Consider the following 113,725-nt stretch of genomic DNA (forward strand, 5'->3'; position numbering starts at 1 on the left):
GGCAAGGGCTTTACGTTGAGGGGCTGGCCAGCGGCCGGTTCACTTCAGGCGCTCGGCGACGCCCATGCAGATGGCCATGATCAGCTTCAGTTCCTTTTGTACCGTACTGGCCGAAACATTCAGTTGCTCGGCAATTTCCAGGTAGGTGGCGCCATGCAGGCGGCTGAGAATGAAGATGCGCTGCTGGCGCTCGCTCAGCTGGTTCAGGCTGATGCTCAGGTGCTTGAGCAGTTGTTCGGCGTGCGCGGCATCCTCGCTGCTGCTGGCCGGTGCGGCCACGCTGTGCAGCACCTCGTCGGGCACGTCGTCGACCAGCATGCGGGCCTGCACCCGGCGGGCGCGCAGGTGGTCGAGCGCCAGGTTGCGGGCCGTCTGGAACACGAAAGGTTCGATGTGCTCGACAGGCCGCTCGCCCAGGGCGCGCGACACCCGCAGGTAGGTTTCCTGCAGCAGGTCCTCGGCGGTGCTGGGGTTGCCGACCATGCGCTGCAGGGTGCGCAGCAGGGAAAGGCGCTGGAGGAGGAAGACGGCGTTGAACCGGGACTGACTCACGAGAAGACCTGACCGACCAAAAGCTAATGATAATGCTTATCATCTATGCGGAAGGTCAAGTCTGGGAATGTTAGGAAAAGGTAAAGATTGTGAGCCCGCTGGTGGCTGGGGGAGGATGTTCTGTGTATTCGAGACCGAGCGCCGCCCGCGCGGCGCCGGGTCTCACAGGCGCCAAAAGTGCCCCGTCAGGCTCACCGTGCCCTGCACAACGCCAGGCAGTTATCCAGCATGCGGTTGCTGAAGCCCCACTCGTTGTCATACCAGGCCAGCACCTTGAGCATGCGCCCGTTGGCGCGGGTGTGGTTGGCATCGAAGATCGACGACAGCGGGTTGTGGTTGAAATCGCAGGAAACCAATGGCAACGCGTTATAGCCCAAGACCTTGGAATGCTTGCTCGCCTCGAGGAACAACTGGTTGACCTGCTCGGCGGTGGCCTCGCGTTTGAGGTTCACGGTCAGGTCCACCAGCGACACGTTGATCACTGGGACCCGCACGGCCATACCGGTCAGTTTGCCGGCCAGTTCCGGCAATACCAGGCCTACCGCCTCGGCCGCGCCGGTCTTGCTGGGGATCATCGACTGGGTTGCCGAGCGCGCGCGGTACGGGTCGCTGTGGTAAACGTCGGTCAGCACCTGGTCGTTGGTATAGGCGTGGATGGTGGTCATCAGGCCTTGCTCGATGCCGAACTCGCGGTGCAGCACCTGGGCGATCGGTGCCAGGCAGTTGGTGGTGCACGAGGCGTTGGATATGACCTGGTGCGAAGCCCGCAGCACGTCATGGTTGACCCCGTACACCACGGTGGCATCAGCCCCTTTGGCCGGCGCCGAGACAATCACCTTGCCCGCCCCGGCAGCCAGGTGGGCAGCTGCCTTGGCCCGCTCGGTAAACAACCCGGTGCATTCGAACACCACATCGATCGCTTCGGCCTTCCACGGCAGTTCGGCCGGGTTGCGAATGGCACTGACCGCGATACGGTCACCATTGACCGTGAGGCTTTCGTGGTCGGCCTCGACCGTGGCGTCGAAGGTGCCGTGCACGCTGTCGTACTTGAGCAGGTGGGCGTTCATGGCGCTGTCGCCCAGGTCGTTGATGGCGACGACCTGCAGGTCCTGGCGGTAGCCTTGGGTATACAGTGCGCGCAGGACGTTGCGGCCGATGCGGCCGAATCCATTGATGGCGATGCGAAGGGTCATGGCAGTACCTCTGGCAGTCCGAGTGAAACCTGTGGCACAAAGGAGCTTCACTGAAACGGTTTTGTTGTTGGAATTACAAGATTATTCACTATCAGATAGAAAACAAGCCTTTTTAGTGGCAGTATTTTGTTTAAACATACAACGAGTGGTGGGGCAATATGCCTCTACCGATGCAGCGGGCTCCTGGTCTTGAGCCTAGGCGGCAATCGGTTGGAGGGGAAATGCCCGGTAAACCGCCCTTACAATTAGTCTGGAGTCCAGTACATGCATCCGCGCATCCTTGAGGTCACCCAGCGGCTGGTCGAACGCAGCCGAGCCACCCGCGAACGCTACCTGCAGCTGATTCGCGGCGCGGCCAGTGACGGGCCCATGCGCGCCAGCCTGCAGTGCGCCAACTTCGCCCACGGGGTGGCCGGTTGCGGGAGCGACGACAAGCAAACGCTGCGCCTGATGAACGCCGCCAACGTGGCCATCGTCTCGGCCTACAACGACATGCTGTCGGCCCACCAGCCGTACCTGCACTTCCCCGAGCAGATCAAGCAGGCCCTGCGCGAGGTCGGCTCGGTCGGCCAGTTCGCCGGTGGCGTGCCGGCCATGTGCGACGGCGTGACCCAGGGTGAGCCGGGCATGGAACTGGCCATCGCCAGCCGGGAAGTGATTGCCATGTCCACCGCGGTAGCGCTGTCGCACAACATGTTCGACGCCGCGCTGATGCTGGGCATTTGCGACAAGATCGTCCCCGGGCTGATGATGGGCGCGTTGCGCTTTGGCCATTTGCCGACCATTTTCGTGCCGGGCGGGCCGATGGTTTCCGGCATTTCCAACAAGCAGAAGGCCGACGTGCGCCAGCGCTATGCCGAAGGCAAGGCCAGCCGCGAGGAGCTGCTGGAGTCGGAGATGAACTCCTACCACAGCCCGGGTACCTGCACCTTCTACGGCACCGCCAATACCAACCAGCTGGTGATGGAGGTGATGGGCCTGCATCTGCCTGGCGCGTCGTTCGTCAACCCGTACACGCCGCTGCGCGATGCGCTCACCGCCGAGGCCGCGCAACAGGTCACGCGCATGACCAAGGCCAGTGGCAGCTTCATGCCGCTGGGCGAAATCGTCGACGAGAAGGCGCTGGTCAACTCCATCGTTGCCCTGCACGCCACGGGTGGCTCCACCAACCATACCCTGCATATCCCGGCAATTGCCCAGGCTGCCGGCATACAGCTGACCTGGCAGGACATGGCCGACCTCTCCGAGGTCGTGCCCACCCTGTCGCATGTCTACCCCAACGGCAAGGCTGACATCAACCACTTCCAGGCCGCTGGCGGCATGGCCTTCCTGATCCGCGAGCTGCTCGATGCCGGCCTGTTGCACGAAGACGTCAACACCGTCGCCGGCCACGGCCTGCGCCGTTACACCCAGGAGCCGTTCCTCGATGATGGCAAGCTGGTATGGCGCGAAGGCCCGCTGCAAAGCCTGGACGAAAGCATCCTGCGCCCGGTCGCGCGGCCGTTCTCGGCCGAAGGCGGCCTGCGGGTGATGGAGGGCAACCTGGGGCGTGGCGTGATGAAGGTTTCGGCTGTAGCTGCCGAGCACCAAGTGGTCGAGGCCCCGGCGCGGGTGTTCCACGATCAGCAGTCGCTGGCCGATGCGTTCAAGGCCGGTGAGCTGGAGTGTGATTTCGTGGCCGTGGTGCGCTTCCAGGGCCCCCGTTGCAATGGCATGCCCGAGCTGCACAAGCTCACGCCGTTCCTGGGCGTGCTGCAAGACCGCGGCTTCAAGGTGGCGCTGGTTACCGACGGGCGCATGTCCGGCGCCTCGGGCAAGATCCCGGCGGCGATCCACGTGTGCCCCGAAGCCTATGACGGTGGCCCGCTGGCACGGGTGCGCGATGGTGATATGGTGCGCGTTGATGGTGTCGAAGGCACGCTGCGGGTACTGGTATCGGCCGAAGAACTGGCCAGCCGCGACCTGCCGCCGGCGCCCCAGGGCAATGACCTGGGGTGCGGGCGCGAGCTGTTCGGCTTCATGCGCATGGCGTTCAGCCCGGCAGAGCAGGGCGCCAGTGCCTTCACCTCTGCCCTGGAGAACCTTAAATGAAGGACCTGCTGGTTGGCGATATCGGCGGCACCAACGCCCGTTTTGCGTTGTGGCGTGACAACCAGTTGCACGAGGTAAAAGTCTTCGCTACCGCGGACTACACCAGCCCGGAGCAGGCTATCGAGGCCTATCTGCATGGCCAGGGCATCGCCCGCGGCGGCCTGGCCGCGGTGTGCCTGGCGGTGGCAGGGCCGGTCGAGGGCGACGAGTTTCGCTTCACCAACAACCACTGGCGCCTGAGCCGCCTGGCGTTCTGCAAGACCTTGCAGGTCGAGCGGCTGGTGTTGATCAATGATTTCACCGCCATGGCGTTGGGCATGACCCGCCTGCAAGAAGGCGAAGTGCGCCAGGTGTGCCCCGGCCAGGCAGACCCCACGCGCCCGGCACTGGTGATCGGCCCGGGCACCGGCCTTGGCGTGGGTTCGCTGCTGCGCCTTGGCGGGCAGCACTGGCAGGCCTTGCCGGGCGAAGGCGGGCATGTCGACCTGCCGGTGGGCAACGCCCGCGAAGCGGCGATCCACCAGCAGATCCACCAGCAAATCGGCCATGTCAGTGCCGAGACGGTACTCAGCGGGGGTGGCCTGGTACGGCTTTACCAGGCCCTGTGTGCGCTGGACGGCGACACCCCACGGCACACGTCCCCGGCGCAGATCACCGATGCAGCACTGGGCGGCGAGCCACGGGCACTGGCGGTGATCGAGCAGTTCTGCCGGTTCCTGGGGCGCGTGGCCGGGAACAATGTGCTTACCCTGGGCGCGCGCGGTGGGGTCTATATCGTTGGCGGGGTCATCCCGCGGTTTGCCGAGTTGTTCCTGCGCAGCGGGTTCGCCGCCAGCTTTGCCGACAAAGGCTGCATGAGCGGCTACTTTGCGGGTGTGCCGGTGTGGCTGGTGACGGCGGAGTTTTCCGGGTTGCTGGGGGCGGGTGTGGCGTTGCAGCAAGCGCTGGACCATTGACTGGGGCCGCTTTGCGGCCCATCGCGGGCAAGCCCGCCAAGGGCTGCAAAGCAGCCCCAATAAAAACAGGCAGCAAAGACCTGTAACCAAGAAGAGGAAGGACCACCTTGAGCACTGCCGGCAAATCGATCCTGATGGTCGACGACGACCAGGAAATCCGTGAACTGCTGCAAACCTATTTGAGCCGCTCCGGCTTCCAGGTGCATGCCGAAGCCGACGGCGCGGGCTTTCGCCGCGCGCTGGACAGCAGCCCCTGCGACCTGGTCATTCTCGATGTCATGTTGCCCGATGAAGATGGTTTCAGCCTGTGCCGCTGGGTTCGGCAGCATCCGCGCCGGGCGCGTGTGCCAATCATCATGCTCACTGCCAGTTCCGATGAAGCCGACCGGGTCATCGGCCTGGAGCTGGGTGCCGACGACTACCTGGGCAAACCGTTCAGCCCGCGCGAGCTGCAGGCGCGGGTAAAGGCCCTGCTGCGCCGCGCCGAGTTTGGCCAGGCGGCGCCGGGGAGCGCGGTGCTGGCCTTCGATGACTGGCGCCTGGACACGGTCAGCCACCGGCTGTTCCACCGCGATGGTGAGGAGGTGATTCTCTCCGGTGCCGACTTCGCACTGCTCAAGCTGTTCCTCGACCACCCACAGCAAATCCTCGACCGCGACACCATCGGCAACGCCACCCGCGGCCGCGAGCCGATGCCGCTGGACCGTATCGTCGACATGGCGGTCAGTCGCCTGCGCCAGCGCCTGCGCGACACCGATAAACCTCCCCGGCTGATCCGCACCGTGCGCGGCAGCGGTTACCTGTTGGCGGCGCATGTCTGCTGTGCGCCCTGAGCGGCGCTGGCGCTTGCTGCCCCGCTCACTGCTGGGGCGCATGCTGCTGCTGACCCTGCTGGTGGTGCTGCTGGCCCAGGGGTTGTCGAGCATCATCTGGGTTTCCCAACTGCGCGCCAGCCAGTTGCAGGGGTTGCGGGCCAGTGCCAGCAGCCTGGCCCATTCGATGAGCGCCAGCGTCAGTTACTTCCGGTCGTTGCCAGTGGCCTACCGGCCGCTGGTGCTCGACCAGTTGCGCAGCATGGGCGGCACGCGGTTTTTCGTATCGCTCAACGCCACCCCGCTGGACATGCAGGCGTTGCCCGTCACGGCGCGCAAGCAGGCGGTGATCGATGTATTCCAGCAGGTGTTGCACGAGCGCCTGGGGTCGCAGATGGAAATTTCCGTCGAGTTCGTCGGGCCTGACGAGCTGCGCATCTTCAACAGCGGCCTCAAGCTCGACGAGCTGCCGCGCTCGTGGGCGCATTACTCGCTGACGCTCGAGCCCCTCAAGCCACCGGTGCTGGTCACGCAGATCCGCCTGGGGGAGGGGGAGTGGCTGTACATCGCCTCGTTGCTGCCCGAGCCATATACCGGCCTGGAAGCCGAACGCCTGCCACGCCAGCAGGTGGGGTTCATGGTGCTGACCACGGCCTTGCTGTTGCTGTTCATCGGCTTGCTGGTGCACTGGCAAAGCTGGCCACTCAAACGCCTGGCCCGGGCCGCGCGGGAAATGTCGCTGGGCGCTGATGTGGCGCCGCTGGCGGAAGGTGGCGGCAGCGAAGTGGTCGAGGTGAGCCGGGCATTCAACAGCATGCGCGAACGTATCAGCCGTTACCTGACCGAACGCAGCCAGTTGTTCAGCGCCATATCCCACGACCTGCGCACACCAATAACCCGCCTGCGCCTGCGTGTCGAGCTGTTGGAAGACGAGCGCCTGCAAGCCAAGTTCAGCCAGGACCTGGACGAGCTGGAGCTGCTGGTCAAAGGCGCCCTGCAATGTGTGAAGGACACCGACATCCACGAGAACATCGAGCCCGTCGACCTCAATCAGGTGCTGGATATCCTGGCCGAGCCTTACCTGGCCGATGGCCGCGTCACTGTGTACGGCAAGGCGCTTGCACCGTACCCCGGCAAACCTCTGGCCCTGCGACGCTGCATCGGCAACCTGATCGACAACGCCATCAAGTACGGCGAACGGGCGCAACTGCGTATCATCGACAGCGCCGAGGGCTTTGTGCTGCAGGTGGATGACCAAGGGCCGGGGGTACCCCAGCAGCAGCTGGAGCAGGTGTTCGAGCCACACTTCCGCCTGGCCGCCCAGCAACAGGGTTACGGGCTGGGGTTGGGGATTGCACGCAATATTGCCCATAGCCATGGCGGCGAGGTGAGTTTGCTGAACCTGCGCGACGGCGGGCTGCGGGTAACCTTGTTCCTGCCGCGAGGCATGGACTGATTTTCCGTGTTGCCTGCAAGGGCCGCACGGGTTTCGAGGTTTGCACTCAGGTCACTCAATTGTCACTGCCCAGTGACAATCCCAGCCTCCTTCGTGACATCTGCCTCGACCCCGCTGGCTAGAATTCGCACACGACTGGCAAGGATAAAGCTGGCTCATGAATACCCACCTACTGCCCTCCACCAGCTGGCTGAAAGCCCCGGCTCATAAGGCCTGGCGCCTGGCCGAGGCCCAGCGGCTGCTGGCCTTTGCCAAAGCCGCGAAACGCCCGGACGGCTTCGGCAACCTGGATGCCAAAGGCCAACTCGCCGCTGGTGCCCGCGCCGAAACCATGAACACGGCGCGCATGACCCACTGTTTTGCCCTGGCTCACCTGCAAGGCATTCCAGGCTGCCTGGCCTACGCCGAGCACGGCGTGGCCGCCCTGCGCGGCGCCATGCAAGATGCCAGCTATGGGGGCTGGTTCGCTCACCCCGATGGCCAGCAGGACAGCGGCAAGGCCGCCTACCTGCATGCCTTCGTCGCCCTGGCCGCCAGCTCTGCCGTGGTGGCGGGCGCCGCCAGTGCCAGGGGCCTGCTGGCAGACGCCACCGAGGTGATCGAGCGGCATTTCTGGAGCGAAGCCGAAGGTGCCCTGCAAGAGGCTTACTCCCGTGCCTGGCAATTGCCCGAGCCGTACCGTGGCGCCAACAGCAACATGCATGCGACCGAGGCGTTCCTGGCCCTGGCTGATGTCACCGGCAACACGCTGTGGCTGCAACGCGCGTTGCGTATCGCCGAACGCATCATCCATACCCATGCCGCCGGTAGCGGTTACCGGGTGATCGAACACTTCGACGTACACTGGCAGCCCGTGGCGGACTACAACCACGACCACCCCGCCGATCATTTCCGGCCCTTTGGCACCACGCCTGGGCACGCCCTGGAATGGGCGCGTTTGCTACTGCACCTGGAGGCCAGCCTGCAACGTGCCGGGCTGCCGGCACCGCAGTGGCTGGCAGAAAGTGCCAGCGGGCTGTTCGAGGCCGCCTGCCAGCACGCCTGGAACGTCGATGGCGCAGAGGGTTTCGTCTACACCCTGGACTGGGCCAACCGCCCGGTGGTGAATGCGCGCCTGCACTGGGTGCACGCCGAAGCGTGCGCCGCCGCTGCGGCCTTGTTGCAGCGTACCGGCGAGGCCCGTTACGAGCAGTGGTACCGCACCCTCTGGGGGTTTATCGCCAACCACTTCATCGACCCTGTGGCGGGCAGTTGGCACCACGAACTCGATAGCAACAACCGGCCGGCCGGGACCATCTGGCCGGGCAAGCCCGACCTCTATCACGCCTACCAGGCGCTGCTGCTGCCAGGCTTGCCGCTGGCGCCCAGCCTGGCAAGCAACCTGGGCAGCAATGTAACCAAATGATGACATTCACGCATCGCTTCGTTACCTGACGGGGCGGGCACGCTGTTTAGACTCCATGCAACGCAAGCGTTTGACTTGCACGCATAACAACAAGAAAGGTGCTTCGATGAATTCCAAACTCTGTCTCGCCGCTGCTATCTCGCTCGCCTCCATACTGCCGCTGGGCGCCAGCGCCGCCGAAAGCAAAGGCAGTGTAGAGGTGGTGCACTGGTGGACCTCTGGCGGTGAAAAAGCAGCGGTCGATGTGCTCAAGGCGCAAGTCGAGAAAGACGGCTTCACCTGGAAGGACGGCGCCGTTGCCGGCGGCGGCGGGGCCACCGCCATGACCGTACTCAAGAGCCGCGCAGTCGCCGGCAACCCACCCGGTGTGGCGCAGATCAAGGGCCCGGACATCCAGGACTGGGCGGCCACCGGCCTGCTCGATGCCGATGTGCTCAAGGACGTGGCCAAGGAAGAAAAGTGGGACTCGCTGCTCGACAAGAAGGTCGCCGATACCGTGAAGTACGACGGTGACTACGTTGCCGTGCCGGTCAACATCCACCGTATCAACTGGCTGTGGATCAACCCCGAAGTCTTCAAGAAAGCCGGCATCGACAAGGCGCCCAGCACCCTCGACGAATTCTATGCCGCTGCCGACAAGCTCAAGGCCGCCGGCTTCATTGCGCTTGCCCATGGCGGCCAGCCTTGGCAGGACAGCACCGTGTTCGAAAACGTGGTCCTGGCAGTGATGGGCGTCGATGGCTACAAGAAGGCCCTGGTCGACCTCGACAGCGCCACCCTGGCTGGCCCGCAAATGGTCAAGGCACTGACCGAGCTGAAAAAGGTGGCCACCTACATGGACCAGGATGGCAAGGGCCAGGACTGGAACCTGGAAGCGGCCAAGGTCATCAACGGCAAGGCCGGCATGCAGATCATGGGTGACTGGGCCAAGAGCGAATGGACCCTGGCGAAGAAAACCGCCGGCAAGGATTACCAGTGCGTCCCATTCCCCGGCACGGACAAGGCCTTCTTGTACAACATCGACTCGCTGGTGGTGTTCAAGCAGAACGACGCCGGAACATCCGCCGGGCAGCAGGACATCGCGCGCAAGGTGCTGGGCGAGGACTTCCAGAAGGTCTTCAGCATCAACAAAGGGTCGATTCCGGTGCGTAACGACATGCTCGGCAACATGGGCAAGTATGGCTTCGACAGCTGCGCGCAAACCTCCGCCAAGGACTTCCTCGCCGACGCCCAGACGGGCGGCCTGCAGCCAAGCATGGCGCACAACATGGCCACCACGCTGGCCGTGCAGGGCGCGTTCTTCGATGTGGTGACCAACTACATCAACGACCCCAAGGCCGACCCGGCCGATGCGGCGAAGAAGCTGGCGGCGGCCATCAAGGCGGCCCAGTAAAGGCTGACGCGGTCCCGTTGTAGGAGCGGCCTTGCGTCGCGATGGGCTGCGCAGCAGCCCCAAACCTGCGCACTCGATCTTTCAGGTAGGTGTCGAACTTGAGTCCTCAGGGCTGCGCTGCAGCCCATCGCGACGCAAGGCCGCTCCTACCCGGAGTGCAGCGCCTTTGAGGTGAACCATGACCACAACTACCGCCCAATTGCGGGCCTCACCCCTGGACGCGCTGCAGCGCTGGCTACCCAAGCTGGTGCTGGCACCGAGCATGTTCATTGTGCTGGTGGGCTTCTACGGCTACATCCTCTGGACATTCGTGCTGTCCTTCACCACCTCGACCTTCCTGCCCACCTACAAGTGGGCGGGCCTGGCGCAATATGCCCGGCTGTTCGACAACGATCGCTGGTGGGTGGCCAGCAAGAACCTGCTGCTGTTCGGCGGCCTGTTCATCGCCATCAGCCTGGCCATTGGCGTGTTGCTGGCGGTATTGCTGGACCAGCGCATTCGCCGCGAAGGTTTTATCCGGACCATTTACCTGTACCCCATGGCCCTGTCGATGATCGTTACCGGCACCGCCTGGAAGTGGCTGCTCAACCCTGGCATGGGCCTGGACAAGCTGCTGCGCGACTGGGGCTGGGAGGGCTTCCGGCTGGACTGGCTGATCGACCCGGACCGGGTGGTGTACTGCCTGGTGATCGCCGCCGTGTGGCAGGCATCGGGCTTCATCATGGCCATGTTCCTGGCCGGGCTGCGCGGGGTTGACCAGTCCATCATCCGCGCCGCGCAGATCGACGGCGCCAGCCTGCCACGCATTTACTGGACAGTGGTGCTGCCCAGCCTGCGCCCGGTGTTTTTCAGTGCGCTGATGATTCTTTCGCACATTGCCATCAAGAGCTTCGACCTGGTGGCGGCGATGACCGCCGGTGGCCCGGGTTACTCATCCGACCTGCCGGCCATGTTCATGTACTCGTTCACCTTCAGCCGCGGCCAGATGGGCATGGGGTCGGCCAGCGCCATCCTCATGCTGGGCGCGATTCTGGCGATCCTCGTGCCTTACCTGTACTCGGAGCTGCGGAGCAAACGCCATGCATAGCGCATCGAATAGCCCTGCCGAAAAACCGGCACTGAGCCTTGGCCGTATCGCCATCCATGGCGTGTTGCTGATCGCTGTGCTGCTGTACCTGGTGCCGCTGGTGGTGATGCTGCTGACCAGCTTCAAAACCCCGGAAGACATCAGCACCGGCAACCTGCTGAGCTGGCCCGCGGTGATCACTGGCATTGGCTGGGTCAAGGCCTGGGGTACCGTCAGCGGTTACTTCTGGAACTCGATCATGATCACCGTGCCGGCGGTGCTGATCTCCACTGCCATCGGCGCGTTGAACGGCTATGTGCTCTCGATGTGGCGCTTCCGCGGGTCGCAGCTGTTCTTCGGGCTGCTGTTGTTCGGCTGCTTCCTGCCATTCCAGACAGTGTTGCTGCCGGCCTCGTTCACCCTCGGCAAGCTCGGCCTGGCCAGCACCACCAGTGGCCTGGTGCTGGTGCACGTGGTCTACGGGCTGGCCTTCACCACCCTGTTCTTCCGCAACTTCTACGTGAGCATCCCGGATGCGCTGGTCAAGGCGGCGCGCCTGGATGGCGCCGGGTTCTTCACCATTTTCCGCCGCATCATCCTGCCGATGTCGACGCCGATCATCATGGTCTGCCTGATCTGGCAGTTCACCCAGATCTGGAACGATTTCCTGTTCGGCGTGGTGTTTTCCAGCGGCGACTCGCAACCGATCACCGTGGCCCTGAACAACCTGGTGAACACCAGCACCGGCGCCAAGGAATACAACGTCGACATGGCGGCGGCGATGATCGCCGGCCTTCCAACCCTGCTGGTCTACGTGGTGGCAGGCAAATATTTCGTGCGCGGGCTGACGGCCGGCGCAGTCAAGGGGTAAGTCATGGCAACGCTCGAACTGCGCAATGTAAACAAGACCTACGGCACCGGCCTGCCCGACACCCTCAAGGACATCCAGCTGTCGATCAGCGACGGTGAGTTCCTGATTTTGGTTGGCCCGTCGGGCTGTGGCAAATCGACCCTGATGAACTGCATCGCCGGCCTGGAGCAGATCACCGGCGGGGCCATTCTCATCGACGGGCAGGACGTCAGTGGCATGAGCCCCAAGGACCGCGACATCGCCATGGTGTTTCAGTCCTATGCGCTGTACCCGACCATGAGCGTGCGCGAAAACATCGAATTTGGCCTGAAAATCCGCAAGCTGCCGCAGGCGGCAATCGATGAAGAGGTGGCGCGGGTGGCCAAGCTGCTGCAGATCGAGCACCTGCTGGCGCGCAAACCGGCGCAGCTGTCGGGCGGCCAGCAGCAGCGTGTGGCCATGGGCCGGGCACTGGCGCGGCGGCCGAAGATCTACCTGTTCGACGAGCCGCTGTCCAACCTGGACGCCAAGCTGCGGGTCGAGATGCGTACCGAAATGAAGCTGATGCACCAGCGCCTGAAGACCACCACCGTGTACGTCACCCATGACCAGATCGAGGCCATGACCCTGGGCGACAAGGTTGCGGTGATGAAAGATGGCATCATCCAGCAGTTCGGTACCCCGCAACAGATCTACAACGACCCGGCCAACCAGTTTGTCGCCAGCTTCATCGGCTCGCCGCCAATGAACTTCATTCCGGCCCGCCTCAAGCAACAGGATGGTCGCCTGCTGGCGCTGCTCGACAGCGGCCAGGCGCGCTGCGAGCTGCCCTTGGGGCTGGCCGCCAATGAACAGGATGGCCGTGAAATCCTGCTGGGCATCCGCCCTGAGCAGATCGCCCTGGGGGCCAGCGAGGGCAACGGCCTGCCGGCCATTCGTGCCGAAGTGCAGGTCACCGAACCCACCGGGCCGGACCTGCTGGTGTTCGTCACCCTCAACCAGACCAAGGTGTGCTGCCGCCTGGCGCCCGATGTGGCCTGCCAGGTTGGCGACAACCTCAACCTGCAACTGGACCCGGCGCGGGTGCTGCTGTTCGACGCCAACAGCGGCGAGCGGCTGCACCTGGCCAGCACTGCCGCAGCCACCAAGGACAACGTGGCTCACTTCAAAGGCCGTTAATTCGTCTACATCATCAATAAGAAAAAGAGGACGCAAAGGGATGGAACAGCGCAAACGTATCAAGACATTGGGGTCGCTGGCATTGCTCGCCGTGGTAGGCAGCGCCAGTGCACAAGCTGCCGAGGCATTTTCCAGCGAATCGAAGTGGATGACCGGCGACTGGGGCGGCACCCGCACCGAGCTGCTGGACAAGGGCTACGATTTCACCCTCGATTACGTGGGCGAAGTGGCCGGTAACCTGCATGGCGGCTACAACGACGACAAAACCGCGCGCTACAGCGACCAGTTCGCCCTTGGCGCGCACTTGGACCTGCAGAAGATCTTTGGCTGGCACGATGCCGAATTCAAGCTGGCGATCACCGAGCGTAGCGGCCGTAACCTGTCCAACGACCGCATCAGCGACCCGCGCGCCGGGCAGTTCAGCTCGGTGCAGGAGGTGTGGGGGCGCGGCCAGACCTGGCGCCTGACCCAGATGTGGGTCAAGCAGAAGTACTTCGACGGCGCACTGGATGTGAAAGTCGGCCGCTACGGCCCGGGTGAGGATTTCAACAGCTTCCCGTGCGACTTCCAGAACCTGGCCTTCTGCGGTTCGCAGGTGGGCAACTGGGTAGGCGGCATCTGGTACAACTGGCCGGTCAGCCAGTGGGCGCTGCGGGTGAAGTACAACATCACCCCGGACTTCTTCGTGCAGGTCGGTGCCTTCGAGCAGAACCCGTCCAACCTGGAAACCGGCAACGGCTTCAAACTCAGTGGCAGCGGCACCAAGGGCGCGATCCTGCCGGTGGAGGCGGTGTGGTCACCCAAGGTCAACGGCCTGCCGGGCGAGTACCGCCTGGGCTACTACTACAGCACCGCCAAGGCCGACGATGTCTACGACGACGTCAACGGCAACCCGCAGGGTATCACCGGCAACGCGTTCAAGTCGCACTCCAGCAAGCATGGCTGGTGGGTGGTGGCGCAGCAGCAGGTCACCGCTCATGCCGGGGATGTGAACCGCGGCCTCAGCCTGTTCGCCAACTTCACCGTGCACGACAAGGCCACCAACGTGGTCGACAACTACCAGCAGGTGGGGTTGGTGTACAAAGGCGCGTTCGACGCCCGGCCCAAGGATGACATCGGCTTTGGCGTGGCACGCATCCATGTGAACGACGACGTGAAGAAGCGTGCCGAGCTGATCAACGCGCAGAACGGCATCGACGATTACGACAACCCAGGCTTCATGCCATTGCAGCGCACCGAGTACAACGCCGAGCTGTACTACGGCTTCCACGTCACCAACTGGCTGACCGTGCGGCCCAACCTGCAGTACATCAAGAGCCCGGGTGGGGTTGACCAGGTGGACAATGCGCTGGTCGCCGGCTTGAAGATTCAGTCGTCATTCTGAGGGCAATTGTTGTAAATTTACGCCAATCCATTTTCGGCGCCCGGCACCCACTGCCCTGCAGTGGGTGTTGGGGATAGGCCGAGACAGCGCTACCTCAAACAAAAAGAGCTCTGACCCATGCCTGAACATCCGCTCCATCGCTTCTTCACCTCGCAGCGGCCGCGGCCGACATTCGAGTGGGAGCGTTACCAGCAGCGCGATGTACTGATCATCGACCACCCCCGATGCCAGGCGGTATTCAGCCGCCAGGGCGCGCAACTGCTGCATTTTCAGCCGGCGGGCGAGCGGCCTTGGCTGTGGTGCGCCGAGCAGTGGCCGCAGGTGGGGGCGATACGCGGTGGTGTGCCGGTGTGCTGGCCGTGGTATGGCCGCCACCCCAGCGAAGACCTGTGGCCGGCGCATGGCTGGGCGCGGTTGCTGGACTGGAAGCTGGTGGACAGTCGCGAGGACGAGGAGGGCGTAAGCCTGAAGTGGCAATTGGACCTGTGCGACTGGCAGGTCGACCTGCATGCCCGGTTGGGCAGCCGCATGGAGCTGAGCCTGAGCACCGAGCACCAGGACAGCCAACCCTGCCAGTTGAGCCATGCCTTGCTGGCCTACTGGCGTATCAGTCACGTTTCCGAGATAGCGCTGTCTGGGCTGGAGGATATCCAGGGTTATGACCGGCTCAACCGTCAGGCCTGCCGCGAGGACGGTGCGCTGAAGCTCAAGGGCGGCTGCCAGAAGGTCTACCCGGGCACGCCGCGGGTACAACTGCAGGACCCGGCCTGGCAGCGCGAGCTGTGCATCGACACGGGCGACAGCGACGACACGGTGGTCTGGCACCCGGGCAATCGCCCGTTGATGGGCGTGACCGGGCGGGAATGCCAGGGCTTTGTCTGCGTCGAGGCGGCCAGTGGCAGCGGCGAGGGCTTGACCCTGGCGCCGGGGCAGCGTGCCCACCTGCGTTTGCAGGCGCACCGGCTCAGTTGAGTTCGTCGTCCTCGATCGGGTAGCGGCTGGCGTTCAGGCTTTCCTTGATCTTGCGCAGGTGCGGCTGGAAATCCACGCCACGGCGCAGGGTCATGCCGGTAGCCAGGACATCGAGCACGGTCAGCTGAATGATGCGCGAGGTCATTGGCATGTAGATGTCGGTGTCTTCGGGCAGCGGGATATGCAGGCTCAGGCTGCAGGCGTTGGCCAGGGGCGAGCCGGCGGCAGTCAGGCCCAGTACCGAGGCACCGTTTTCGCGGGCCAGGCGTGCCACATCGACCAGTTCGCGGGTGCGCCCGGTGTAGGAAATGATCACGAACAGGTCACCAGTGTGGGCCACCGAGGCCAGCATGCGCTGCATCAGCACGTCGGCATGGGCCGATACCGCCAGGTTGAAGCGGAAGAACTTGTGCTGTGCATCGAGGGCCACCGGGGCGGAGGCGCCAAGGCCGAAAAAGTGGATTTGCCGGGCCTGGATCATCATGTCCACGGCACGGCTGACCTGCATCGGGTCCAGTTGCTGGCAGGCACTGTCGAGTGAGGCAATGGCGCTGGCGAAGATTTTCTGGGTATAGGCCGCCGGGTCATCGTCGGCCTCTACTGCGCGGCTGACATAGGCAGCGCCGCTGGCCAGGCTCTGTGCCAGTTGCAGCTTGAGCTCGGGGTAGCCGCTGACGCCGAACGAGCGGCAGAAACGGTTGACGGTCGGCTCGCTGACCTTGGCCGCCTGGGCCAGCGCAGCGATGCTGAAACGGGTGGCTTGTTGCGGGTTGAGCAGGATGACTTCGGCGACTTTGCGTTCGGCCTTGTTCAGCTCGTCGAGGCGTCCCTGGATCTGTTCCAGGAGGTTTCGCACGCGGTCCATGGGTATGTCCTTGGGTCGGGAAGACAGCCGGCTGTGGGAGCAGCAGGCTTTTTGCACGGTCGTCTATCGTACTGTCGGTGCGGTTGGTGTACCACTTGTCTGTAACACTTGTGTGTAATGTTGTGGTTTTTACTACATTTCCCCTTGAAAACCGTATGTGAAAGCGGTATTCCTAGACCAACTTTAGGAAAGAACCAACATCATGGCTGCAATCAGTGTCGAACCTTGCACCTTTGCCCTGTTTGGCGCCCTCGGCGACCTGGCGCTGCGCAAGCTGTTTCCTGCGCTGTACCAACTCGACCGCGCCAATCTGCTGCACCCCGACACCCGTCTGCTGGCGCTGGCGCGTGAGGCCGGCAGTGCGCAGGCGCACCTGGATCACATCGAAGCGCACCTGCGCCGGCATGTGCCCGAGGCCGATATCGAGCCGGCTGCACTGGGGCGCTTCCTCGCCCGGCTGAGCTACCTGCACCTGGACTTCCTGCAGCCTGAAGGCTATCAGGCGCTGGCCGAGCAGTTGCCCGGCGAGTTGCCGTTGATCGCCTACTTTGCCACCGCCGCGGCTGTATACGGGGCCATTTGCGAGAACCTTGACAAGGCCGGCCTGGTGGCGCGCACCCGGGTAGTGCTGGAAAAACCCATTGGCCATGACCTGGAATCGTCACGCCGGGTCAACGACGCTGTCGCGCGGTTCTTCCCGGAAAGCAGGGTCTACCGTATCGACCACTACCTGGGCAAGGAGACCGTGCAGAACCTCATTGCCCTGCGGTTTGCCAACAGCCTGTTCGAAACCCAGTGGAACCAGAATTCCATCTCCCATGTGGAGATCACCGTTGCCGAAAAGGTCGGTATCGAAGGCCGCTGGGGCTACTTCGACAAGGCCGGGCAACTGCGCGACATGATCCAGAACCACCTGCTGCAGCTGCTGTGCCTGATCGCCATGGACCCGCCCAGCGACTTGTCTGCCGACGCCATCCGCGACGAAAAGGTGAAGGTGTTGAAGGCACTGGCACCGATCACGGGCGACGCCCTGAGCACCCGCGTGGTGCGTGGCCAGTACATTGCCGGCTACAGCGACGGCAAGCCGGTACCGGGCTACCTGGAAGAAGACAATGCCAACGCGCAGAGCGATACCGAAACCTTCGTCGCCCTGCGTGCCGACATTCGCAACTGGCGTTGGTCGGGCGTGCCGTTCTACCTGCGTACCGGCAAGCGCATGCCGCAGAAGCTGTCGCAGATCGTTATCCACTTCAAGGAAACCCCGCACTACATCTTCGCCCCGGAACAGCGTTTGCAGGTGGGCAACAAGCTGATCATCCGCCTGCAGCCGGATGAAGGCATTTCGTTGCGGGTGATGACCAAGGAGCAGGGGCTGGACAAGGGCATGCAACTGCGCAGTGGCCCGCTGCAACTGAATTTTTCCGATACCTGGCGCAGTGCGCGGATTCCGGATGCCTACGAGCGGCTGTTGCTCGAAGTGATGCGCGGCAACCAGAACCTGTTCGTGCGCAAGGATGAAATCGAGTATGCCTGGAAGTGGTGCGACCAGTTGATCGCCGGCTGGCGTAATGCGGGCGATGCGCCCAAGCCTTACGCGGCCGGCTCCTGGGGGCCAATGAGCTCGATTGCACTGATCACACGCGATGGGAGGGCGTGGTATGGGGATATCTGAACTGAAACTGCCAGCGGTCGTGAACGTACACGAGTTGGCAAACGCCGAGGCGCTGGCCGCCACGCAGGCCCACGACGTGGCCGAGCGCCTGCGCGCTGCGGTTGCTGCCAAGGGGCAGGCCTGCGTGGTGTTGTCCGGTGGCCGCAGCCCGGTGCCCTTCCTGGAAAAACTGGCCAGCGAAGCGCTGGACTGGGCCAAGGTCACCGTCAGCCTGGCCGATGAACGCTGGGTGCCGGTAGAGCACGCCGACAGCAATGCGGGCCTGCTGGCCCGTCACCTGTTCCAGGGTGATGCGGCCAAGGCCCGCTTCATTGGCCTGTACCAGCAGGCGGAAAACCTCGACGCCGCCGCACTCATGGCCGACCAGGCGTTGGCCGAGCTGCCGCAGATCGACGTGCTGGTGCTGGGCATGGGGGACGATGGCCATACCGCTTCGCTGTTCCCGGCCAGCCCGAACTTGGAAGCAGGCCTTGACTTGGCTGGCCAACGTCGCTGCCTGCCGTTGCTGGCGCCCAGCGTGCCGCACCAGCGCCTCTCGATGACCCGCGCCTTGCTGGCCAGTGCCGGCTTTACCGCGCTGGCCGTGCAGGGCCAGGGCAAACTCGCCACCCTGCGCGCCGCGCTGGCTGGCAACGACCTTACCGAAATGCCGATTCGCGCTTTTCTTCACGCCCCCCTGGACATCTACTGGTGCCCATGAGCCAAGGATCCACAGTCATGACCACCCTTGAACGCCCACAGTCCAAGCTCTCGATGGCCGACAAAGCCGCGCGGATCGACGCCATTTGCGAAAAGGCGCGCATCCTGCCGGTAATCACCATCGCCCGTGAGGAAGACATCCTGCCGCTGGCTGACGCACTGGCTGCTGGCGGTATCCGTACCCTTGAAGTGACCTTGCGCTCAGCGCTTGGGCTGAAGGCCATCGAGGTACTGCGCAAGCAGCGCCCGGAGCTCTGCGTGGGCGCCGGCACTGTTCTGGACCGCGGTATGTTCGCCGCCGTTGAAGCCGCAGGTGCACAATTTGTCGTCACCCCAGGCATTACCCCGGAGCTCCTCCAGGCCGGGGTGGATAGCGAGATCCCGCTACTGCCAGGCATCAGCACGCCGTCTGAAATCATGCTGGGGTATGCCCTGGGCTACCGTCGCTTCAAGCTGTTCCCTGCTGAAATCAGCGGTGGCGTGGCGGCGATCAAGGCGTTCGGCGGGCCTTTCGGCGATATCCGCTTCTGCCCAACCGGTGGTGTGAACCCGGCCAATGTGCGCAATTACATGGCCTTGCCCAACGTGATGTGTGTAGGGGGCACCTGGATGCTCGACAGCAGCTGGATCAAGAATGGCGATTGGGCGCGGATTGAAGCGTGCAGTGCCGAGGCGATGGCGCTAGTGGACGCCAACTGAATTTGTTGTGTGCTTTACGGCTTATGGGGCGCTTGGTCGGCGCCCCTTTTTTTTGCCTGGCTTTCTTGCAGCGCCGGGCTTATGGATCGAGTTCTCTGCGCGACAGCGCAGCCCTTAGGGCTGTGTGATCTCCCACAGGAATACCGCAGCACTCGAAGCCTGTGCAGTACCCTGTGGGAGATTCTATGGTTCCTGGCAAGGGTAGCCGCAGCATCTTCAGCGCCTGTGAGATCGAGCGCCGCCCGCGCGGCGCATCGCGAGCTGCGCTCGCTCCTACGTTTGTTTCGGGCCAATTATTCCTGTGGGATTTGCGCGCGAACGCCTTGGCGCATGCCTCAAAATCGCGTCGTACGAACAAGGCGGCCGCGCGCATCTGGCACAGGGGTTACTGGCCCGAAACAAACGTAGGAGCGAGCGCAGCTCGCGATGCGCCGCGCGGGCGGCGCTCGCTCTAACAGGCGCTGCATACCTTGTGGCAAACACCTGTCAGCCCTGATGCGATCCCTGTGGGAGATTCTATGGTTCCTGGCAAGGGTAGCCGGAGCATCTTCAGCGCCTGTGAGATCGAGCGCCGCCCGCGCGGCGCAATCGCGAGCTGCGCTCGCTCCTACGTTTGTTTCGGGCCAGTAACGCCTGTGACAGGCGCGCGCGGCCGCCTTGTTTGTACGGCGCGATATTGAGGCATGCACCAAGGCGTTCGCGCGCGAATCCCACAGGAATAATTGGCCCGAAACAAACGTAGGAGCGAGCGCAGCTCGCGATGCGCCGCGCGGGCGGCGCTCGCTCTAACAGGCGCTGCATACCTTGTGGCAAACACCTGTCAGCCCTGATGCGATCCCTGTGGGAGATTCTATGGTTTTAGGGAAGTTTTTTAAGCGGCTTTTGACCGATACTCGTCTCCGCTTTTCAGTAGGGCAAATACTACTCGCGCCAGTTTGCGTGCGAGCATGACAAGCGATGCTGTCGTGCTAAAACCACGCGCCAGGCGCTCTTCGTAGTACGACTTCCATGCTGCTGTGCGGGATGCTGACATAGCCGCGTTGTGAAGGAGGCGTCGAGCTTCGGGGTCTCCTCGCTTCGTGAGCTTGGATTGCCCTTTTTTCTGCCCCGACTGCGCAATCCTCAGATCCATACCCAAAAAGGCGATAAACGCATCACCCCCGCTGAAGTTGCCACGCTGAAACGTCGCTGTCAGGCGAGCAGCAGTTAGAAAACCCACCCCTTCGACCTTCATGCAGCGCTTTACCTGAGGCATCAGCCCGGCCTTTTCCAGCAGGCCCTTGATCATCTTCTCCACCAGCAGCTCAAGCCGCTGCATCGCACGCAGATGCGTCTTGAAGGCGGCTTTGAGTAGCGGTTCATTGGCCCACCCCTGAGTCAGGCTGGTTCGTGCCTGAACCAGTCCTGCACGTCGCCGGAACAAGCTCAGAAGCTGTCGATAGATAGCCGGTGGCGGTGCCCAAGGCGTTAGGTCCTGCCCTTCGTTCTTCAGATAGCGGGCCAACAGCTGGGCATCAATTGCATCAGTCTTAGCGCGTACGTTGACACCTTTACGGTAATGGCTCAGGGCGTACCCATCTACCACGTAAATCGTATGCCCGAACTCAAAGGCCAGATCCGTAAACAGGACGTGATAGATGTTGGTCGCTTCGATAGCGACGGACATCGCACCCGAGAGGCCTTTGAGCCATTTCTTGATAGCTGCTTTAGTATTGGGGATTGCTATGAGTTCTGCTGATTCATCGTCCCAAATGACCAATTCTGTTTTGGCCACATCCACGCCAATCAGCCGCTTTGAATCAGCAACCACCATTGCCATGAGCAACTCTCCTCGATAGTGTTGGAGTACTTGAAGGGTCACCCAGAGGCGCTGGCTTGTGTCTTTCGTCGGTCCGAGCCCGGAAGCATTCTTTATCGGCGCTTGGGTGAAAAGGGAGGAGGGGCGAGGTCTCCCACGGTCTGTACTGCGCTAACAGTCAGAAGCTGGCTTTGTCCCTCCTCCTCCCTTCAAGTCTAACCATACAAGCTGGCTTGCCAGCGATAGGGCCAGTACAGGGCCAACAAAAAAGCCCGCATCAAACGATGCGGGCTTTCTCATTCAGCAGGCAGGGCTCAGGCCGCTTTGGCTTCCTGCTGGCTCAGCGAGCGGTTCAGGGCGCTGAACAGTGCCTTGAAGCTGGCGGTGGTGATGTTTTCGTCGATACCCACACCGTGCACCGGGCGGCCACCGGCCACGCGCAACTCGATGTAGGCCGCCGCCTTGGCGTTGGTGCCAGCACCAATCGCGTGCTCGTTGTAGTCCATGATCTCCACGGCAACCGGCAGGCCGGCAACCAGGGCCTCCAGGGCGCCATTGCCCTTGCCGCGCCAGTGCAGGGTGGTTTCGCCTTCGCCGGCGACTTCCACTTCCACGGCGCTATGGCCGTTTTCTTCCTGCAGGCGGTGGCTGACCAGGGCGTATGGCGCGTTGGCCTGCAGGTATTCCTTGTGCAGCAGGCTGTAGATTTGCTGAGCGGTCATTTCCAGGCCCAAACGGTCGGTTTCACCCTGCACAACCTGGCTGAACTCGATCTGCATGCGGCGCGGCAGGCTGATACCGTACTCCTGCTCGAGCAGGTAGGTGATGCCGCCTTTGCCCGACTGGCTGTTGACGCGGATGACCGCCTCGTAGCTGCGGCCGATATCGGCCGGGTCGATCGGCAGGTACGGCACTTCCCACAGCTCGCCATCCTGCTGCTTGGCGAAGCCCTTGCGGATGGCGTCCTGGTGCGAGCCGGAGAACGCAGTGTGTACCAGGTCGCCGACATAAGGGTGGCGTGGGTGCACGGGCAGCTGGTTGCACTCTTCGACCACCTTGCGCACGCCGTCGATGTCGGAGAAGTCCAGCAGCGGGTCGATACCCTGGGTGTACAGGTTCAGTGCCAAGGTCACCAGGTCGACGTTGCCGGTCCGCTCGCCGTTGCCGAACAGGCAGCCTTCGGCGCGATCGGCACCGGCCATCAGGCCCAGTTCGGTGGCGGCAATGCCGGTGCCACGGTCGTTGTGGCAATGCAGGCTGATGATCACGCTGTCGCGGCGGCTGACATTGCGGCAGAACCATTCGATCTGGTCGGCGTAGATGTTCGGCGTGGAGACTTCCACGGTGGCCGGCAGGTTGAGGATGACCTTGTGCTCTGGCGTCGGGTTCCACACCTCGATGACCGCGTCGCACACTTCCTTGGCGAATTCCATTTCGGTCGCGCTGAAGGTTTCTGGCGAGTACTGGAAGGTCCAGTGGGTTTCGGGCTGCTGGGCGGCATACTTGACGAACAGCTTGGCGGCGTTCACCGCGATGTCTTTCACGCCTTGCTTGTCCTGGTTGAAGACAATGCGGCGGAACGCGGGGGAGGTGGCGTTATACAGGTGGACGATGGCCTTTTTCGCGCCACGCAGCGACTCGAAGGTACGCGCGATCAGGTCTTCACGGGCTTGGGTGAGCACCTGGATCGTGGTGTCGTCCGGGATGTGGCCGTCTTCGATCAGGGTGCGCACGAAGTCGAAATCGGTCTGCGAGGCAGACGGGAACGCCGCTTCGATTTCCTTCACGCCCACCTGGACCAGGGTCTTCCAGAAGCGCAGTTTCTTCTCCGAATCCATCGGCTCGATCAGCGACTGGTTGCCATCACGCAAGTCGGAGCTGCACCAGATGGGCGCTGCGGTGATGGTCTTCGACGGCCAGGTGCGGTCAGGCAGGTCGATAGTCGGGAAGGCGCGGTATTTTTTCGAAGGGTCTTTGAGCATGGACATGGAAGCAATCCTTTTGTGTGCGGCCGAAATCGGGCCTGCCGAGCGATAACAAGATGAAGAGGCGAGGCGACGCGATTCAGCCTGGTAGTCGTGCGCTGACCAGGCTGAGGCTGCGATGTTGTCGGAGCAGGATGAGGGTGCTGAAGGTTTTCATGCCTTCAAACTTAACCAGTGGGGTGGGGGATGGCAAGCGTTCGGAAAAAATTGAGAGGAATGCTTAAAAAAAGCGTATGAGCGAGATTTTATGGCTGTATTCACCCGTGGGGTTGTTCATTGTTGCGCGGTAGTTTTAGCTGGCGCAACACAGTGGAACCCCGTTGACCAATTCTCGCCTCATCGCCGGCAAGCCAGCTTCCACAGCACTGTCACAGGGCTGGAACGCTGTGGAGGCGGGGTTTGTCGGCGAGTCTGGCGCTGCGGTCTCAGGGCTGAAACGCGCCGATGAAAATCGCCGGATCCACCCGCGCATCGTTCAGGCTCACGTTCCAGTGCATGTGCGGACCGGTAGCCCGGCCGGTTGAACCCACGCGCCCGACTACCTCGCCCCGGCGCAGTTGCTGCCCCACCTGCACATCGATCTTCGACATGTGGCAGAACATGCTGATGAAGCCCTGGCCGTGGTCCACGAATACCGTGCGGCCATTGAAGAAGTAATCCCCCACCAGAATCACCTTGCCATTGGCCGGGGTCTTGATGGGCGTACCTGCCGGCACCGCGAAGTCCAGCCCGGCATGCGGGTTGCGTTCCTCGCCATTGAAAAAGCGACGCACGCCGAACTTGCTCGACAACGGGCCGTTGACCGGCTTGTCGAGGATCAGGTTGCTGGGCAGGGCAGGGCTGAAACTGCGGTAGGCCTTGATCTGCTCAGCCAGCTCGCGGTCGATGCGCTTGAGGTCGGCGGGGTTCGGGTTGACCTGGCGGGTGTTCTTCAGGGTAATGCGCTGTTCGGGGTACTTTTTGCTACCCACGCTGAACGGCAGGTTGCGCCCGCCTTGGCTGAGCAGGGCAGTACCCGGCTTCTGGGTCAGCGGGATTCCGACAATGGCCAACCAGTTCTCCTGCTCCTTGACCACCAGCACCGGCTTGCCGTCGAAGCGCGCTTCGGGGGCGCTGGCGGCAGGGCCGAGGTTGACCACCGCCACGCCGCCGGGCACCGGCTTGTTCAGCGCACGCGTGATGTAACTGGCCTGGGCGCCGCCGGCCAGCAGTAACAGGGAAAGGGCGAACAGGGAGGCAAGCAGGCGGGGCATGTGTCAGTCCAATAGCGAAAGGGTGACCGGAGTCAGGTGATTGTCTTCCACGCGCACCAGCAGCTCGCCCTGGTCCAGGCGTGCCGTAAGGCGTTGGCCGTTGCGGGTCTGTTCGGCGCTGCGAATCGCCTGGCCGTGGTCGTCGAGCAGGATGCTGTAGCCGCGCGCCAGTGTGGCCAGCGGGCTGACCACCTGCAGCGTCTGCAACTGGGCCTGGAAGCGCTGGCGGCGGTCCTTGAGCAGTTCGCGCATGGCCCGTGGCAGGCGCTCGGCCAGGCTGTCCAGGCGCTGGGCCAGCAGTTTCAGGTTGCGCCCTGGGTGTTGCGCAGCCAGGCGGGTTTCTGCCCGCGCCAAACGCTCACGGCGCTGGTTGAGGCTGAGCAGGAACGCCCGGCGCAGGCGCATGTCCAGGTCGTCCAGGCGCTGGGCCTGCTGACGCAAGCGCTCACCTGGGTGGCGCAGGCGCCTGGTCAGCGAGTCCAGGCGCAGGCGGTCATGGCTCAGGCGGTTCTGCATGCGCAGCAACAAGCGCCGCTGCAGCCCGTCCAGGCGTTGGCGAATACCACTGCTGTCGGGCGCCAGCAGCTCTGCGGCGGCAGACGGAGTGGGGGCGCGAACGTCTGCCACGAAGTCGCTGATGGACACATCGGTCTCATGGCCGACTGCGCTGACAATCGGTGTGACGCAGGCAGCCACGGCGCGGGCCACGGCTTCTTCGTTGAAGCACCACAGGTCTTCCAGCGAGCCGCCACCACGGGCCAGGATCAGCGCATCGAAGCCAAGGCCGTCGGCCAGGCGGATGGCACGCACGATCTGTGCGATGGCCTCGCGGCCCTGTACCGCCGTGGGTATCAGGTTCAGTTCCACCTGCGGGGCGCGGCGGCCGAACACACTGATGATGTCGCGGATCACCGCGCCGGAGGGGGAGGTGATGACACCAATGCGTTGCGGGTGGGCAGGCAAGGGTTTCTTGCGTTCGGCGCTGAACAGCCCTTCGGCACCGAGCTTTTCCTTCAAGGCCTCGAATGCCAGGCGCAGCGCGCCATCCCCCGCCGGCTCGACGGTGTCGAGAATCAGCTGATAATCACCCCGGCCCTCGAACAGCGAAACCTTGCCCCGCACCCGCACCGCCAGGCCATCGCGCAGCGCTTGGCGCACCCGCGTGGCGCTCTGCCGGAACAGGGCGCAGCGTACCTGGGCACCGCTGTCCTTGAGGGTGAAGTACATGTGGCCAGACGCCGGGCGGGCGAGGTTGGAAATCTCGCCTTCCACCCACACGCTGCGGAACACGTCCTCGAGCAGCACGCGTGCGCGGCCGTTGAGTTGGCTGACCGTCAGGACCTCGCGGTCCAGGCCGAGTCGTTCGAAAGGGTCTCTGATCATGGCCGGCATCATACCCTACCGGGCGTTGCGGGCTAGCCGTGATCTTTCATCGCGGCCACGAACTGGCGCACCAATTGCTCTACATCGCGCCGGCACGCCAGGGCCACGGTGCTTTCCCGGCCCCCCTCCAGGGTGACGAAACTGATAGAGGCCGGCGCAATGTCGCGCATGCATTGCGGCAGCAGCGCCACGCCAAAACCTGCCTGGATCAGCTGCAACTGGGTCGTTTTGCGCGACAGCACCTGCGCCGCCTGCGGGAAAAAGCCCGCATCCATGCACAACGAGGCTGCCAGGTAGCTCAGCCCGCCGCGCTCACGGTGCGGAATGGAAATGAAGCGCTCGTCGCGCAACTGCTGCAGCGCCACCTGCGCCACACCGGCCAACGGATGCCCGGCCGCCACCGCAAGCAGCAAGGGCTCGCTGAACAGTTCATGCAGCACCACGCCTTCATGCTGGCGAAGCACCGGCAAGCGCAACAGGCCGATATCCAGCCGCCCCGCCGCGATGTCTTCCAGTTGGGCCTCCGACGACTGCTGGGCGATGTCCAGTGCAACCCCCGGGTTAGCGTGCAGGTAACCGCTCAAACGCGCCAGCAGCGGGCCGGTCAACGGGACGGTGCTGGAGTGGTTCAGGCGCAAGCTGCCTTGCAACCCTTGGCCAATATCGCGGGTCACCCGCTCTGCCTGCGCCAGGTCGGCCAGCAGGCGCCGTGCCCGCTCCAGCAACGCCTGGCCGGCCGGGGTCAGGCGCGGCAGGCGGGCGGTGCGCTCGAACAATGGCGTGCCCAGTTGCTGCTCCAGCTCCTTGATCTGCCGGCTGAGTGCCGACTGCGCGATGAACAGGCGTTCAGCGGCACCGCTGAAGCTGCCGCACTCGGCGATTTCCACGAAGTAACGCAACTGGCGGATGGACGTCATGTCATGCCTTTTCGAGATGGCTTTGGCGATAAAGCCATATTAGTCGGCATGGCTCTCAGCTGGCTAACCTTTGCCTATGCTCCCTGGAACTGCTGCCATGCTCACTGAACTGTCGCTCACCGGCCTTGACTGGCTGCCCATCCTGCTCGGCGTCGGCGTGGCCTACGTCGTCTTTGGCATTGCCGGTTTCGGCACGGCCCTGGTGGCGGGCCCGGTGCTGATCCATTTCATGCCGTTGTCACGAATCATTCCGCTACTGGTGTTGCTCGATTTTGTCGCCGCCTTCGGCAACCTGCTGCCTTCGCGCCGTGATGTGGTGCGCGGCGAGTTGCTGCGGCTGTTGCCGTTCATGGCCCTGGGCTGCACGTTGGGCGTGGTGTTCCTGCTGCGTTTGCAGTCTGACGTGCTGTTGCTGTTGATGGGCCTGTTCGTTACGGCCTACGCGCTGTATAGCCTGGCGGTCAGAGTACGGCCGGCGAACCTGTCGGGTTTCTGGGCAGTGCCAATGGGTACGGCAGGCGGGCTGTTCGGGGCGCTGTTCGGCAGCGGCGGTTTTCTTTATGCGCTGTACCTGAGTGCACGCCTGGAACGAAAGGAACAGGTGCGCGCCACCCAGAGCGCGCTGATCAGCTGCAGCACGGTGGTGCGCCTGGCATTGTTCCTGGTCGCCGGTGTTTACGCCGACCAGAGCCTGCTCTTGCTGGCTGCATGCCTGCTGCCGGTCATGTTCATCGGCTTGTGGGTCGGCCGTGGGCTGACCCACAGGCTGTCGCGCGAAGCCTTTGTGCGCCTGGTCACCTGGCTGGTGCTGGCCAGCGGCTTGGCGCTGATCGGTCGCTACCTCGGCGCCTGAGCGGTAGAATTGCGCCCTTACCGCAGTTTTGCAGGCTTGTACCGTTCATGAACACCCAGAGCATTATCGTTCCCAAGCTGTCTACCGTGCCGGTGCACGAAGCCCGCGCCCGTGCCATCGTGCGCTGGCTGGTACGCGAGAAAGTGGTCGAGGAGCAGCTGAGCACCTGTGGCCGTACCGGCAACCGCATGGGCCACGCCCTGGCTGCAGGCGCCCGCAAGGTAGCCCTGCGGCCTGAGTTGTTGCCTTTTGGCGAGCAGACCAACGGCCTGGAAGTGGTGCTCAAGCGTTGCATTTATACCCCCACCGAAGGGTTTCTTGAAGAAGCCGGCTGCCCGCAGTGCCGGCGTGAGGTGGGCGAGCCGCTGTTCGAAAGCCTGGAAGAATGGATGCCGGCGGTCAGTGACAACTTCACCTGCCCGATGTGCGGGTTCGAAGATGACATCAATGGCTTCATTTACCTGCAGCCATGTGCCTTTTCCAACCTGGGGTTCATCTTCAACAACTGGGGCGAGGCCGGGTTTACCCAGGCCTTTCTCGACAGCTTCGCCGACTGGCTCGACCAGCCGGTGACGGTGGTGCAAGTCAGTTGCAAGCCTTGAGTCGCAAGCTTCAAGAAAAAGCGGCCTGTATGCCTGACGACTCTCGTAGCTTGCCGCTTGTAACTTGAAGCTTGATTTACATTGAGCGGCGCGCCGTGCATGAGTATAATGGCGCGCTTCCATTTTTCCCGCCCGGGAGCCCCCGCGATGCTGCGTATCAGCCAAGAAGCCCTGACCTTCGACGATATCCTCCTTGTACCTGGCTATTCCGAGGTACTGCCCAATGAAGTCAGTCTCAAGACCCGTTTGACTCGTGGCATCGAGCTGAACATTCCGCTGGTTTCCGCCGCCATGGATACCGTGACCGAAGCGCGCCTGGCCATTGCCATGGCTCAGGAAGGCGGCATCGGCATCATCCACAAGAACATGACCATCGAGCAGCAGGCCGGCGAAGTTCGCAAGGTCAAGAAGTTCGAGGCTGGCGTGGTCAAGGACCCGATCACCATCGACGCCGACGCTACCGTGCGCGACCTGTTCGAGCTGACCCGCCTGAACAACATCTCCGGCGTGCCAGTGCTGGCCAACGGTGACCTGGTCGGCATCGTCACTTCCCGTGACGTGCGCTTCGAAAACCGCCTGGACGCCAAGGTCCGCGACGTGATGACGCCAAAAGAGCGCCTGGTCACGGTGCGCGAAGGCGCCGACAAGAACGAAGTGCGCGAGCTGCTGCACAAGCACCGCCTGGAAAAAGTCCTGATCGTTGACGACAAGTTCAACCTCAAGGGCATGATGACCGTCAAGGACATCGAAAAGGCCAAGGCCTACCCGCTGGCCAGCAAGGACGACCAAGGTCGCCTGCGCGTCGGCGCTGCCGTCGGCACTGGCAAGGACACCGGCGAGCGCGTAGCCGCCCTGGTTGCTGCCGGGGTTGACGTGGTGGTGGTCGACACTGCCCACGGTCACTCCAAGGGTGTGATCGACCGCGTGCGCTGGGTGAAGGAAACCTACCCGCAGGTGCAGGTGATCGGCGGCAACATCGCCACCGGCGCTGCGGCCAAGGCCCTGGCCGAAGCCGGCGCTGACGCGGTCAAGGTCGGTATCGGCCCGGGCTCTATCTGCACCACCCGTATCGTTGCAGGCGTCGGCGTGCCGCAAATCAGCGCCATCGCCAACGTTGCCGCTGCACTGGAAGGCACCGGTGTGCCACTGATCGCCGACGGCGGCATCCGCTTCTCCGGTGACCTGTCCAAGGCCATCGTAGCCGGTGCTTCCTGCGTGATGATGGGTTCGATGTTCGCCGGTACCGAAGAGGCGCCAGGTGAAGTCGAGCTGTTCCAGGGCCGTTCCTACAAAGCCTACCGCGGCATGGGCTCGCTGGGTGCCATGGCACAGGCGCAAGGCTCGTCCGACCGTTACTTCCAGGACTCCTCGGCCGGTGCCGAGAAGCTGGTACCGGAAGGCATCGAAGGCCGTGTGCCGTACAAAGGTGCGCTGGCGGCGATCATCCACCAACTGATGGGCGGCCTGCGTTCGTCCATGGGCTACACCGGCAGCGCAACCATCGAAGAGATGCGCACCAAGCCGGAGTTCGTACGCATCACCGGCGCCGGCATGGCCGAGTCCCACGTGCATGACGTGCAGATCACCAAAGAAGCCCCTAACTACCGCGTCGGCTAACGCCCCCAGCGGTAAGCGACAAGCTTAAAGCTACAAGCGGTAGTTGCGCTGCAGCGACTACCGCGTTCTCCCCGATCAACTTGCAGCTTGCGGCTTGACGCTTGCAACTGCATCAGAGATTGAGTCATGGCCCTCGACATTCACGCTCACCGCATCCTGATCCTCGATTTCGGTTCCCAGTACACCCAGCTGATTGCCCGCCGCGTGCGCGAGATCGGCGTGTACTGCGAGCTGCACCCGTTCGACATGGACGATGAAGCGATCCGCGAATTCAACCCGCGCGGCATCATCCTCGCCGGCGGCCCCGAGTCGGTCCACGAAGCCAACAGCCCGCGCGCGCCGCAGGCAGTGTTCGACCTGAACGTGCCGGTGCTGGGCATCTGCTACGGCATGCAGACCATGGCCGAACAGATGGGCGGCAAGGTCGAAGGTTCCGACCTGCGTGAGTTCGGTTATGCCCGCGTGGACGTGGTCGGCAAGAGCCGCCTGCTCGACGGCATCGAAGATCACATCGACGCTGACGGCGTACTGGGCCTGGACGTGTGGATGAGCCACGGCGACAAGGTCACCCAGATGCCGGGCAATTTCCATGTATTGGCCAGCACCCCAAGCTGCCCGATCGCCGGCATGTTCGACGACACCCGCGGCTATTACGGCGTGCAGTTCCACCCGGAAGTGACCCACACCAAGCAGGGCGGTCGCATCCTGTCCCGCTTCGTGCAGGACATCTGTGGCTGCGAGGCCCTGTGGACCCCATCCAACATCGTTGAAGACGCCATCGCCCAGGTGCGTGCACAAGTGGGTTCGGCCAACGTCCTGCTGGGCCTGTCTGGCGGCGTCGACAGCTCGGTGGTTGCCGCGCTGCTGCACCGCGCCATCGGCGACCAGCTGACCTGCGTATTTGTCGACAACGGGCTGCTGCGCCTGCACGAAGGTGACCAGGTGATGGCCATGTTCAAGGAGAACATGGGCGTCAAGGTCATTCGCGCCGACGCTGAAAAGCAGTTCCTCGACAACCTGGAAGGCGAAGCCGACCCGGAGAAGAAGCGCAAGATCATCGGCCGCACCTTCATCGACGTGTTCGATGCCGAGGCCAGCAAGCTGGAAAACATCCAGTTCCTTGCCCAGGGCACCATCTACCCGGACGTGATCGAGTCGGCTGGCGCCAAGAGCGGCAAGGCCCACGTGATCAAGTCGCACCACAACGTCGGTGGCCTGCCGGAGGAAATGAACCTCAAGCTGGTCGAGCCGCTGCGTGAACTGTTCAAGGACGAAGTGCGCAAGATCGGCCTGGAGCTGGGCCTGCCGTACGACATGGTCTACCGCCACCCGTTCCCGGGCCCAGGCCTGGGTGTGCGTATCCTTGGTGAAGTGAAGAAGGAATACGCCGACATCCTGCGTCGTGCCGACCACATCTTCATCGAAGAGCTGCGCAAAGCCGACTGGTACCACAAGACCAGCCAGGCCTTCGTGGTGTTCCAGCCGGTCAAGTCGGTCGGCGTCGTCGGCGACGGCCGTCGCTACGCCTGGGTCGTGGCCCTGCGTGCCGTGGAGACCGTGGACTTCATGACCGCGCGTTGGGCACACCTGCCGTACGAGCTGCTGGAAACCGTCAGCGGCCGTATCATCAATGAAATCGACGGCATCTCGCGCGTGACCTATGACGTGTCGAGCAAGCCGCCGGCGACGATTGAGTGGGAATGATCCCTCTCTGGCGTTGAACGAAAAGGGCCGCATTGCAGGCCCTTTTCTTTTGCCTGGGAAAAACTGCTATTCGCTGCCAGGCGGGTGGCCGAAATAGGCCTTGTAGGCATGGCAGAAATTGGCAGGGTTGGCATAACCGACCTGGTAGGCCACCTGCGACACCTGCCAGCGCCTTTCCAGCAGCAGGGTGCGGGCCTGCTCCAGGCGTTGCTGGCGCACGTACTGCAGCATTGGCCGGCCGAATTCGTCGCGGAACGCCCGGCGCAAGGTGGTCTCGCCCACGCCCAGTTGGCGTGCAAGGCTGGCGGCGGTGGGTGGGGTGGCCAATTGGGTGTCGAGCAGGCGCCGCGCTTCGATGACCAGGTCGCGCAGCCCGCGGTCCGGGTTTTTCGTGCCTTGTACAGGGCCGATCAAGTGGCGCGCCAGCTCCAGCACCACGGCCACGCTCAGGCTTTCGCAATGCAGGCGCCGTAGCCCACCGGTATAGGGTGACAGGTACAGCTGCTGCAGCAAGCGGCTGACGGCGGGGCATTGGGGGAGTTGATCGAAGCGCATGCCGTCTGCGGTCAAGGCCAGCAGGGGTAGCAATTGCGCATCGTCCCGCGCCAGCTCATGCAGGTAGTCGCCGGCAATGCGCACGCCAGCCATGCGCGCATGGCTGTCAGCAGGCAACTGGTCCTGCGCTTCCAGGCTTTCGCCCAGGCCCAGCAGGTGCAAGTGGCCGGGGGCGTAATGGTTGAGCGTGCCGTCGACCTTGTGCTGCCAGGCACCGTCGAACACGTGGACGACGCACAGGCTTTGCGGCAGCAGTTTGTCGATTTGCAACGGTTCGGGAAACTGCAGGTTGCAATCGAAGTACTGCAGCCCCGCGTGCACGGTCTGCGCCCGATAATGCCCGGTTGCACGCCCCATGATTTGCGCCTTGCCGCTGTCCAGCACGCCGGCGTCGGCCAGCGAGCCGGGGCTGTCGAAGGAAAAGGAGGTGTCCAGGTAGGGGCTGGTCGATCGCATGGGCGCTACGTCCTTGGTTGGCGGCGGCATGAGCATAAATGGTAACGCGCGCACATTTTTGGCAACAGCCATTGTGCGCGGCGGTTCATCTTTTGTGCGAACCGGCCACAGGGGTTGGCAGTGCCGGCGTAGCTGTCTTCAATGATCGATCGTTTCGCATCATGGTGGAAAAAATGTTCGCTTATCGTAAATGGGCTGCCTTGCTGGTGGCATCGCTCACGCTTTGGCTAGGCCAGGCACATGCCGAACAACGGCCTGCAGTAGCCGAACAGGTCAAGGCCTATATGGGCACCGAGGGCGTCAAGGTATGGACGCTGCGCATTGGCGAGCGGGCCGCCAATGAGGCGCTGGTCCAGGTCGAAGGCGTCGATCACGACTGGAACATGCGCATTCAGAAAATGCAGGTCGAGAAAACCGCCAAGGACACCCGCTACTGGACGACGGTCGATGGCAACAAGTTTGTCGTGTTGATCGTGCAGGGCGGCTGGGGCGGCGAGCTCTACCTGCCGGGTGAGCCGCAACCGTTGCCGGTTGGCTACTCCGAGGGGCTGTCGCGCCAAGGTGATTCGCAGGCTTTTCTGACCGATTACCTGGCCAAGCAGCAGTGAACGGGGAGCACATCTGATCATGGCTAAACCCGACGAACCGCTGGCCGACCTTTCCGGCGCGCTTGGCGAAGACTATGAGCAAGCCCGTGCCGCCCAGCGCGAGCGGGTGGTTGCCGAACTCAAACAGGTAATCGAGCGCGTCCCGGAGCAAAGCGAATTTACCAACTCCCGGCGTTACAAGGTCTGGGGGCCGATACTGCTGGTGGGCGCCCTGATTCTGCTGGTCACCACGTTCAACCCGCAACGCCTGGGCGCGGTCGCACTGGTGCTGTTCGTGGTGTGCATGGCGGCAGTGGTGACCTGGCAGCACCGCAACGCGGGCACGCAGGTGTTCATGCGCCTGACTCGCCGACAGCTGTTCGTCGATACCCTGGACGCCCCTGTCGACATGGCTGAAGTCGAGGACATCGCGGTCAAGGACGAAGGCCTGGTCATGGTACAGACGCTGGAGATGAGCAGCGAAGCTGCGCTCCCTAAGCATCGCGTGGTCAAGCTGCAGTTTTTCGGAAACCAGGCGATGGCCCTGAAAAAGCCGCGACCGCAGATTCGCATCATGTCTGCCGGCCTGGCCTTGAAGGGTCGCAAGCTGGGGAACGACGAAGTGCTCGAGCTGTTGGCGGCCTACCGCAATGCGGCCCATGCACAACGGCAACTGGAGTTGATGCAGGTAGATGTATAGCGGGGCGCTGCAATGAGGCGCCTGGCTTGGGGCCTGGTCATGCTGCTGTTGCCGTTGCTGCTGGTCGGCTGGGGCGGCGTGCAGCAATGGCGGGCCGAGACGGCGCAAGAGCAGGCGGGGATCATCCGGCAGTGGCTGGCAACGCCCAGCGAGGACTTGTTGCGCACACTGCCTTGGGCGGCGCGCAAGGAACTGGCAGGGCGCCTGGACACGCGTGAAGTGCTGCAACGGCAGTTGGATGAGCTCGATACCGACCGCCACTGGCTTAGCGTGCGTAGAACGCTGGCCGGTGTCGGCGGCTGGCTGGCATGGGGCGCGCTGGTCGCTGGCATCGGCGCTTGGCTCAGGCTCAGGTACGACGCCTGGCGGGCCTTGCGCTCGGCGCATTACCTGCACCAGCGCATGACCGCCAGCTGGCGGGTGCTGGGGCGTTGGCTAAGCGTCTACATGGGGCTGCTGGCTGGCTCGTTGGGCCTTCTGCTGCTGTATGAAGTCAGCGCCGGCTTCAGCCATGCGGCACAGGGCGGGGTTACCGTGCTGATCGTGGTGCTGCCGCTGGCGTCATTACTGCTCGTGTGCCTGCGTACCGCCTGGCGAATGCGCCAGCAATGGCCGCGCATCGGGGCGTCGAAGGCGAGCTTTCTCGGCCGACAGCTTCACCGGCAGGGGGCTTCGGCGCTCTGGCAATGGGTCGAGGGCCTGGCCGCGCAGTTGCATGCGCCAGTACCGGACAATATCGTGGTCGGCATCGACCAAAGCTTTTTCGTCACCAGCGTTCCAGTCGTGCTGCAGCCCTGTCAGTCGGTACTCAATGGCCGAACCTTGTATCTGTCGTTACCGTGTCTCGGCGCCTTGAGCCAGCGGGAAGCCGCCGCGATCATTGGCCATGAGCTTGGCCATTTTCGCAGCCGCGACACGGAGCAGGGCAGTGCGACCAACGCACGCTTCAGCTTGATGTGCGCCCAGTTCTCGACCCTGGTCGACGCTGAGCGCGGCGCCGCCTGGGTCGCTCGCCCGGTGGTATGGGCAGCCGGTCAGTTCCTGCACCATTTTCAGGTCGCGGTCCATCACTGGGGGCGTGAGCAGGAATTGCTGGCTGACCGGGCCGGTGCCGAAGTGGCCGGGCCGGAGCTGTTCATGCAGGCGTTGTTGCGGGCGATCGCCCTGGGCAGCATGGTCGATGCCTTGCTGCACGAGTGCGGCGGCCAAGGCCTGCTGGCAGCGTTGCCCCGGCATTTGCAGCGCGTGCCGTTGCGCCTGGATGAGGACGTGCTGGGCCTGACCATGCCCCATCCATTCGACTCCCATCCGCCATTGGCTGCGCGCCTCGACAACCTTCGCGTCAGGCTGGACGGTGCACTGCTGCAGGCTGCCATGCGCCAACCTGGCGACCATGACCGGCAGTGGTTCAATCAGTTGTGTGGCGGCGCCGTGGAAGCGGAACGCCAGGGTCTCTAGAGACTTCACTTAATATTTCCCATTTGCAGGTGTATCGTATTCGCCCTTCATCGTCAGCCGAGGCTGGCAGCTTGATCGCACCGAACACGAGGTACCCGCACCGATGTCCTTCACCCGTCGACAAATGCTCAAGGGCCTGACCGGCCTGGTTGTGGTTGGCCTGGGCGCCGGTGGCGCGGCGCGTTACTGGCTGGGCAAGGTCGAGGACGACAACGCCGGCCACGACTACGAGCTGATCGCCGCGCCGCTTGACGTCGAGCTGGTGCCGGGCTTCAAGACCGAGGCCTGGGCGTTCGGGCCCTCTGCACCGGGCACCGAATTGCGTGTGCGCCAAGGCACCTGGCTGCGCGTGCGCTTCATCAACCACCTGCCGGTGGAAACCACCATCCACTGGCACGGTATCCGCCTGCCGCTGGAAATGGACGGCGTGCCTTATGTGTCGCAACTGCCGGTCAAGCCAGGCGAGTACTTCGACTACAAGTTCCGCGTACCGGATGCGGGCAGCTACTGGTATCACCCTCATGTCAGCAGTTCCGAAGAGCTGGGCCGTGGCCTGGTCGGCCCGCTGATCGTCGAGGAGCGCGAGCCCACCGGCTTCCGGCATGAGCGCACACTCAGCCTGAAGAACTGGCACGTGGACGAGGAGGGTGGCTGGCTGCCGTTCAGTATCCCGCGCGAGGCCGCGCGCAACGGCACCGCCGGGCGCCTGATCACCATCAATGGCCAGGCCGACGCGGTCACCGAACTGCCGGCCGGGCAGGTGGTGCGCGTGCGTCTGCTGAACCTGGACAACACCTGGACTTACCGGGTGAACCTCAAGGGCAACTGCGAGGCCCGGATCTACGCGCTCGATGGTAACCCGGTGACCCCTCGCCCCCTGGAGGACGAGTACTGGCTCGGCCCTGGCATGCGCATCTGCCTGGCTATCCGCATTCCCCAGGCGGGGGAGGAAATTTCCCTGCGCGATGGCTTCGTGCGCCTGGGCACCCTGCGCTCGGTGGCCAGTACCGATGCCCCGGGGGACTGGCCGCCAGCGCTGCCGGCCAACCCGATAGCCGAACCGGACCTGGAGAATGCCGAAAAGCTCAACTTCAATTTCGAATGGGCGGCGAAGGTTTCGGTCACCACCGACCAGGACAAGCCACCGAGCCTTTGGCAAATCAACGGCCAAGCCTGGGACATCACCGACAAGACCTGCGCCGACCGCCCCATCGCCACGCTGCAAAAAGGCAAAAGCTACATCTTCGAGTTGAAGAACATGACCCAGTACCAGCACCCGATCCACCTGCATGGCATGAGTTTCAAGGTGATCGCCTCCAACCGGCACGACATCAAGGAGCCGTGGTTCACCGACACCTACCTGCTGGGCAAGAACGAGCGCGCGCAGGTGGCCCTGGTGGCGGATAACCCCGGCACCTGGATGTTCCACTGCCACGTCATCGACCACATGGAAACCGGCCTGATGGCCGCTATCGCGGTGGTGTGATGCGCCCGCAGATCATCGATCGCAGCCGCGATCAGGAATTCATGCGCCTGGCGTTGTCCCTGGCAGCCGAGGGTGCAGCGCTGGGCGAGGTACCGGTGGGGGCGGTGCTGGTGCAGCATGGCCAGGTGATTGGCCAGGGCTTCAACCGGCCGATCATCGACAGCGACCCCAGTGCCCATGCCGAGATGGTGGCGATTCGGGCGGCGGCCAAGGCGGCCAGCAACTACCGCCTGCCAGGCAGCACCCTGTACGTCACGCTGGAACCATGCAGCATGTGTGCAGGCCTGATCGTACATTCACGGGTGATGCGGGTGGTGTTTGGCGCGCTGGAGCCCAAGGCGGGGATCGTGCAAAGCCAGGGGCAGTTCTTCGGCCAGGGCTTTCTCAACCACCGGGTGATGGTGGAGGGCGGGGTGCTGGCGCAGGAGTGTGGGCAGATCCTCAGCGACTTCTTCAAGGCCCGCCGGGCCAAGGGCTAGCCTGGGCCGACCTGTTCGCGGGCACGCCCGCTCCCATACTAATGCCACTCCCTCAGGCTTGTGGTGGACCTGTGGGAGCGGGCGTGCCCGCGAACAGGCCGCTACAGGCTCACATCGGCGGTGACTGGTCCGCAGGCTTGTCCTTGTTCACACCAGGCACATGCAGGTTGCCTTCGGCGACCTGGCCTTCGAGCTGCGGTTGGGTGACCCAGGTGAGGATGTCGTAGTAGCGGCGGATGTTGGCCACGAAGTGCACAGGCTCGCCACCGCGGGCATAGCCGTACTTGGTCTGCCGGTACCACTGTTTCTGCGACAGGCGCGGCAGCATCTTCTTCACGTCCAGCCACTTGTTCGGGTTGAGCTTTTCGCGCTTGGCCAGGGTACGGGCATCTTCCAGGTGGCCGCTGCCGACGTTGTAGGCAGCCAGGGCGAACCAGGTGCGGTCTGGCTCCTTGATGCTGTCGTCGAGCTCTTCCTTGATTTTCATGAAGTACTTGGCGCCCCCCTGGATGCTCTGCCGCGGGTCCAGGCGGTTGGATACGCCCATCGCCTGGGCGGTGCGCTGGGTCAGCATCATCAGGCCGCGTACGCCGGTCTTGGAGGTTACCTCCGGTTGCCACATCGATTCCTGGTAACCAATGGCGGCCAGCAGGCGCCAGTCCACCTGCTCGACCTTGGCGTAGCTCTTGAAGTGCTTCTCGTACTTGGGCAGGCGCTGCTGCAGATGCTGGGCGAAGGTGTAGGCGCCCACGTAGCCCAGAACATCGACATGGCCGTAGTAGCGGTCCTTCAAGCGCTGCAGGGTGCCGTTTTTCTGCGCCTTGTCGAGGAATTCATTGATTTCGTTGAGCAGGCTGTTGTCTTCACCGGCCGCGACTGCCCAGCGTTGATCACGGGTATCGCCCACGTCGAAGGCAACCCGCACGTTGGGGAAGTACACCTGGTTCATCGCCAGTTCGTTGGAGTCGACCAGGGTCAGGTCGATCTGGCCTTCGTCGACCATGCGCAGCAGGTCGACCACCTCGACCGCATCGGACTCTTCATATTCCAGGCCTGGGTTCTGCTTTTTCAGCTCGGCCAGAAGGTCGGCATGGCTGCTGCCCTTGAGCACCATGATTTTCTTGCCGACCAGGCCCTTGGCGTCGGTCGGGCGTGGGCGGCCGTTGCGATAGACCACCTGCGGGGTGACTTCCAGGTAGGGATGCGAGTATTTCACCTGGGCCTTGCGCCGTTCACTGCTGACCAGGCCGGCCGCGGCCAGCACCGGGCCGGCGGGCTTGCCGAGCGAATCGTACAGTTCGTCGAGGTTGTCGGCGGTTTCGATCTGCAGTTTTACGCCGAGATCATCGGCGAAATGCTGGACAAGTTCGTACTCGAAGCCGGTTTCGCCGTTGCGGTCCTGGAAGTAGGTGGCCGGGCTGTTGCGGGTGATCACGCGCAGCACGCCGTCCTCCTTCACGCGCTCGAGGGTGCTGGGTTTTTCAACGCAGGCACCGAGCAGCAGAAAGAGTCCGGTTGCGAGGAGCCATTTGGCGCAACGCTGGCGCAAAGCAGTGTGGGCGAACATAGCTTGCAGTATACGCAAAGGACCGGCGCAACCATATCTCGACAACTGTTAGGTTGTCTGGTAGCGGATTATGTGCTGCAAGCTTCAAGCTGCAAGCCACAAGAAAAAGCAGCCGGGCAGGGCATGTTTTTTTCTTGTGGCTTGCAGCTTACGGCTTGTCGCTTTTTTTTGACCCCAAAGTCCGGTTCCGCCGCCCGGCAGCCATGGCTTAGAGCGGGTGCCGAAAGCCAACGATTTAGGCTAGAATGCACGGCCTCTAAGCACACCCCTTCCTGAGGCTGTCCCGACGATGTTGATCCTGCGCGGCGCTCCTGCCCTTTCTGCCTTTCGCCACGGTAAATTACTCGAGCAACTGAGCCAGAAAGTCCCCGCTGTTACTGGTTTGTATGCCGAATTTGCCCACTTCGCCGATGTTGAAGGCGAACTGACCGCCGACCAGCAGCAGGTGCTGGGCCGTCTGCTCAAGTACGGCCCGAGCGTGCCGGTACAGGAGCCGAGCGGCCGCCTGTTCCTGGTCGTACCGCGCCTGGGCACCATCTCGCCATGGGCCAGCAAGGCCAGCGACATCGCTCACAACTGCGGCCTGCAGGCAATCCAGCGCCTGGAGCGTGGTATCGCCTACTACGTTGCCGGCAACCTGAGCGACGCTGACGCCGCCCTGATCGCCGCCGAGCTGCACGACCGCATGACCCAGCGCGTGCTCGGCCAGTTGGAGCAGGCCGCTGACATGTTCAGCCACGCTCAGCCCAAGCCGATGACCTCGGTCGATATCCTCGGCGGCGGCCGCGACGCGCTGGCCAAGGCCAACATCGACCTCGGCCTGGCCCTGGCCGAAGACGAAATCGACTACCTGGTCAATGCCTTCCAGGGCCTCAAGCGCAACCCGAACGACATCGAACTGATGATGTTCGCCCAGGCCAACTCCGAGCACTGCCGCCACAAGATCTTCAACGCCAGTTGGGACATCGACGGCCAGGCGCAGGAAAAAAGCCTGTTCGGCATGATCAAGAACACCTACCAGATGCACAACGAAGGTGTGCTGTCTGCGTACAAGGACAACGCCTCGGTGATCGTCGGCAACGTTGCCGGCCGCTTCTTCCCGAACCCTGAAACCCGCCAGTACGGCGCGGTGCAGGAGCCGGTGCACATCCTCATGAAGGTGGAAACCCACAACCACCCGACCGCCATCGCCCCGTTCTCCGGTGCGTCCACCGGCTCGGGTGGCGAAATCCGCGACGAAGGTGCTACTGGCCGAGGCGCCAAGCCCAAGGCTGGCCTGACCGGCTTCACCGTGTCCAACCTGCGCATTCCGGGCTTCGAGCAGCCCTGGGAGCAGGCCTACGGCAAGCCAGAGCGCATCGTCGACGCCCTCGACATCATGATCGAAGGCCCATTGGGCGGTGCTGCTTTCAACAACGAATTCGGTCGCCCGGCGCTGACCGGCTACTTCCGTACCTTCGAGCAGGCCATCAACACCCCGCACGGTGAAGAAGTACGCGGTTACCACAAGCCGATCATGCTCGCAGGCGGCATGGGCAACATCCGTGAAGACCACGTGCAGAAGGGCGAGATCACGGTCGGCGCCAAGCTGATCGTACTCGGTGGTCCGGCCATGCTGATCGGCCTGGGCGGCGGCGCTGCTTCGTCGGTGGCCACCGGCGCCAGCTCCGCTGACCTGGACTTCGCCTCGGTACAGCGTGAAAACCCGGAAATGGAGCGCCGTTGCCAGGAGGTCATCGACCGCTGCTGGCAGCTGGGCGATGCCAACCCTATCGCCTTCATCCACGACGTGGGCGCCGGCGGCATCTCCAACGCCTTCCCGGAGCTGGTCAACGACGGTGGCCGCGGTGGCCGCTTCGAGCTGCGCAACGTGCCCAACGACGAACCGGGCATGGCCCCGCACGAAATCTGGAGCAACGAGTCGCAGGAGCGTTACGTGCTGGCCGTCAGCGCCGTCGACTTCGAGCGCTTCAAGGCCATTTGCGAGCGCGAGCGTTGCCCGTTTGCCGTGGTCGGTGAAGCCACCGAAGAAAAGCACCTGACCGTCAGCGACAGCCACTTCGGCAACACCCCGGTGGACATGCCCCTCGACGTGCTGCTGGGCAAGCCGCCGCGCATGCACCGTTCGGTCACCCGTGAAGCCGAGCTGGGCGATGATTTCGACCCAAGCGAGCTGGACCTGGACAGCGCCGTGCAGCGCGTGCTGAACCACCCGGCAGTGGCCAGCAAGAGCTTCCTGATCACCATCGGCGACCGCACCATCACCGGCCTGGTTGCCCGCGACCAGATGGTCGGCCCGTGGCAGGTTCCGGTTGCCGACTGCGCCGTCACGGCCACCAGCTTCGATGTGTACACCGGTGAAGCCATGGCCATGGGCGAGCGAACCCCGCTGGCCTTGCTGGACGCCCCCGCATCCGGCCGCATGGCCATTGGCGAAACGCTGACCAACCTGGCGGCATCGCGCATCGAGAAACTGTCCGACGTCAAGCTGTCGGCCAACTGGATGTCCGCTGCCGGCCACCCAGGTGAAGACGCGCGCTTGTACGACACCGTCAAGGCGGTCGGCATGGAGCTGTGCCCAGAGCTGGGCATTACCATTCCGGTCGGCAAAGACTCCATGTCGATGAAAACCAAGTGGAGCGACGAGGGCGTCGAGAAGAGCGTGACCTCGCCGATGTCGCTGATCATCACCGGCTTCGCGCCGGTCACCGACATTCGCAAGACCCTGACCCCGCAACTGCGCATGGACAAGGGTGAAACCGACCTGATCCTGGTCGACCTCGGCCGCGGCAAGAACCGCATGGGCGCCTCGATCCTGGCCCAGACCTACGGCAAGATCGCTGCCCAGGCACCGGATGTCGACGACGCCGAAGACCTCAAGGCCTTCTTCGCCGTGATCCAGGGCCTGAACGAAGATGGCCACCTGCTGGCCTACCACGACCGTTCCGACGGTGGCCTGGCCGCCACCGTGCTGGAAATGGCCTTTGCCGGCCACTGCGGCCTGGACCTGCACCTCGACCCGCTGACTGACAGCAAGGCCGATGTGGCGGCCATTCTGTTCAACGAAGAGCTGGGGGCGGTCATTCAGGTTCGCCAGGACGCCACCCCCGACGTACTGGCACAGTTCAGCGCCGCTGGCCTGGGCGAAGGTTGCGTGGCGGTGATCGGCAAGCCGGTCAACAACGCCGAAGTGTCCATCAGCCTCAATGGCGAAGTGCTGTTCGACGACGACCGCCGCATGCTGCAGCGCCAGTGGGCCGAGACCAGCTACCAGATCCAGCGCCTGCGCGACAACGCCGACTGCGCCGACCAGGAATTCGACCTGCTGCTGGAGGAAGACAACCCGGGCCTGTCGGTCAAGCTGGGCTTCGACGTCAACGACGACATCGCCGCACCGTACATCAAGAAAGGCGTGCGCCCGCAAGTGGCCATCCTGCGCGAGCAGGGCGTCAACGGCCAGGTTGAAATGGCTGCAGCCTTCGACCGCGCCGGCTTCGCCGCCATCGACGTGCACATGAGCGATATCCTTGCCGGCCGCGTCGACTTCGAGGCCTTCAAGGGCCTGGTGGCCTGCGGTGGTTTCTCCTACGGTGACGTGCTGGGCGCCGGTGAGGGCTGGGCCAAGTCGGCGCTGTTCAACAGCCGCGCCCGTGATGCCTTCCAGGCCTTCTTCGAGCGTACCGACAGCTTCGCCCTGGGCGTGTGCAACGGTTGCCAGATGATGTCCAACCTGCACGAGCTGATCCCGGGCACCGAGCACTGGCCGCACTTCGTGCGCAACCGCTCGGAGCAGTTCGAGGCACGTGTGGCCATGGTCGAAGTGCAGAAGTCCAACTCGATCTTCCTGCAAGGCATGGCCGGTTCGCGCATGCCGATCGCCATCGCCCACGGTGAAGGCCATGCCGAGTTCGCCAGCGAAGAAGCGCTGCTGGCCGCCGACATGTCCGGTTGCGTGGCCCTGCGCTATGTCGATAACCACGGCAAGGTCACCGAAGCCTACCCGGCCAACCCGAACGGCTCGCCGCGCGGTATCACCGGCCTCACCAGCCGCGACGGTCGCGTGACCATCATGATGCCGCACCCGGAGCGTGTGTTCCGCGCCGTGCAGAACTCCTGGCGCCCTGACGAGTGGCACGAAGATGCCGCGCTGATGCGCATGTTCCGCAATGCGCGGGTGTGGGTGAACTAAGGCGTGTACAAGCTCGCCTTCTTCGTCCCCGCCAGCCATGTCGACGTGGTCAAGGCCGCTGTGTTCGCCGCCGGTGGCGGGCGCATCGGTGACTATGACCACTGCGCCTGGCAAACCCTGGGCCAGGGCCAGTTTCGCCCGCTGGACGGCAGCCAGCCGTTTCTCGGGCAAACTGGCCGGGTCGAGGTGGTGGAAGAGTGGAAGGTGGAGCTGGTGGTGGCAGACGAGCTGGTAGCCCAGGTCGTCGCTGCACTCAAGCAAAGCCACCCGTACGAGGCGCCAGCCTATGAGGTGTGGCGGCTCGCCGAGTTCTAGACCGCATCAGGGCTATTCGCGGGCACGCCCGCTCCCAAAAGGGTTACACAACTTGTGGGAGCGGGCGTGCCCGCGAACAGGCCAGTAAAGCCAGCACAAGGCCGGCTGTACCACACCGGATCAGACGGTGCCGATCTCCCCGCCATCAACCCGCTGAATCACCACCGTCGCAGCCCGCGGCCTTACCTTGGTACCCGCTGGCGTCACGTCCGTAGCGTTGTCGGTGCATGGCCAGTTCCCTGGGTGCTGAATGTTGACGAACAGCGTCTTGTTGTCCGGGGTAAAGGTAATCCCGGTCACTTCGCAGCCATTCGGGCCAACGAAGAAGCGCCGCAGGTCCACCTGGTTCTGCGCGTTCACCGGCACCTGTTTGCCGCCGGCGTCCACCAGATTAGTGGGGATCACCGCCAGTAGCTGGTCGTTGGTGTAGTCGGTGACAGTGCTTTCGCCGTTGTCGGTCTCGAACCACAGCACGCCACGGCTATCGAAGCTCATGCCATCCGGGCTGGCGAACTGGTTCAGTTCGGTGAGGCCGGAACGGTTGATGTCGGCGGTGCCGGCAGCGTTGGCGCCAAACACGAAGATGTCCCAGGCGAAGCTCAACTGGTCGTCGCTGTCGTGCCAGCGGATGATATGGCCATGGCGGTTCGGCCCGCGCGGGTTGGCGGCATCGGCTTTTTCCGGGGTGCGCGCACTGTTGTTGGTCAGTGTCAGGTACACGTCGCCGTTCAGCGGGTTGACCGTGGTCCACTCCGGGCGGTCCATTGGCGTTGCGCCCACGGCATCGCCGGCACCCCGGGTGTTGAGCAGGATGCCCGGCAGGTCACCGTACAGCGCGCCCAAGGTGCCGCCGCCAGTGGTGGGGGTAGTCACGTCCAGCAGCAGCCAGACACCGGTACCGTCGGCATTGAAGCGGGCGACATACAGCTTGCCCTGGTCCAGGTACTTGGCACCAGTGGCCAGTCGGTCGGCCGGGTTGGCATCGGCGGCATCCCACACGGCGCTGGACACCCACTTGTACACGTATTCGTTGTTGGAGTCGTCACCCATGTACCACACCAGTGGCTTGCCCGGCACCGGCAGGCCCGGGGCGCAGCCTTCGTGGCGGAAGCGGCCCAGTGCGGTACGTTTGGTGGCGAGGGTGCTGCTGTCGTAGGGGTCGATCTCGACGATGTAGCCGTAGGTGCTGGCTTCGTTGCGGTAGTCGTCGGTGGCGCTGGCGCCCTTGGCGGTCACGTCGAAACGGGCGAACTCGTCGGCTTCCTCGCTGGCGTCGCCGGCGGCACTTTCCCATTTGAACTGGCCGCTGGAGGTGCCCACGCCAATGCGCTGCTGGTCTTCAGGGCGGGTGCCCTTGTTGACGAAAATGCCCGGCCAGTTTTCTTCACAGGTGAGGTAGGTGCCCCAAGGCGTATAGCCGTTGCCGCAGTTGTTGTTGGTGCCTCGGCAGTGGGTGCCGGCGGGGGAGTACTTGGTCTTGACGTGTTCGGTGCCACGCAGCGGGCCGCTGATGGCCATGCGCGATGCGGTGGTGAAGCGGCGGTTGAGCGGGTCGTTGTCGACCACCTGCCAGCGGCCATCGGTTTTCTGCAAGCGCACCACGCCAGCGCCGTGGGCGTTGATTTCCTTGCGCACTTCTTCGGCCGGGCGTTTCCCATTGATAGCGGTCGTTGGGCCGGCCGGGTGCAGGGCGGCGGTGTCGATGTACTCGAAGTTGATCGCCAGCAGGCCGTCTTCGGAGCTGCCGTTGATGGGGAAGAAATGCATGCCGTCATGGTGCATGCCCATGGCGTTGGCTTGATCGGTCGAGGTGTTGCTGCCATCGGCTCGCCACGGTTTGGCGTTGCTGTTCAGCGGCGTACCCCATGGGGCGAGCACGTAGGCGCTATAGCCGGCGGCCACTGCGCAGGCGTCGGTGCGCGACCCCGGGATGGATTGGAAACCCAGGGCCAGTTTCGGTTTTTTCGGCTCGGTAACGGGCGGCTGGGTAACCGGGTCATCGTTGGCGGAGCCGCCGCTGTCGAAGCAGCCTGCCAGGCCTGTACCGGCGATCATGGCGATGGCAGCGCCCAGGCTGCCGCGCATCACACTGCGGCGGCTGAGGTAGACGTCCATGACGGAGGCCATCGGCGGGTTGCCGCTGTGGTTCCGGTCCAGATTGTCGCCGGTATCTCGACTCATCAGAGTGTCCTTGTATTCGCTGGGTTGAAACAAACCGCGACTGTAAGGCGCAAATATGATGATTCGTTGGCAGAAATGTTAACGAGCTTTTAAAGCAACCGGCTCCCGGCATTGCCTGGCCTGCGTGGCTGCGCTGGTAAGGCTCAGGGCCGGATTTCGATCAACGTCCCATCGCGTACCAGGTTCCACACCTCCTGCATGTCACGGTTACGCATGGCAATGCAGCCATCGGTCCAGTCCAGGGTGTGGAAGTACCATTCCGGGTATTCATCGTTGATCGGTGTGCCGTGGATCATGATCATGCTGCCGGCACTCACCCCTTCACGGGTTGCGCGGGCGGCATCGTTGCTGTTCGGGTAATTGATGTGCATGGCCAGGTTGAAGCGATCGCTCTGCTTGCGCCAGTCCAGCCAGTACAGGCCCTCTGGGGTCTTCTTGTCGCCCTCGCGCTGCTTGGCGCCCTTGGGCTGCTTGCCCAGGGAAATGCGGTAGGTCTTCAGCGGCTCGCCACGGCTGATCAATTGCAGGCGCCGCTCGGACTTGATCACCAGCACCTTATCGATCAGCGGTTGCATCGCCTGCTGCGAGGACGACGGGGATGGCGCGGCCTGCACAGGCTTGCGAATGATGGTCTCGGTAAATGCCGCCTGGGACACCGAGGTAACGCAAAGGCAGAAAATGGCAAGCAACCAGCGCATGTAACGGTATCCCTGAAGGCGTCTAGGTATTGGGTGAAACGAGCATCGGCGGCAGGTATTCATGGCCTATGGGGTAGTGCGCCCCGATGCGGTCGCGATAGTAGCATTCTAGTGTGCGCGTGACCGTGCGGAAAGCCAGCTCACCCCAGGGAATCTCGTGTTCCTCGAACAGCCGCACCTCCAGGCTCTCGACGCCGACAGCGAAATCAAGGTCCGCCAGTTCGGCGCGGAAGAACACATGCACCTGGTTGATGTGCGGCAGGTCGAACAGCTGGTACAGGCTGGTCGCGCCGACCCGGGCGCAGGCTTCCTCCACCGTTTCGCGACGGGCGGCCTGGTCGAGGGTTTCGCCGTTCTCCATGAAACCGGCGGGCAAGGTCCAGAAACCGCGGCGCGGCTCGATGGCGCGGCGGCACAGCAGCACTTGGCTGCCCCAGGTGGGCAGCACGCCGGCGACGACGTTGGGGTTCTGGTAGTGGATGGTCTGGCAAGCCTCGCAGACATACCGCAGGCGGCTGTCGCCTTCGGGGATCCGCAGGGTGACCGGGTGGCCGCACGCGCTGCAGTAGTTCATGGCACTATCCTTTATGTTCCGGGCTATCTTGGCGCGGCCGCAGGCGCGCCGCAAGCGCGGGGGCTTGGGTGCCACGCGGCTTTGGTGCATCATGCAAGGCAGGCCTTGGATACGAGCGTGCGCAATGCTGGACGAGCTACTTCGCCGAATGAGCAACCACCAACCCGCGTCACTGGAAACCGACCGGCGGTTCCCCGAAGCGGCGGTTCTTTTGCCCATTACCCGTAGCGAAGCGCCCGAACTGGTCTTGACCCTGCGCGCCCAGGGGCTGTCCACCCATGGCGGTGAAGTGGCTTTTCCCGGAGGCCGCCGCGACCCGGAAGACCCGGACCTGGTGTTCACCGCGCTGCGCGAAGCCGAAGAAGAAATTGGCTTGCCGCCGGGTCTGGTCGAGGTGATCGGCCCGCTGAGCCCGCTGATTTCACTGCATGGCCTGAAAGTGACACCATTCGTCGGCGTTATCCCCGACTTCGTCGAATACCGCGCCAACGACGCCGAGATCGCGGCAGTATTCACCGTGCCGCTGGAATTTTTCCGCCAGGACCCGCGTGACCATACCCACCGTATCGATTACCAGGGCCGCAGCTGGTATGTACCCAGCTATCGCTATGGCGAATACAAGATCTGGGGCTTGTCGGCGATCATGATCGTCGAACTGGTCAACCTGCTGTTCGATGCCGGCATCAGCTTGCACCAGCCCCCTGAGCGGTACATCGAAAACTGAGCGGGGCCAACCCCGTCGTCTGCGTTCCAGCCTGAGGAGCAAGCATGAAGTACCGCCTGGGCGACCTGCGGGTCGAGAGCCACCCCACCAGTTGGGCAGCGCCTAACGCCACGCTGATCGGCAACGTGCGCCTGCAAGCCAATGCCAGTGTGTGGTTTGGCGCAGTGCTGCGCGGCGACAACGAACTGATCGACATCGGCGAAGACAGCAACGTGCAGGACGGTACGGTGATGCACACCGACATGGGGTCGCCGCTGACCTTGGGCAAGGGCGTGACCGTCGGTCACAATGCCATGCTGCATGGCTGCACGGTCGGTGACTACAGCCTGGTGGGCATCAATGCGGTGATCCTCAATGGCGCGCGTATTGGCAAGCATTGCATCATCGGCGCCAACGCGCTGATTCCCGAAGGCAAGGAAATTCCTGACGGTTCGCTGGTGATGGGGTCGCCGGGCAAGGTGGTGCGCGAGCTGACCGAGCAGCAGAAGCGCCTGCTGGAAGCCAGCGCCGCCCATTACGTGCACAATGCCCGGCGTTATGCGCGGGAGTTGGTAATTGACGATGAGTAATGTTGTGGAACGGCCGGTGGCCTCGCCCTGCGTGAGCATCTGTGCGCTGGACGAGCAGGACATCTGCACTGGCTGCCAGCGCAGCGTGGCCGAGATCGGCCGCTGGGGGCGGATGGACAATGACGAGCGCCGCGCGGTGCTCAAGCGTTGCCATGAACGGGCAGTAGAGGCTGGCCTCGTCCTCTAGTCTGATGCAGAGCCCTGTGGGAGCGGGCATGCCCGCGAAACCGCCACCGCGGTACATGGCACCGGCGCCGCCGGTGTTCGCGGGCACGCCCGCTCCTACAGGTACAGCATGAGCCTGGAGGGCTACGGATCATCTTTAGGAGCGGGTTTACCCGCGAACGGCTCGACGGTAATCTGTACGGCTTGCCCATAGATTACCCGCCATGTTCTATCTGCTTGCCTATATCAGCAGCGTAGTGCTGATCAACTACGCCTTTTCCAGTGCCCCGCACCTGGACGTCATCTGGTCCGCCTGGGGCGGCCTGGTGTTCATCCTGCGCGACATGGTGCAAACCCGCTTCGGCCACGGCGCCCTGGTCGCCATGCTGGTGGCGCTGGTGCTGTCGTATGTGACCTCTGAGCCGGCCATCGCCCTGGCCAGCGCCACCGCGTTCTTCATATCCGAACTGATCGACTGGCTGGTGTTCAGCGTCACCCGGCGGCCACTGCGTGACCGCCTGTGGTTGAGTTCGGCGTTGAGCATTCCGGTGGACACCTTCATCTTCTTCGGCATGATCGGTGCCTTGGCCCCGGCGGTGGTCGGCACGGCCATGGCCTCCAAGTTCACCGGCGTCACCGCGGTGTGGCTGGCCATGGCATTTCGCGCCCGGCGGGCTGCTGCGGCCAGCTGATGGTGTAGAATAGTGGTCCTTTTTCAGCGGGTCGCGCCAAGCCGGGTGCGGCCCCGGATGCCTTCGAGGACCTGAAATGACCCGTATCGGAACCCCCTTGTCGCCTACTGCGACCCGTGTATTGCTGTGCGGCTGTGGCGAGCTGGGCAAGGAAGTGGTGATCGAGCTGCAGCGCCTGGGCGTCGAAGTGATCGCCGTCGACCGCTATGCCAATGCCCCGGCCATGCAGGTTGCGCACCGCAGTCACGTGGTCAACATGCTCGATGGCGTGGCCTTGCGTGCCGTGATCGAGGCCGAGAAGCCGCACTACATCGTTCCGGAAATCGAAGCCATCGCCACCGCCACCCTGGTCGAGCTGGAAAACGAAGGCTTCAACGTGGTGCCCACCGCCCGCGCGACCCAGCTGACCATGAACCGCGAAGGTATCCGCCGCCTGGCCGCCGAAGAGCTGGAGCTGCCAACTTCGCCGTACCATTTCGCCGACACCTACGAAGACTTCGCCAAGGGCGTGGCCGATGTCGGCTACCCGTGCGTGGTCAAGCCGGTCATGAGCTCGTCGGGCAAGGGCCAGAGCCTGCTGCGCAGCGACGCCGACCTGCAGAAGGCCTGGGACTATGCCCAAGAAGGCGGCCGCGCCGGCAAGGGCCGGGTGATCGTCGAGGGCTTCATCGACTTCGACTACGAAATCACCCTGCTGACCGTGCGTCATGTAGGGGGCACCACCTTCCTCGAACCGGTCGGCCACCGCCAGGAGAAGGGTGACTACCAGGAGTCCTGGCAGCCCCAGGCCATGAGCGAGAAAGCGCTTGCCGAGTCGCAACGTGTGGCCAAGGCGGTCACCGATGCGCTGGGTGGCCGGGGCCTGTTTGGCGTGGAACTGTTCGTGAAAGGCGACCAGGTGTGGTTCAGCGAAGTCTCGCCGCGCCCGCATGACACCGGCCTTGTGACCCTGATTTCCCAGGACCTGTCGCAGTTCGCCCTGCACGCCCGCGCCATTCTCGGGCTGCCGATTCCGGTGGTGCGCCAGTTCGGCCCTTCGGCCTCGGCGGTGATCTTGCCGCAGGGGCAGTCGCAGCAGACCAGCTTCGCCAACCTGGGTGCAGCCTTGAGCGAGCCGGATACTGCCATCCGCCTGTTCGGCAAGCCGGAAATCAACGGTACCCGCCGCATGGGTGTGTGCCTGGCGCGCGACGAGTCGGTTGAAGCGGCGCGGGCCAAGGCGACCCGCGCTTCGCAGGCGGTCAAGGTCGAGTTCTAAGCTGGAAGCTTCAAGCTTCAAGCTTCAAGCTTCAAGCTTCAAGCTTCAAGCTTCAAGCTTCAAGCTGCAAGCTGCAAGAGAATGCGCGTCGCTTGTAGCTTGCAGCTTGTAGCTTGTAGCTTGTAGCTTGAGACTCACAGCTGTGTATTGCGGGTCTCTTTCAGGCACAGCACAGCGATCAAGCTGATCACTGCGGCTGCCGACACATAGCCCCCCACCCAGCTCAAACCGCCCATGCTCACCAGCTTCTGGGCGAAGAACGGGGCCGCCGAGGCGCCGACAATCCCACCCAGGTTATACGCCGCCGAAGCGCCGGTGTATCGCACATGGGTTGGGAACAGCTCCGGTAGCAAAGCCCCCATCGGTGCAAAGGTCACGCCCATCAGGAACAGCTCGATGGCCAGGAACAGTGCCACGCCGGCGGTAGAGCCCGAGGTCAGCAAAGGCTCCATGGTAAAGCCCGACGCCACCGCCAGCAGGCCGCCGACGATCAGCACCGGCTTGCGCCCGTAGCGGTCGCTGAGCCAGGCCGACAGCGGCGTCGCCAGCGCCATGAATACCACGGCAAAGCACAGCAGGCCGAGGAACGTCTCCCGGCTGTACCCCAGCGTGGTCACGCCGTAGCTCAGCGAGAACACGGTGGAGATATAGAACAGCGCATAGCACACCACCATGGCGGCAGCGCCCAGCAGGGTAGGGCGCCAGTGCCTGGCGAACAGGTCGACCACCGGCATTTTCACCCGCTCATGGCGGGCAACAGCCTTGGCGAACACGGGGCTTTCCTCCAGCTTCAGGCGCACATACAGGCCTACCAGCACCAGGGCGGCGCTGAGCAGGAACGGGATACGCCAGCCCCACTCACGGAACTGCTCGTCGCTCAGGGTCAGGGCCAAGGTCAGGAACAGGCCGTTGGCCGCCAGGAAGCCGATCGATGGCCCCAATTGCGGGAACATGCCGAACCAGGCGCGCTTGCCCTCCGGGGCGTTTTCGGTGGCCAGCAGTGCCGCGCCGCCCCATTCGCCGCCCAAGCCCAGGCCTTGGCCAAAGCGCAGCAGGCAGAGGATGATCGGTGCCCATACACCGATGCTGTCGTAGCCCGGCAGCACGCCGATGGCCGTGGTAGACACACCCATCAGCAGCAGCGAGGCGACCAGGGTCGATTTGCGGCCGATGCGGTCGCCAAAATGGCCGAACAGTGCCGAGCCCAGCGGCCGGGCAAGAAAGGCAATGCCAAAGGTCAGGAAGGCCGCCAGCATCTGTGCGGTGCCCGAGCCGGAGGGGAAAAACACCGGCCCGATGACCAGGGCGGCAGCCGTGGCGTAAACGTAGAAGTCGTAGAACTCGATGGCGGTGCCAATGAAACTGGCAGTGGCTACCCGCGCGGGCGAGTTGACCGGCGCCGCAGGGGCTTGGGCATAGGTGCTGCTTGTCATTAAGTAGGTCCCTAACAGTCTGGTCCGGCTCCGTGGGCTTGGTCCACGACGGGTGCGCTGCAAAGGCAGGCACGGCGGCGCGGGCGCCGGAGCGTTTTGTTGTTGTGTGCGCCCGACTGACGATAGCCCAAGGGGGATAGGGGCGGGGGCGGGCACTGTTCAGGGTGTGGAAGCAGGACCGCGGGGCGTGTCAGTGGGGCGGACTGGCCGTGAAACGCCGGGTGCGGGTAGCAGGCGTGGCGGCGGGGCTGGGTAAGCGTGGGGCGAGTATAGCTAGCGCGCCAGGGTCCACACCAGTACCTTGCTGGCACAATTGTCCTCGGTTTCGAGGATCTCCAGGCGATAGCGGCCGATCTTCAGGCAAACGGCACTTTCGGGAATGCTTTCCAGTGCTTCGGTCACCAGGCCGTTCAGGGTTTTCGGCCCACCGTCGCAGGGCAGGTGCCAGCCCAGGCTGCGGTTGATTTCACGCAGCGAGGCAGTGCCATCGATGACGAATGTGCCATCGGGCTGCGGATGCACGTGCGGGTTTTCCAGGCTCTGTTCGTCTTCGAACTCGCCGACGATTTCTTCGAGAATGTCTTCCAGGGTGACGATACCCAGCACTTCGCCATACTCGTCCACCACCACACCCAGGCGCCGTTGCTGTTTGTGGAAGTTCAGCAGTTGCATTTGCAGCGGTGTGCTTTCGGGCACGAAATACGGCTCGTAGCAGGCCCCGTGCAGCGCCTCCAGGGTCAACTCGGCCTTGGGCAGCAAATGGCTGATCAGCTTGGTGTTGAGGATCGCCTCCACCTGGTTGATGTCGTTGTGGTACACCGGCAGGCGGGTGTGGCGGCTGACAATCAGCTGTTCGATGATGCGCTCGATCGGCTCGTCGAGGTTGATGCCGTCCACTTCGCTGCGCGGCACCAGGATGTCGTTGACGGTGACCTTGTCCAGCGCCTGCAGGCCGTCGAGCAGGCCGTGGCGGGGCGCTTCGTGGCGCTCGTCTTCATCCGGGTCGTCATCTTCCTGCGGGTGCAGGGGCACTGCCGCTGGTTGCGCGCGGAACGGGCGCAAGATCAGTTTGGCGCAGCCGTCGAGCAGGCAGGCGAACGGCTGCAGCAGCGTGAGCGGCGCTTTCAGCAGGCTTACGCCCAGGCTGGCCAGTGCTTGCGGGTTGCGCCGCGCCAGGCGCCGCGGCAGGAACTCGGCAAACACCAGCAAGGCCGCGGCAGCGGCCAGCCCGGCCAGCCAGAAACCGTGTTCGCCGTCGTAGCGCTGCCCGACCAGGCACGCCAGGCCCAGGACCAGCAGTTTGCCGAGGCTGGCGCACAGCACCAGCGCCTGGGCGGGCAACGCTGGCTGGCCATGATCGCCACTGCGTAGCGCGCCAGCCAGTTGCAGGCGCGCAACGTCCACAGCAGTGAACAGCGCTGCCCAGAGCAGCGCCAATGCCAGCGTGACCAGTAGCGGTGCGTACGGCAGGGTGTCCATGGGTGGCCGTCAGATATGCAGAATGAATTCGCGAACCAGCTTGCTGCCGAAATAGGCCAGCATCAGCAGGCAGAAACCGGCCAGCGTCCAGCGAATGGCCTTGTGGCCGCGCCAACCCAGGCGGGTTCGCCCCCACAGCAGCACGCTGAATACGACCCAGGCAACGCAGGCCAGCAAGGTTTTGTGCACCAGGTGCTGGGCGAACAGGTTTTCGAGGAACAGCCAGCCGGAGATCAGCGACAGCGACAGCAGGCACCAGCCGGCCCAGAGGAAGCCGAACAACAGGCTTTCCATGGTTTGCAGCGGCGGGAAGTTGCGGATCAGCCCGGACGGGTGCTTGTTCTTCAGCTGGCGGTCCTGCAGCAGCAGCAGCAGCGACTGGAACACGGCAATGGTGAACAGCCCATAGGCCAGGATCGACAACAGGATGTGCGCAAGAATGCCCGGCTCCTCGTCGATCAGTGGCACCGTGCCGGGTGGCGCGAACTGCGCCAGCAAGGCCGTTACCGCGCCCAGCGGGAACAGCAGCACCAGCAGGTTTTCCACCGGTATGCGCAGGCAGGCGAGCAGGGTCAGGGCAATCACTGCCACGGCGATCAGGCTGGCTGCGCTGAAGAAGTCCAGGCTCAGGCCCAGTGGGGTGATCAACTGGAAGAACAGTGCGCCGGCCTGGGCCAGCACCGCAACGGCACCGAGCAGGCCGAGCAGGCGCTTGTCGGCCTTGCGGCCCTGGGCGAGGTATGAGCCCTGGTAGATGGCCGCTGCTATATAAAGGCCGGCGGCGATCAGGTTGGGGATGAGGCTGGGTGAGGAGAACATAAGTCCTGATTGGCGAGCCTTAAAGAGACGGAGTTTGGCATAGTGAGCTGCAAGCTGGAAGCTGCAAGCCTGAAGCGGGGGCTTTAAGCGGTAAGCTTCAAGCGGCAAGCTTCAAGAAAAAGCAGCCATCCCGCGCATCGGCTCTTGCTTGTAGCTTTTAGCTTTTAGCTTTTAGCTTTTAGCTTTTAGCTTTTAGCTTTTAGCTTTTAGCTTTTAGCTTTTAGCTTTTAGCTTTTAGCTTGTAGCTTGTAGCTTGTAGCTTGTAGCTTGCCGCTTGCCGCTTGCCGCTTGCCGCTCGGAAGCCAAGGTGGGCGCCGCCGCCGCACTTCGCTATAATCGCCGCCTTGCTGTGCCTGGCGGGTATGTTTTTCCCTGCAGGCGCCTGACAAACCTCGGCTTTTACTGGGCCTGAAAGGATCACCATGTTCGAAAACCTGACCGACCGCCTGTCACAGACGCTGCGCCACGTCACCGGCAAGGCCAAGCTGACTGAAGACAACATCAAGGACACGCTGCGCGAAGTGCGCATGGCCCTGCTCGAGGCCGACGTCGCCCTGCCGGTGGTCAAGGATTTCGTCAGCAGCGTCAAGGATCGTGCGGTCGGCACCGAAGTGTCGCGCAGCCTCACTCCGGGCCAGGCGTTCGTCAAGATCGTGCAGGCCGAGCTGGAAAGCCTCATGGGCGCGGCCAACGAAGACCTTGCGCTCAATGCCGCCCCGCCTGCCGTGGTACTGATGGCCGGCTTGCAGGGCGCCGGCAAGACCACCACCGCTGGCAAGCTGGCGCGCTTCCTCAAGGAGCGCAAGAAAAAGAGCGTGATGGTGGTGTCCGCCGACGTCTATCGCCCGGCGGCGATCAAGCAGCTGGAAACCCTGGCCAACGACATCGGTGTCACCTTCTTCCCGTCCGACATCAGCCAGAAGCCGGTGGCCATTGCCGAAGCGGCCATCCGCGAAGCCAAGCTCAAGTTCATCGACGTGGTCATCGTCGACACCGCCGGCCGCCTGCACATCGATGCCGACATGATGGCCGAGATCAAGGCGCTGCACGCTGCGGTCAAGCCGATCGAAACCCTGTTCGTGGTCGACGCCATGACCGGCCAGGACGCCGCCAACACCGCCAAGGCCTTTGGCGAGGCGCTGCCGCTGACCGGCGTGGTATTGACCAAGGTCGACGGTGACGCCCGTGGCGGTGCTGCGCTGTCGGTGCGTGCCATTACCGGCAAGCCGATCAAGTTCATCGGTATGGGTGAAAAAACCGAGGCCCTCGAGCCGTTCCACCCCGACCGCGTGGCCTCGCGCATCCTGGGCATGGGCGATGTACTCAGCCTGATCGAGCAGGCCGAGCAGACCATCGACAAGGCCAAGGCCGACAAGCTCGCCAAGAAGCTGAAGAAGGGCAAGGGCTTCGACCTCGAAGACTTCCGCGACCAGCTGCAGCAAATGAAGAACATGGGCGGCCTGGGTGGCCTGATGGACAAGCTGCCGAGCATCGGCGGGGTCAACCTGTCGCAGATGGGCAACGCCCAGGGCGCGGCCGAGAAGCAGTTCAAGCAGATGGAAGCGATCATCAACTCCATGACCCCGGCCGAGCGCCGCGACCCTGACCTGATCAGCGGTTCGCGCAAGCGCCGTATCGCCCTGGGTTCCGGTACCCAGGTGCAGGACATCGGCCGGCTGATCAAGCAGCACAAGCAGATGCAGAAGATGATGAAGAAGTTCTCTGCCAAGGGCGGCATGGCCAAGATGATGCGCGGCCTGGGCGGTATGCTCCCGGGCGGCGGCATGCCCAAGCTGTAACACGTATTCCGGGTGCCTGCCTTTCGTCGGGCAGGCACCTAGAACCCCCGCCACGGCGGGGCAACGGCCGCGAATTTCGCGGCGCAACCGGCAAATCTGGACGGCGGGGCGGTGCCTTGCCGAAAAAGTCATTTGCAAATGTCCGTGTATTCCCCGAGAATATGCGGCCTTTTGGGCACCCGTGTGCCTATTTGGCATTCAGATTTGCAGTAAAAACTGCAACACCGACTATAGGAACGATGTTCACATGGTAACCATTCGTCTGGCCCGTGGCGGCTCGAAAAAGCGCCCATTCTACCACCTGACCGTGACCAACTCGCGTAACGCCCGTGACGGCCGTTTCGTTGAGCGCGTTGGCTTCTTCAACCCGATCGCATCGGGCGCCGAAGTCAAGCTGTCGGTCAACCAGGAGCGCGTCACCTACTGGCTGAGCCAGGGCGCACAGCCGTCTGAGCGCGTTGCTCAGCTGCTGAAGGACGCTGCCAAGGCCGCTGCCTGAAACGTATGAACGCGACGCCAGAAAAGGCTGACGACCTCATCGTCGTTGGCAAGATTTTTTCGGTTCACGGCGTTCGCGGCGAGGTGAAGGTGTATTCCTTTACCGATCCGATTGAAAACCTGTTGGATTATCCGCGCTGGACGCTTCGGCACGAAGGCAAGGTAAAGCAGGTCGAGCTGGTCAGCGGTCGTGGCTCCCAAAAGGGCCTGGTCGTGAAACTGAAAGGCCTCGATGATCGTGATGAAGCCCGGCTTCTGAGCGGTTACGAAATCTGCATTGCGCGGAGCCTTTTGCCCAACCTGGCTGCCGACGAGTACTACTGGTACCAGTTGGTGGGTCTGAAGGTCATCAACCAGGACGAACACCTGTTCGGCAAGGTCGATCACCTGTTGGAGACTGGCGCGAACGATGTAATGGTGGTCAAGCCCTGTGCGGGCAGCCTGGATGATCGCGAGCGGCTGTTGCCCTATACGGAGCAATGCGTGCTGGCAATCGACCTGGAAGCAGGCACGATGCGGGTTGAGTGGGACGCGGATTTCTAAACGATGGGTAACCTTCGCGTAGATGTCATCACGTTGTTCCCCGAGATGTTCTCGGCCATCACGGAGTACGGCATTACCAGCCGCGCGGTGAAACAAGGGTTGCTTCAGGTGACTTGCTGGAACCCGCGGGACTACACCACAGATCGTCACCACACGGTAGATGATCGGCCGTTTGGCGGTGGTCCGGGCATGGTGATGAAAATCAAGCCTCTGGAAGATGCACTGGTTAGCGCCAGGCAGGCAACCGGAGCTGCGGCGAAGGTGATCTACCTTTCGCCACAAGGCCGCAAGCTGACTCAGCAAGCGGTCAAAGGCCTGGCCGAACAGGAGTCGTTGATCCTGATCGCCGGTCGTTATGAGGGCATCGACGAGCGCTTTATCGAGGCTCATGTCGATGAGGAGTGGTCGATTGGTGACTATGTGCTTTCCGGTGGCGAGCTGCCGGCCATGGTACTGATCGATGCGGTTACGCGGCTGCTGCCCGGAGCTTTAGGGCATGTGGACTCGGCGGAAGAGGATTCCTTTACCGACGGTCTGCTTGATTGCCCGCACTACACCCGGCCTGAGGTGTATGCGGATCAGCGTGTTCCCGACGTGTTGCTAAGTGGCAACCATGCACACATCCGGCGTTGGAGGATGAAGCAGTCCCTTGGTAGGACCTTCGAACGACGCGCCGATCTTCTGGAAAGTCGCTCGCTTTCTGGAGAAGAGAAGAAGCTGCTCGAGGAATATCTCCGCGAGCGGGACGATAGTTAAACGTATCGATGGTGGATCGCGTATCCATCTTAGGAGCACAGCATGACCAACAAGATCATCCAGCAGCTCGAAGCCGAGCAGATGAGCAAGGAAATCCCGACCTTCGCACCAGGCGACACCGTTGTCGTTCAGGTTAAAGTGAAGGAAGGTGAGCGTTCCCGTCTGCAGGCGTTCGAAGGCGTCGTTATCGCCAAGCGTAACCGCGGTCTGAACAGCGCCTTCACCGTGCGCAAGATCTCCAGCGGCGTTGGCGTAGAGCGTACCTTCCAGACCTACAGCCCGCAAATCGACAGCCTGGCCGTGAAACGTCGTGGTGACGTGCGTAAAGCCAAGCTGTACTACCTGCGCGACCTGTCCGGCAAAGCCGCTCGCATCAAGGAAAAACTGTCCTGAGTACAGTTTGCCCGGTGGCCGAGGCCGCCTAGCGAGAGAAAAGCAGCCTTCGGGCTGCTTTTTTGCTTTTTCAATCTTCAGAAGATCGAATTGCGATGACTACCCGAGACCAGGAAATTCAGCGCCGCACCGAACTGTCGGTTACCCGCGTGACCAAGGCGGTGTTCCCCAACACCACCAACCACCACAACACCCTGTTCGGCGGTACTGCGCTGGCCTGGATGGACGAGGTGTCGTTCATCGCTGCCACGCGCTTCTGCCGCCTGCCGCTGGTGACCGTGTCCACCGACCGCATCGACTTCAAGCACCCGATCCCGGCGGGCTCGATCGTCGAGTTGGTGGGCACGGTGATCAAGGTCGGCAACACCAGTTTGCAGGTGCAAGTGGATGTGTTCGTAGAAAACATGTACCTGGACGGCCGTGAGCGTGCAATCCATGGGGTGTTCAGCTTTGTCGCCATCGACGAGGACAAGCGCCCGGTGCCGGTTTTGCCCCAGGCCTGAGTTCTTCTGCACTGGCCCTTTCGCCGGCGCGCCCGCTTCTACAAGCCATGCAAAGGATTCAAAGCCTGTGCAGGCCCTGTGGGAGCGGGCGTGCCCGCGAAGAGGCCGGTACAGACAACCCCCAGGCTGCTGTGAAACACTAGCCCCATCTCCAACACTCAGCAGCCCTGAATGCCCGCCCTAGACCACCCCCTGATCGACCAGTTCCTCGACGCCCTGTGGCTCGAGAAAGGCCTGTCCGACAACACCCGCGTGTCCTACCGCAGTGACCTGGCCCTGTTCAACGGCTGGCTGCATGAGCGCTCCGTGGCGCTGCCCGACGCTGGCCGCGACCTGATCCTCGACCACCTGGCCTGGCGCCTGGAGCAGGGCTACAAGCCGCGTTCCACGGCACGTTTCATCTCCGGCCTGCGCGGCTTCTTCCGTTACCTGTTGCGGGAAAAGCTGGTGGCCATCGACCCGACCTTGCAGGTCGACATGCCGCAACTGGGCAAGCCTTTACCCAAGTCGCTGTCCGAAGCGGACGTCGAAGCCCTGCTGCAGGCCCCGGACCTGGGCGAGGCCATCGGCCAGCGTGATCGCGCCATGCTCGAAGTGCTGTACGCCTGTGGTCTGCGCGTCACCGAACTGGTCAGCCTGGCCCTCGACCAGGTCAACCTGCGCCAGGGCGTGCTGCGGGTCATGGGCAAAGGCAGCAAAGAGCGCCTGGTTCCCATGGGCGAAGAAGCCGTGGTATGGCTGGAGCGCTACCTGCGCGGTGGCCGTGCCGAACTGCTCAATGGTCGCCCCAGTGATGTACTGTTCCCCAGCCTTCGCGGCGAGCAAATGACCCGCCAGACCTTCTGGCACCGCATCAAGCACCATGCCCGCGTGGCCGGTATCGACAAGCCGCTGTCCCCGCATACGCTGCGCCATGCCTTTGCCACCCATTTGCTCAACCATGGCGCCGACCTGCGCGTGGTGCAGATGCTGCTGGGCCACAGCGACTTGTCGACCACGCAGATCTACACCCATGTGGCCAAGGCTCGCCTGCAACAGTTGCACGCCCAGCACCACCCGCGTGGATGAATGTTTTTCATGTTCCGCCGACCGGTCCTTGCCAGGCCCTTCACCAGCAGCGTGATGTGGTAGGCTTGGGCGGTTTGCACCAAGGGCCGCACGCTCACCGCTCTTTTTCGCCGGTGGCGCCCTCCGGTCCCTGTCCGCCTTCAGGAGTTCCCATGCGCGTGACCCAGTTTTTCGCCGCCGCCGCGTTGGCGCTGGCCAGTACCTTTGCGCTTGCCACGGCAACCGACAGCAATGCCGGTGCCGAGCAGGCCATCCGTAAATCACTGCAAAACCTCGAGCTGGAAGTACCCGTGGAAAGCGTGGCCAGCAGCCCGCTGAACGGCCTGTACGAAGTCAAGCTGCAGGGCGGCCGGGTTCTCTACGCCAGCGCCGATGGCCAGTTCGTGATGCAGGGTTATCTGTTCCAGATCCAGAACGGCAAGCCGGTCAACCTTACCGAAAAAACCGAACGCCAAGGCGTGGCCAAGCTCATCAACGGCATTCCAGCCGCCGAGATGGTGGTTTATCCTGCCAAGGGCGAAACCAAGTCGCATATCACCGTCTTTACCGACACCACCTGCCCGTACTGCCACAAGCTGCACGCCGAAGTGCCTGAACTGAACCGCCGCGGTATCGAAGTGCGCTATGTCGCCTTCCCGCGCCAGGGCCTCGGTTCGCCGGGTGACCAGCAGTTGCAGGCGGTGTGGTGCTCCAGCGACCGCCGCGCGGCGATGGACAAAATGGTCGAAGGCGAGGAAATCAAGGCGGCCAAGTGCGCCAACCCGGTCGGCAAGCAGTTCCAGCTGGGCCAGTCGATCGGTGTCAACGGCACGCCGGCCATCGTGCTGGAAAGCGGCCAGGTCATTCCGGGCTACCAGCCGGCGCCACAGGTCGCCAAGCTGGCACTGGCCAAGTAATCCAATTCAGTACGCCGTCGTCATGGGGTGACGGCATGTTTCACGGTCGGCAAGGTGCCGGCCGTTCAATGGGGAGTTCACAGTGAAACCGGTCAAAGTAGGCATCTGTGGGTTGGGGACCGTCGGTGGCGGAACCTTCAATGTACTTCAGCGCAACGCCGAGGAGATTGCCCGTCGTGCCGGGCGCGGTATTGAAGTGGCACAGATCGCCATGCGCTCGCAGAACCCGAACTGCCAGATTACCGGTACCCCCATTACCGCTGATGTGTTCGACGTTGCGAGCAACCCCGAGATCGACATCGTCATCGAGCTGATCGGCGGCTACACCATCGCCCGCGACCTGGTGCTCAAGGCCATCGAGAACGGCAAGCACGTGGTCACCGCCAACAAGGCGCTGATCGCCGTGCACGGCAACGAAATCTTTGCCAAGGCCCGCGAAAAAGGCGTGATCGTCGCCTTCGAAGCGGCCGTGGCCGGCGGCATCCCGGTGATCAAGGCCATCCGTGAAGGCCTGTCAGCCAACCGCATCAACTGGCTGGCCGGCATCATCAACGGTACCGGCAACTTCATCCTCACCGAAATGCGCGAGAAGGGCCGGGCCTTCCCCGATGTGCTGGCCGAAGCCCAGGCGCTGGGCTACGCCGAAGCCGACCCTACCTTCGACGTCGAAGGCATCGATGCTGCGCACAAGCTGACCATCCTCGCCTCCATCGCGTTCGGCATTCCGCTGCAGTTCGACAAGGCCTACACCGAAGGCATCACCCAGCTGACCACCGCTGACGTGAACTACGCCGAGGCCCTCGGCTACCGCATCAAGCACCTGGGCGTGGCCCGGCGCACCGCTGAAGGCATCGAGTTGCGCGTGCACCCGACCTTGATCCCCGCCGACCGCCTGATCGCCAACGTCAACGGCGTGATGAACGCCGTGATGGTCAACGGTGACGCCGCCGGTTCGACCTTGTACTACGGTGCCGGTGCCGGCATGGAGCCAACCGCCTCGTCGGTGGTTGGCGACCTGGTCGATGTGGTCCGTGCCATGACCTCCGACCCGGAAAACCGCGTACCGCACCTGGCCTTCCAGCCCGATTCGCTGTCGGCCCACCCGATCCTGCCGATCGAAGCCTGCGAGAGCGCCTACTACCTGCGTATCCAGGCCAAGGATCACCCAGGCGTGCTGGCCCAGGTCGCCAGCATCCTTTCCGAGCGTGGTATCAACATCGAGTCGATCATGCAGAAGGAAGCCGAGGAACAGGACGGCCTGGTACCGATGATCCTGGTCACCCACGGCGTGGTCGAGCAGCGCATCAATGATGCCATCGTCGCCTTGGAAGCCCTGCAGGACGTGGTCGGCAAGGTTGTGCGCATTCGCGTCGAGCAGCTCAATTAAGCGGCAAGCCTCAAGCTGCAAGGTGCAAGTGAAGGCAGTGCAGTTTTGAGGCTTCGAACAGAGTAAATTCGCGGGAACAGCGAGATGCAGAGCACAAGAGCAAGGCCAGTCGGCTTTTCTTGTAGCTTGCCGCTCGCAGCTTGCCGCTCAAATCAAAGGTTTGCACCCATGCGCTATATCAGTACCCGCGGCCAGGCACCGGCCCTGAATTTCGAAGACGTGCTGCTGGCTGGCCTGGCCAGTGACGGCGGCCTGTATGTGCCGGAAAACCTGCCACGTTTCACCCAGGAAGAAATCGCTTCGTGGGCCGGCCTGCCGTACCACGAACTGGCCTTCCGGGTCATGCGCCCGTTCGTTGAAGGCAGCATCGCCGACGCCGACTTCAAGAAGATCCTCGAAGAAACCTACGGCGAGTTCGCCCACGCAGCGGTGGCCCCGCTGCGCCAGCTGAACAGCAACGAATGGGTACTCGAGCTGTTCCACGGCCCAACCCTGGCGTTCAAGGACTTTGCCTTGCAACTGCTCGGGCGCCTGCTCGACCACGTGCTGGCCAAGCGCAACGAGCGCGTGGTGATCATCGGCGCCACCAGTGGTGACACCGGCTCCGCGGCCATCGAAGGCTGCCGCCGTTGCGACAACGTCGACATCTTCATCCTGCACCCGCACCAGCGCGTGTCGGAAGTACAGCGCCGGCAGATGACCACCATTTTCGGTGACAACATCCACAACATCGCCATCGAAGGCAACTTCGACGATTGCCAGGAAATGGTCAAGGCCAGCTTCGCCGACCAGTCGTTCCTCAAGGGCACCCGCCTGGTGGCCGTGAACTCGATCAACTGGGCGCGCATCATGGCCCAGATCGTCTACTACTTCCATGCCGCCCTGCAGTTGGGTGGGCCGTCGCGTTCCGTGGCGTTCTCGGTGCCGACCGGCAACTTTGGCGACATTTTTGCCGGCTACCTGGCGCGCAACATGGGCCTGCCGGTCAGCCAGCTGATCGTGGCCACCAACCGCAACGACATCCTGCACCGCTTCATGAGCGGCAACCAGTACGTCAAGGAAACCCTGCACGCCACCTTGTCGCCGTCGATGGACATCATGGTGTCGTCCAACTTCGAGCGCCTGCTGTTCGACCTGCACGGCCGCAACGGTGGCGCAATTGCCGAACTGATGGCCAACTTCAAGCAGGGTGGCGGCTTCAGCGTCGAGCAGGACCGCTGGACCGAAGCCCGCAAGCTGTTCGATTCGTTGGCCGTCAGCGACGAGCAGACCTGCGAGACCATCGCCGAGGTGTTCGCTGCCACTGGCGAGGTCCTCGACCCGCACACCGCGATCGGCGTCAAGGCCGCCCGTGAGTGCCGCCGCAACCTGGACACGCCGATGGTTGTGCTGGGTACCGCGCACCCGGTCAAGTTCCCTGAAGCGGTAGAAAAGGCCGGTGTGGGCAAGGCACTCGAGCTGCCGGCGCACCTCAGCGACCTGTTCAGCCGTGAGGAGCGTTGCACGGTGCTGGCCAATGACCTGAAAGCGGTACAGGGCTTTGTCAGCCAGCATGGCAACCGTGGCAAGCCATTGTAACGGGTGTGCCTGGGGCTGCTGCGCAGCCCCGTCGCGATACAAGGCCGCTCCTGCAGGCAACCGCGTTGGCTTCAGCTGACGCGGTATAGCCAGTTCCCGCAGCTTAATCAGAATCATCCTATTCAGGCGGCATTCACCAGCGCCTAAATTAGCCGGTCCTCCCATCAGGAGCGGCTCATGCACCAGACCGTCGTGTTGATTCATCAGGCACGCCCATCGCACCAGATCCTGCTGCACCAGGCCCTCAACGCGCAAGGCGTGTTCGCTGTGCGCATCAGCGCGACCACCGCTGAACTGGATGCCCTCCTTGGCGCCGAACGCCGCCCAGACCTGCTGATTCTCGACCATGCCATGCCAACCAGGGCCGGCCGTGCCCTGCTCGCACGGCTGGCACAGGCCCGTGCCCTGTTGTTCGTCGGCCAGCCTGCGCCGCAGCGTTTCGACCTGGCCCAAGAGGCGCGCAAGCAAGGCCTGTGGGTACTCGCCGAGCTGCCCTGGCCGTTGTCGATGCCGCGCCTGCAGCGCGCCCTGCAGTCGCTGCAGGCGCGGCATCGACAACGGCCATAGCAAGGCGAACTTTCCGCTGTGCCCGCGGGTCAGTTGCTCTATATCCCACCACGCAGCGAGTGAACCGGATGGAAAGAATCTGCAGCCTGCTCAACGATGCACTGAGCCCTTATCAGACCCACCTCGGCGTTGCCGATGCCAACGGTAATCGCCAGCTCACGGTTCAAGGCGGCCTCACGGGGGTGACCTTGCAGCGCACTGTCAGTGAGCGCCAGTTACAGGAACACCGCCTGTTGATCGACCTGGTGGATGGTTTGCACCGTGACCTGCAGATAGCCGAGGGGCGGCTGCAGCCTTGCGTGATCGCTGCGCTGCAACAACGCCAGCAACCGCAGGGAACCTTTGCCTAAAGGATTCATCTGACACAGTAGGGGCAGCCAGCCAGCGCTTTGCTCCGGCGCTGGCAAAGCTGCCACGGGAAGTCCTCAAGGGCTTTCGCTTGACCCCGGGCGTCCTTCCCCAGCGCCCGGGGTTTCTTTTTTCTGGGTTCTCAACCGGCCCTGTCGCGCCGCTGACTCAATTCGTAAGCGCGACGCGGCCTGTGTGGGAGCGGGCGTGCCCGCGAACACCGGCGTAGCCGGTGCCAGCCACCGCGCTGGATTTTTCGCGGGCATGCCCGCTCCCGCACAGTCCCCGCTAAATCAATAAGTTATGCATTTTTCTCTGGGAGCTGGCTCGCCGGCGATAGCCGGTGTAGGCGTTTAATGGGCTTCGAAGAAACGCTTGCTTTCTTCCAGGTAGTTTCTGCGTGAGACCGGATCCAGCCAGTGGGCATACAGCCCAGGCAGCACGTCCCGTCGCAACGCAAGCAGCAACTGGTCGATATGCGCCACTGCAGCGCGCCCCAGTTCGCTGTCCGAGCACCCCACGTGCAGAAACTGGTAGCGCTCCACCCCCTGCACTGGATAAAACTGATAATCGGCCAGCGCGGCGCCTTGCTGCTGGATCAGGTAACGCACCTCAGGCCAGTAGCCGAGCACCAGGCGCAGGCGCCCCAACTGCTGCATCTGCAGCAGGTTGGCGGTGGCTTCGTTACCGTAATGGCGCCTGAGCACAGTGTCTGGCAGCTGGCGCAAAATGCTGTCGATCTGCAGGCCATAACTGCGTTCGGCAACCACCCCGAGTTTCAGTGCGGTTTTGCTCAGCAGGCCATGCAGGTCTACCTGCTGGCCCTGCAGATAGGGGGCCACCAGTGCCTGGCTTTCCTTGCGGCCCACCAGGCCGCCACTGAGCACGCCCAGGGAGGGCAGGGAGAACTGCACATATTCCTCACGTTGGGGTGTCCACAGCAGCGTCGGGTCGCAGCTGAAGGTGTTGCGGTCCTGCAGCATCTGGATTCCGCGGGCACGGTTGACGCGCTGGATGGTGTGGTCGTACTCGGGCATCTGCGCAATCAACAGGGGCAGCAGTTGGTCGATTACCCCTCGGCCTTGCTCCGGGCCGTCGAAAATGGTGAATGGCGGCAGGTCACGCACCAGCCAGAACAGGCGTTCCTTGGCACTGGCAGGGTGCAGCAGCAATGCGGCCATCAGCCCGCAAAGCAGGACCAGCGGGCGTAGGCGGCGGGCGGCGCGCATGCGGCCGGGCTGCGCCTGGTTCAGACCGTGCCTGCGGCGCGCAGGCTGGCGATCGCCGCCGCGTCATAGCCAAGGCTGGCCAGCAGTGCCTCGGTGTGCTCGCCAAGGGCCGGGCCCACCCATTCGCTGGAACCTGGGGTTTCCGACAGCTTGGGCACGATGCCAGGCATCTTGAATGGCTTGCCGTCGGGCAGCTTGGCCTGGAGGAACATTTCCCGAGCCAGGTACTGCGGGTCGCTGAACATGTCCTCGGCGGAGTAGATCCGGCTGGCCGGGACCTCGGCGGCGGTCAGCACCTGCATCAGCGTTTCCAGCGGCAGGCTGTTGGCCCAGCGGTCGATCACCCCGTACAGTTCATCCCGGCGAAGGTCGCGGCCATCGTTGCTGGCCAGGCTTGGGTCGTCAGCCAGGTCGGCACGCCCGATGGCCTGCATGAAGCGCTTGAAGATTGCATCGCCGTTGGCGCCGATCTGTACATGCTTGCCGTCGGCGCTGGTGTGGATGGAGGAGGGGGTAATGCCGGGCATGATGTTGCCGGTGCGTTCACGGATAAAACCGAATACATCGAATTCCGGGACCATGCTTTCCATCATGGCGAAGATGGCTTCGTACAGCGCTACGTCCACCACCTGGCCCTGGCCGCCGTTGACCTCCCTGTGGCGCAGCGCCATCAGCGCACCGATAACGCCCCACAAGGCGGCGATCGAGTCGCCGATCGAAATGCCGGTGCGCACCGGTGGCCGGTCGTCGAAGCCGGTGATGTAGCGCAGGCCGCCCATCGACTCGCCTACGGCACCAAAACCTGGTTGGTCCTTCATTGGCCCGGTCTGGCCAAAGCCCGACAGGCGCACCATGACCAGCCCAGGGTTGAGCGCATGCAGCACATCCCAGCCCAGGCCAAGCTTTTCGAGCACGCCCGGGCGGAAGTTCTCGATCAGGATGTCGGCGTCGGCCAGCAGCCTTTGCAATACCTCGCGGCCTTCAGGGTGCTTCAGGTTGAGGGTCAGCGACTGCTTGTTGCGCGCCTGCACGAACCACCACAGGGAGGTGCCTTCGTACAGCTTGCGCCACTTGCGCAGCGGGTCGCCGCCATCGGGCGACTCGACCTTGACCACCTCGGCACCGAATTCGGCGCAGATGCGCGAGGCGAATGGCCCGGCGATCAGTGTGCCGAGTTCGACAACCTTGAGGCCGGCGAGGGGTTTGCTGGGCGTCGACATGGGGCATCCGTGGCAGTTGGGCAGAGCGGTGGTTTTATCACACGGCGGTTGCGCCGGGTACTGCTGCGGCGCATGGCGAGTGCGGATGGGTTAGACTGTGCGACTTTTCTTTTGCACGAAGCCCGTCGACCATGGCCCAGCCGTCCACCACCTACAAGTTCGAACTGAATCTCACCGATCTTGACCGTAACGTCTACCAAAGCGTCAAGCAGACCATCGCGCGCCACCCTTCGGAAACCGAAGAGCGCATGGCGGTGCGGTTGTTGGCCTACGCGCTCTGGTACAACGAGAACCTGTCGTTCGGCCGTGGCCTGTCGGATGTAGATGAGCCGGCACTGTGGGAAAAGAGCCTGGACGACCGCGTGCTGCACTGGATCGAAGTGGGCCAACCCGATGCCGAGCGCCTGACCTGGTGCTCGCGGCGCACCGAACGCACCAGCCTGCTGGCCTATGGCAGCCTGCGTGTGTGGGAAGGCAAGGTGGTCAGCGCGGTCAAGAACCTCAAGAACCTGAACATCGCCGCAGTGCCGCAGGAGGTGCTGGAAACCCTGGCCGCCGACATGCCGCGCGCCATCAAGTGGGATGTGATGATCAGCGAAGGTACGGTCTTCGTTACCGACGACCGTGGCCAGCACGAAGTGCAACTGCAGTGGCTACTGGGTGAGCGTGGCTGAAGCAACCCATGCGTATCGAACCTCGCCCCCTGCCTGCGACCCTGCCTTTTCTGGGTAACCTGCCACCCTTGCTCACCCGTTTGTATGCCGCACGCGGCGTGCAAAGCGAGGCCGAACTGGACAAAAGCCTTGCGCGGCTGCTGCCCTACCAGCAGCTCAAGGGCATCGAGGCCGGCGTCGACCTGCTGGTCGCTGCCATAGACCAGCGCCAGCGCATTCTCATTGTCGGCGACTTCGACGCCGACGGTGCCACCGCAAGTACGGTTGGGGTGCTGGGCTTGCGTTTGTTGGGGGCAGCCCATGTCGATTACCTGGTGCCCAACCGTTTTGAATACGGTTACGGCCTGACCCCGGAAATCGTCGAAGTTGCCCTGCAGCGCCAGCCGCAGTTGCTGATTACCGTGGACAACGGCATTTCCAGCGTCGACGGGGTGGCCGCTGCCAAGGCCGCTGGGCTGAAAGTGCTGGTGACCGACCATCACTTGCCAGGCGAACAACTGCCCGATGCCGACGCCATCATCAACCCCAACCAGCCGGGTTGCAGCTTCCCGAGCAAGGCGCTGGCCGGGGTCGGTGTCATCTTCTATGTGCTGATGGCCCTGCGCGCGCGGTTGCGCAGCCTGGGCCGCTACGCGACACAACCCCAGCCGAACATCGGTGAACTGCTCGACCTGGTCGCCCTGGGCAGCGTGGCCGATGTGGTGCCGCTGGATGCCAACAACCGCATCCTGGTGCACCAGGGCCTGGAGCGCATCCGTGCCGGCCGTGCCCGCCCGGGCTTGAAGGCCATTCTTGAGGTGGCCCGCCGCGATCACCGGCGCATCACCTCCACCGACCTGGGTTTCATTCTTGGCCCACGCCTGAATGCAGCCGGGCGCCTGGACGACATGAGCCTGGGCATCGAATGCCTGCTGTGCGAAGACCCGGCGCTGGCCCAGGACATGGCGCAGCAACTGGATGACCTGAACCAGGACCGCAAGTCCATCGAGCAAGGCATGCAGCGCGAGGCGCTGGCCCAGCTCAAGGACCTGCCGGTCGAGTCGATGCCTTACGGCTTGTGCCTGTTCGATGCCGACTGGCACCAGGGCGTGATCGGTATTCTGGCGTCGCGGCTGAAGGAGCGTTACCACCGGCCGACCATTGCCTTCGCCGATGCAGGCGCTGGCATGCTGAAGGGCTCGGCGCGTTCTGTGCCAGGGTTCCATATTCGCGATGCGCTGGATGCCGTGGCGGCGCGCCACCCGCAATTGATCAGCAAGTTCGGCGGCCACGCCATGGCCGCTGGCTTGTCGTTGCCAGAGGCAAATTTCCCGGCCTTTGCCGAGGCCTTCGACGAAGAGGTACGGCGCCAGCTGCGTGAAGACGACCTGACCGGGCGCCTGCTGTCCGACGGCAGCCTGGCGGTGGAAGAATTCCACCTCGATCTGGCCAAGGCGCTACGCAATGCCGGGCCATGGGGCCAGCATTTCCCTGAGCCGCTGTTTCATGGCGTGTTCCAGTTGGTGGAGCAGCGCGTGGTGGGCGAGCGGCACTTGAAGGTGGTACTGAAGAGCGAGTGTGGCTCGGTGCGGCTGGATGGCATTGCCTTCGGCATCGACCGCGACGTATGGCCGAACCCGACGGTGCGCTGGGTCGAGTTGGCGTACAAGCTGGATGTGAACGAGTTTCGGGGCAATGAAAGTGTGCAGTTGATGATTGCCCACATGGAACCGCGTTGACCGCAACCCTGTAGGAGCGGCCAGCCACAGGCGTCTGTAAACAACTTGCCCAAAATCCCATGGAACCTTCCCCCCAGGCATTCTGGTCTAGTCTGAAGTATGACCGGACCCAGGCCAGGGACGTGCTATTGAGTGTCCGGGCCGGATCACCATTGGAGTTCTTGGGAGGTGCCCTCATGAGCCTGCTGCTCGAGCCTTACACCCTGCGTCAACTGACGTTGCCCAACCGCATCGCCGTTTCGCCGATGTGCCAGTATTCTGCAGCCGATGGCCTGGCCAACGACTGGCACCTCGTTCACCTGGGCAGCCGCGCAGTGGGTGGCGCGGGCCTGGTGATCACCGAGGCCGTGGCGGTTACCGCCGATGGCCGCATCACCGCCGAAGACCTTGGGTTGTGGGAGGACGCACAGATCGCCCCGCTGCAACGCATCACCCGCTTCATCACCGCCCAGGGCGCCGTGCCCGGCATCCAGCTGGCGCACGCCGGGCGCAAGGCCAGTACCTACCGCCCCTGGCTGGGCAAGCACGGTAGCGTCAAACCCGAGGAGGGTGGCTGGCAGCCGGTGGGGCCCTCGAAGATTGCCTTCGACCCGCAACATACAACGCCACGCGAGCTGACCTTGGGCGACATCCAGGAGGTGGTCGGTGCCTTCGTTGCCTCGGCCGAGCGCGCGTTGCAGGCCGGCTTCAAAGTGCTCGAGGTTCACGCCGCCCATGGCTACCTGCTGCACCAGTTCCTGTCACCGCTGAGCAACCAGCGGCGTGACGAATACGGCAGTTGCTTCGAAAACCGCATCCGCCTGACCCTGCAGGTGGTGGAAGCGGTGCGTAAGGTATGGCCTGCCGAATTGCCCCTGTTCGTGCGGGTATCGGCAACCGATTGGGTGGAAGACGGCTGGAACCCGGATGAAACCGTCGAACTGGCCCGGCGCCTGCGTAACCTGGGCGTCGATTTGATCGACGTGTCCTCTGGCGGCACTTCGGTCAACGCCGAAATACCCACCGGCCCCGGCTACCAGACCCGTTTCGCCGAGCGCGTGCGCAAGGAGTCTGAAATTGCCACCGGCACCGTGGGCATGATCACCGAACCTGCGCAGGCCGAGCATATCCTGCGTACCGGCCAGGCCGACCTCATCTTCCTTGCCCGCGAACTGCTGCGCGACCCTTACTGGCCGCTGCATGCCGACGACGACCTGGGCGGTAACAAGGCCACCTGGCCGGCGCAGTACCAGCGCGCTACCAGCCGGGCCAACCCGATTCATGAGTCGGATCTGCGCGACTGATTCTGAAGGCGCGGCCTTGTGGGAGCGGGCGTGCCCGCGAACACCGGCGCAGCCGGTGCCAGACACCGCGTCGCCTGCTTCGCGAGCGAGCCCGCTCCCACAATGAATCGCGCAGGCTTTTCACATTTTGGGAAAGACAGTTGCTCCTACCTTGAACGCGGTTGAGCGGACCCAGCGTGACCGAGCATGATAATCAATGCTTGATCATCACATGCCGCACACAGGTGTAGTCCTCCAGCCCATACATCGACATGTCCTTGCCATACCCCGAGTGTTTCTGCCCGCCATGGGGCATTTCACTGACCAGCATGAAATGGGTGTTCACCCAGGTGCAGCCATATTGCAGGCGTGCGGCCAGGCGGTGGGCGCGGCCGGTGTCGCGGGTCCAGACCGAGGAGGCCAGGCCATAGTTGGAGTCGTTGGCCCATTCCAGCGCCTGCGCTTCGTCGCTGAAACGGGTTACCGACACCACCGGGCCGAACACTTCGTTGCGCACGATCTCATCATCCTGCAGGGCGTCGGCCAGCACCGTCGGCTCGAAAAAGTACCCGTCGCCCTCGATTGCCTTGCCACCGGTCACCAGGCGAATGTGCGGCTGGGCGACGGCACGCTGTACCAGGCCGGCGACCTTGTCGCGGTGCTGGGCGCTGATCAGCGGCCCCAGCTCGGTGCCCTCGGCCTCCTGCAGGCCGGGCTTGATGCTGGCTACCGCTTCCCCCAGGCGCTCGACGAAGCGCTCATAGATACCGGCCTGCACATACAGGCGGCAAGCCGCCGTGCAGTCCTGGCCGGCGTTGTAGAAACCGAAGGTGCGAATACCCTCGATCGCGGCATCGATGTCGGCATCATCGAACACCAGGACTGGCGCCTTGCCGCCCAGCTCCATGTGCATGCGCTTCACGCTGGCGGCGGTGGCGCTGATGATATGGGCGCCGGTGGGGATCGAGCCTGTCAGCGACACCATGCGGACCTTGGGGTGCGTAACCAGTGGGTTGCCGACCGTCTGGCCACGGCCAAACAGAATGTTGAGCACCCCGGCCGGCAGCAGGTCCTTGGCCAGTTCCCCCAGGCGCAAGGCGGTCAACGGGGTCAGCTCGGAGGGTTTGATCACTACCGTGTTGCCGGCCGCCAGGGCCGGGGCGATCTTCCAGGCCAGCATCATCAGTGGGTAGTTCCACGGTGCAATCGAGGCCACCACGCCCAAGGGGTCGCGACGGATCATCGACGTGTGGCCCGGCAGGTATTCACCTGCCGCCGAGCCGCCCAGGCAGCGCGCCGCACCGGCGAAAAAACGAAACACGTCGGCAATCGCCGGAATTTCGTCGTTGCGCGCGGCACTCAAGGGTTTGCCGCAGTTCTGCGATTCCAGCCGAGCCAGTTCATCGCCATGCGCCTCAATGGCGTCTGCCAGGTTCAACAACGCCTGGGCGCGGTCCTTGGGGCTGGTTTGCGACCAGCTGTCGAACGCATGGTCAGCGGCACGCACGGCGCTGTCCACCTGGGCTTCGCTGGCTTCGTTGATCTGCGCCAGGGCGGTGCCCAGCGCCGGGTCGAGCACGGTCCAGGTCGGGCCTTGGCCGGCGACCAGTTGGCCATTGATCAGCATCTGCGTTTGCATCGGGTACTCCTCCAGGGTCATTTGCCACTGCCCGCAACGCTGTCGCCGCCACGGGTCAGGTAATAGGCGCCAAGGATCGGCAGCATGGTCACCAACATCACCAGCATGGCTACCACATTGGTCACCGGCACGTCGCGCGGCCGGCTGAGCTGGTTGAGTAGCCAGATCGGCAGGGTGCGTTCGTGGCCGGCGGTGAAGGTCGTGACAATGATCTCATCGAACGACAGGGCAAAGGCCAGCATACCGCCGGCCAGCAGTGCCGAGCCGAGGTTGGGCAGGATGATGTAGCGAAAGGTCTGCCAGCCATCGGCACCCAGGTCCATGGAGGCCTCGATCAGGCTGTGCGAGGTGCGCCGCAGGCGGGCGATCACATTGTTGTAGACGATCACCACGCAGAATGTGGCATGGCCGACCACGATGGTGAACACCCCGGGCTCCACGCCCAAGGTCTTGAACGCCGAGAGCAGGGCGATGCCGGTGATGATGCCGGGCAGGGCGATGGGCAGGATCAGCATCAGCGATATGGCCTCTTTGCCGAAAAAGCTGCGCCGGTACAGTGCGGCCGATGCCAGTGTGCCGAGCACCAGGGCGATCAGGGTCGCCAGGCAGGCGACCTGCAACGACAGCTTGATCGCGTCTAGCACATCGGTGCGGGCGAAGGCCACGGCAAACCACTTCAGGGTAAACCCCGTGGGCGGGAAGCTGAATGCTGCGTCTTCGGTGTTGAAGGCGTACAGGAAGATGATCAGGATCGGGAAATGCAGGAACAACAGCCCGCCCCAGGCCGCCAGGCGCAACCCTACAGAGGCTTGTTCAGAGTGCATCGAAGGCCCCCAGGCGCTTGACGATCGACAGGTACAGCGCAATCAGCACGATCGGCACCAAGGTAAATGCCGCCGCCATCGGCATGTTGCCGATCGCCCCTTGCTGGGCATAGACCATGCTGCCGATGAAGTAGCCGGGTGGGCCCACCAGCTGCGGCACGATGAAGTCGCCGAGGGTAAGCGAGAAGGTGAAGATCGAGCCAGCGGCGATACCGGGAATCGACAGCGGCAGTATCACCTGCATGAAGGTTTGCCCGGGGCGTGCGCCAAGGTCTGCCGAGGCCTGCAACAGCGACGGCGGCAAGCGCTCCAGGGAGGCCTGGATCGGCAGGATCATGAATGGCAGCCAGATGTACACGAACACCATGAAGCGCCCCAGGTGCGAGGTCGACAGCGTGCTGCCGCCCACGCCCGGCACCGTCAGCACGGCTTGCAGCAGGGCGTCCAGGTGCAGCTGGTGGACGAACCACTGGGCCACCCCACCCTTGGCCAGCAGCAGGGTCCAGGCGTAGGTCTTGACGATGTAGCTGGCCCACATCGGCATCATCACGGCGATATAGAAAAATGCCTTGGTCTTGCCGCGTGTGTAGCGCGCCATGTAGTAGGCGATGGGAAACGCCAGTACCGCGCTGGCCAGTGACACCGCCACCGCCATGCCCAAGGTCCGCAGGATGATGTCGAAGTTCGACGGGTTGAACAGCGCGGCGAAGTTGCCCAGGGTCAGGTCCGGGGTGACCGCCATGGTGAAGTCGTCGAAGGTGTATAAACCCTGCCACAACAGGTTCAGCAACGAGCCCAGGTAGATGGCGCCGAACCAGGTCAGTGGCGGGATCAGCAGCAGGGCCAGGTACAGGTTGGGGCGCCGGTACAACACATCGGCCAGGCCTCGGAGCGCGCTCATGGCAATGGCCCAGCGCTTTCCTGCAGCACGGTCATCGCCTCGCGCGGCCAGTGCGCCTGCACCCGCTGCCCGGGCTGCCAGGCCTGGGGCTGTGCCTGCCAGCGGTCGTTGGCCTGGGTTACCGCCAACAGTTGGCCATTGTCCAGTTGCAACTCGTACCGGGTGGCGCTGCCCTGGTACTGCACATCGCGCAGCAGGCCGCTGACCTGGACCTCGTGGCTGGTAACCACCGGGTCGCCCAGGCGGATGTGCTCAGGGCGGATGGAAAACGGCGCCGGGTGGCCGTTGAGCGCCCTCGCCAATTCGCCACGCACCACGTTGGACGTGCCGACGAATTCAGCGACGAAGGTGGTGGCGGGTTTCATGTAAAGATTGCGCGGGGTGTCGACCTGTTCGATGCGGCCGCGGTTGAACACCGCGACCCGGTCCGACATCGACAGCGCCTCGGTCTGGTCATGGGTGACGAAGATGAAGGTGATGCCTAGCTGGCGTTGCAGCTTCTTCAGCTCGCCCTGCATCTGTTCGCGCAGCTTGAGGTCCAACGCGCCCAGCGGCTCGTCCAGCAGCAGCACACGGGGCCGGTTGACCAGTGCCCGCGCCAGGGCCACACGCTGGCGCTGGCCACCCGAAAGCTGCGCCGGCTTGCGCGCGCCGTAGCCGGCCAGGGCCACCATGGCCAGGGCTTGCTCGGCACGGCTGTGGCGTTCGGCCTTGGCCACGCCTTTCACTTTCAAGCCATAGGCGATGTTGTCGAGCACGTTCATGTGCGGGAACAACGCGTAGTCCTGGAACACGGTATTGACGTCACGCTGGTAGGGCGGCACGCCGGCAGCTTCCAGGCCGTGTATACGGATCGAGCCGCTGCTTGGCTGCTCGAAGCCGGCGATCAGGCGCAGGCAGGTGGTCTTGCCGGAGCCGGACGGGCCGAGCATGGAGAAGAACTCCCCATCGCTGATGTCGATGCTGACCTGGTCTACGGCCTTGACCTCGCCGAAGCTACGGGAAACCTGGGTGAACTGGACGGCTAGGGGCATACGCGGTTCTCTGTTGTTCTTGTCTTGCCTGTATCGGCCCTGTCCCCGGCAAGCCGGCCCCACAGGGATCACACCACAGGGCCGGAACAGGCGGAAAAACCCTCAGCGCCCACCCATGATGGCAATGTAGTCTTGAGTCCAGCGGCTGTAGGGCACGAACTTGCCACCCTGGGCCTGCGGGGTTTTCCAGAAGGCGATCTTGTCGAAGTTGTCGAAGCCGTTGGTCTTGCAACCCTCGGCGCCGAGCAACTCGCTGCCACTGCAGGCTGCCGGCACCGCGGGCAACGACCCGAACCAGGCGGCCACGTCACCCTGGACCTTCGGCTGCAGCGACCAGTCCATCCATTGGTAGGCGCAGTTGGGGTGCTTGGCATCGGTGTGCAGCATGGTGGTATCGGCCCAGCCGGTAGCGCCCTCCTTGGGGATGGTCGACGCCACGGGCTGGTGCTCGGCCTTCAGGCCATTGACCATGTAGCCCCACGAACTGGAGGCGACCACGCCTTCGTTCTTCACGTCGCTCATCTGCACTGTGGCGTCGTGCCAGTAGCGATGGATCAGCGGTTGCTGCTGGCGCAGCAGTTCGAGCACCGCCTGGTATTGCGTTTCGGTCAGTTCATACGGGTCCTGGATGCCCAGTTCGGGCTTGGCCGACTTCAGGTACAGCGCCGCGTCCGCGATGTAGATCGGCCCGTCATACGCCTGTACGCGGCCTTTGTTCGGCTTGCCATCGGGCAGGTCCTGCGGCATGAACACCACGCCCCAGCTGGTCGGTGCCTGCTTGAACGTGTTGGTGTTGTACAGCAGCACGTTCGGCCCCCACTGGTACGGGGTGCCATAGACCTGTTTATCGACCACATACCAGCCACCGTTCTGCAGGCGCGGGTCGATGTTTTTCCAGTTGGGGATCAAGGCGGTGTTGATCGGTTGCACCCGTTTGCCGGCGATCAGCCGTAACGAGGCATCGCCCGAGGCGGTAACCAGGTCGTAGCCCCCCTTGGCCATCAGGCTGACCATTTCGTCCGAGGTGGCAGCGGTTTTCACGCTGACCTTGCAGCCGGTTTGCTGTTCGAAGCCGGTCACCCAGTCATACGCCTTGTCGCTTTCACCGCGCTCGATGTAGCCGGGCCAGGCGACGATGTCCAGGCGCCCTTCGCCAGGCCCCAGGGCCTTGGGCGGTTCGGCGGCCAGCAGGCCGGTACTGGCCAGCGCGGCACAGGTGGTGGCGCCGAGCAATGCGGTCTTGTGCACGGGCATGGGTGTTCCCTCTTGTTGGAGATTGTGGTCGCGGTAGTGGTCGAGTCTAGTTGGCTTTTTGCCAGTCAATGCAACATCCAGAAGCAAATCCGCGCATGGTCCTTTACCGGGCAGGCCTTAATCTGGCGGATGACTTCCCATGCCTGGAGACTTGCACATGAACACCCGTGGCTTGCTGGACCAACTGCTCAAATCTGGCCAGGAGTTGCTGAACAAATCGTCTGCTTCCGGCAAACCCGGCGCTGGCGCCAGCGGGCTTGGCGGCCTGTTGTCCGGGGCCGGTGGTGGCTTGCTGGGCGGTGGCGCACTGGGCGTGCTGCTGGGCAACAAGAAGGCGCGCAAATACGGGGGCAAGGCCCTGACCTATGGTGGCCTCGCGGCACTCGGGGTGCTGGCCTATAAGGCCTACGGCAACTGGCAGGCGCGCCAGCAGGTGGCTGCCAGCGAGCCGCAGACGGTCGACCGCTTGCCGCCGGCCCAGGTCGAGCAGCACAGCCAGGCGGTGTTGCGGGCGCTGGTGGCTGCGGCCAAGTCCGACGGCCATATCGACGAACGCGAACGGGCGCTCATCGAAGGTGAGTTCACCCGCCTGGACAGCGACCGCGAGTTGCAGCATTGGCTGCACGCCGAACTGAACAAGCCGCTGGACCCGGCTGAAGTCGCCCGCGCCGCACAGACGCCCGAGATGGCTGCCGAGATGTACCTGGCCAGCACGATGATGGTCGACCAGGAAAACTTCATGGAGCGCGCCTACCTCGATGAGCTGGCCCGCCAGTTGCGTCTGGACCCGGGTTTGCGCCAGGAGTTGGAGAGCCAGGTGCGCTCAGCCGCAGGCCAGTAAGCGACGCGGTCCTTGTGGGAGCGGCCTTGTGTGTCGCGAAAGGGCTGCGCAGCAGCCCCAAAGATTTTAGCTTCGCCGCATGAAATGCCGGGGCCGCTGCGCGGCCCTTTCGCGACACAAGGCCGCTCCCACAAACGAAGCGACTTTTCCATGATGGGCTCCGTCCATTAGCGGGGATGCCAGGTTACCCCACATTTCACCCGCAAAAGCGTAAGGCCTCTAGGCTATACTTCGGCGATTTTCCCCGCTCGTTGTGAATTCCTGAGGGCTGAATGTGAAGAACTGGACGTTGCGCCAACGGATCCTGGCAAGTTTCGCCGTGATCATCGCCATCATGCTGCTGATGATCGTGGCCGCCTACTCGCGGTTGGCCGCCATCGAAACCGCCGAAGCCGCCGTAGGTACAGACAGCATTCCCGGGGTCTACTACAGCTCGATGATCCGCAGCGCCTGGGTCGACAGCTACGTCACCAGCCAACAGTTGGTCGGGCTGTCCAACCACCGGGAAATCACCTCGGCCGACATGGAACTGTTCAAGAGTTTCGAAGACCGGCTGAAGCAATTCATGGCCAGTTACCAGAGCACCATCCAGGGCCATGACGACCAGGCCCGCTTCGACAGCTTCGTGCAGCTTGAAGAAAACTACATGAAGATTGTCGGCCAGGTGCTGGATGCCTACCGTCAGCGCAACTACGCCGAAGCCCAGCGCCTGATCAACGACGTACTCACACCCGCCTGGGTCGACGGTCGCAAGCACCTGAACGATGTCATCGAGAACAACCGCGCCTCCGCTGATGCCGCCACCCGCGATATCGTCAGTGCCGTGACCACCGCCAAGGGCAGCATGATCGTCTCGCTGTTGCTGGCCATTGTCGCAGCCGGGGTGTGCGGCCTGTTGCTGATGCGCGCCATCACCGCGCCCATGCAGCGTATCGTCCGAGCCCTCGACAAGCTGCGTTCGGGTGACCTGAGCGTGCGCCTGAGCCTGGAACGCAAGGATGAGTTCGGCGCCATCGAGAGCGGCTTCAACGAAATGGCCGAAGCGCTGGCGAACCTGGTGGCCCAGGCCCAGCGCTCGTCGGTGCAGGTCACCACGTCGGTTACCGAGATCGCCGCCACGTCCAAGCAGCAGCAGGCCACTGCCACCGAAACCGCAGCCACCACCACGGAAATCGGCGCCACCTCGCGGGAAATTGCCGCCACTTCGCGTGACCTGGTGCGCACCATGACTGAAGTCACTTCGGCCGCCGACCAGGCCTCCAGCCTGGCCGGCTCCGGCCAGCAGGGCCTGGCCCGCATGGAAGAGACCATGCACCAGGTGATGGGCGCCGCCGACCTGGTCAACGCCAAGCTGGGCATCCTCAACGAGAAGGCCAGCAATATTACCCAGATGGTCGTGACGATCGTCAAGGTGGCCGACCAGACCAACCTGTTGTCGCTCAACGCCGCGATCGAGGCGGAAAAGGCTGGTGAGTATGGCCGTGGCTTTGCCGTGGTGGCCACCGAGGTGCGGCGCCTGGCCGACCAGACCGCCGTGGCCACCTACGATATCGAGCAGATGGTGCGCGAGATCCAGTCGGCGGTGTCGGCTGGGGTCATGGGCATGGACAAGTTTTCCGAAGAAGTGCGCCGGGGCATGTTCGAAGTGCAGCAGGTCGGCGAGCAACTGAGCCAGATCATTCACCAGGTACAGGCCTTGGCACCGCGCGTGCTGATGGTCAACGAAGGCATGCAGGCCCAGGCCACCGGTGCCGAGCAGATCAACCAGGCGTTGGCCCAGCTCAGTGATGCCAGCACCCAGACCGTCGAGTCGCTGCGCCAGGCCAGCTTTGCCATCGATGAGCTTAGCCAGGTGGCCGCTGGCTTGCGTGGCGGCGTGTCGCGTTTCAAAGTCTGACCGCGATGACCGACACGCAAGCGCCGGCCGCACAGCCGGGCAACGCCAAGGGGGCGCTGTACCTGCAGTTCCGTATCAGGGAACAACGCTTTGCCCTGAGCGTGCACGAGGTGGTCGAAGTGCTGCCACTTCGGCCACTCAAGCCGATTGCCCAGGCGCCAGCCTGGGTGGCGGGTATTCTGGCCCACCGTGGCCTGCTCATACCCGTCATCGACCTGGCCGCGCTCAGCTTCGGCCAGCCGGCGGCGCAGCGCACCAGCACCCGGCTGGTACTGGTGCACTACCGGGCTGGGCTGCAGTTGGGGCTGGTGCTGGAGCAGGCAACCGAGACCCTGCGCTGCCGGCCCGATGAGTTCCAGCCCTACGGTGTAGACACCAGCGAAGCCCCTTACCTGGGGCCGGTGCGGCAGGATGCCTTTGGCATGCTGCAGCGCATCGAAGTCAATGACCTGCTGCCCGACGCCGTGCACGCATTGCTGTACACGCAGGGCCCGACCGGGGGGCCGACATGACCGAACAGCGTTTTTTCCGTTTCTTGCGTGAGCGTATTGGCCTGGATGTGGAGTCTGTCGGCACGCCGATGGTCGAGCGTGCACTGCGCCAGCGCAGCGTAGCGGTGGGCGCTGCCGATCTGGACGACTACTGGCTGCGCCTGCAGCAGTCCGGTGAAGAGCAACAAGCACTGATCGAAGCGGTGATCGTGCCAGAGACCTGGTTCTTCCGGTACCCCGAGTCCTTCACCGCGCTGGCGGCCCTGGCGCACAAGCGCCGTGCCGAACTGGACGGCGCGCGGCCGCTGCGGTTGCTCAGCCTGCCGTGCTCGACGGGCGAGGAGCCCTATTCGCTGGCCATGGCCTTGTTTGATGCCGGTATGGCGCCGGGGGCGTTCCTGGTCGATGGCATGGACATCAGCCCCAGCTCGGTGGCCAAGGCCGGGCAGGCCGTGTATGGCCGCAATGCCTTTCGCGGCAGCGAGCTGGGTTTTCGCGAGCGTTACTTCGATGTGGTCGACGAAGGCCACCGCCTGCACGAGCGGGTACGCCAGCAAGTCAGCCTGCAGGTAGGCAATGTGCTCGACCCGCTGCTGGCCAGCCGCGATGGCCTGTATGACTTCGTGTTCTGTCGCAACCTGCTGATCTACTTCGACGTGCCGACCCAGCAACGCGTCTTCGAAGTGCTCAAGCGCCTGCTGCACCCACAGGGGGTGCTGTTCATCGGTCCGGCCGAGGGCAGCCTGCTGGCGCGCCTGGGCATGCGCCCGCTGGGGATCGCCCAGTCGTTTGCCTACGTACGAGACCCAGGCAGCAGCACGCCTGCGCCTGCGCCGGCGGCAGCGGCAGCACCTGCCAGGCGCAGTTGGCGGGGGGCCGGGCCTGCCGGGTATTCGCAGCCGGCCTTGCCGGAGCCGCGGCCGCAGCGTGCGCTGCCGGTGGAGGCCCGGCCAGCGCCGGCCCGCGAGGCTGCGGGTGAGGGCCCCAGCGAACTGCTGGCCGGCATCGCCCGGCTGGCCAATGCCGGCGCCAGCGCACAGGCTCGCCACGAATGCCAGCGCTACCTGGGCCAGTACCCGCCGGCGGCGCAGGTGTATTACTGGCTGGGGTTGCTCAGCGATACCGAGGGCGACGCACAGCAAGCGCTGACCCACTACCGCAAAGCGCTGTATCTGGAGCCACAACACCCCGAGGCGTTGCTGCACCTGGCGGCCCTGCTTGCGGCCCAGGGTGACCTGGCCGGGGCCCGGCGCCTGCAGGAGCGGGCGGCGCGGGCTGGGCGGGAGTCTGAACGGTGAACGGTGAATCCGCGATGCAACTGCTGGCCGATGACGATGCGCTCATCGACGACTGCTGGAACCGCATTGGTGTACATGGCAACAAGCAATGCCCGCTACTGGAGCGGCACGTGCATTGCCGCAACTGCGAAGTCTACGCCGCTGCGGCTACCCGCCTGCTTGACCGCTATGCATTGGCGCAGGAGCACTCGGCGGCCGAGCGTGAGCCGCTGCAAGAGCACATCGGTCGCTCCATGTTGCTGTTCCGTCTGGGTGAAGAATGGCTGGCGCTGGCGACCGCCTGCCTGGCCGAAATCGCCCCGTTGCAGGCCGTGCATTCGTTGCCGCACCAGCGCTCGCGGGTGTTGCAGGGGGTCGCCAACGTACGTGGGGCGCTGGTGCCATGCCTGTCATTGGCCGACTTGCTGGGGGTTCAGGCGGGTGCTGCCGAGCAGCGCAGCGGCCGGGCGATGCCACGCATGCTGATCCTGGCCAGCGAGGGCGGCCCGGTGGTGGTGGCGGTCGAGGAAATCGACGGCATCCACCGGCTCGACCCGCTGTTGCTGGGCAGTGGCCAGGACGCCACCCGCTATACCGCGGCGGTGCTGCAATGGCGCGGGCGCAGCGTGCGGGTACTGGACGATCAACACTTACTGGCTGCCGTGCAGCGGAGCTTGTCATGACCCCAGAGCAAATGCGCGACGCCTCGTTGCTCGAGCTGTTCAGCCTGGAGGCCGAAGCGCAGACCCAGGTACTCAGCGCCGGCCTGATGGCACTCGAGCGCAACCCTACCCAGGCTGACCAGCTCGAGGCGTGCATGCGCGCGGCCCACTCGCTCAAGGGCGCCGCCCGTATCGTTGGCGTGGACGCGGGCGTCAGCGTCGCGCATGTCATGGAGGATTGCCTGGTAGCCGCCCAGGAGGGGCGCCTGAGGTTGAATGCCGAGCATATCGATGCGCTGTTGCAGGGGACCGACTTGCTGATGCGCATTGCCACACCGGGCGACAGCGCAGCGCAGGCGACCCTGCCGGTGTTTCTTGCGCAGATGACCAGCCTGCTCGACCCAGGCGGCGCCGGCGTGCCGCCGCTGCCCGTGGCGGCAGTGGCCGTATCGCCGTCGTCGCCGTCGGTCAGCCCGCCGCCGGCACCGTTGGTGCTGCCCAGTGAGCTGTCAGAGCCCGACGCCGAGCCTGAGCCTGAGCCCGAGCCCGAGCCAGCGCTGCGGCGCAAGGTGGGCAAGCGCGTCGGCGATGCAGGCGAACGGGTGTTACGGGTCACTGCCGACCGCCTGAACAGCCTGCTCGACCTGTCCAGCAAGTCGCTGGTGGAGACCCAGCGCCTGAAGCCTTACCTGGCCACCCTGCAGCGCCTCAAACGCATGCACGGCCAAGGGATGCAGGCGCTCGACGGCGTGCGCATGCAGCTGGAAGACAGCGGCCAGAACAGTGAAGTGCTCGAAGCCTTGGCGCAAACCCAGCGCCTGCTGGTCGAGACCCAGCAGATCCTGCAACAGCAGGCCGCCGACCTCGATGAGTTCGGCTGGCAGGCCAGTCAGCGTGCGCAGTTGCTGTACGACACGGCCCTGGCCTGCCGCATGCGGCCATTCGCCGATGTGCTGGCCGGGCAGAGTCGCATGGTTCGAGACCTCGGCCGCTCGCTGGGCAAGCCGGTACGGCTGGTGGTGGAGGGCGAAAAAACCCAGGTCGACCGTGATGTGCTGGAAAAGCTTGAAGCGCCATTGACCCACCTGTTGCGCAATGCCGTGGACCACGGCATCGAACTTCCGGAACGGCGCCTGCTGGCGGGCAAGCCAGCGGAAGGGCTGGTGCGCCTGCGTGCCTCGCACCAGGCTGGCATGCTCAGCCTGGAGCTGATCGACGATGGCGCCGGTATCGACCTGGAGCGCCTGCGCGGCAGTATCGTCGAGCGCGCCCTGTCGCCGGCCGACACCGTGGCGCGCATGAGCGAAGCGGAACTGCTGACATTCCTGTTCCTGCCCGGCTTCAGCCTGCGCGACAAGGTGACCGAAGTGTCCGGGCGCGGCGTCGGGCTGGATGCGGTGCAACACATGATTCGCGAACTGCGCGGCTCGATCGAGCTGAGCCAGCAGCCAGGGCAGGGCTGCCGCTTCCATCTGCAGGTGCCGTTGACCCTGTCCGTGGTGCGTAGCCTGGTCGTCGAGGTCGGTGGCGAGGCTTACGCTTTTCCGCTGGCGCATATCGAGCGCACCCTGGACGTCACCGCCGAGCAGATCGTGCAGATCGAAGGCCGCCAGCACTTCTGGCACGAGGGCCGGCACATCGGCCTGGTGGCGGCCAGCCAGTTGCTCAACCGCCCGCTGGGGCAAAGCGACGGCAGCAGCCTGCGGGTCGTGGTGATCCGTGAGCGCGAGCAACTGTACGGTGTGGCCGTGGAGCGCCTGGTAGGCGAACGCGTGCTGGTGGTGATGCCGCTCGACCCACGGCTGGGCAAGGTGCAGGACATTTCTTCGGGTGCCTTGCTCGATGATGGTTCAGTGGTGCTGATCGTCGATGTCGAAGACCTGCTGCGCTCGGTGGATAAGCTGCTGAGCACCGGCAGCCTGGAGCGTATCGAACGCGACAGCGGCGGCACCCGTGGGGTGGCGCACAAACGCATCCTGGTGGTCGACGATTCACTGACCGTGCGCGAGCTGCAGCGCAAGCTGCTCAGCCACCGTGGCTACGACGTGGCGGTAGCGGTAGACGGCATGGACGGCTGGAACGCCTTGCGCAGTGAAGACTTCGATTTGCTGATCACCGATATCGACATGCCCCGCATGGACGGTATCGAACTGGTCACCCTGGTGCGGCGCGACCAGCGCCTGCAAGGCTTGCCAGTGATGGTGGTGTCCTACAAAGACCGTGAGGAAGACCGGCGGCGTGGCCTGGATGCTGGGGCCGACTACTATTTGGCAAAGGCCAGTTTCCACGACGACGCGTTGCTGGATGCTGTGGTGGAACTGATCGGAGGGGCTCAGGGATGAAGATCGCCATCGTCAATGACATGCCCATGGCGGTCGAGGCCCTACGCCGCGCAGTCGCTCTTGAGCCCGCGCACGAGCTGGTGTGGGTGGCCAGCAATGGCGCCGAGGCAGTGCAGCGTTGTACCGAGCAGCTTCCGGACCTGATCCTCATGGACCTGATCATGCCGGTGATGGACGGCGTGGAGGCGACCCGGCGGATCATGGCCGAAACCCCATGTGCCATCGTCGTCGTCACGGTCGACCGCAAGCAGAACGTGCACCGGGTGTTCGAGGCCATGGGCCATGGCGCGCTCGATGTGGTGGACACCCCAGCGCTGGGCGCGGGTGATCCCCGCGAAGCGGCGGCCCCGCTGCTGCGCAAGATCCTCAATATCGGCTGGCTGATTGGCCAGCAGCGTGCACCGGTTGCGCGCCCGGTTGAGCTGCCGCTGCGCGAAGCTTCACAGCGTCGCGGCCTGGTGGCGATTGGTTCGTCGGCCGGTGGCCCGGCAGCCCTGGAGGTGTTGCTCAAAGGCTTGCCGCCGGCGTTTCCGGCGGCCATCGTGCTGGTCCAGCATGTGGACCAGGTATTTGCCGCAGGCATGGCCGAGTGGCTCGGCACCGCCGCCAAACGGGAGGTGCGGCTGGCCCGTGAAGGCGAGCCGCCGCAGCCGGGCGTGGTGCTGCTGGCCGGCACCAATCACCATATCCGCCTGCTAAAGAACGGCCAACTGGCCTACACTGCCGAGCCGGTGAATGAAATCTACCGGCCGTCGATCAATGTGTTTTTCGAGAGCGTGGCCCAACACTGGCACGGCGATGCGGTGGGGGTATTGCTCACCGGCATGGGCCGCGACGGTGCCCAAGGCCTGAAGCTGATGCGTCAGCAGGGTTTCCTGACCATTGCCCAGGACCAGGCCACCAGTGCGGTGTACGGCATGCCCAAGGCCGCCGCAGCCATTGATGCTGCCGTGGAAATTCGCCCGCTGGACCACATCGCCGGGCGCTTGACGGAAATTTTTGGAAAATGACGACACGTATTGAATCACGCCGCCACGCCGGTAGTGATCGGGTGACCATGTATGGATGATTTACCGATCGAAGGTTTCGCGACCACCAACGAAAACGCGGCGATGGTACTGCTGGTCGACGATCAGGCCATGATCGGCGAGGCCGTGAGGCGAGGGTTGGCCAACCAGGACAACATCGACTTCCACTTCTGTGCCGACCCCCACCAGGCGGTGGCCCAGGCCATGCGCATCAAGCCCACGGTCATCCTTCAGGACCTGATCATGCCGGGCCTGGATGGCTTGACCCTGGTGCGTGAGTACCGCAACAACCCGGCGACCCAGGACATTCCGATCATCGTGCTCTCCACCAAGGAAGACCCTCTGGTCAAGAGTGCGGCGTTTGCGGCCGGGGCCAATGATTACCTGGTCAAGCTGCCGGACACCATCGAACTGGTGGCGCGCATTCGCTACCACTCGCGTTCCTACCTGACCCTGCTGCAGCGCGACGAGGCCTACCGCGCCCTGCGCGTCAGCCAGCAGCAGCTGCTGGATTCAAACCTGATGCTGCAGCGGCTGATGAACTCCGATGGCCTGACCGGGCTGTCCAACCGCCGGCACTTCGACGAATACCTGGAACTGGAGTGGCGCCGGGCCATGCGCGAGCAGCAACAACTGTCGCTGCTGATGATCGACGTGGACTACTTCAAGGCCTTCAACGACAGCTTCGGCCACCTGGCCGGTGACGAGGCGCTGCGCCAGGTGGCTGAGTCGATCCGCGGCTCGTGCTCGCGGCCCAGTGACCTGCCCGCGCGTTACGGCGGCGAGGAATTCGCCCTGGTGCTGCCCAACACCTCGCCTGGCGGGGCACGGCTGGTGGCCGAAAAGCTGCGCCAGACCGTGCATGGCCTGGGGATCCCGCACACTGCACCGGCGGCTGATGCGTTTCTGACCGTGAGCATTGGCCTGGCCACCCAGACCCCGAGTATCGGCAGCCATTGCCGGCAACTGATCTCGGCGGCCGACAAGGGCCTGTACCTGGCCAAGAATGGCGGGCGCAACCAGGTCGGCATTGCCTGACGCGCCGATAACAGCACCGGCCCTCGTGGTAGCTCATGTACAGGCTACCGCCCGGCGGGTCTGCCGCCCTGCGGCGGACTCGGTTATACTCGCAGGCTTTTCACCGAATTCGTGCGAGTAGCCAGCCCATGGAAATCCAACCGATCCTGAACACCATCAAGGACCTCACCGAGCGTTCCCAGTCAATTCGGGGGTATCTTTGACTACGATCAAAAGCATGACCGCCTGATCGAAGTCAACCGCGAGCTGGAAGACCCCAACGTCTGGAACAAGCCCGAGTACGCGCAGGCCCTGGGCCGCGAGCGTGCCATGCTGGCACAGGTGGTCGAGACCCTGGACAAGCTGTCCAACGGCCTGGGCGACTGCCAGGACTTGCTCGACATGGCTGTCGAGGAAAATGACGAAGGCGCCGTCGGCGACGTCGTGACCGAGCTGGAGGGCCTGGAAGAAAACCTGGCTCAGCTTGAGTTCCGTCGCATGTTCAGCGGCGAAATGGACATGAACAACGCCTACCTGGATATCCAGGCCGGCTCTGGCGGTACCGAGGCGCAGGACTGGGCCAACATCCTGCTGCGCATGTACCTGCGCTGGGCCGACAAGCGTGGTTTCGACGCCACCATCATCGAACTGTCCGAAGGTGAAGTAGCCGGTATCAAGGGCGCCACCGTGCACATCAAGGGCGAGTACGCCTTTGGCTGGCTGCGCACCGAAATCGGCGTGCACCGCCTGGTGCGCAAGAGCCCGTTCGACTCCGGCGCCCGTCGCCACACCTCGTTCTCGGCGGTGTTCGTTTCGCCAGAAATCGACGACAAGGTCGAAATCGAGATCAATCCGTCCGACCTGCGCATCGACACCTACCGTTCCTCCGGTGCCGGTGGCCAGCACGTCAACACCACCGACTCGGCCGTACGTATCACCCACGTACCGACCAACACCGTGGTGGCGTGCCAGAACGAACGTTCGCAGCACGCCAACAAGGACACCGCCATGAAAATGCTGCGGGCCAAGTTGTACGAGCTGGAAATGCAAAAGCGCAACGCCGCCTCGCAGGCGTTGGAAGACAGCAAGTCGGACATCGGCTGGGGCCACCAGATCCGCTCCTACGTGCTGGATGACTCGCGTATCAAGGACCTGCGTACCGGCGTGGAACGCAGCGACTGCCAGAAGGTGCTGGACGGCGACCTCGACCAGTACCTGGAAGCAAGCCTGAAGCAGGGCCTGTAAGCCGTACTCCACCGCCGCGCCATCGGCTAACCGCCGCTGGCGCGTGCCCTGCCCGAAAAGGGCAACGAATACCTGATGGAAAAAATGACCAGATGAGCGACCTCAAGACCGAATCGCAAGACCTGCAACAGGAAGAGAATGCCCTGATCGCCCTGCGCAAGGAAAAACTTGCCGCCGAGCGTGCCAAGGGCAATGCCTTCCCCAATGACTTCCGTCGCGACAGCTACTGCAACGACCTGCAGAAGCAGTACGCGGACAAGACCAAGGAAGAGCTGGAAGCAGCCGCGATTCCGGTCAAGGTGGCGGGCCGCATCATGCTCAACCGTGGCTCGTTCATGGTGATCCAGGACATGACCGGCCGCATTCAGGTCTACGTCAACCGCAAGACCCTGCCGGAAGAAACCCTGGCCGCAGTCAAAACCTGGGACCTGGGCGACATCATCAGCGCCGAAGGCACCCTGGCCCGCTCTGGCAAAGGCGACCTGTACGTCGAAATGACCAACGTGCGCCTGCTGACCAAGTCGCTGCGCCCGCTGCCCGACAAGCACCACGGCCTGACCGATACCGAGCAGCGCTACCGCCAGCGCTACGTCGACCTGATGGTCAACGAAGAAACCCGCCACACCTTCCGTGTGCGCTCGCAGGTGATCTCGCACATTCGCAAGTTCCTCATCGAGCGTGACTTCCTCGAAGTCGAAACGCCCATGCTGCAAACCATCCCGGGTGGTGCTGCGGCCAAGCCGTTCGAAACCCACCACAATGCCCTGGACATGGCCATGTTCCTGCGCATTGCACCGGAGCTGTACCTCAAGCGGCTTGTCGTGGGCGGGTTCGAGAAGGTGTTCGAGATCAACCGCAACTTCCGTAACGAAGGTGTTTCGACCCGGCACAACCCGGAATTCACCATGCTCGAGTTCTACCAGGCCTACGCCGACTACCGCGACAACATGGACCTCACCGAGGAACTGTTCCGCGAGCTGGCGCAGCTGGTTCTGGGCAGCACCGACGTGCCGTACGGCGACAAGGTGTTCCACTTCGGCGAGCCGTTCGCCCGCCTGTCGGTGTTCGACTCGATCCTCAAGTACAACCCGGAGCTGACCGCCGCCGACCTGCAGGACGTCGACCGCGCCCGTGACATCGCCAAGAAGGCCGGTGCCAAGGTGCTGGGCCACGAAGGCCTGGGCAAGCTGCAGGTGATGATTTTCGAAGAGCTGGTCGAGCACAAGCTGGAGCAGCCCCACTTCATCACCGAGTACCCGTTCGAGGTGTCGCCGCTGGCCCGTCGCAACGACGACAACCCGGCCGTGACCGACCGTTTCGAGCTGTTCATCGGTGGCCGCGAAATCGCCAACGCCTATTCCGAGCTCAACGATGCCGAAGACCAGGCCGAGCGCTTCCTGGCCCAGGTGGCCGAGAAAGACGCCGGTGACGACGAAGCCATGCACTACGACGCCGACTTCGTTCGCGCGCTGGAGTACGGCATGCCGCCGACCGCGGGCGAAGGCATTGGTATCGACCGCCTGGTGATGCTGCTGACCAACTCGCCGTCGATCCGCGATGTGATCCTGTTCCCGCACATGCGCCCGCAGGCCTGAGTGAGCTGAACGAGCCGCCTTTTCAGGCGGCTTTTCTTTGCGAGCGGCAAGCCATAAGCGGCAAGCTACAAGAAACGGCAGTCCGCGTGCATTCCGCTTTTTCTGGTGGCTTGCCGCTTGTAGCTTGCCGCTTCTTCCGTGAGGTCCCCTATGACACCCGCCACCCCTCACCAGGGCGCCGCCGGCATCGCCACCGCCGTCGCCGAAAGCGTGCAATACCAAGGCCGCAAAGCTGCCCGCCAAGGCAGCGAACAACGTCGCCAGCAGATTCTCGATGCTGCCATGCGCATTGTCGTGCGCGATGGCGTTCGCGGCGTGCGTCACCGGGCGGTGGCTGCCGAGGCCGGTGTGCCTTTGTCGGCCACCACCTACTATTTCAAGGACATCGAGGACCTGCTCACCGATACCTTCGCCCAGTACGTCGAACGCAGCGCCGCCTACATGGCCAAACTGTGGGCCAACACCGAAGTTGTACTGCGCCAGCTGCTGGCCCAAGGGGATGGCAGCCCGCAGGCGCGGGCACGGCTGGCTGACGAAGTGGCACGCATGACCGCCGACTACGTGCAGCGCCAACTGCTGAACCGCCGCGACTTCCTGATGGCCGAACAGGCGTTCCGCCAAGAGGCGCTGCTGTGCCCGCGCCTGGCGGAACTGGTCTGTGCGCACGAGCAGATCCTGCTGCACGGCACCCGTCAATTGCTACAGGTGGTCGGCTCGCGGCAACCGGAACAGGACGCCCAAATGTTGACGGCGATTATCGAGCAGATGGAATATCAGGGCCTGCTCAAGGATGCCAATGCGCAAGCCGATGGGCAGATGCTCGCTATGCTTACCCGATACCTGCAACTGGTGCTGGCATCGGCCTGAGCGAGACCGACTTTTCAAGGAGAACCTGATGAAAGCCTGGCGTGTGGTGTTGTTGACTTTGTCATTCCTGCTGCTGGGCGGTTGTCTGGTGACCTTCCATGAGCCATTGCCCAGCAATCAGGCCGCGCCCAAGGCCTTGCTCGGCAAGTGGAGCAGCAAGGACGCCTGGGGTGAGCCGTTGAAGCTCACCATCACCCGCAGCAGTGGCAATGCCTACAAGGCGGTCGCCACGGCCAAAGGCAAGGCACCGGAAGCCTACATGTTCACGGTGTCGCGCCACGGTAACCGCTGGTACCTGTCGGCCGGTGTGCCCAAGCGCCTGGGCGGCAATTTCCTGATTGGCGGCTTCGATATCGTCGATGGCAAGGAACTGGTGCTGTACAACCTGGATGTCGAGCAGGTGCAGCAGGCAGTGGACAAACAGGAACTGACCGGGCGCAGTACCGAGGTGCCGGAAGGCAACGGCGATGGTGTGTTGATCGATAGCCCGTCGGCGCGGGTGCTGGCGTACCTGGACGACCCGGCCAACTCGGACCTGTTCGTTGAAGTGGCCCGGTTCCAGCGGTCCGGCAAATGACCGTGCTGGCTTCATCGCCGGCAAGCCAGCTCCCACAGGTACAGCACAGGGCTCCAAGGCAGTGATAAACCTGTGGGAGCTGGCTTGCCGGCGATGAGGCCGGTACAGGTTTTCTGTACTAGAAAGGAGTCCCCGGTGGACGAATACCAGCAGACCATCCGCGCCCTGTCCGACCGCATCGTCGCGGCGCAAACACCGATTCGGGTGCTGGATGCGGTGAAGTGGGACGACAGCATTCGGCAGGGCTTCCTGCAAGGCAAGGGCAAGGAGCCGCCAGCGGTCGACCGCGCCTATTACCAGTCGCGGCCCCTGTCGTTCGACTCCAGCGCCGTCAAGGCCGAGTTCCAGGGGATCGAGCGCGACATCATTCGCCAGCTAGGCCAGTTCAACCCCGTTGGGCAGATCATGAAGCGCATGTGCCGCGAGTACCGCATGGTTGTGCGCATGCTCGAAGCCCGTGGCACCGAGGAGTTCGGCCTGATCTCCCAGGAGTTGTATGGCGCCGCTTCCGACGCCTTTCATGCCGGTGACCCGACCTTGGCCGACCTCGGCCTGATGCTGTCGGACTACCTGAACAACATCGATGGCCGCGGCGACCTGAAGGACGAACCGAAGAACCTGACCGCCAAAGAGGCTGTCGATACCCTACAGCGGCGCCTGAACACGGTGTTCGGTGAAGCCGAAGGCACCATCCGTGTGTTCGAGTCCGACGGCATTGTCGCTGACGCCGCCGCCGGTGCCGACTACATCAAAGTGCGCGCCGATGCCATGTTCAATGCCCGTGACGTGCGGGCGCTGGAAGTGCACGAAGGGCTGGTGCACGTCGGCACCACGCTCAATGGCCTGAACCAGCCGATCTGCACCTTCCTGGCCAAGGGCCCGCCCTCGTCGACGGTGACCCAGGAAGGCCTGGCCATCCTCATGGAGGTGATTGCCTTTGCCTCCTACCCCAGCCGCCTGCGCAAGCTCACCAACCGCACCCGTGCCATCCACATGGTCGAGGAGGGCGCCGACTTCATGCAGGTGTACGGCTTCTTCCGCGAGCAGGGCTTCGAGATGGGGCAAAGCTACAGCAACGCCAGCCGGGTATTCCGCGGCTCGGTGCCCAACGGCCTGCCATTTACCAAGGACTTGTCCTACCTCAAGGGCTTCATCATGGTTTACAACTACATTCAGTTGGCTGTGAAGAAGGGCAAGCTCGAGCAGATACCGCTGCTGTTCTGTGGCAAGACCACCCTGGAAGACATGCGCACTTTGCGTCAACTGGTCGAGGAGGGGCTGGTCGAGCCGCCCAAGTACTTGCCCGAACAGTTCCGTGACCTCAACGCGCTGTCGGCCTGGATGTGCTTCTCCAACTTCCTCAACCACCTGAGCCTGGATCGCATTGAAGCCGACTACGCGAATATTCTCTAAGTCCTGCCGCCCGCTGCTGCTGGGGCTGGTGCTGCTGGCCCTGGGCGGCTGCAGCAGCCTGCTGTTCTACCCCGAGCGCGGGCAGGCGTTCACCCCTGAACGGGCCAAGCTGGCGTACCGTGATGTCACCCTGACCACTGCCGATGGCGTTCGTCTGAACGGCTGGTGGCTGCCGGCCAAGCCGGGTGTGGAGGTCAAGGGTACGGTGCTGCACCTGCACGGCAACGGCGGCAACCTGCCCGGGCACCTGGGTGGTAGCTACTGGCTGCCGGAGCAGGGTTATCAGGTGCTGATGGTCGACTACCGCGGCTATGGCCTGTCTGAGGGCAAACCGAGCCTGCCAGAGGTATACCAGGACATCGCCGCGGCCATGGCCTGGCTGGACCAGGCGCCCGAGGCCAAGGGCAAGCCGCTGGTCTTGCTGGGGCAGAGCCTGGGCGGCGCCATGGCGATTCATTACCTGGCAGGCCACCCGGAGCAGCGCCAGCGCTTCGCTGCCCTGGTTTTCGACGGGGTGCCGGCCAGCTACCGGGCGGTGGGGCGCTATGCCCTCAGTACCTCGTGGATGACCTGGCCATTGCAGGTGCCACTGTCGTGGCTGGTGCCCGACGGCGACAGCGCGATCCGCTCGATCGAGCAACTGCGCAGCCCACCCAAGCTGTTCTTCCAGAGCATCGATGACGACCTGGTGCCGCTGGAAAACGGTATCCGCCTGTATCAGCACGCGCCACCGCCGCGGGTGCTGCAACTGACCCGAGGTGGCCATGTGCAGACCTTCGCCGACCCTACTTGGCGCCAGGTGATGTTGCGCTTCCTCGACGACCCTAGTCATTTCAACGGCCTGCGGCGGCTCGCCGAAGTGCCAGATTACCCTGACGAGAAGAACAGCCAATGAGTGAAGAACGCAACGCCATCCCGCTGATCCTGACGGGTGTGGGCAGCATCATCGTGACGGTGGGCGCCTTGTGGTACTACGGCTACCTGCATTTCGCCAAACCCGAGGATGCCCTGTTGCTGCAGGATTACACCATGCTCAAGACCGTCCCCGGCGAGGATTACAAGGTTTCGCTGGACCCGGCACCGCAAGTGGCGCAGTGCGTGGACGGGGTATTGGTGCTGTTCGATACCCAGCAGAAAGGCCTGACGGGCGTGCTGGTGGACAACCGCAAGCGTGCAGTGCGCTGCATGGGTGAGGAAACGCCGCAGCGGGTACAGTGAGCGGCAGCGAAGCAAAAAAAAGCCCCGCGTCGATCGCGGGGCTTTCTCTGTCAGCCAGCCAGTATTACTGCTTGGCCTGGCTCATGGAGCGTGGCTGCACCGGCTGGTTGTCGTTGGAGATGGTCACCTCCACACGACGGTTCTGTGCACGCCCGGAATTGCTGGAGTTGTCCGCAACCGGGTACTCCTTGCCGTAGCCTTGGGCCACGATGCGCGCTGGGTCTACGCCGGCGCGCACCAGGGCCATGCGTACGCTGTTGGCGCGGCGCTCGGACAGGCTCTGGTTGTAGCTGGCCGAGCCGACGCTGTCGGTGTAGCCCTCTACGATCACCTTGCGCTCAGGGTTTTCCTGAAGGAACTGGGCCAGTTTGGTGATGTTCGGGTAGGCGTTGCTTTTCAGCTCGGCCTTGTTGAAGTCGAACAGCACGTCACCGAAGGTCACCAGCGTACCGCGGTCGGTCTGCTTGGCGTTCAGGCTGTTCTGCAGCTTGGCGATCTGGGCATCGCGGGCATCCAGCTTGGCCTGGGCACGCTGGGCGGCTGCGTTCTTCAGCTCACCCTCGGCAGTCCGCAGGGCAATGGTCTGCTTGGCCACTTCGACGCGCTGGTTGGTCAGGTAGGCCAGCTGGTCGACTTTCTTCTCGTCTTCACGGTCCATGTAGGCCTTGTCGGCCTTGTTCAGCCAATCCTGGGCATCCTTGGTTTCCAGCGCGGCGACTTTGCTCGCCTGTGGATCGCTCTGCAGGGCCGAGAAGTTGGTGCGGGCGGCTTCCAGGTTGGCGTTAGGGTCGTGCGAGCACGCAGCAAGACCGACGCTCAGGGCCAGCAGGGCGGGAATCATGACGTAATTGCGCATAGTGTTCATCCTTTGATCGTGTGCGAAGGCTAAGGTTGGCGGGGCAGGGCTCACTGAGCGCTGCGCAGGCCTTCCTCACGTACGTCCTGAACGCCCTGGCGGGCATCCTGCACGGCCTTCTGAGCCTTGGCCGCCTGGGCCTTGCGTTCGGCCAGGCGTGCGTCCCATTCGGCCTGTTCGGCCAGGCGCTTGGCTTCGTCGTACTTCTTGTCGTGCATGGCGATTTCAGCCTGCTTGAACTTGTCTTGCGCGGCTTTCATTTCCACGGCCGCGAACTCGGTGCCGCCAGCGCTGACAGCGGAATTCACGGCGGACTGGGTAACCGCATATTGCTCGGTAGGCGGGTTGCCCGCACAGCCGGCCAGGACCAGGCTACTGCCCAGGGCCAGCGCGGCCAGCTTGAACCCGCGCACATGAGTGGATGACGGTTTGCTAGTGCGGGTTTTCATGGTGGTCAGCTCCATTGGATCACTCCTGATAACGATGTCCGTAGCAGTCCATCGCTCATTCCCTGACAAGTCCGCGCGCTTGGAATCAACGGTGCACAACGGCAGGTGTGCAGGGTTTTAGCGTGATGGCTATTAGCTGTGACTGAGTGTTTTTTTGGATAGTTCCGAAAAATTTCTGACTCGGTGGAGGGTTTTTGCCGAGTGCCCGAGGCAATTGCAGCGGGTGGGGGGGCGCGGTGACGTGTTCGTCACGGCGCATGTAGTGCCTGAAATCAGGCGCCGCGCGCGCGGCGCTCGATCACACAAGGCTGCGCAAGGCCTACGCCCCTGCGTCCTCGCTGTCGCCGGTGGTAAGGCTGTGCAGATGCTGCTTCGACAGCGACAAAAACCGCGGTGTCGGCCCCACATCTTCATACATCGGGTCACCTTCTTCATCGGTGGCGATGACCTGGCGACCGGGCACATAGGGAAAACTGGCTTCCACTTCTTCAAGCGCGGCCGCGACCAGTTCGCCGAGCAGTTCCTCGGCGGTACGTTTGGGGTACATGTCGATCAGCGCGGCCAGGCGCGCTTCGGACTCCAGGTCCAGATGCAGGACATGGCCGGTACGGCTCAAGGTGCCGGCGGCATTCTGTTCCCAGTGCTGGGCGAGTTCACGGATTTTCATGATGACCTCTGGTTACGCCTCGAAGGCTGCATGGCATGGGAGTGCTCAACCTTCACTTTAGTTTGCTTTGGCCGATCCCTGCTTGCCATCGCTGCTTGGCTGGGGGCACTCTTGGGTGAATGTCACCGCCCCAATGTGGGAGCGGGCATGCCCGCGAACACCGGCGCAGCCGGTGCCAGCCACCGCGTTGGATTTTTCGCGGGCATGCCCGCCCCCACAGGAAGGGCGTGGAGCCTGGAAGGGATGCAACGGAGAGAGGGGCCAATGACCGATATCGATGTGCGCTTGCGTGAAGATGTGCATGTGTTGGGTGAACTGCTGGGCGAGACCATCCGCCAACAGCATGGCGATGCATTCCTGCAGAAGATCGAAGCCATTCGCCACAGCGCCAAGGCCGACCGTCGCGGCCCCGGGGAGCAACTGAGTTCGACCCTGGCAGACCTTGCCGAGGAAGACCTGCTACCCGTGGCCAGGGCCTTCAACCAGTTTCTCAACCTGGCCAACATGGCCGAGCAGTACCAGTTGATCCGCCGCCGCGATGCCGACCAGCCCGAGCCGTTCGAAGCGAGGGTGCTGCCCGAGTTGCTGGCGCGGCTGAAGCAGGCCGGGCACAGCAATGATGCCCTGGCCCGGCAGCTGGCGAAGCTGGATATCCAGCTGGTGCTCACCGCGCACCCCACCGAAGTGGCGCGGCGCACGCTGATTCAAAAGTACGATGCCATCGCCGGCCAACTGGCTGCCCAGGACCACCGCGACCTGACCCCGGCAGAGCGCGAGCACGTGCGCGAACGCCTGCGCCGGTTGATCGCCGAGGCCTGGCACACCGAGGAAATCCGGCGCACCCGGCCGACCCCGGTCGACGAGGCCAAGTGGGGCTTCGCCGTGATCGAGCATTCGTTATGGCACGCTATCCCCAGCCACCTGCGCAAGGTCGACAAGGCCTTGTTGGACGCTACCGGGCTGCGCCTGCCGCTGGAGGCCGCCCCTATCCGCTTTGCCTCGTGGATGGGCGGGGACCGCGACGGCAACCCCAACGTGACCGCCGTGGTGACCCGCGAGGTGCTGCTGCTGGCCCGCTGGATGGCTGCCGACCTGTTCCTGCGCGACATCGATGCGTTGGCCGCCGAGTTGTCCATGCAGCAGGCTAACGCCGCCCTGCGCCAGCAAGCCGGCGACAGCGCTGAACCCTACCGGGCGGTGCTCAAGCAGTTGCGCGAGCGCTTGCGTGCAACGCGTGCCTGGGCGCACTCGGCGTTGAACAGCAGCCAGCCGCCCAGCGCCGAGGTGCTGGTCGACAATCGTGACCTGATTGCCCCACTGGAACTGTGCTACCAGTCCCTGCATGAGTGCGGCATGGGCGTTATCGCCGAGGGGCCGCTGCTGGACTGCTTGCGCCGCGCGGTCACATTCGGCCTGTTCCTTGGCCGGCTCGACGTGCGCCAGGACGCGGCCCGGCACCGTGACGCCCTGACCGAAATCACCGATTACCTGGGCCTGGGCCGCTATGCCGACTGGGATGAAGAGCAGCGCATCGAATTCCTCCAAGCCGAGCTGAAAAACCGCCGGCCGCTGCTGCCGGCACACTTCAAGCCGCAGGCGGATACGGCCGAGGTGCTGGCCACCTGCCGCGTAGTGGCGGGTGCACCTGCTGCCTCGTTGGGCTCTTACGTCATCTCCATGGCCGGGGCTGCCTCGGATGTGTTGGCGGTACAACTGCTGCTCAAGGAAGCTGGCCTGACCCGGCCGATGCGCGTGGTGCCATTGTTCGAAACCCTCGCCGACCTGGACAACGCCGGGCCGGTGATGCAGCGCCTGCTGGGCCTGCCAGGTTACCGTGCAGGGCTGCGCGGCCCGCAGGAGGTCATGATCGGCTACTCCGACTCCGCCAAGGACGCCGGGACCACGGCAGCGGCCTGGGCGCAGTACCGTGCCCAGGAAAACCTGGTGCGTATCTGTGCCGAGCATCAGGTCGAACTGCTGCTGTTCCATGGCCGCGGCGGCACTGTGGGCCGTGGCGGTGGGCCTGCCCATGCGGCGATCCTGTCGCAGCCACCGGGCTCGGTGGCCGGGCGTTTCCGTACCACCGAGCAGGGCGAGATGATCCGCTTCAAGTTCGGTTTACCGGGCATTGCCGAGCAAAATCTCAACCTGTACCTGGCTGCCGTACTCGAAGCCACGCTGTTGCCACCGCCGCCGCCGCAGCCGGCCTGGCGCGAAGTCATGGACCAGCTGGCCGCCGATGGCGTCAAGGCGTACCGCAGTGTGGTGCGGGACAACCCGGACTTCGTCGAGTATTTCCGCCAGTCGACGCCGGAACAGGAACTGGGGCGCCTGCCACTGGGCAGCCGCCCGGCGAAACGCCGCGCCGGTGGCATCGAAAGCCTGCGGGCCATCCCATGGATCTTCGGCTGGACTCAGACGCGGCTGATGCTGCCGGCCTGGTTGGGCTGGGAAACCGCGCTGAGCAATGCCTTGGCGCGTGGCCAAGGCGAACTGCTGGCGCAGATGCGCGAACACTGGCCGTTCTTCCGCACACGGATCGACATGCTGGAAATGGTACTGGCCAAGGCGGATGCGCAAATTGCCGAGGCCTACGACGAACGTCTGGTGCAACCGCAGTTGCTGCCTTTGGGGGCGCACCTGCGCGACCTATTGTCGCAGTCGTGCCAGATAGTGCTTGGCCTTACCGGGCAGCCGGTGCTACTCGCGCACAGCCCCGAGACACTGGAATTCATCAGCTTGCGTAACACCTACCTGGACCCGCTGCACCGCCTGCAGGCCGAATTGCTGGCGCGCTCGCGCAGCCGCGAAGCCGCTCTGGACAGCCCATTGGAGCAGGCCTTGCTGGTAACGGTGGCGGGCATTGCCGCCGGCTTGCGCAACACCGGTTGAGCGCAGTGCCGGGTGCGGCAGTCGGCATGCCATGACGGCTGTACGGCAGCAGCGAAAGGGTGGTTGCGCCGGGCGCAACCACCTGCCTGCTTGGTCGCAAGTGGCGCATTCCTGCAACTTTGGGACGCTTGTCTGGCTGCCGGGCGCTGTGTATCTTGAGCAGCCCTCTGACCTAATTATGGTCATACCCGATTTTCCGGACTTGGCCCTGGTCGCCGAATCCATTGAAGTTCATAAAAAAATTTGAGGAGCACAAGATGCGCGTTATTCTGCTGGGAGCTCCCGGGGCCGGTAAAGGTACTCAGGCAAAGTTCATCACCGAAAAGTTCGGTATCCCCCAAATTTCCACCGGTGACATGCTGCGTGCTGCCGTCAAGGCCGGCACCCCGCTGGGCCTGGAACTGAAGAAAGTCATGGATGCCGGCCAGCTGGTGTCCGACGAGCTGATCATCAGCCTGGTCAAGGAGCGCATCGCCCAGCCGGATTGCGCCAACGGCTGCCTGTTCGACGGCTTCCCACGGACCATTCCACAGGCCGAAGCCATGGTTGCGGCCGGTGTCGATATCGACGCCGTGGTTGAAATTGCCGTCGACGATGAAGAAATCGTGGGTCGCATGGCAGGTCGCCGTGTGCACCTGGCCTCGGGCCGTACCTACCACATTCAGTACAACCCGCCGAAAGTGGAAGGCAAGGACGACGTCACTGGCGAAGACCTGATCCAGCGCGACGACGACAAGGAAGAAACCGTTCGCCATCGCCTGTCGGTCTACCACAGCCAGACCAAGCCGCTGGTGGACTTCTACCAGAAGCTGTCGGCGGCCAATGCTGGCAAGCCGAAGTACAGCCACATCGAAGGCGTAGGCTCGGTTGAAGCCATCACTGCCAAGGTCCTGGCAGCTCTGAGCTGATCCAGCACCTGGCGCACGGTCCGCTTTTTGTGGGGGCGGCCTTGCGTCGCGAAAGGGCTGCACAGCAGCCCCATCAATTTTTTGCCACGTCGCTGACACCCTGGGGCCGCTTTGCGGCCCTTTCGCGACGCAAGGCCGCTCCCACAGGGGCCATACAGCGGCCCCTTGGGGACACAACGGCGCAGCTGCTCTATAATGCCGCACTTTTTCTTCGCACCTGGATACCCGTTCGATGACCACCCTGTTGGCCCTGGATACCGCCACCGAAGCCTGTTCCGTTGCGCTGCTGCATGACGGCAAGGTAACCAGCCATTACGAGGTGATCCCGCGCATGCATGCCCAGAAGCTGCTGCCGATGATCAAGCAGTTGCTGGCCGATTCCGGTGTGGCACTGAATGCGCTCGATGCCATCGCCTTTGGCCGGGGCCCGGGTGCGTTCACCGGTGTGCGTATCGCAATTGGTGTGGTACAGGGGCTGGCGTTCGCCCTCGAGCGCCCGGTGCTGCCGGTCTCCAACCTTGCCGCGCTGGCCCAGGGCGCGTTGCGCAAACAGGGCGTGCAGCAGGTCGCCGCGGCCATCGATGCGCGTATGGACGAGGTGTACTGGGGTTGCTACCAGGCCACGGCGGGGGAAATGCGCCTGGTCGGCAGGGAGACCGTGTTGCCTCCCGAGCAGGTGGCGCTGCCGTTAGAGAGCACCGGTGCCTGGTTCGGTGCCGGCACGGGTTGGGGTTATGCCGAACGCCTGGCAGTGAAAGTCGCGGCCAGCGATGCCCAGGCCCTGCCCAGCGCTGTGGACGTACTGGCCCTGGCCGGTTTTGCCTGGGCGCGTGGCGAGGCAGTTACCGCCGAACAGGCGCAGCCGGTGTATCTGCGCGACAATGTAGCTACCCCGAAGCAGCAATAGCTGCTGTCCGTCGGTTATTGCCGATCACACTAAAACCTTTTTCGCATTCTGTGGTCGAGTTATCAATGAAGCATTAGCGACGGAGCTCTGATGCTGCTAAATTGCCATCATTGATCCCGAGTGCTCATGCCATGCGTATCGACGGTTTCTCATCGCAGTACCCGATCAAGCGCACGCCGCGCAAGGCCGCGGTGCGCGAGGATGCAGTCGATGATGCTGAGGTCGTCGATGACCTTGAAGCCGCGCCACCCGAGCCTGCCGCTCGCCGCCTTGGCGTTGGGCTGCCAGCCCGCCAGCAGGACATGGTATTCCCTCGCGCCCGTGACCGGCGTACCGCCAATGCCTTGGCCAGTTACCTGAGCACCGCCGGTTTTACCGACTGGGACATGGAAGTACTAGGGCTCGACCTGTACATTTGATGGATGAGTCCATCAGCACTGCCTTACTTTCTCGGTTGCCCGTCATGGAGTGAAAACGCCTGGCGCGACTACCTGTACCCCGCCGACGCCAGCAGCGGCCAGATGCTGGGGTTCTATAGCCAGGTGTTCAACGCGGTCGAGGGCAACACCACCTTCTACGCCCGGCCTGCTCCTGGCACCCTTGCCCGCTGGGCACAGGTAATGCCCGCGCATTTCCGGTTCACGGCCAAGTTCCCCCGCGACATCAGCCACGCCGGTGATCTGCGCGACCAGCTGGAGCCTGCCTTCGATTTCACCCGGTTGATGGCGCCATTGGGCAGGCGAGTGTCCCCCTACTGGTTGCAATTGCCGGCCCAGTTCGGCCCTGCGCGTCTGGGCGAGCTGTGCCATTTTCTGGATGAGCTGGCGGTGCCCGTGGCAGTTGAAGTGCGTAACCAGGCGTTTTTCGCCAAGGGTGAAGAAGAGCGCATGCTCAACCGGGTGCTGCACGAGCGGGGCGTCGAGCGTATCTGCCTGGACCCGCGCGCGCTGTTCAGCTGCACTTCGCGTGACCCTGCCGTGCTGCATGCGCAGTCGAAAAAGCCCAAGGTGCCGCCGCGCCCGGCCGCCTTTACCCAACACCCGCAGGTACGCTTCATCGGCCACCCGGAACTGCAAGCCAACGACGTGTTTCTCACCCCGTGGGTAGACAAGGTGGCCAGCTGGATCGAAGAAGGCCGCAGCCCCTATATCTTCCTGCATACCTCCGACAACCGCCTGGCGGCGGCACTTGCCCGGCATTTTCACCAGCGCCTGATGCTGCGTTTGCCGGGCCTTGCCGCGCTGCCGGAATTGCCGCGCGCACCCGAGGTCGAACAACTGGGGCTACTGTGACCCTTCCCTGACTGCCGGAGGTTCTACCATGGATGTGCAAACCCTGCGAGCCGAAGCCTTCAAGGCCTTGCACCAGCGTGACGGTGCATTCGTCATCCCCAACCCGTGGGATGCCGGGTCGGCCAGGCTGTTGGCGAGCATGGGCTTCGAAGCGCTGGCCACTACCAGCGCCGGCCTGGCCTTCAGCCTGGGCCGCCCGGATGCCGAGGGGGCCCTGAGCCTGGACGACACATTGGACAACGCCGGTGAAATCGTCGACGCCACCGCGTTGCCGGTGGCCGCCGATTTGGAAAACGGCTTCGGCGACCTGCCCGAGGACTGCGCGCAGACCATTCTGCGTGCCGCCGAGGTTGGCCTGGTGGGTGGGTCCATCGAAGACGCCAGCGGCCGCCATGATGCGCCCATTTATGATATCGGCCTGGCGGTGGAGCGTGTACGCGCCGCAGTGCAGGCTGCCCGGAGCCTGCCGTTCCCGTTCACCCTGTGCGCCCGTGCAGAAAACCTGCTGCACGGGCGCATGGACCTGGACGACACCATCCTGCGCCTTCAGGCCTACGCCGAAGCGGGGGCCGATGTGCTGTATGCGCCTGGCCTGCGAACGGTGGAAGAAGTGCGCGCGGTGGTGCAGGCCGTGGCCCCGCGGCCGGTCAACGTGCTGATGGGCATGGCCGGCGTGGCGTTGAGCGTCAACCAGTTGCAGGACCTTGGCGTGCGCCGCATCAGCCTTGGCTCGTCGCTGGCCCGCGCGGCCCTGGGTGCGTTGCAGCGGGCCGCACTGGAAGTCCATGACCAGGGCACCTTCGGCTACGCAGACCAGGCTTTGCCGTTCGCTCAGCTCAACGACCTGTTCCGCCGTTAATGAGGGCCCTGATGCTGCTGGCCGGCGTGCTGTTGTTGGCCGTGCTTGCCTGGCAACTGGGCTGGCGCCTGCCCGCGCCTTGGAACCCCTGGGCGCCGTTGGATGTGCGCCAACCGCCCAATTGGCTGACCCCCTACAAGCTGGCGCGGCTGCGGGATGACCCCGCGCTGTGCCGCCAGGCACTGGCCACCAGCCAACTGCGCTACCGGTCACAGGCCGACAGCCCGGCCTCGGCCAACTGCCCGCTGGAAAATGTGTGGCGTATCGAAGCCGGCAAGGCGCGCCTGAGCAGCAGCTTTCTGGCCAGCTGCCCACTGGCGGTGGCGTATGCACTGTTCGAACACCACGCCTTGCAGCCTGTCGCGCAGCGGGTGTTGGGCCAGCCGGTGACCCAGGTCGACCATTTGGGCAGCTTTGCCTGCCGCAACGTCTACCACCGCAAGCAGGGCCGCCTGAGCCAGCATGCGACGGCCAACGCCCTGGACATCAGCGGCTTTCGCCTGCAGGACGGTCAGCGCATCGTCCTGGCGCGTGACTGGCAGGCGGGTGGGGCCAAGGCGCAATTCCTGCGCGAGGTGCAGCAGGCTGCCTGCCAAAGCTTCAGCACTGTGTTGGGGCCCGACTACAACGCCGCGCACCACAACCACTTCCACCTGGACATGGGCCGCTGGCAGGTCTGCCGCTAAGGTCAGGCGTAGGCGCGCACGTTGTTCAGCACCACCGGGCGCGCCCAGTGGAGGTCGAATGCCAGGTCGGTCTGCTGCTTGCTCAGCGTGGCATCGTCGAACGGTTCGGCGGCGGGTGGCAACAAGTCGCTTTCCAGTTCGGCGATGGGCAGGAACAGCGGGCGTGGGCTAGGGCCCGGTCCGGGCTCGGGCAGCGGCTGACCCTGGCTCATCACCACCGGGCGCAGCCAGCTGTTGTTGATGTCGAGCTGGCGCTGCTGTTCGATCAGTTCCATGGCGCTGAAAGGCTCGGGGGCCGGCGGCAAGAGGCTGGCTTCCAGCTCGGCCTTGGGTAGAAACAGCGGCTCGGGTGGGACTACGCGGGTATCCTGCACCGGGCAGGCGCGCTGCGCGTCGATCATGGCCAGCGCGCGGGCGCCGCCGATCGGTTCGCCGCTGTCCTGGTCATACTTCACGAACGACTGGCTGATGCTGTCTACCGGCTCTTCCTGGCGCTCGGCCATGGCCCGAGCGAAAAAATCCTGCCACAGGTGGCTGACGCCCCCGAGTGCCTGGGTGTTGTGCTGACTGTAGTTGCCGACAGGCGACAAATAGGTCAAGCCGATGGGAAGAGTATCTGACATGGCAGTCGCGCGCGTTGTGCTCTGGCAGAATAGCGGGATATTGCCTGTATCGGCCGTGGCGGCCGATACCTTAACGGCCGGGTTCAATTTCTAGGTGTTGAAGATGGAAGAGCAGGGCGCAGGTATCCGGGTCGAGGCGCTAACGGCCGAATTCGCAGCGCAGGCCGCTGCATGGGCCGAGCGCCTGGCGCTGCCGTTGCAGGACGATGAGGCCGGGTTTGCCGTGCAGGTGGGCGTTGATGGTTTGCAGATCCAGCAATTGGGCCCGCAGGCACCGGGGCCGGTGCGGGTGGACTTTGTCGAAGGCCAGGCCGCGCACCGGCGCCAGTTTGGCGGTGGCAAAGGGCAGATGATCGCCAAGGCCGTGGGCATCGCCCAAGGCGTTCGACCGCAGGTGCTGGATGCCACGGCGGGGCTTGGCAAAGACGCGTTTGTGCTGGCCAGCCTGGGCTGCCAGATGACCCTGATCGAACGCCAGCCGCTGATAGCCGCGCTGCTGGAAGATGGGTTGGCGCGCGCCCGGCTGGATGAAGAAGTGGGGCCGATTGTCGGGCGCATGCGCCTGCTGACCGGTAATGCCATCGAGCGCATGCGCAGTTGGGAAGGCGAGGCGCCGCAGGTGATCTACCTCGACCCAATGTTCCCGCACCGCGACAAGAGCGCCCTGGTGAAAAAGGAGATGCGCGTGTTCCGGCCCTTGGTCGGCGATGACCTGGATGCCCCGGCCCTGCTTGAAGCCGCCCTGGCGCTGGCCAGCCACCGGGTGGTGGTGAAGCGGCCGCGCAAGGCGCCGATCATCGACGGGCCGAAGCCGAGCCATAGCCTGGAGGGTAAGTCGAGCCGGTATGACATCTACCCGAAAAAGGCCCTGAAGCCCTGACCTGCCCCAACCGGTCCGGCTAACACGGTCATTGTAGGAGCGGCTTTAGCCGTGAACATCGGCAACGCCGGTGCCAATCACCGCGTTGCCTTCTTCGCGGGTAAACCCGCTCCTACAATGACCTATTATTTTTGCCAGTAGTCATTTGTTGACTAAGGGCGCGACCATAACGGACATTCAAACCTGACTGAGGGTAATGTTCATGTCGCCTGCTCCCTATACCCGTGAAGCTGGCCGCCAGCTTTTTTACTGTAACGGCAAGATCGCTACTGAGTTGAATGGCGACGCCCGCTGGCGTTTGCTTCAGGCTGATGGTCTGGTGCTGGCTCAGCAAAATCACCGATCCTCGGGCTTGCCCAGCATGCTGGCGGCATGCGACCAGCAGCGCTCGGTCTTGTCCATTTATGAGAGGAAACGCCAGGAGGCACAGGCTTACTCGCCCTATGGGCATCATATTCAGGGCAGCGGTTTGCCGTCGTTGCTTGCCTTCAATGGCGAGCGGCCGGACGCGATCACGGGGCGTTATCATCTGGGGAATGGCTACCGGCAGTTCAGCCCGGTCATGATGCGCTTTTGCAGCCCGGACAGTTGGAGCCCATTTGGGGCAGGTGGTTTCAATGCGTATGTGTATTGTGCGGGAGATCCCACCAACCGTACTGACCCGACCGGGCATTTCTGGGGGATTGGGACGTTCTTCAGAGGAATATTGGGCAAGAAATCCAAAGCGCCAAAGCAGGCGAAGATTGGCGTGCCAGTAACCAAAACAAATCCGACTCCAGATAACCGAACCAATAGCATAAGCCAAAAAGTTGCACCGACAGCGGATGGCATCAATCCATTCGAGCAGCTTACTGATTTGGAAATTAATCAGCAGTTGGAATTGTTGAATCAATTTGGCGCTAAACGCGAGTCGTCTCGGCAGGCAAGCAGTTCAGTACGACCAGAAAGCTCGTTAGTTGGCAGCGCCCCCACGCCAAGGCCAAAAACAACGCTGATGGAGCGAAGAAGGGCGCAGGAAAACCTCAATAGAGAGCGTGCGATTGAAAGGGATACGGACTTACTGCAAGTACTCAGCCAGATCCAAGAAGCAGGGCAGGGCACAGACGAAATCGTGGCAGAAATTGGAAGATTGCAAAAGAATATTCGCCAGTGGGTTGGGAATTGAGACGCTAGGCTGATTTTCTACCTTTCGCTGGTTGGTGCGGAAGGTAGAGATTGGAATCAAGTGCTCCGGGCCTGTAACTAGCCATGCCGTCAAGGCTCGAACGCCCGCAAGAACACCCCCACCACCTCGCGCACATGCGCCTCGGCCTCTTCGCCTGCCAATGGCCCCGCACACCCCAGCAGCAACCGGTAATCCGGGGCCCCCTTGACCAGGCAGAAGAAGTGCTCAGCTGCCCGCAGTGGGTTGTCGATGCGCAGCAGCCCACGCTCATCCGCCTCGCGCAGCAGCGCTTCCATCCCGGCCAGCACGCGCTTGGGCCCGGCTTCGTAGAAGTACTGGCCAAAGCTCGGGTCCAGGCTGCCTTGGGCCATGATCAGGCGGCTGAGCTTGACCGCTTCGTCACTGCTGATCAGCGCCTGGAAACCACGGGCGATATTCAGCAGCACGTCTTCGACCTGCGCACCGGCGGGGTACTCGAACAACAGGTCCGGCAGCTGGATCTGGCACGTGGCCATGACCGCTGAACAGAACAGCGTCTGCTTGTCGGTGAAGTGGCTGTACACGGTGAGCTTAGAAACACCTGCCGCCGCAGCGACCGCATCCATGCTGGTGTTGGCGTAGCCAAGGCTTAAGAACAGCGACTTGGCAGCTTCGAGAATCGCCTCGCGCTTGGCCAGGTCCTTGGGCCGGCCTGGGCCGATGGGTGCGTCGTTGGACATTGTGGTCTGCATGTGGTTGATCAAGCTCCCATATTACCGGCTGGAGCGGTTTCCAGCAGTGATCGTAGCCATCGTCAGGCGATTTCTTATCGACACTGGCTTCTCGGCAGCAGTTCCCTGACTTAATATACCCGCCAGTACAAATATTCGAAGTACCCTCTGCGAAAGGATTCATCATGTTGCGCCAGGCCTTGTCCATCGCGTTGCCCGCCGCCGTCGCCGTGCTTCTGGCGGCGTGCGAACAGGAAGCCGCCGCCCCCGCCGCCCCGCGCCCGGCGTTGGTGGTGCAGCCGCAGCCAGCCGAAGCGGGGGCCGCCAGTTACCCCGGTGAGGTGCGTGCGCGCTTCGAGCCGGAACTGGCGTTCCGTATTGCCGGCAAGGTCAGCAAGCGGCTGGTCGAAGAAGGGCAGCGGGTCAAGGCCGAGCAGCCGCTGGCCGAGCTGGACCCGCAGGACGTACGCCTGCAACTGGAAGCTAACCGCGCACAACTGGCCGCCGCCGAAGCCAACCTGGCACTGGTGCGCACCGAGCGTGATCGCTACCAGAAGCTGCTGGACCGGCAAATGGTCAGCCATTCTCAATATGACAATGCCGAAAACCTCTACCGTGCCGGCCTGGCCCGCCTGAAGCAGGCCAAGGCGCAGTTCGACGTGGCCGGGAACCAGGCAGCCTATGCCGTATTGCGTGCGCCCCAGGCCGGGGTGATTGCCAAGCGCCAGGTGGAAGTGGGCCAGGTGGTTGCCGCTGGGCAAACCGCCTTCACCCTCGCCGCCGATGGTGAGCGCGAGGTGGCCATCGCCCTGCCAGAGCAGCAGTTCGCCCGGGTCGCCATCGGCCAACCGGTGAGTGTGGAGCTGTGGTCGCACCCGCAGGCGCGCTTCCAGGGGCGCATCCGCGAGCTGTCACCCGCGGCCGATCCGCGCTCGCGCACCTTCGCCGCCCGCATCGCCTTCACCACGTCGGCTGCCCCGGCCGAACTGGGCCAGAGCGCCCGGGTATTCATTGCTACCGAAGGCCTGATCCCATTGTCTGTACCGCTGTCGGCGGTCACCGCCGAAGACGGCCAGGCCTATGTCTGGCGGGTGAACAAGGACAGCCGCCTGGAGCGGGCCGTGGTGCGCCTGGGTGCGTACGGCAACGATAGCGTGCCCGTGCTCGAAGGGCTGGCCGCCGATGACTGGGTGGTGGCCGCCGGTGGTCATGTATTGCGTGAGGGGCAGCAGGTACGCCCCGTCGACCGCAGCAACCGCGTAGTGAACCTGACGGCCAAGGAGTAAGTCCCGATGGGTTTCAACCTTTCTGCCTGGGCGCTGCGCAACCGCCAGATCGTCCTGTTCCTGATGATCCTGCTGGCGGCCATTGGCGCCGTGTCCTACACCAAGCTGGGCCAGAGCGAAGACCCGCCGTTCACCTTCAAGGCCATGGTCATTCGTACCCTGTGGCCCGGTGCCACGGCCGAGGAAGTGTCGCGCCAGGTAACCGAGCGCATCGAGAAAAAGCTGATGGAAACCGGTGAGTACGAGCGGATTGTCTCGTTTTCCCGGCCTGGCGAATCGCAGGTCACGTTCATGGCCCGCGACTCGCTGCACTCCAAGGACATTCCCGAGCTGTGGTATCAGATCCGCAAGAAGGTCGCGGACATTCGCCATACCTTGCCGCCGGAAATCCAGGGCCCCTTCTTCAACGACGAATTCGGCACTACCTTCGGCAATATCTATGCACTGACCGGCAAGGGCTTCGATTACGCCGTGCTCAAGGACTATGCCGACCGGATCCAGATCCAGCTGCAGCGGGTCAAGGACGTGGGCAAGGTCGAGCTGATCGGCTTGCAGGACGAGAAAGTCTGGATCGAGCTGTCCAACCTCAAGCTGGCTACCCTGGGGGTGCCGCTGCAAGCGGTGCAGAACGCCCTGCGCGAACAGAATGCAGTCAGCACCGCCGGCTTCTTCGAAACCCCCAGCGAGCGCCTGCAACTGCGGGTAAGCGGTCGCTTCGACAGCGTCGAGCAGATTCGCCAGTTCCCGATTCGGGTGGGCGACCGCACCTTCCGCATTGGCGATGTCGCTGAAGTGTACCGTGGCTTCAATGACCCACCCGCACCGCGCATGCGCTTCATGGGCGAAGAGGCCATTGGCCTGGCGGTGTCGATGAAGGATGGCGGCGATATCCTGGTGCTGGGCAAGGCGCTGGAAAGCGAGTTCGAACGCCTGGCGCACAACCTGCCGGCCGGCATGGAGTTGCGCAAGGTCTCGGACCAGCCCGCGGCGGTCAAGGCCGGTGTCGGCGAGTTCGTGCAGGTGCTGGCCGAGGCGCTGGTCATCGTGCTGCTGGTCAGCTTCTTCTCCCTGGGCCTGCGGACCGGCCTGGTGGTGGCGCTGGCCATCCCCCTGGTGCTGGCCATGAGCTTCGCGGCCATGCATTACTTTGGCATCGGCCTGCACAAGATTTCGCTGGGGGCGCTGGTACTGGCCCTGGGCTTGCTGGTAGACGATGCGATCATTGCCGTGGAAATGATGGCGATCAAGATGGAGCAGGGCTACGACCGCCTCAAGGCGGCCAGTTACGCCTGGAGCAGCACGGCCTTCCCGATGCTCACCGGCACCCTGATCACCGCAGCGGGCTTCTTGCCCATCGCTACGGCGGCCTCCAGCACCGGCGAATACACCCGCTCGATCTTCCAGGTGGTGACCATTGCCTTGCTGGCATCGTGGCTGGTCGCCGTGGTGTTCGTGCCTTACCTGGGCGAGCGCCTGTTGCCCGACCTGGCCCGGCTGCACGCCGCCCGTCATGGCCAGGCGCCAGACCCTTATGCCACGCCGTTCTACCAGCGTGTGCGGCGAGTTGTGGCGTGGTGTGTACGGCGCCGCAAAACGGTGATCCTGCTGACCCTCGCGGCCTTCATCGGCAGCCTCCTGCTGTTCCGCTTCGTGCCCCAGCAGTTCTTCCCGGCGTCCGGGCGCCCGGAACTGATGGTCGACCTGAAGCTGGCCGAAGGTGCATCGCTGGCCAATACCGCCGAGCGCGTCAAGCAATTGGAGGCGCTGCTCGCGCAGCAGGATGGCATCGACAACTATGTGGCCTACGTGGGCACCGGTTCGCCGCGCTTCTACCTGCCGCTGGACCAGCAACTGCCGGCCGCCAGCTTCGCCCAGTTCGTGGTACTGGCCAAGTCGATGGACGACCGCGAGCGCCTGCGCAGCTGGCTGATCGCCACGGTGGACCAGCAGTTCCCCGAGTTGCGCGCCCGGGTCACCCGCCTGGAAAACGGCCCGCCCGTGGGTTACCCGGTGCAGTTCCGCGTCACGGGCGAGCATATCGAGAAGGCGCGGGCACTGGCCCGTGAGGTGGCGGCCAAGGTACGCGAGAACCCGCATGTGGTGAATGTGCACCTGGACTGGGAGGAACCGAGCAAGGCGGTGTTTCTGAGCATCGACCAGGACCGTGCCCGTGCGCTGGGCGTGAGCACCGCGCACCTGGCGAGTTTCCTGCAAAGTTCGCTGACCGGCACCACCGCCAGCCAGTACCGCGAAGACAACGAGCTGATCGAGATACTGCTGCGCGGTACGCTGCAGGAGCGCAGCGAGCTGGGCAACCTGGGCAGCCTGGCGTTGCCGACCGACAACGGCCAGAGCGTGGCGCTGTCGCAGGTCGCGACCCTGGAGTATGGCTTCGAGGAGGGCATCATCTGGCACCGTAACCGCCTGCCGACGGTGACCGTGCGGGCAGACATCTACGACAAGGCGCAACCTGCGACACTGGTGAAGCAGATTCTGCCATCTTTGCAGGGCATCCGCGCCAAGCTGCCCGACGGTTACCTGCTGGAAGTGGGCGGCACGGTGGAAGATGCCGAGCGCGGGCAGAAATCGGTGAACGCTGGCATGCCGCTGTTCATCGTGGTGGTGTTGAGCTTGCTGATGATCCAGCTGCGCAGCTTCTCACGCACGCTGATGGTGTTCCTGACCGCGCCGTTGGGGTTGATCGGCGTGACCCTGTTCCTGCTGGTGTTCCGCCAGCCGTTCGGCTTTGTCGCCATGCTCGGCACCATTGCCCTGGCGGGGATGATCATGCGCAATTCGGTGATTCTGGTTGACCAGATCGAGCAGGACATTGCGGCAGGGATGGACCGCTGGCAAGCGATCATCGAGGCCACGGTGCGGCGCTTCCGGCCGATCGTGCTGACCGCGCTGGCCGCGGTGCTGGCCATGATCCCGCTGTCGCGTAGCGTGTTCTACGGGCCGATGGCGGTCGCGATCATGGGTGGCCTGATCGTGGCCACGGTGCTGACGTTGTTGTTCCTGCCGGCGTTGTACGCGGCCTGGTTCAGGGTAAAGCAGCGTTGAAGACCCAGGCGCGAGCGTGCAGGCAGCTTGCGCCCTGGGTGTTGAAGGCGCCGGCCCTTACCAGCTCAGGCAGCTGTTGGTGCGGCCTTTGCACGGGCCATGGCCGCTGACGGCGGCAGGTGCAATGCGGGCCTGGTCCTGAGCGACGAAAGTCTCTTTCCAGGCCAGGCGCTTGCCGTGCGGGTTACCGTTGGTGGCCTGGTAGCGCAGGCTCACCTGGTAAGCATGGCCTTCCTTGAGCGTTGCCCCATCGATCATGAAACTGAAGGTCTGGGGCAGCGCCAGTTCGCCTTGCTGCTCGAGGGTAAGCACGGGCTGCAGGACGGAGCTGCCTTTGGCAGCGCCGAAGCCCTCCAGTTTTTCACTCAGGACCAATACGTAACTCGCCGAAGCGTCCGGTGTTATCCGGTCTTGGCTTTCGCAGTCGATGAAGATCTGGAAATGTGGGGTGGAGGGCATAACGGAAACTCCTCGTCGAAAAGAGCCGCCATCCTGCACCTTGCTGTTGGCCGAGGGAGCGGGGAAAGGCGGTACAGCCAAAACGACGCAGAGGCAGCGGCCGCGCGGGTTCACGCAGACCGCTGCTGTGGCACCACGCGTTATCAGAGCGTGCCGAAAACCTTCTTGGCCAGGCTGGTAGCTGCGGCGGCCGGGTTCTGGCGAATGTTCTGCTCTTGCTTGCCGATCATCTCGAACAGGCCGTCCAGCGCCTTCTCGGTCACGTAGTTCTCGATGTTGGCGTCATCCTTGACCAGCCCCAGGCCTTTGGCCTGCGCGGCGAAGGCGTTGTACTGCTGAGCCACACCAACCTGGTCGGTGGCCTGCTTGACGACCGGCAGGAACTTGGCCCGAATCTGCTCGCGGCTGCTCTTGTTCAGGTACTGGGTGGCGGAGTCGTCACCGCCGCTGAGAATGCCCTTGGCGTCGGTCACGCTCATGTTCTTCACGGCGTCTACCAGAATCGCCTGAGCCTGCGGCACGGCCTTTTCGGCGGCCTTGTTCATGCTGGCTTCCAGGGCTTCGACCTGTTCGCCCTTGCCGAACATCTTCATCGCTTTGGCGGCCTTGCCCAGGTTGCCCGGCAGTTCGATACGCACGTCCGGGTTGTTGCTGAAGCCGCCTGGGGTGCTGAGCTGCTTGACCGCCAGTTGCGCACCTTGGGTGAGGGCATCTTTCAGGCCGCCGGTGGCGTCCTTCTGGCTCAGGTCGCCCAGCGACAGGGCCAGCGCGCTGGCCGACAGCAGCAGGCCGGCGCACAGGGTGGTGAAGCGCAGGGAAGTGCGGATCATGAAGCGTTCCTTGTAAACAGATGAATACGGGTATCAGCGAACCTGGTCGAGCTTGACGCGCACGGGTTGCGGGTCGGAGCCGTCGAGCAGCACGCCATGGTGTTCGGTATTGATGAACAGCAGTTTGCCGCCCAGCTCGATGCGCGCGCTCAGCGCATAGCGGTGGCCGGGTTTGACCTGGCGCGGATCGTAGGTGAGGTGGAACGGCAGCGGCACGTTGCCTTTGACCGGGCCGGCCTGGCGGGCCAGGGTCACTGCCGGGGCGTCCAGCAACGACACGTCCTGCAGTTCGACGCTCAGGGTGGCGGCCGGGGGCAGGGCAATGCGCTGCAGGTAGAAGACTTCGCCATCCAGGCTGGCCTGGGCGGGCGGGGTTTGGCTGGAGCAGGCTGCGAGCAGGGATGCGCAACACAGCATAAAGAGCTTTTTCATGGAATCTCCGTTGTCCTTGGAGCCGGCTTGTGGCCAACCCCAGGGACTTTAGCGGATTTTCCCTAATCAATCATGGAGCACGACCGGGGGCGTCGCCACGTTATCGACCACCACGCGTTCGGTGCCAGACAAGGTGTGAGGGTTTACGGCGTGATGGGCGTTGTTGATGAACTGCAGTTGCCCGTTCTGCTCGATGCGCACGGCCAGCACGTAGCTGCCGCGCGGGTCGAGCTGGCTGAGGTCGCAGGCCAGTTGCAGCTTGATCGGCAGTACACCGGCGCACTGAAGGCGCAGCTCGGCCTGGCTGACGGCCGGCGCGTCGGCACGGGACACGTCGAGCAGGCTCAGTAGCACCTGGGCGGAGGCTGGCAGGTAGTTGTCGCTGGAAGAAACGATTTCGACGTCGATCGATTTGATCTGGTTCATGGTGGTGCTCCTTGAGAGGGGGAAAGCACGGCGATGCTGTCCCCTCTCAAGGCCTGGCGGCAGACAGAAAAGCTACCCTTGCACCACGTCTGAAGGCTCGTCGCGATGCAGCGCCACCTGGCGGATGGACAGGCGCAGCTCGGCCGACAGCACGCGCTTGGCCACGCCCTCGGCCAGTTCGCCGAGCTTGTCGTGGTAACCCAGCTTGCCTTGGGCATCGGCATGCAGCACGCCTTGCTGGAGCAAGGTCTGGATGAAGTGGCGGAACAGCGTCTTGTCGAAGAACTCCGGGGCGTTCAGGCCATGCAGGATCGACAGGCGCTGGGCCATTATCACACACAGGTCTTCCAGCGCTTCGGCGCTGAGGCTGTTCTGCCCGCTGTTGAGCAGCAGGGATGTGGCCATGTAGAAACGCTGCAGCGTCTGGGTGATGGTGCGGGCCAGCAGGGTCAGCAGCACGAACTGCCGCGAGCTCGGCGGCGGGCGCACATAGATGTCGTTGTCCTGGCGCAGCAGGCCTTGCTCGACCAGCGCCGCCAGCCACTGGTCGATGACGTCGTCCAATTGCTGCGGCGCCCAGCGCAGGAACAGTTCGGCCTGCAAATACGGGTACAGCGCGTGCACATACTGCCCCAACAGTTCGCGGCTCATGCGCGAGCTGCTGAGGAAGAAGCTGGCCAGCAGCGCCGGCAGGGCGAAGATGTGCAGCACGTTGTTGCGGTAGTAGGTCATCAGCACCGCATTGCCTTCGTCCAGGTACAGGATGCGGCCCAGGGCGTCCTTCTGCTCGGCGACCAGGTTCATGCTGCGCACGTGTTCGATCAGGGCCTGGCTGTCACCCTCGGGCAGGGTGATGTGCGGCGAGTAGGGCACCTGGCGCAGCAGGGCCAGGTACAGGTCGAGCACGCGGACCAGGGCGCGTTCATCCAGGGCCAGGCGGCTGGTGGACAGCAATGCCATGGCCACCAGGTTGACCGGGTTGATGGCCGCCGCCTCGTTGAGGTGGCGGGCCACGGTCTCACCCAGGCGATGGGTAGTGGCGTTAAGCCAATCCGGGCGGTATTGCGGGCCATGCTCCTGCTCACGCCAGCCGGGTTGTTGCTGGTCGAGGAAGCTGGCCAGGCGAATCGGCTCGCCAAAGTTGACCGACACCTGGCCAAAGCGCTGCCTCAGCGCGCCGAACACCTTGAAGATATCGAATACCGACTCTTTCTTCTTGCTGGCACCGCGCAGCTCGCCCAGGTAGGTGCGGCCTTCGAGCACGCGCTCATAGCCGATGTAGACCGGCACGAACACGATGGGCGTGCGCGACGAACGCAGGAAGCTGCGCAGGGTAATGGCCAGCATCCCGGTGCGCGGTTGCAGCATGCGCCCGGTACGGGAACGGCCGCCTTCGACGAAGTACTCCACCGGGAACCCCTTGGTGAACAGGGTGTGCAGGTATTCGTTGAAGACCGCGGTATACAGGGGGTTGCCCTTGAAGGTGCGGCGCATGAAGAACGCCCCGCCACGGCGCAGCAGGTTGCCGACCACCGGCATGTTGAGGTTGATGCCCGCGGCCACGTGCGGTGGCGTGAGGCCGTTGCGGAACAGCAGGTACGACAGCAGCAGGTAGTCGATATGGCTGCGGTGGCAGGGCACGTAGATCACTTCGTGGCCGGGCGCGATGCCCTGCACCTGCTCGATGTGGTTGACCTTGATGCCGTCGTAGATCTTGTTCCAGAACCAGCTGAGCACCACTTCCAGGAAGCGGATGGCAGTGTAGGTGTAGTCAGAGGCAATCTCGTTGCCGTAGCGCAAGGCCTGGGCTTCGGCCTTGGCCAGCGGCAGGTTTTCGCGCTGCGCCTCCTCGGCGATGGCCTGGCGCACCAGCGGTGCATGAACCAGCCCCTTGACCAGGTTGCGGCGGTGCGAAAGGTCGGGGCCGATGACCGCGGTCTTGAGGTTGCGAAAATGCACGCGCATCAGGCGCTGGGCCATGCGCACAGTGCGTTCGTGGCCTTTGTTGTGCTGCACCAGTTCGCGCAGGTGGAT

General features: G+C 63.7%; 104 protein-coding genes (1 of these 104 cut by a window edge). 71 read left to right on the plus strand and 33 right to left on the minus strand.

Features of this window, described 5'->3' with window-relative positions; translation table 11 throughout:
- Positions 1–39: 39 nt before the first annotated feature.
- The gene (locus tag L1P09_RS04640; RefSeq protein ID WP_054881596.1) at positions 40–552 is read right to left on the minus strand and encodes an RNA polymerase sigma factor; all 513 of its coding nucleotides are present in this window, start codon (positions 550–552) and stop codon (positions 40–42) included.
- 191 nt (positions 553–743) lie between these two features.
- Positions 744–1,745 (minus strand): type I glyceraldehyde-3-phosphate dehydrogenase, encoded by a 1,002-nt coding sequence (gene gap, locus L1P09_RS04645; RefSeq protein WP_054881597.1) that lies wholly within the window; start codon positions 1,743–1,745, stop codon positions 744–746.
- Positions 1,746–2,009: 264 nt separating this feature from the next.
- Between gap and edd the strand changes: the two genes are divergently transcribed.
- The 11 genes from edd (at position 2,010) to L1P09_RS04700 (ending at position 15,309) form a co-directional block, all read left to right on the plus strand.
- Positions 2,010–3,836: a phosphogluconate dehydratase gene (edd, locus tag L1P09_RS04650; protein WP_009683397.1), complete on the plus strand. Its 1,827-nt coding sequence runs from the start codon at positions 2,010–2,012 to the stop codon at positions 3,834–3,836.
- A complete protein-coding gene (locus tag L1P09_RS04655; protein WP_029885497.1) occupies positions 3,833–4,792 on the plus strand; it encodes a glucokinase in 960 nt (319 codons plus the stop codon). The genes edd and L1P09_RS04655 overlap by 4 nt, the downstream gene beginning before the upstream one ends.
- Before the next feature lie 107 nt (positions 4,793–4,899).
- Positions 4,900–5,625: a two-component system response regulator GltR gene (gltR, locus tag L1P09_RS04660; protein ID WP_235768531.1), complete on the plus strand. Its 726-nt coding sequence runs from the start codon at positions 4,900–4,902 to the stop codon at positions 5,623–5,625.
- Positions 5,606–7,060 carry an ATP-binding protein gene (locus L1P09_RS04665; protein WP_054881599.1) on the plus strand — a complete coding sequence of 485 codons (1,455 nt, stop codon included), beginning with the start codon at positions 5,606–5,608 and terminating at the stop codon, positions 7,058–7,060. Before gltR ends, L1P09_RS04665 begins: the two co-directional genes overlap by 20 nt.
- A 157-nt stretch (positions 7,061–7,217) precedes the next feature.
- Positions 7,218–8,465 (plus strand): D-mannose isomerase, encoded by a 1,248-nt coding sequence (locus L1P09_RS04670; RefSeq protein WP_064314730.1) that lies wholly within the window; start codon positions 7,218–7,220, stop codon positions 8,463–8,465.
- A 106-nt stretch (positions 8,466–8,571) separates the two neighbouring features.
- Complete coding sequence (locus tag L1P09_RS04675) at positions 8,572–9,858, plus strand: ABC transporter substrate-binding protein (RefSeq protein ID WP_235768532.1); 1,287 nt, start codon at positions 8,572–8,574, stop codon at positions 9,856–9,858.
- 178 nt (positions 9,859–10,036) lie between these two features.
- Positions 10,037–10,945, plus strand: a complete 909-nt coding sequence (locus tag L1P09_RS04680) for a carbohydrate ABC transporter permease (protein ID WP_009683405.1) — start codon at positions 10,037–10,039, stop codon at positions 10,943–10,945.
- Positions 10,938–11,795: a carbohydrate ABC transporter permease gene (locus tag L1P09_RS04685; RefSeq protein ID WP_009683406.1), complete on the plus strand. Its 858-nt coding sequence runs from the start codon at positions 10,938–10,940 to the stop codon at positions 11,793–11,795. Before L1P09_RS04680 ends, L1P09_RS04685 begins: the two co-directional genes overlap by 8 nt.
- Positions 11,796–11,798: 3 nt before the next feature.
- Positions 11,799–12,953: an ABC transporter ATP-binding protein gene (locus L1P09_RS04690; RefSeq protein ID WP_029885492.1), complete on the plus strand. Its 1,155-nt coding sequence runs from the start codon at positions 11,799–11,801 to the stop codon at positions 12,951–12,953.
- Positions 12,954–12,993: 40 nt separating this feature from the next.
- Positions 12,994–14,337: a carbohydrate porin gene (locus L1P09_RS04695; protein WP_009683408.1), complete on the plus strand. Its 1,344-nt coding sequence runs from the start codon at positions 12,994–12,996 to the stop codon at positions 14,335–14,337.
- A 117-nt stretch (positions 14,338–14,454) separates the two neighbouring features.
- The gene (locus L1P09_RS04700; RefSeq protein WP_054905908.1) at positions 14,455–15,309 is read left to right on the plus strand and encodes a D-hexose-6-phosphate mutarotase; all 855 of its coding nucleotides are present in this window, start codon (positions 14,455–14,457) and stop codon (positions 15,307–15,309) included.
- Here L1P09_RS04700 and hexR read toward each other — a convergent pair.
- Complete coding sequence (gene hexR, locus L1P09_RS04705) at positions 15,302–16,165, minus strand: DNA-binding transcriptional regulator HexR (RefSeq protein ID WP_172828429.1); 864 nt, start codon at positions 16,163–16,165, stop codon at positions 15,302–15,304. The genes L1P09_RS04700 and hexR overlap by 8 nt on opposite strands.
- 211 nt (positions 16,166–16,376) lie before the next feature.
- On the opposite strand from hexR, the gene zwf reads away from it, so the two are divergent.
- From zwf to L1P09_RS04720, 3 genes are read left to right on the plus strand one after another with little or no spacing between them, the layout of a single operon-like run.
- A complete protein-coding gene (gene zwf, locus L1P09_RS04710; protein ID WP_009683411.1) occupies positions 16,377–17,846 on the plus strand; it encodes a glucose-6-phosphate dehydrogenase in 1,470 nt (489 codons plus the stop codon).
- Positions 17,833–18,546, plus strand: coding sequence for a 6-phosphogluconolactonase (pgl, locus tag L1P09_RS04715; RefSeq protein ID WP_054905906.1), 714 nt, complete (start codon positions 17,833–17,835; stop codon positions 18,544–18,546). The genes zwf and pgl overlap by 14 nt, the downstream gene beginning before the upstream one ends.
- A 17-nt stretch (positions 18,547–18,563) precedes the next feature.
- Complete coding sequence (locus tag L1P09_RS04720) at positions 18,564–19,244, plus strand: bifunctional 4-hydroxy-2-oxoglutarate aldolase/2-dehydro-3-deoxy-phosphogluconate aldolase (RefSeq protein WP_054890314.1); 681 nt, start codon at positions 18,564–18,566, stop codon at positions 19,242–19,244.
- A gap of 871 nt (positions 19,245–20,115) precedes the next feature.
- Here the strand turns inward: L1P09_RS04720 and L1P09_RS04725 are convergent.
- From L1P09_RS04725 to L1P09_RS04745, 5 genes are all read right to left on the minus strand, one after another.
- A complete protein-coding gene (locus L1P09_RS04725; protein ID WP_029886225.1) occupies positions 20,116–21,063 on the minus strand; it encodes an IS110 family transposase in 948 nt (315 codons plus the stop codon).
- A gap of 293 nt (positions 21,064–21,356) precedes the next feature.
- Positions 21,357–23,030, minus strand: coding sequence for a 2-isopropylmalate synthase (gene leuA / locus L1P09_RS04730; RefSeq protein WP_235768533.1), 1,674 nt, complete (start codon positions 23,028–23,030; stop codon positions 21,357–21,359).
- Between the two features lie 422 nt (positions 23,031–23,452).
- Complete coding sequence (locus tag L1P09_RS04735; RefSeq protein WP_054905386.1) at positions 23,453–24,280, minus strand: M23 family metallopeptidase; 828 nt, start codon at positions 24,278–24,280, stop codon at positions 23,453–23,455.
- Positions 24,281–24,283: 3 nt separating this feature from the next.
- Positions 24,284–25,663 carry an exodeoxyribonuclease VII large subunit gene (gene xseA, locus L1P09_RS04740; protein ID WP_029885522.1) on the minus strand — a complete coding sequence of 460 codons (1,380 nt, stop codon included), beginning with the start codon at positions 25,661–25,663 and terminating at the stop codon, positions 24,284–24,286.
- A gap of 32 nt (positions 25,664–25,695) precedes the next feature.
- Positions 25,696–26,580: a LysR family transcriptional regulator gene (locus L1P09_RS04745; RefSeq protein ID WP_235768535.1), complete on the minus strand. Its 885-nt coding sequence runs from the start codon at positions 26,578–26,580 to the stop codon at positions 25,696–25,698.
- Positions 26,581–26,677: 97 nt separating this feature from the next.
- Here L1P09_RS04745 and L1P09_RS04750 point away from each other — a divergent pair, with 97 nt between their 5' ends.
- The 4 genes from L1P09_RS04750 to guaA all read left to right on the plus strand — a co-directional run bounded on the left by L1P09_RS04750 (position 26,678) and on the right by guaA (position 31,356).
- Complete coding sequence (locus L1P09_RS04750; protein WP_009683418.1) at positions 26,678–27,433, plus strand: sulfite exporter TauE/SafE family protein; 756 nt, start codon at positions 26,678–26,680, stop codon at positions 27,431–27,433.
- 47 nt (positions 27,434–27,480) lie between these two features.
- Positions 27,481–28,035 carry a sugar ABC transporter ATPase gene (locus L1P09_RS04755; RefSeq protein WP_235768536.1) on the plus strand — a complete coding sequence of 185 codons (555 nt, stop codon included), beginning with the start codon at positions 27,481–27,483 and terminating at the stop codon, positions 28,033–28,035.
- 147 nt (positions 28,036–28,182) lie between these two features.
- Positions 28,183–29,652 carry an IMP dehydrogenase gene (gene guaB / locus L1P09_RS04760; protein ID WP_003255025.1) on the plus strand — a complete coding sequence of 490 codons (1,470 nt, stop codon included), beginning with the start codon at positions 28,183–28,185 and terminating at the stop codon, positions 29,650–29,652.
- Between the two features lie 126 nt (positions 29,653–29,778).
- Positions 29,779–31,356, plus strand: a complete 1,578-nt coding sequence (gene guaA / locus L1P09_RS04765; protein WP_009683420.1) for a glutamine-hydrolyzing GMP synthase — start codon at positions 29,779–29,781, stop codon at positions 31,354–31,356.
- A gap of 66 nt (positions 31,357–31,422) precedes the next feature.
- On the opposite strand, the gene L1P09_RS04770 is transcribed toward guaA, so the two are convergent.
- Complete coding sequence (locus L1P09_RS04770) at positions 31,423–32,367, minus strand: helix-turn-helix transcriptional regulator (RefSeq protein WP_029885519.1); 945 nt, start codon at positions 32,365–32,367, stop codon at positions 31,423–31,425.
- Positions 32,368–32,540: 173 nt separating this feature from the next.
- Here L1P09_RS04770 and L1P09_RS04775 point away from each other — a divergent pair, with 173 nt between their 5' ends.
- From L1P09_RS04775 to tadA, 5 genes are all read left to right on the plus strand, one after another.
- A complete protein-coding gene (locus tag L1P09_RS04775; protein WP_029885518.1) occupies positions 32,541–32,975 on the plus strand; it encodes a hypothetical protein in 435 nt (144 codons plus the stop codon).
- A gap of 19 nt (positions 32,976–32,994) precedes the next feature.
- The gene (locus L1P09_RS04780; protein WP_029885517.1) at positions 32,995–33,654 is read left to right on the plus strand and encodes a hypothetical protein; all 660 of its coding nucleotides are present in this window, start codon (positions 32,995–32,997) and stop codon (positions 33,652–33,654) included.
- Between the two features lie 12 nt (positions 33,655–33,666).
- Positions 33,667–35,112, plus strand: coding sequence for a M48 family metallopeptidase (locus tag L1P09_RS04785; RefSeq protein WP_029885516.1), 1,446 nt, complete (start codon positions 33,667–33,669; stop codon positions 35,110–35,112).
- Between the two features lie 103 nt (positions 35,113–35,215).
- Positions 35,216–36,598, plus strand: coding sequence for a multicopper oxidase family protein (locus L1P09_RS04790; RefSeq protein ID WP_029885515.1), 1,383 nt, complete (start codon positions 35,216–35,218; stop codon positions 36,596–36,598).
- Positions 36,598–37,077, plus strand: a complete 480-nt coding sequence (tadA, locus tag L1P09_RS04795) for a tRNA adenosine(34) deaminase TadA (protein ID WP_029885514.1) — start codon at positions 36,598–36,600, stop codon at positions 37,075–37,077. Before L1P09_RS04790 ends, tadA begins: the two co-directional genes overlap by 1 nt.
- Positions 37,078–37,186: 109 nt before the next feature.
- Here tadA and mltF read toward each other — a convergent pair whose 3' ends face one another.
- Complete coding sequence (mltF, locus tag L1P09_RS04800; RefSeq protein WP_029885513.1) at positions 37,187–38,644, minus strand: membrane-bound lytic murein transglycosylase MltF; 1,458 nt, start codon at positions 38,642–38,644, stop codon at positions 37,187–37,189.
- A gap of 289 nt (positions 38,645–38,933) precedes the next feature.
- Between mltF and purL the strand changes: the two genes are divergently transcribed.
- Positions 38,934–42,833: a phosphoribosylformylglycinamidine synthase gene (gene purL / locus L1P09_RS04805; protein WP_009683428.1), complete on the plus strand. Its 3,900-nt coding sequence runs from the start codon at positions 38,934–38,936 to the stop codon at positions 42,831–42,833.
- A 3-nt stretch (positions 42,834–42,836) separates the two neighbouring features.
- Positions 42,837–43,148, plus strand: a complete 312-nt coding sequence (locus L1P09_RS04810; protein ID WP_009683429.1) for an NIF3 1 — start codon at positions 42,837–42,839, stop codon at positions 43,146–43,148.
- A 120-nt stretch (positions 43,149–43,268) separates the two neighbouring features.
- Here L1P09_RS04810 and L1P09_RS04815 read toward each other — a convergent pair whose 3' ends face one another.
- From L1P09_RS04815 to L1P09_RS04825, 3 genes are all read right to left on the minus strand, one after another.
- Positions 43,269–45,329 carry a PhoX family protein gene (locus tag L1P09_RS04815; protein WP_029885512.1) on the minus strand — a complete coding sequence of 687 codons (2,061 nt, stop codon included), beginning with the start codon at positions 45,327–45,329 and terminating at the stop codon, positions 43,269–43,271.
- 143 nt (positions 45,330–45,472) lie between these two features.
- Positions 45,473–46,027, minus strand: a complete 555-nt coding sequence (locus L1P09_RS04820) for a L,D-transpeptidase family protein (RefSeq protein WP_029885511.1) — start codon at positions 46,025–46,027, stop codon at positions 45,473–45,475.
- Positions 46,028–46,049: 22 nt separating this feature from the next.
- Positions 46,050–46,601: an NUDIX hydrolase gene (locus L1P09_RS04825; protein WP_029885510.1), complete on the minus strand. Its 552-nt coding sequence runs from the start codon at positions 46,599–46,601 to the stop codon at positions 46,050–46,052.
- A gap of 124 nt (positions 46,602–46,725) precedes the next feature.
- Between L1P09_RS04825 and L1P09_RS04830 the strand changes: the two genes are divergently transcribed.
- From L1P09_RS04830 to purT, 5 genes are all read left to right on the plus strand, one after another.
- Positions 46,726–47,325 (plus strand): CoA pyrophosphatase, encoded by a 600-nt coding sequence (locus L1P09_RS04830; RefSeq protein WP_029885509.1) that lies wholly within the window; start codon positions 46,726–46,728, stop codon positions 47,323–47,325.
- 44 nt (positions 47,326–47,369) lie between these two features.
- Positions 47,370–47,894 (plus strand): gamma carbonic anhydrase family protein, encoded by a 525-nt coding sequence (locus tag L1P09_RS04835; RefSeq protein WP_029885508.1) that lies wholly within the window; start codon positions 47,370–47,372, stop codon positions 47,892–47,894.
- A complete protein-coding gene (locus tag L1P09_RS04840) occupies positions 47,887–48,081 on the plus strand; it encodes a DUF1289 domain-containing protein (RefSeq protein WP_029885507.1) in 195 nt (64 codons plus the stop codon). The genes L1P09_RS04835 and L1P09_RS04840 overlap by 8 nt, the downstream gene beginning before the upstream one ends.
- 202 nt (positions 48,082–48,283) lie before the next feature.
- Positions 48,284–48,751 (plus strand): VUT family protein, encoded by a 468-nt coding sequence (locus L1P09_RS04845; RefSeq protein WP_047150237.1) that lies wholly within the window; start codon positions 48,284–48,286, stop codon positions 48,749–48,751.
- A 76-nt stretch (positions 48,752–48,827) separates the two neighbouring features.
- Complete coding sequence (gene purT, locus L1P09_RS04850) at positions 48,828–50,009, plus strand: formate-dependent phosphoribosylglycinamide formyltransferase (protein WP_009683437.1); 1,182 nt, start codon at positions 48,828–48,830, stop codon at positions 50,007–50,009.
- 134 nt (positions 50,010–50,143) lie between these two features.
- Here the strand turns inward: purT and L1P09_RS04855 are convergent, their stop codons facing one another.
- The 3 genes from L1P09_RS04855 to L1P09_RS04865 all read right to left on the minus strand — a co-directional run bounded on the left by L1P09_RS04855 (position 50,144) and on the right by L1P09_RS04865 (position 53,740).
- On the minus strand, positions 50,144–51,442 hold the full coding sequence (locus L1P09_RS04855; protein ID WP_029885505.1) for an MFS transporter: 1,299 nt from the start codon (positions 51,440–51,442) through the stop codon (positions 50,144–50,146).
- A gap of 273 nt (positions 51,443–51,715) precedes the next feature.
- Positions 51,716–52,921: a transporter associated domain-containing protein gene (locus tag L1P09_RS04860; RefSeq protein ID WP_235768539.1), complete on the minus strand. Its 1,206-nt coding sequence runs from the start codon at positions 52,919–52,921 to the stop codon at positions 51,716–51,718.
- A 9-nt stretch (positions 52,922–52,930) separates the two neighbouring features.
- On the minus strand, positions 52,931–53,740 hold the full coding sequence (locus L1P09_RS04865) for a cytochrome C assembly family protein (protein WP_009683440.1): 810 nt from the start codon (positions 53,738–53,740) through the stop codon (positions 52,931–52,933).
- A 422-nt stretch (positions 53,741–54,162) separates the two neighbouring features.
- Here L1P09_RS04865 and ffh point away from each other — a divergent pair, with 422 nt between their 5' ends.
- The 12 genes from ffh (at position 54,163) to L1P09_RS04925 (ending at position 64,078) form a co-directional block, all read left to right on the plus strand.
- On the plus strand, positions 54,163–55,539 hold the full coding sequence (gene ffh / locus L1P09_RS04870) for a signal recognition particle protein (protein ID WP_029888036.1): 1,377 nt from the start codon (positions 54,163–54,165) through the stop codon (positions 55,537–55,539).
- Positions 55,540–55,786: 247 nt separating this feature from the next.
- Complete coding sequence (gene rpsP, locus L1P09_RS04875; RefSeq protein ID WP_008094480.1) at positions 55,787–56,038, plus strand: 30S ribosomal protein S16; 252 nt, start codon at positions 55,787–55,789, stop codon at positions 56,036–56,038.
- Between the two features lie 5 nt (positions 56,039–56,043).
- A complete protein-coding gene (gene rimM / locus L1P09_RS04880) occupies positions 56,044–56,580 on the plus strand; it encodes a ribosome maturation factor RimM (RefSeq protein WP_009683442.1) in 537 nt (178 codons plus the stop codon).
- Between the two features lie 3 nt (positions 56,581–56,583).
- Positions 56,584–57,336, plus strand: a complete 753-nt coding sequence (trmD, locus tag L1P09_RS04885) for a tRNA (guanosine(37)-N1)-methyltransferase TrmD (RefSeq protein ID WP_003252146.1) — start codon at positions 56,584–56,586, stop codon at positions 57,334–57,336.
- A gap of 42 nt (positions 57,337–57,378) precedes the next feature.
- Positions 57,379–57,729 (plus strand): 50S ribosomal protein L19, encoded by a 351-nt coding sequence (rplS, locus tag L1P09_RS04890; RefSeq protein WP_003252148.1) that lies wholly within the window; start codon positions 57,379–57,381, stop codon positions 57,727–57,729.
- A 95-nt stretch (positions 57,730–57,824) separates the two neighbouring features.
- Positions 57,825–58,232, plus strand: a complete 408-nt coding sequence (locus L1P09_RS04895) for an acyl-CoA thioesterase (RefSeq protein ID WP_009683444.1) — start codon at positions 57,825–57,827, stop codon at positions 58,230–58,232.
- 171 nt (positions 58,233–58,403) lie between these two features.
- Positions 58,404–59,300: a site-specific tyrosine recombinase XerD gene (xerD, locus tag L1P09_RS04900; RefSeq protein ID WP_029888037.1), complete on the plus strand. Its 897-nt coding sequence runs from the start codon at positions 58,404–58,406 to the stop codon at positions 59,298–59,300.
- A gap of 152 nt (positions 59,301–59,452) precedes the next feature.
- Positions 59,453–60,196: a DsbC family protein gene (locus L1P09_RS04905; protein ID WP_235768541.1), complete on the plus strand. Its 744-nt coding sequence runs from the start codon at positions 59,453–59,455 to the stop codon at positions 60,194–60,196.
- Positions 60,197–60,278: 82 nt separating this feature from the next.
- On the plus strand, positions 60,279–61,583 hold the full coding sequence (locus tag L1P09_RS04910; RefSeq protein WP_009683447.1) for a homoserine dehydrogenase: 1,305 nt from the start codon (positions 60,279–60,281) through the stop codon (positions 61,581–61,583).
- Positions 61,584–61,751: 168 nt separating this feature from the next.
- Positions 61,752–63,161, plus strand: a complete 1,410-nt coding sequence (thrC, locus tag L1P09_RS04915) for a threonine synthase (protein WP_009683448.1) — start codon at positions 61,752–61,754, stop codon at positions 63,159–63,161.
- A gap of 177 nt (positions 63,162–63,338) precedes the next feature.
- Entirely contained in the window at positions 63,339–63,728 is a 390-nt protein-coding gene (locus tag L1P09_RS04920) for a response regulator (protein ID WP_235768542.1), read from the plus strand.
- 68 nt (positions 63,729–63,796) lie between these two features.
- Entirely contained in the window at positions 63,797–64,078 is a 282-nt protein-coding gene (locus L1P09_RS04925) for a DUF3509 domain-containing protein (protein WP_009683450.1), read from the plus strand.
- A gap of 351 nt (positions 64,079–64,429) precedes the next feature.
- On the opposite strand, the gene L1P09_RS04930 is transcribed toward L1P09_RS04925, so the two are convergent.
- Together L1P09_RS04930 and L1P09_RS04935 are read right to left on the minus strand one after the other, a co-directional pair.
- A complete protein-coding gene (locus tag L1P09_RS04930) occupies positions 64,430–65,305 on the minus strand; it encodes a TIGR02285 family protein (RefSeq protein WP_029886737.1) in 876 nt (291 codons plus the stop codon).
- Positions 65,306–65,325: 20 nt separating this feature from the next.
- On the minus strand, positions 65,326–66,525 hold the full coding sequence (locus tag L1P09_RS04935) for a CaiB/BaiF CoA transferase family protein (RefSeq protein WP_009683452.1): 1,200 nt from the start codon (positions 66,523–66,525) through the stop codon (positions 65,326–65,328).
- A gap of 131 nt (positions 66,526–66,656) precedes the next feature.
- Here L1P09_RS04935 and L1P09_RS04940 point away from each other — a divergent pair, with 131 nt between their 5' ends.
- The 3 genes from L1P09_RS04940 to L1P09_RS04950 all read left to right on the plus strand — a co-directional run bounded on the left by L1P09_RS04940 (position 66,657) and on the right by L1P09_RS04950 (position 70,200).
- Complete coding sequence (locus tag L1P09_RS04940) at positions 66,657–67,199, plus strand: YaeQ family protein (protein WP_009683453.1); 543 nt, start codon at positions 66,657–66,659, stop codon at positions 67,197–67,199.
- Positions 67,200–67,207: 8 nt separating this feature from the next.
- Entirely contained in the window at positions 67,208–68,917 is a 1,710-nt protein-coding gene (gene recJ / locus L1P09_RS04945) for a single-stranded-DNA-specific exonuclease RecJ (RefSeq protein ID WP_029886738.1), read from the plus strand.
- 176 nt (positions 68,918–69,093) lie between these two features.
- Positions 69,094–70,200 (plus strand): NADH:flavin oxidoreductase/NADH oxidase, encoded by a 1,107-nt coding sequence (locus L1P09_RS04950; RefSeq protein ID WP_029886739.1) that lies wholly within the window; start codon positions 69,094–69,096, stop codon positions 70,198–70,200.
- Between the two features lie 193 nt (positions 70,201–70,393).
- Here the strand turns inward: L1P09_RS04950 and L1P09_RS04955 are convergent, their stop codons facing one another.
- The 5 genes from L1P09_RS04955 to ydcS all read right to left on the minus strand — a co-directional run bounded on the left by L1P09_RS04955 (position 70,394) and on the right by ydcS (position 75,831).
- Positions 70,394–71,818 carry a gamma-aminobutyraldehyde dehydrogenase gene (locus tag L1P09_RS04955; protein WP_235768543.1) on the minus strand — a complete coding sequence of 475 codons (1,425 nt, stop codon included), beginning with the start codon at positions 71,816–71,818 and terminating at the stop codon, positions 70,394–70,396.
- 17 nt (positions 71,819–71,835) lie between these two features.
- A complete protein-coding gene (locus L1P09_RS04960) occupies positions 71,836–72,642 on the minus strand; it encodes an ABC transporter permease (RefSeq protein WP_009683459.1) in 807 nt (268 codons plus the stop codon).
- Complete coding sequence (locus tag L1P09_RS04965; RefSeq protein WP_029886741.1) at positions 72,632–73,543, minus strand: ABC transporter permease; 912 nt, start codon at positions 73,541–73,543, stop codon at positions 72,632–72,634. The genes L1P09_RS04960 and L1P09_RS04965 overlap by 11 nt, the downstream gene beginning before the upstream one ends.
- The gene (locus tag L1P09_RS04970; RefSeq protein ID WP_009683461.1) at positions 73,540–74,577 is read right to left on the minus strand and encodes an ABC transporter ATP-binding protein; all 1,038 of its coding nucleotides are present in this window, start codon (positions 74,575–74,577) and stop codon (positions 73,540–73,542) included. Before L1P09_RS04970 ends, L1P09_RS04965 begins: the two co-directional genes overlap by 4 nt.
- Positions 74,578–74,679: 102 nt before the next feature.
- Positions 74,680–75,831: a putative ABC transporter substrate-binding protein YdcS gene (gene ydcS / locus L1P09_RS04975; protein WP_029886742.1), complete on the minus strand. Its 1,152-nt coding sequence runs from the start codon at positions 75,829–75,831 to the stop codon at positions 74,680–74,682.
- 157 nt (positions 75,832–75,988) lie between these two features.
- Here ydcS and L1P09_RS04980 point away from each other — a divergent pair, with 157 nt between their 5' ends.
- From L1P09_RS04980 to L1P09_RS05050, 15 genes are all read left to right on the plus strand, one after another.
- The gene (locus L1P09_RS04980; RefSeq protein WP_029886743.1) at positions 75,989–76,672 is read left to right on the plus strand and encodes a tellurite resistance TerB family protein; all 684 of its coding nucleotides are present in this window, start codon (positions 75,989–75,991) and stop codon (positions 76,670–76,672) included.
- A 274-nt stretch (positions 76,673–76,946) separates the two neighbouring features.
- On the plus strand, positions 76,947–78,569 hold the full coding sequence (locus tag L1P09_RS04985) for a methyl-accepting chemotaxis protein (RefSeq protein WP_029887718.1): 1,623 nt from the start codon (positions 76,947–76,949) through the stop codon (positions 78,567–78,569).
- Positions 78,570–78,574: 5 nt separating this feature from the next.
- Positions 78,575–79,081 (plus strand): chemotaxis protein CheW, encoded by a 507-nt coding sequence (locus L1P09_RS04990; RefSeq protein WP_054881189.1) that lies wholly within the window; start codon positions 78,575–78,577, stop codon positions 79,079–79,081.
- Positions 79,078–80,358, plus strand: coding sequence for a CheR family methyltransferase (locus L1P09_RS04995; protein WP_235768544.1), 1,281 nt, complete (start codon positions 79,078–79,080; stop codon positions 80,356–80,358). The genes L1P09_RS04990 and L1P09_RS04995 overlap by 4 nt, the downstream gene beginning before the upstream one ends.
- On the plus strand, positions 80,355–81,020 hold the full coding sequence (locus L1P09_RS05000) for a chemotaxis protein CheW (RefSeq protein ID WP_029887715.1): 666 nt from the start codon (positions 80,355–80,357) through the stop codon (positions 81,018–81,020). Before L1P09_RS04995 ends, L1P09_RS05000 begins: the two co-directional genes overlap by 4 nt.
- Positions 81,017–83,341, plus strand: a complete 2,325-nt coding sequence (locus tag L1P09_RS05005) for a hybrid sensor histidine kinase/response regulator (RefSeq protein WP_029887714.1) — start codon at positions 81,017–81,019, stop codon at positions 83,339–83,341. Before L1P09_RS05000 ends, L1P09_RS05005 begins: the two co-directional genes overlap by 4 nt.
- Positions 83,338–84,351: a chemotaxis response regulator protein-glutamate methylesterase gene (gene cheB, locus L1P09_RS05010; RefSeq protein WP_054881192.1), complete on the plus strand. Its 1,014-nt coding sequence runs from the start codon at positions 83,338–83,340 to the stop codon at positions 84,349–84,351. The genes L1P09_RS05005 and cheB overlap by 4 nt, the downstream gene beginning before the upstream one ends.
- 51 nt (positions 84,352–84,402) lie before the next feature.
- Complete coding sequence (gene wspR / locus L1P09_RS05015) at positions 84,403–85,407, plus strand: Wsp signal transduction system regulator diguanylate cyclase WspR (protein ID WP_029888047.1); 1,005 nt, start codon at positions 84,403–84,405, stop codon at positions 85,405–85,407.
- A gap of 128 nt (positions 85,408–85,535) precedes the next feature.
- A protein-coding gene (prfB, locus tag L1P09_RS05020; protein ID WP_104148317.1) for a peptide chain release factor 2 occupies positions 85,536–86,631 on the plus strand; the annotation gives its coding sequence in 2 pieces (ribosomal slippage) (positions 85,536–85,607 and positions 85,609–86,631; 1,095 coding nt in all).
- A gap of 92 nt (positions 86,632–86,723) precedes the next feature.
- A complete protein-coding gene (lysS, locus tag L1P09_RS05025; RefSeq protein ID WP_009686998.1) occupies positions 86,724–88,226 on the plus strand; it encodes a lysine--tRNA ligase in 1,503 nt (500 codons plus the stop codon).
- A 150-nt stretch (positions 88,227–88,376) separates the two neighbouring features.
- Entirely contained in the window at positions 88,377–89,093 is a 717-nt protein-coding gene (locus L1P09_RS05030; protein ID WP_029888049.1) for a TetR/AcrR family transcriptional regulator, read from the plus strand.
- A gap of 28 nt (positions 89,094–89,121) precedes the next feature.
- Positions 89,122–89,670: a hypothetical protein gene (locus L1P09_RS05035; protein ID WP_029888050.1), complete on the plus strand. Its 549-nt coding sequence runs from the start codon at positions 89,122–89,124 to the stop codon at positions 89,668–89,670.
- 93 nt (positions 89,671–89,763) lie between these two features.
- Entirely contained in the window at positions 89,764–91,083 is a 1,320-nt protein-coding gene (locus L1P09_RS05040) for a flavohemoglobin expression-modulating QEGLA motif protein (protein ID WP_154211460.1), read from the plus strand.
- Positions 91,055–91,978, plus strand: a complete 924-nt coding sequence (locus L1P09_RS05045) for an alpha/beta hydrolase (RefSeq protein ID WP_235768546.1) — start codon at positions 91,055–91,057, stop codon at positions 91,976–91,978. The genes L1P09_RS05040 and L1P09_RS05045 overlap by 29 nt, the downstream gene beginning before the upstream one ends.
- A complete protein-coding gene (locus tag L1P09_RS05050) occupies positions 91,975–92,301 on the plus strand; it encodes a hypothetical protein (RefSeq protein ID WP_029885105.1) in 327 nt (108 codons plus the stop codon). Before L1P09_RS05045 ends, L1P09_RS05050 begins: the two co-directional genes overlap by 4 nt.
- Positions 92,302–92,365: 64 nt before the next feature.
- On the opposite strand, the gene L1P09_RS05055 is transcribed toward L1P09_RS05050, so the two are convergent.
- The 3 genes from L1P09_RS05055 to L1P09_RS05065 form a co-directional block, all read right to left on the minus strand.
- Positions 92,366–93,157: an OmpA family protein gene (locus L1P09_RS05055; RefSeq protein WP_009686992.1), complete on the minus strand. Its 792-nt coding sequence runs from the start codon at positions 93,155–93,157 to the stop codon at positions 92,366–92,368.
- 50 nt (positions 93,158–93,207) lie between these two features.
- Positions 93,208–93,621, minus strand: a complete 414-nt coding sequence (locus tag L1P09_RS05060; protein WP_009686991.1) for a DUF4398 domain-containing protein — start codon at positions 93,619–93,621, stop codon at positions 93,208–93,210.
- A gap of 304 nt (positions 93,622–93,925) precedes the next feature.
- Positions 93,926–94,273 (minus strand): hypothetical protein, encoded by a 348-nt coding sequence (locus L1P09_RS05065; protein WP_029885104.1) that lies wholly within the window; start codon positions 94,271–94,273, stop codon positions 93,926–93,928.
- A gap of 264 nt (positions 94,274–94,537) precedes the next feature.
- Between L1P09_RS05065 and ppc the strand changes: the two genes are divergently transcribed.
- The 7 genes from ppc to L1P09_RS05100 all read left to right on the plus strand — a co-directional run bounded on the left by ppc (position 94,538) and on the right by L1P09_RS05100 (position 101,817).
- Positions 94,538–97,165 (plus strand): phosphoenolpyruvate carboxylase, encoded by a 2,628-nt coding sequence (ppc, locus tag L1P09_RS05070; RefSeq protein ID WP_192439728.1) that lies wholly within the window; start codon positions 94,538–94,540, stop codon positions 97,163–97,165.
- A 257-nt stretch (positions 97,166–97,422) separates the two neighbouring features.
- Complete coding sequence (adk, locus tag L1P09_RS05075) at positions 97,423–98,073, plus strand: adenylate kinase (protein WP_029885102.1); 651 nt, start codon at positions 97,423–97,425, stop codon at positions 98,071–98,073.
- Positions 98,074–98,305: 232 nt separating this feature from the next.
- On the plus strand, positions 98,306–98,980 hold the full coding sequence (gene tsaB / locus L1P09_RS05080; protein ID WP_192439729.1) for a tRNA (adenosine(37)-N6)-threonylcarbamoyltransferase complex dimerization subunit type 1 TsaB: 675 nt from the start codon (positions 98,306–98,308) through the stop codon (positions 98,978–98,980).
- Positions 98,981–99,111: 131 nt separating this feature from the next.
- A complete protein-coding gene (locus L1P09_RS05085) occupies positions 99,112–99,399 on the plus strand; it encodes a hypothetical protein (protein WP_192439730.1) in 288 nt (95 codons plus the stop codon).
- A gap of 3 nt (positions 99,400–99,402) precedes the next feature.
- Positions 99,403–100,272: a DUF72 domain-containing protein gene (locus L1P09_RS05090; RefSeq protein WP_115293472.1), complete on the plus strand. Its 870-nt coding sequence runs from the start codon at positions 99,403–99,405 to the stop codon at positions 100,270–100,272.
- 28 nt (positions 100,273–100,300) lie between these two features.
- On the plus strand, positions 100,301–101,131 hold the full coding sequence (locus L1P09_RS05095; protein WP_054890088.1) for an isocitrate lyase/PEP mutase family protein: 831 nt from the start codon (positions 100,301–100,303) through the stop codon (positions 101,129–101,131).
- Positions 101,131–101,817 carry an extensin-like domain-containing protein gene (locus L1P09_RS05100; protein WP_192439732.1) on the plus strand — a complete coding sequence of 229 codons (687 nt, stop codon included), beginning with the start codon at positions 101,131–101,133 and terminating at the stop codon, positions 101,815–101,817. The genes L1P09_RS05095 and L1P09_RS05100 overlap by 1 nt, the downstream gene beginning before the upstream one ends.
- A 2-nt stretch (positions 101,818–101,819) precedes the next feature.
- Here the strand turns inward: L1P09_RS05100 and L1P09_RS05105 are convergent, their stop codons facing one another.
- On the minus strand, positions 101,820–102,440 hold the full coding sequence (locus L1P09_RS05105; RefSeq protein ID WP_029885097.1) for a hypothetical protein: 621 nt from the start codon (positions 102,438–102,440) through the stop codon (positions 101,820–101,822).
- A 103-nt stretch (positions 102,441–102,543) separates the two neighbouring features.
- Here L1P09_RS05105 and L1P09_RS05110 point away from each other — a divergent pair, with 103 nt between their 5' ends.
- Complete coding sequence (locus tag L1P09_RS05110) at positions 102,544–103,320, plus strand: class I SAM-dependent methyltransferase (protein ID WP_235768547.1); 777 nt, start codon at positions 102,544–102,546, stop codon at positions 103,318–103,320.
- 202 nt (positions 103,321–103,522) lie between these two features.
- A complete protein-coding gene (locus L1P09_RS05115; RefSeq protein ID WP_166524969.1) occupies positions 103,523–104,485 on the plus strand; it encodes an RHS repeat-associated core domain-containing protein in 963 nt (320 codons plus the stop codon).
- Between the two features lie 89 nt (positions 104,486–104,574).
- Here the strand turns inward: L1P09_RS05115 and L1P09_RS05120 are convergent, their stop codons facing one another.
- Positions 104,575–105,216 carry a TetR/AcrR family transcriptional regulator gene (locus L1P09_RS05120; protein WP_029885094.1) on the minus strand — a complete coding sequence of 214 codons (642 nt, stop codon included), beginning with the start codon at positions 105,214–105,216 and terminating at the stop codon, positions 104,575–104,577.
- Positions 105,217–105,380: 164 nt separating this feature from the next.
- Between L1P09_RS05120 and L1P09_RS05125 the strand changes: the two genes are divergently transcribed.
- Both L1P09_RS05125 and L1P09_RS05130 read left to right on the plus strand, forming a co-directional pair.
- The gene (locus L1P09_RS05125) at positions 105,381–106,481 is read left to right on the plus strand and encodes an efflux RND transporter periplasmic adaptor subunit (protein ID WP_054912878.1); all 1,101 of its coding nucleotides are present in this window, start codon (positions 105,381–105,383) and stop codon (positions 106,479–106,481) included.
- Between the two features lie 6 nt (positions 106,482–106,487).
- Positions 106,488–109,544, plus strand: a complete 3,057-nt coding sequence (locus L1P09_RS05130) for an efflux RND transporter permease subunit (RefSeq protein WP_235768548.1) — start codon at positions 106,488–106,490, stop codon at positions 109,542–109,544.
- Positions 109,545–109,601: 57 nt separating this feature from the next.
- Here the strand turns inward: L1P09_RS05130 and L1P09_RS05135 are convergent, their stop codons facing one another.
- The 5 genes from L1P09_RS05135 to plsB form a co-directional block, all read right to left on the minus strand.
- Complete coding sequence (locus L1P09_RS05135) at positions 109,602–110,003, minus strand: hypothetical protein (protein WP_029885091.1); 402 nt, start codon at positions 110,001–110,003, stop codon at positions 109,602–109,604.
- A gap of 143 nt (positions 110,004–110,146) precedes the next feature.
- Complete coding sequence (locus L1P09_RS05140; RefSeq protein ID WP_029885090.1) at positions 110,147–110,833, minus strand: DUF4197 domain-containing protein; 687 nt, start codon at positions 110,831–110,833, stop codon at positions 110,147–110,149.
- Between the two features lie 33 nt (positions 110,834–110,866).
- On the minus strand, positions 110,867–111,265 hold the full coding sequence (locus tag L1P09_RS05145; protein ID WP_029885089.1) for a YbaY family lipoprotein: 399 nt from the start codon (positions 111,263–111,265) through the stop codon (positions 110,867–110,869).
- 66 nt (positions 111,266–111,331) lie between these two features.
- Entirely contained in the window at positions 111,332–111,691 is a 360-nt protein-coding gene (locus L1P09_RS05150) for a YbaY family lipoprotein (protein ID WP_029885088.1), read from the minus strand.
- Positions 111,692–111,763: 72 nt separating this feature from the next.
- Positions 111,764–113,725, minus strand: partial view of a glycerol-3-phosphate 1-O-acyltransferase PlsB gene (gene plsB / locus L1P09_RS05155; protein WP_235768550.1) — the 3' portion only. Its footprint extends 525 nt past the window's final position; the window shows 1,962 of its 2,487 coding nt (coding positions 526–2,487); its start codon lies beyond the right edge, outside the window; the stop codon is at positions 111,764–111,766.

The sequence above is a fragment of the Pseudomonas juntendi genome, from assembly GCF_021560075.1.
Classification (GTDB): domain Bacteria; phylum Pseudomonadota; class Gammaproteobacteria; order Pseudomonadales; family Pseudomonadaceae; genus Aquipseudomonas; species Aquipseudomonas juntendi.

Excerpts from the sequence above, each read along its gene's own strand:
- gap (WP_054881597.1), bottom strand. The coding sequence starts at position 1,745 with ATGACCCTTCGCATCGCCATCAATGGATTCGGCCGCATCGGCCGCAAC.
- edd (WP_009683397.1), top strand. The coding sequence starts at position 2,010 with ATGCATCCGCGCATCCTTGAGGTCACCCAGCGGCTGGTCGAACGCAGC.
- L1P09_RS04655 (WP_029885497.1), top strand. The coding sequence starts at position 3,833 with ATGAAGGACCTGCTGGTTGGCGATATCGGCGGCACCAACGCCCGTTTT.
- L1P09_RS04665 (WP_054881599.1), top strand. The coding sequence starts at position 5,606 with ATGTCTGCTGTGCGCCCTGAGCGGCGCTGGCGCTTGCTGCCCCGCTCA.
- L1P09_RS04670 (WP_064314730.1), top strand. The coding sequence starts at position 7,218 with ATGAATACCCACCTACTGCCCTCCACCAGCTGGCTGAAAGCCCCGGCT.
- L1P09_RS04675 (WP_235768532.1), top strand. The coding sequence starts at position 8,572 with ATGAATTCCAAACTCTGTCTCGCCGCTGCTATCTCGCTCGCCTCCATA.
- L1P09_RS04680 (WP_009683405.1), top strand. The coding sequence starts at position 10,037 with ATGACCACAACTACCGCCCAATTGCGGGCCTCACCCCTGGACGCGCTG.
- L1P09_RS04685 (WP_009683406.1), top strand. The coding sequence starts at position 10,938 with ATGCATAGCGCATCGAATAGCCCTGCCGAAAAACCGGCACTGAGCCTT.
- L1P09_RS04690 (WP_029885492.1), top strand. The coding sequence starts at position 11,799 with ATGGCAACGCTCGAACTGCGCAATGTAAACAAGACCTACGGCACCGGC.
- L1P09_RS04695 (WP_009683408.1), top strand. The coding sequence starts at position 12,994 with ATGGAACAGCGCAAACGTATCAAGACATTGGGGTCGCTGGCATTGCTC.
- L1P09_RS04700 (WP_054905908.1), top strand. The coding sequence starts at position 14,455 with ATGCCTGAACATCCGCTCCATCGCTTCTTCACCTCGCAGCGGCCGCGG.
- zwf (WP_009683411.1), top strand. The coding sequence starts at position 16,377 with ATGGCTGCAATCAGTGTCGAACCTTGCACCTTTGCCCTGTTTGGCGCC.
- pgl (WP_054905906.1), top strand. The coding sequence starts at position 17,833 with ATGGGGATATCTGAACTGAAACTGCCAGCGGTCGTGAACGTACACGAG.
- L1P09_RS04720 (WP_054890314.1), top strand. The coding sequence starts at position 18,564 with ATGACCACCCTTGAACGCCCACAGTCCAAGCTCTCGATGGCCGACAAA.
- L1P09_RS04725 (WP_029886225.1), bottom strand. The coding sequence starts at position 21,063 with ATGGCAATGGTGGTTGCTGATTCAAAGCGGCTGATTGGCGTGGATGTG.
- leuA (WP_235768533.1), bottom strand. The coding sequence starts at position 23,030 with ATGTCCATGCTCAAAGACCCTTCGAAAAAATACCGCGCCTTCCCGACT.
- L1P09_RS04735 (WP_054905386.1), bottom strand. The coding sequence starts at position 24,280 with ATGCCCCGCCTGCTTGCCTCCCTGTTCGCCCTTTCCCTGTTACTGCTG.
- xseA (WP_029885522.1), bottom strand. The coding sequence starts at position 25,663 with ATGATCAGAGACCCTTTCGAACGACTCGGCCTGGACCGCGAGGTCCTG.
- L1P09_RS04745 (WP_235768535.1), bottom strand. The coding sequence starts at position 26,580 with ATGACGTCCATCCGCCAGTTGCGTTACTTCGTGGAAATCGCCGAGTGC.
- L1P09_RS04750 (WP_009683418.1), top strand. The coding sequence starts at position 26,678 with ATGCTCACTGAACTGTCGCTCACCGGCCTTGACTGGCTGCCCATCCTG.
- L1P09_RS04755 (WP_235768536.1), top strand. The coding sequence starts at position 27,481 with ATGAACACCCAGAGCATTATCGTTCCCAAGCTGTCTACCGTGCCGGTG.
- guaB (WP_003255025.1), top strand. The coding sequence starts at position 28,183 with ATGCTGCGTATCAGCCAAGAAGCCCTGACCTTCGACGATATCCTCCTT.
- guaA (WP_009683420.1), top strand. The coding sequence starts at position 29,779 with ATGGCCCTCGACATTCACGCTCACCGCATCCTGATCCTCGATTTCGGT.
- L1P09_RS04770 (WP_029885519.1), bottom strand. The coding sequence starts at position 32,367 with ATGCGATCGACCAGCCCCTACCTGGACACCTCCTTTTCCTTCGACAGC.
- L1P09_RS04775 (WP_029885518.1), top strand. The coding sequence starts at position 32,541 with ATGTTCGCTTATCGTAAATGGGCTGCCTTGCTGGTGGCATCGCTCACG.
- L1P09_RS04780 (WP_029885517.1), top strand. The coding sequence starts at position 32,995 with ATGGCTAAACCCGACGAACCGCTGGCCGACCTTTCCGGCGCGCTTGGC.
- L1P09_RS04785 (WP_029885516.1), top strand. The coding sequence starts at position 33,667 with ATGAGGCGCCTGGCTTGGGGCCTGGTCATGCTGCTGTTGCCGTTGCTG.
- L1P09_RS04790 (WP_029885515.1), top strand. The coding sequence starts at position 35,216 with ATGTCCTTCACCCGTCGACAAATGCTCAAGGGCCTGACCGGCCTGGTT.
- tadA (WP_029885514.1), top strand. The coding sequence starts at position 36,598 with ATGCGCCCGCAGATCATCGATCGCAGCCGCGATCAGGAATTCATGCGC.
- mltF (WP_029885513.1), bottom strand. The coding sequence starts at position 38,644 with ATGTTCGCCCACACTGCTTTGCGCCAGCGTTGCGCCAAATGGCTCCTC.
- purL (WP_009683428.1), top strand. The coding sequence starts at position 38,934 with ATGTTGATCCTGCGCGGCGCTCCTGCCCTTTCTGCCTTTCGCCACGGT.
- L1P09_RS04815 (WP_029885512.1), bottom strand. The coding sequence starts at position 45,329 with ATGAGTCGAGATACCGGCGACAATCTGGACCGGAACCACAGCGGCAAC.
- L1P09_RS04820 (WP_029885511.1), bottom strand. The coding sequence starts at position 46,027 with ATGCGCTGGTTGCTTGCCATTTTCTGCCTTTGCGTTACCTCGGTGTCC.
- L1P09_RS04825 (WP_029885510.1), bottom strand. The coding sequence starts at position 46,601 with ATGAACTACTGCAGCGCGTGCGGCCACCCGGTCACCCTGCGGATCCCC.
- L1P09_RS04830 (WP_029885509.1), top strand. The coding sequence starts at position 46,726 with ATGCTGGACGAGCTACTTCGCCGAATGAGCAACCACCAACCCGCGTCA.
- L1P09_RS04835 (WP_029885508.1), top strand. The coding sequence starts at position 47,370 with ATGAAGTACCGCCTGGGCGACCTGCGGGTCGAGAGCCACCCCACCAGT.
- L1P09_RS04840 (WP_029885507.1), top strand. The coding sequence starts at position 47,887 with ATGAGTAATGTTGTGGAACGGCCGGTGGCCTCGCCCTGCGTGAGCATC.
- L1P09_RS04845 (WP_047150237.1), top strand. The coding sequence starts at position 48,284 with ATGTTCTATCTGCTTGCCTATATCAGCAGCGTAGTGCTGATCAACTAC.
- purT (WP_009683437.1), top strand. The coding sequence starts at position 48,828 with ATGACCCGTATCGGAACCCCCTTGTCGCCTACTGCGACCCGTGTATTG.
- L1P09_RS04855 (WP_029885505.1), bottom strand. The coding sequence starts at position 51,442 with ATGACAAGCAGCACCTATGCCCAAGCCCCTGCGGCGCCGGTCAACTCG.
- L1P09_RS04860 (WP_235768539.1), bottom strand. The coding sequence starts at position 52,921 with ATGGACACCCTGCCGTACGCACCGCTACTGGTCACGCTGGCATTGGCG.
- L1P09_RS04865 (WP_009683440.1), bottom strand. The coding sequence starts at position 53,740 with ATGTTCTCCTCACCCAGCCTCATCCCCAACCTGATCGCCGCCGGCCTT.
- ffh (WP_029888036.1), top strand. The coding sequence starts at position 54,163 with ATGTTCGAAAACCTGACCGACCGCCTGTCACAGACGCTGCGCCACGTC.
- rpsP (WP_008094480.1), top strand. The coding sequence starts at position 55,787 with ATGGTAACCATTCGTCTGGCCCGTGGCGGCTCGAAAAAGCGCCCATTC.
- rimM (WP_009683442.1), top strand. The coding sequence starts at position 56,044 with ATGAACGCGACGCCAGAAAAGGCTGACGACCTCATCGTCGTTGGCAAG.
- trmD (WP_003252146.1), top strand. The coding sequence starts at position 56,584 with ATGGGTAACCTTCGCGTAGATGTCATCACGTTGTTCCCCGAGATGTTC.
- rplS (WP_003252148.1), top strand. The coding sequence starts at position 57,379 with ATGACCAACAAGATCATCCAGCAGCTCGAAGCCGAGCAGATGAGCAAG.
- L1P09_RS04895 (WP_009683444.1), top strand. The coding sequence starts at position 57,825 with ATGACTACCCGAGACCAGGAAATTCAGCGCCGCACCGAACTGTCGGTT.
- xerD (WP_029888037.1), top strand. The coding sequence starts at position 58,404 with ATGCCCGCCCTAGACCACCCCCTGATCGACCAGTTCCTCGACGCCCTG.
- L1P09_RS04905 (WP_235768541.1), top strand. The coding sequence starts at position 59,453 with ATGCGCGTGACCCAGTTTTTCGCCGCCGCCGCGTTGGCGCTGGCCAGT.
- thrC (WP_009683448.1), top strand. The coding sequence starts at position 61,752 with ATGCGCTATATCAGTACCCGCGGCCAGGCACCGGCCCTGAATTTCGAA.
- L1P09_RS04920 (WP_235768542.1), top strand. The coding sequence starts at position 63,339 with ATGCACCAGACCGTCGTGTTGATTCATCAGGCACGCCCATCGCACCAG.
- L1P09_RS04925 (WP_009683450.1), top strand. The coding sequence starts at position 63,797 with ATGGAAAGAATCTGCAGCCTGCTCAACGATGCACTGAGCCCTTATCAG.
- L1P09_RS04930 (WP_029886737.1), bottom strand. The coding sequence starts at position 65,305 with ATGCGCGCCGCCCGCCGCCTACGCCCGCTGGTCCTGCTTTGCGGGCTG.
- L1P09_RS04935 (WP_009683452.1), bottom strand. The coding sequence starts at position 66,525 with ATGTCGACGCCCAGCAAACCCCTCGCCGGCCTCAAGGTTGTCGAACTC.
- L1P09_RS04940 (WP_009683453.1), top strand. The coding sequence starts at position 66,657 with ATGGCCCAGCCGTCCACCACCTACAAGTTCGAACTGAATCTCACCGAT.
- recJ (WP_029886738.1), top strand. The coding sequence starts at position 67,208 with ATGCGTATCGAACCTCGCCCCCTGCCTGCGACCCTGCCTTTTCTGGGT.
- L1P09_RS04950 (WP_029886739.1), top strand. The coding sequence starts at position 69,094 with ATGAGCCTGCTGCTCGAGCCTTACACCCTGCGTCAACTGACGTTGCCC.
- L1P09_RS04955 (WP_235768543.1), bottom strand. The coding sequence starts at position 71,818 with ATGCAAACGCAGATGCTGATCAATGGCCAACTGGTCGCCGGCCAAGGC.
- L1P09_RS04960 (WP_009683459.1), bottom strand. The coding sequence starts at position 72,642 with ATGCACTCTGAACAAGCCTCTGTAGGGTTGCGCCTGGCGGCCTGGGGC.
- L1P09_RS04965 (WP_029886741.1), bottom strand. The coding sequence starts at position 73,543 with ATGAGCGCGCTCCGAGGCCTGGCCGATGTGTTGTACCGGCGCCCCAAC.
- L1P09_RS04970 (WP_009683461.1), bottom strand. The coding sequence starts at position 74,577 with ATGCCCCTAGCCGTCCAGTTCACCCAGGTTTCCCGTAGCTTCGGCGAG.
- ydcS (WP_029886742.1), bottom strand. The coding sequence starts at position 75,831 with ATGCCCGTGCACAAGACCGCATTGCTCGGCGCCACCACCTGTGCCGCG.
- L1P09_RS04980 (WP_029886743.1), top strand. The coding sequence starts at position 75,989 with ATGAACACCCGTGGCTTGCTGGACCAACTGCTCAAATCTGGCCAGGAG.
- L1P09_RS04990 (WP_054881189.1), top strand. The coding sequence starts at position 78,575 with ATGACCGACACGCAAGCGCCGGCCGCACAGCCGGGCAACGCCAAGGGG.
- L1P09_RS04995 (WP_235768544.1), top strand. The coding sequence starts at position 79,078 with ATGACCGAACAGCGTTTTTTCCGTTTCTTGCGTGAGCGTATTGGCCTG.
- L1P09_RS05005 (WP_029887714.1), top strand. The coding sequence starts at position 81,017 with ATGACCCCAGAGCAAATGCGCGACGCCTCGTTGCTCGAGCTGTTCAGC.
- cheB (WP_054881192.1), top strand. The coding sequence starts at position 83,338 with ATGAAGATCGCCATCGTCAATGACATGCCCATGGCGGTCGAGGCCCTA.
- wspR (WP_029888047.1), top strand. The coding sequence starts at position 84,403 with ATGGATGATTTACCGATCGAAGGTTTCGCGACCACCAACGAAAACGCG.
- lysS (WP_009686998.1), top strand. The coding sequence starts at position 86,724 with ATGAGCGACCTCAAGACCGAATCGCAAGACCTGCAACAGGAAGAGAAT.
- L1P09_RS05030 (WP_029888049.1), top strand. The coding sequence starts at position 88,377 with ATGACACCCGCCACCCCTCACCAGGGCGCCGCCGGCATCGCCACCGCC.
- L1P09_RS05035 (WP_029888050.1), top strand. The coding sequence starts at position 89,122 with ATGAAAGCCTGGCGTGTGGTGTTGTTGACTTTGTCATTCCTGCTGCTG.
- L1P09_RS05040 (WP_154211460.1), top strand. The coding sequence starts at position 89,764 with ATGAGGCCGGTACAGGTTTTCTGTACTAGAAAGGAGTCCCCGGTGGAC.
- L1P09_RS05050 (WP_029885105.1), top strand. The coding sequence starts at position 91,975 with ATGAGTGAAGAACGCAACGCCATCCCGCTGATCCTGACGGGTGTGGGC.
- L1P09_RS05055 (WP_009686992.1), bottom strand. The coding sequence starts at position 93,157 with ATGCGCAATTACGTCATGATTCCCGCCCTGCTGGCCCTGAGCGTCGGT.
- L1P09_RS05060 (WP_009686991.1), bottom strand. The coding sequence starts at position 93,621 with ATGGAGCTGACCACCATGAAAACCCGCACTAGCAAACCGTCATCCACT.
- L1P09_RS05065 (WP_029885104.1), bottom strand. The coding sequence starts at position 94,273 with ATGAAAATCCGTGAACTCGCCCAGCACTGGGAACAGAATGCCGCCGGC.
- ppc (WP_192439728.1), top strand. The coding sequence starts at position 94,538 with ATGACCGATATCGATGTGCGCTTGCGTGAAGATGTGCATGTGTTGGGT.
- adk (WP_029885102.1), top strand. The coding sequence starts at position 97,423 with ATGCGCGTTATTCTGCTGGGAGCTCCCGGGGCCGGTAAAGGTACTCAG.
- tsaB (WP_192439729.1), top strand. The coding sequence starts at position 98,306 with ATGACCACCCTGTTGGCCCTGGATACCGCCACCGAAGCCTGTTCCGTT.
- L1P09_RS05085 (WP_192439730.1), top strand. The coding sequence starts at position 99,112 with ATGCGTATCGACGGTTTCTCATCGCAGTACCCGATCAAGCGCACGCCG.
- L1P09_RS05090 (WP_115293472.1), top strand. The coding sequence starts at position 99,403 with ATGAGTCCATCAGCACTGCCTTACTTTCTCGGTTGCCCGTCATGGAGT.
- L1P09_RS05095 (WP_054890088.1), top strand. The coding sequence starts at position 100,301 with ATGGATGTGCAAACCCTGCGAGCCGAAGCCTTCAAGGCCTTGCACCAG.
- L1P09_RS05100 (WP_192439732.1), top strand. The coding sequence starts at position 101,131 with ATGAGGGCCCTGATGCTGCTGGCCGGCGTGCTGTTGTTGGCCGTGCTT.
- L1P09_RS05105 (WP_029885097.1), bottom strand. The coding sequence starts at position 102,440 with ATGTCAGATACTCTTCCCATCGGCTTGACCTATTTGTCGCCTGTCGGC.
- L1P09_RS05110 (WP_235768547.1), top strand. The coding sequence starts at position 102,544 with ATGGAAGAGCAGGGCGCAGGTATCCGGGTCGAGGCGCTAACGGCCGAA.
- L1P09_RS05115 (WP_166524969.1), top strand. The coding sequence starts at position 103,523 with ATGTCGCCTGCTCCCTATACCCGTGAAGCTGGCCGCCAGCTTTTTTAC.
- L1P09_RS05120 (WP_029885094.1), bottom strand. The coding sequence starts at position 105,216 with ATGCAGACCACAATGTCCAACGACGCACCCATCGGCCCAGGCCGGCCC.
- L1P09_RS05125 (WP_054912878.1), top strand. The coding sequence starts at position 105,381 with ATGTTGCGCCAGGCCTTGTCCATCGCGTTGCCCGCCGCCGTCGCCGTG.
- L1P09_RS05130 (WP_235768548.1), top strand. The coding sequence starts at position 106,488 with ATGGGTTTCAACCTTTCTGCCTGGGCGCTGCGCAACCGCCAGATCGTC.
- L1P09_RS05135 (WP_029885091.1), bottom strand. The coding sequence starts at position 110,003 with ATGCCCTCCACCCCACATTTCCAGATCTTCATCGACTGCGAAAGCCAA.
- L1P09_RS05140 (WP_029885090.1), bottom strand. The coding sequence starts at position 110,833 with ATGATCCGCACTTCCCTGCGCTTCACCACCCTGTGCGCCGGCCTGCTG.
- L1P09_RS05145 (WP_029885089.1), bottom strand. The coding sequence starts at position 111,265 with ATGAAAAAGCTCTTTATGCTGTGTTGCGCATCCCTGCTCGCAGCCTGC.
- L1P09_RS05150 (WP_029885088.1), bottom strand. The coding sequence starts at position 111,691 with ATGAACCAGATCAAATCGATCGACGTCGAAATCGTTTCTTCCAGCGAC.